The 112,890-nt window shown below is 71.0% G+C and carries 108 protein-coding genes (2 of these 108 only partly in view); 64 read left to right on the forward strand and 44 right to left on the reverse strand.

The window, feature by feature from the left end; all coding sequences use genetic code 11:
• The 7 genes from ASG91_RS08205 to ASG91_RS20150 all read left to right on the forward strand — a co-directional run.
• Window positions 1-575, forward strand: the 3' portion of a protein-coding gene (locus ASG91_RS08205; RefSeq protein WP_082594009.1) for an alpha/beta hydrolase. It extends 403 nt beyond the left edge of the window; 575 of the gene's 978 nt are visible here — the last part of the coding sequence; the start codon falls outside the window, past its left edge; the stop codon is at window positions 573-575.
• 54 nt (window positions 576-629) lie between these two features.
• Window positions 630-1,613, forward strand: coding sequence for a sugar ABC transporter substrate-binding protein (locus ASG91_RS08210; protein ID WP_056922136.1), 984 nt, complete (start codon window positions 630-632; stop codon window positions 1,611-1,613).
• Window positions 1,613-2,374 (forward strand): ATP-binding cassette domain-containing protein, encoded by a 762-nt coding sequence (locus ASG91_RS08215; protein ID WP_200961262.1) that lies wholly within the window; start codon window positions 1,613-1,615, stop codon window positions 2,372-2,374. Before ASG91_RS08210 ends, ASG91_RS08215 begins: the two co-directional genes overlap by 1 nt.
• Before the next feature lie 62 nt (window positions 2,375-2,436).
• Window positions 2,437-3,402 carry an ABC transporter permease gene (locus ASG91_RS08220; protein WP_056922138.1) on the forward strand — a complete coding sequence of 322 codons (966 nt, stop codon included), beginning with the start codon at window positions 2,437-2,439 and terminating at the stop codon, window positions 3,400-3,402.
• A 251-nt stretch (window positions 3,403-3,653) separates the two neighbouring features.
• Entirely contained in the window at window positions 3,654-4,565 is a 912-nt protein-coding gene (locus tag ASG91_RS08225) for a nucleoside hydrolase (protein WP_056922139.1), read from the forward strand.
• A complete protein-coding gene (locus ASG91_RS08230) occupies window positions 4,562-6,016 on the forward strand; it encodes a mannitol dehydrogenase family protein (protein ID WP_056922140.1) in 1,455 nt (484 codons plus the stop codon). The genes ASG91_RS08225 and ASG91_RS08230 overlap by 4 nt, the downstream gene beginning before the upstream one ends.
• Before the next feature lie 448 nt (window positions 6,017-6,464).
• Window positions 6,465-6,695, forward strand: coding sequence for a LacI family DNA-binding transcriptional regulator (locus ASG91_RS20150; RefSeq protein ID WP_082594011.1), 231 nt, complete (start codon window positions 6,465-6,467; stop codon window positions 6,693-6,695).
• A 636-nt stretch (window positions 6,696-7,331) separates the two neighbouring features.
• Here ASG91_RS20150 and ASG91_RS08235 read toward each other — a convergent pair.
• Complete coding sequence (locus ASG91_RS08235) at window positions 7,332-7,769, reverse strand: SRPBCC family protein (protein ID WP_056922141.1); 438 nt, start codon at window positions 7,767-7,769, stop codon at window positions 7,332-7,334.
• A 132-nt stretch (window positions 7,770-7,901) separates the two neighbouring features.
• Window positions 7,902-8,177, reverse strand: coding sequence for a hypothetical protein (locus tag ASG91_RS20590; protein ID WP_200961263.1), 276 nt, complete (start codon window positions 8,175-8,177; stop codon window positions 7,902-7,904).
• A gap of 120 nt (window positions 8,178-8,297) precedes the next feature.
• Between ASG91_RS20590 and ASG91_RS08245 the strand changes: the two genes are divergently transcribed.
• The 5 genes from ASG91_RS08245 to ASG91_RS08265 all read left to right on the forward strand — a co-directional run bounded on the left by ASG91_RS08245 (window position 8,298) and on the right by ASG91_RS08265 (window position 12,682).
• Complete coding sequence (locus tag ASG91_RS08245) at window positions 8,298-8,720, forward strand: hypothetical protein (RefSeq protein ID WP_056922143.1); 423 nt, start codon at window positions 8,298-8,300, stop codon at window positions 8,718-8,720.
• Window positions 8,721-8,801: 81 nt separating this feature from the next.
• Window positions 8,802-9,476, forward strand: a complete 675-nt coding sequence (locus tag ASG91_RS08250) for a DUF6766 family protein (RefSeq protein WP_056922144.1) — start codon at window positions 8,802-8,804, stop codon at window positions 9,474-9,476.
• A 46-nt stretch (window positions 9,477-9,522) separates the two neighbouring features.
• Window positions 9,523-10,638, forward strand: a complete 1,116-nt coding sequence (locus tag ASG91_RS08255) for an acyl-CoA dehydrogenase family protein (RefSeq protein ID WP_056922145.1) — start codon at window positions 9,523-9,525, stop codon at window positions 10,636-10,638.
• Window positions 10,635-11,969 carry a bifunctional PIG-L family deacetylase/class I SAM-dependent methyltransferase gene (locus ASG91_RS08260; protein ID WP_056922146.1) on the forward strand — a complete coding sequence of 445 codons (1,335 nt, stop codon included), beginning with the start codon at window positions 10,635-10,637 and terminating at the stop codon, window positions 11,967-11,969. Before ASG91_RS08255 ends, ASG91_RS08260 begins: the two co-directional genes overlap by 4 nt.
• On the forward strand, window positions 11,966-12,682 hold the full coding sequence (locus tag ASG91_RS08265; protein WP_235545478.1) for a glycosyltransferase family 2 protein: 717 nt from the start codon (window positions 11,966-11,968) through the stop codon (window positions 12,680-12,682). Before ASG91_RS08260 ends, ASG91_RS08265 begins: the two co-directional genes overlap by 4 nt.
• 12 nt (window positions 12,683-12,694) lie before the next feature.
• Here ASG91_RS08265 and ASG91_RS08270 read toward each other — a convergent pair whose 3' ends face one another.
• Both ASG91_RS08270 and ASG91_RS08275 read right to left on the reverse strand, forming a co-directional pair.
• Window positions 12,695-13,435: a GAF and ANTAR domain-containing protein gene (locus tag ASG91_RS08270; RefSeq protein ID WP_056922148.1), complete on the reverse strand. Its 741-nt coding sequence runs from the start codon at window positions 13,433-13,435 to the stop codon at window positions 12,695-12,697.
• Window positions 13,436-13,483: 48 nt separating this feature from the next.
• The gene (locus ASG91_RS08275; protein ID WP_056922149.1) at window positions 13,484-14,215 is read right to left on the reverse strand and encodes a GAF and ANTAR domain-containing protein; all 732 of its coding nucleotides are present in this window, start codon (window positions 14,213-14,215) and stop codon (window positions 13,484-13,486) included.
• Between the two features lie 163 nt (window positions 14,216-14,378).
• On the opposite strand from ASG91_RS08275, the gene ASG91_RS20880 reads away from it, so the two are divergent.
• Complete coding sequence (locus tag ASG91_RS20880) at window positions 14,379-14,759, forward strand: STAS domain-containing protein (RefSeq protein WP_162257521.1); 381 nt, start codon at window positions 14,379-14,381, stop codon at window positions 14,757-14,759.
• Window positions 14,760-15,015: 256 nt separating this feature from the next.
• Here the strand turns inward: ASG91_RS20880 and ASG91_RS08285 are convergent, their stop codons facing one another.
• Window positions 15,016-15,204, reverse strand: coding sequence for a hypothetical protein (locus ASG91_RS08285; RefSeq protein ID WP_056922151.1), 189 nt, complete (start codon window positions 15,202-15,204; stop codon window positions 15,016-15,018).
• A gap of 178 nt (window positions 15,205-15,382) precedes the next feature.
• Here ASG91_RS08285 and ASG91_RS08290 point away from each other — a divergent pair, with 178 nt between their 5' ends.
• Together ASG91_RS08290 and ASG91_RS08295 are read left to right on the forward strand one after the other, a co-directional pair.
• Window positions 15,383-17,479, forward strand: a complete 2,097-nt coding sequence (locus tag ASG91_RS08290; protein WP_056922152.1) for a catalase — start codon at window positions 15,383-15,385, stop codon at window positions 17,477-17,479.
• Between the two features lie 50 nt (window positions 17,480-17,529).
• On the forward strand, window positions 17,530-18,399 hold the full coding sequence (locus tag ASG91_RS08295) for an alpha/beta fold hydrolase (protein ID WP_056922153.1): 870 nt from the start codon (window positions 17,530-17,532) through the stop codon (window positions 18,397-18,399).
• 24 nt (window positions 18,400-18,423) lie between these two features.
• Here the strand turns inward: ASG91_RS08295 and ASG91_RS08300 are convergent, their stop codons facing one another.
• A complete protein-coding gene (locus tag ASG91_RS08300; protein ID WP_056922329.1) occupies window positions 18,424-19,368 on the reverse strand; it encodes a glycosyltransferase in 945 nt (314 codons plus the stop codon).
• 167 nt (window positions 19,369-19,535) lie between these two features.
• Here ASG91_RS08300 and ASG91_RS08305 point away from each other — a divergent pair, with 167 nt between their 5' ends.
• The 7 genes from ASG91_RS08305 to ASG91_RS08335 all read left to right on the forward strand — a co-directional run bounded on the left by ASG91_RS08305 (window position 19,536) and on the right by ASG91_RS08335 (window position 27,473).
• Window positions 19,536-20,438: a glycosyltransferase gene (locus tag ASG91_RS08305; RefSeq protein WP_157581704.1), complete on the forward strand. Its 903-nt coding sequence runs from the start codon at window positions 19,536-19,538 to the stop codon at window positions 20,436-20,438.
• Window positions 20,435-21,628 (forward strand): UDP-galactopyranose mutase, encoded by a 1,194-nt coding sequence (gene glf / locus ASG91_RS08310; protein WP_056922154.1) that lies wholly within the window; start codon window positions 20,435-20,437, stop codon window positions 21,626-21,628. Before ASG91_RS08305 ends, glf begins: the two co-directional genes overlap by 4 nt.
• Window positions 21,625-23,607, forward strand: coding sequence for a glycosyltransferase (locus ASG91_RS08315; RefSeq protein ID WP_200961264.1), 1,983 nt, complete (start codon window positions 21,625-21,627; stop codon window positions 23,605-23,607). The genes glf and ASG91_RS08315 overlap by 4 nt, the downstream gene beginning before the upstream one ends.
• The gene (locus ASG91_RS20595; protein ID WP_056922155.1) at window positions 23,604-24,473 is read left to right on the forward strand and encodes an ABC transporter permease; all 870 of its coding nucleotides are present in this window, start codon (window positions 23,604-23,606) and stop codon (window positions 24,471-24,473) included. The genes ASG91_RS08315 and ASG91_RS20595 overlap by 4 nt, the downstream gene beginning before the upstream one ends.
• Window positions 24,474-24,475: 2 nt before the next feature.
• Window positions 24,476-25,204 (forward strand): ABC transporter ATP-binding protein, encoded by a 729-nt coding sequence (locus tag ASG91_RS20600; protein ID WP_056922156.1) that lies wholly within the window; start codon window positions 24,476-24,478, stop codon window positions 25,202-25,204.
• Entirely contained in the window at window positions 25,201-27,144 is a 1,944-nt protein-coding gene (locus tag ASG91_RS08330; RefSeq protein ID WP_056922157.1) for a DUF6541 family protein, read from the forward strand. Before ASG91_RS20600 ends, ASG91_RS08330 begins: the two co-directional genes overlap by 4 nt.
• Window positions 27,145-27,284: 140 nt before the next feature.
• The gene (locus ASG91_RS08335) at window positions 27,285-27,473 is read left to right on the forward strand and encodes a hypothetical protein (protein ID WP_056922158.1); all 189 of its coding nucleotides are present in this window, start codon (window positions 27,285-27,287) and stop codon (window positions 27,471-27,473) included.
• A 52-nt stretch (window positions 27,474-27,525) separates the two neighbouring features.
• Here ASG91_RS08335 and ASG91_RS08340 read toward each other — a convergent pair whose 3' ends face one another.
• Window positions 27,526-28,026 (reverse strand): DUF6328 family protein, encoded by a 501-nt coding sequence (locus ASG91_RS08340; RefSeq protein WP_056922159.1) that lies wholly within the window; start codon window positions 28,024-28,026, stop codon window positions 27,526-27,528.
• Between the two features lie 165 nt (window positions 28,027-28,191).
• On the opposite strand from ASG91_RS08340, the gene ASG91_RS08345 reads away from it, so the two are divergent.
• Window positions 28,192-29,022, forward strand: a complete 831-nt coding sequence (locus ASG91_RS08345) for a sigma-70 family RNA polymerase sigma factor (RefSeq protein ID WP_056922160.1) — start codon at window positions 28,192-28,194, stop codon at window positions 29,020-29,022.
• Window positions 29,019-29,972: a TIGR03557 family F420-dependent LLM class oxidoreductase gene (locus ASG91_RS08350; protein ID WP_056922161.1), complete on the forward strand. Its 954-nt coding sequence runs from the start codon at window positions 29,019-29,021 to the stop codon at window positions 29,970-29,972. The genes ASG91_RS08345 and ASG91_RS08350 overlap by 4 nt, the downstream gene beginning before the upstream one ends.
• 23 nt (window positions 29,973-29,995) lie before the next feature.
• Here the strand turns inward: ASG91_RS08350 and ASG91_RS08355 are convergent, their stop codons facing one another.
• A complete protein-coding gene (locus ASG91_RS08355; protein ID WP_162257522.1) occupies window positions 29,996-30,697 on the reverse strand; it encodes an HAD family hydrolase in 702 nt (233 codons plus the stop codon).
• Between the two features lie 186 nt (window positions 30,698-30,883).
• Here ASG91_RS08355 and ASG91_RS08360 point away from each other — a divergent pair, with 186 nt between their 5' ends.
• The gene (locus ASG91_RS08360) at window positions 30,884-31,153 is read left to right on the forward strand and encodes a hypothetical protein (RefSeq protein WP_056922163.1); all 270 of its coding nucleotides are present in this window, start codon (window positions 30,884-30,886) and stop codon (window positions 31,151-31,153) included.
• A 4-nt stretch (window positions 31,154-31,157) separates the two neighbouring features.
• Window positions 31,158-31,322 (forward strand): hypothetical protein, encoded by a 165-nt coding sequence (locus ASG91_RS21005; protein ID WP_200961265.1) that lies wholly within the window; start codon window positions 31,158-31,160, stop codon window positions 31,320-31,322.
• Window positions 31,323-31,335: 13 nt separating this feature from the next.
• Here ASG91_RS21005 and ASG91_RS08365 read toward each other — a convergent pair whose 3' ends face one another.
• Window positions 31,336-31,944, reverse strand: a complete 609-nt coding sequence (locus ASG91_RS08365) for a PAS and ANTAR domain-containing protein (protein WP_056922164.1) — start codon at window positions 31,942-31,944, stop codon at window positions 31,336-31,338.
• A gap of 267 nt (window positions 31,945-32,211) precedes the next feature.
• On the opposite strand from ASG91_RS08365, the gene ASG91_RS08370 reads away from it, so the two are divergent.
• The 5 genes from ASG91_RS08370 (at window position 32,212) to ASG91_RS08390 (ending at window position 35,624) form a co-directional block, all read left to right on the forward strand.
• The gene (locus ASG91_RS08370; RefSeq protein ID WP_157581706.1) at window positions 32,212-32,679 is read left to right on the forward strand and encodes a hypothetical protein; all 468 of its coding nucleotides are present in this window, start codon (window positions 32,212-32,214) and stop codon (window positions 32,677-32,679) included.
• Window positions 32,676-33,905, forward strand: coding sequence for an NRAMP family divalent metal transporter (locus ASG91_RS08375; protein ID WP_056922166.1), 1,230 nt, complete (start codon window positions 32,676-32,678; stop codon window positions 33,903-33,905). The genes ASG91_RS08370 and ASG91_RS08375 overlap by 4 nt, the downstream gene beginning before the upstream one ends.
• Window positions 33,906-33,923: 18 nt before the next feature.
• The gene (locus ASG91_RS08380) at window positions 33,924-34,757 is read left to right on the forward strand and encodes a hypothetical protein (RefSeq protein WP_056922167.1); all 834 of its coding nucleotides are present in this window, start codon (window positions 33,924-33,926) and stop codon (window positions 34,755-34,757) included.
• 108 nt (window positions 34,758-34,865) lie between these two features.
• A complete protein-coding gene (locus ASG91_RS08385; RefSeq protein ID WP_056922168.1) occupies window positions 34,866-35,096 on the forward strand; it encodes a hypothetical protein in 231 nt (76 codons plus the stop codon).
• Window positions 35,097-35,201: 105 nt separating this feature from the next.
• Complete coding sequence (locus ASG91_RS08390) at window positions 35,202-35,624, forward strand: glyoxalase superfamily protein (RefSeq protein ID WP_056922169.1); 423 nt, start codon at window positions 35,202-35,204, stop codon at window positions 35,622-35,624.
• A 5-nt stretch (window positions 35,625-35,629) separates the two neighbouring features.
• Here ASG91_RS08390 and ASG91_RS08395 read toward each other — a convergent pair whose 3' ends face one another.
• From ASG91_RS08395 to ligD, 6 genes are all read right to left on the reverse strand, one after another.
• Window positions 35,630-36,232 carry a hypothetical protein gene (locus ASG91_RS08395; RefSeq protein ID WP_056922170.1) on the reverse strand — a complete coding sequence of 201 codons (603 nt, stop codon included), beginning with the start codon at window positions 36,230-36,232 and terminating at the stop codon, window positions 35,630-35,632.
• A gap of 27 nt (window positions 36,233-36,259) precedes the next feature.
• A complete protein-coding gene (locus ASG91_RS08400; RefSeq protein WP_056922171.1) occupies window positions 36,260-37,312 on the reverse strand; it encodes a sulfate/molybdate ABC transporter ATP-binding protein in 1,053 nt (350 codons plus the stop codon).
• Window positions 37,313-37,325: 13 nt separating this feature from the next.
• Window positions 37,326-38,135 carry an ABC transporter permease gene (locus ASG91_RS08405; protein ID WP_056922331.1) on the reverse strand — a complete coding sequence of 270 codons (810 nt, stop codon included), beginning with the start codon at window positions 38,133-38,135 and terminating at the stop codon, window positions 37,326-37,328.
• 10 nt (window positions 38,136-38,145) lie between these two features.
• On the reverse strand, window positions 38,146-38,967 hold the full coding sequence (modA, locus tag ASG91_RS08410; protein ID WP_056922172.1) for a molybdate ABC transporter substrate-binding protein: 822 nt from the start codon (window positions 38,965-38,967) through the stop codon (window positions 38,146-38,148).
• Window positions 38,964-39,368 (reverse strand): molybdopterin-binding protein, encoded by a 405-nt coding sequence (locus ASG91_RS08415; protein WP_056922173.1) that lies wholly within the window; start codon window positions 39,366-39,368, stop codon window positions 38,964-38,966. Before ASG91_RS08415 ends, modA begins: the two co-directional genes overlap by 4 nt.
• A 72-nt stretch (window positions 39,369-39,440) precedes the next feature.
• Window positions 39,441-40,412 carry a non-homologous end-joining DNA ligase gene (ligD, locus tag ASG91_RS08420; protein ID WP_056922174.1) on the reverse strand — a complete coding sequence of 324 codons (972 nt, stop codon included), beginning with the start codon at window positions 40,410-40,412 and terminating at the stop codon, window positions 39,441-39,443.
• A 168-nt stretch (window positions 40,413-40,580) separates the two neighbouring features.
• Here ligD and gabT point away from each other — a divergent pair, with 168 nt between their 5' ends.
• Window positions 40,581-41,912 (forward strand): 4-aminobutyrate--2-oxoglutarate transaminase, encoded by a 1,332-nt coding sequence (gene gabT, locus ASG91_RS08425; RefSeq protein WP_056922175.1) that lies wholly within the window; start codon window positions 40,581-40,583, stop codon window positions 41,910-41,912.
• Between the two features lie 285 nt (window positions 41,913-42,197).
• Here the strand turns inward: gabT and ASG91_RS08430 are convergent, their stop codons facing one another.
• The 4 genes from ASG91_RS08430 to ASG91_RS08445 form a co-directional block, all read right to left on the reverse strand.
• Window positions 42,198-42,587 (reverse strand): YciI family protein, encoded by a 390-nt coding sequence (locus tag ASG91_RS08430; RefSeq protein WP_056922176.1) that lies wholly within the window; start codon window positions 42,585-42,587, stop codon window positions 42,198-42,200.
• A 122-nt stretch (window positions 42,588-42,709) separates the two neighbouring features.
• A complete protein-coding gene (locus ASG91_RS08435) occupies window positions 42,710-44,020 on the reverse strand; it encodes a vanadium-dependent haloperoxidase (RefSeq protein WP_162257523.1) in 1,311 nt (436 codons plus the stop codon).
• Between the two features lie 310 nt (window positions 44,021-44,330).
• Window positions 44,331-46,484 carry an alpha/beta hydrolase gene (locus tag ASG91_RS08440; RefSeq protein WP_056922178.1) on the reverse strand — a complete coding sequence of 718 codons (2,154 nt, stop codon included), beginning with the start codon at window positions 46,482-46,484 and terminating at the stop codon, window positions 44,331-44,333.
• A 27-nt stretch (window positions 46,485-46,511) separates the two neighbouring features.
• Window positions 46,512-47,591 carry a class I SAM-dependent methyltransferase gene (locus ASG91_RS08445; protein WP_056922179.1) on the reverse strand — a complete coding sequence of 360 codons (1,080 nt, stop codon included), beginning with the start codon at window positions 47,589-47,591 and terminating at the stop codon, window positions 46,512-46,514.
• 151 nt (window positions 47,592-47,742) lie between these two features.
• Between ASG91_RS08445 and ASG91_RS08450 the strand changes: the two genes are divergently transcribed.
• Window positions 47,743-50,469 (forward strand): LuxR family transcriptional regulator, encoded by a 2,727-nt coding sequence (locus ASG91_RS08450; protein ID WP_056922180.1) that lies wholly within the window; start codon window positions 47,743-47,745, stop codon window positions 50,467-50,469.
• Here the strand turns inward: ASG91_RS08450 and ASG91_RS08455 are convergent.
• Genes ASG91_RS08455 through ASG91_RS08475 form a run of 5 tightly spaced genes read right to left on the reverse strand, consistent with a single transcriptional unit; the run spans window position 50,466 to window position 54,394 of the window.
• Entirely contained in the window at window positions 50,466-51,230 is a 765-nt protein-coding gene (locus ASG91_RS08455) for a 3-hydroxyacyl-CoA dehydrogenase (protein WP_056922181.1), read from the reverse strand. The genes ASG91_RS08450 and ASG91_RS08455 overlap by 4 nt on opposite strands.
• A gap of 6 nt (window positions 51,231-51,236) precedes the next feature.
• Window positions 51,237-52,430, reverse strand: coding sequence for an acyl-CoA dehydrogenase family protein (locus ASG91_RS08460; RefSeq protein ID WP_056922182.1), 1,194 nt, complete (start codon window positions 52,428-52,430; stop codon window positions 51,237-51,239).
• Window positions 52,431-52,476: 46 nt separating this feature from the next.
• Complete coding sequence (locus ASG91_RS08465) at window positions 52,477-53,325, reverse strand: SGNH/GDSL hydrolase family protein (protein ID WP_371262037.1); 849 nt, start codon at window positions 53,323-53,325, stop codon at window positions 52,477-52,479.
• Window positions 53,322-53,999 carry a uracil-DNA glycosylase gene (locus tag ASG91_RS08470; RefSeq protein ID WP_056922183.1) on the reverse strand — a complete coding sequence of 226 codons (678 nt, stop codon included), beginning with the start codon at window positions 53,997-53,999 and terminating at the stop codon, window positions 53,322-53,324. Before ASG91_RS08470 ends, ASG91_RS08465 begins: the two co-directional genes overlap by 4 nt.
• A 44-nt stretch (window positions 54,000-54,043) precedes the next feature.
• Entirely contained in the window at window positions 54,044-54,394 is a 351-nt protein-coding gene (locus ASG91_RS08475) for an ArsR/SmtB family transcription factor (RefSeq protein ID WP_371262042.1), read from the reverse strand.
• Between the two features lie 175 nt (window positions 54,395-54,569).
• Between ASG91_RS08475 and ASG91_RS08480 the strand changes: the two genes are divergently transcribed.
• The 9 genes from ASG91_RS08480 to ASG91_RS08520 all read left to right on the forward strand — a co-directional run bounded on the left by ASG91_RS08480 (window position 54,570) and on the right by ASG91_RS08520 (window position 60,877).
• Window positions 54,570-55,259, forward strand: a complete 690-nt coding sequence (locus ASG91_RS08480) for an aquaporin (RefSeq protein WP_371262038.1) — start codon at window positions 54,570-54,572, stop codon at window positions 55,257-55,259.
• Window positions 55,256-55,678: an arsenate reductase ArsC gene (locus ASG91_RS08485; protein WP_056922185.1), complete on the forward strand. Its 423-nt coding sequence runs from the start codon at window positions 55,256-55,258 to the stop codon at window positions 55,676-55,678. The genes ASG91_RS08480 and ASG91_RS08485 overlap by 4 nt, the downstream gene beginning before the upstream one ends.
• A 103-nt stretch (window positions 55,679-55,781) precedes the next feature.
• On the forward strand, window positions 55,782-56,435 hold the full coding sequence (locus tag ASG91_RS08490) for an HAD family hydrolase (RefSeq protein ID WP_056922186.1): 654 nt from the start codon (window positions 55,782-55,784) through the stop codon (window positions 56,433-56,435).
• Between the two features lie 44 nt (window positions 56,436-56,479).
• A complete protein-coding gene (locus ASG91_RS08495) occupies window positions 56,480-57,850 on the forward strand; it encodes an aminotransferase class V-fold PLP-dependent enzyme (RefSeq protein WP_056922187.1) in 1,371 nt (456 codons plus the stop codon).
• A gap of 245 nt (window positions 57,851-58,095) precedes the next feature.
• Window positions 58,096-58,386 carry a DUF3263 domain-containing protein gene (locus ASG91_RS08500; RefSeq protein WP_056922188.1) on the forward strand — a complete coding sequence of 97 codons (291 nt, stop codon included), beginning with the start codon at window positions 58,096-58,098 and terminating at the stop codon, window positions 58,384-58,386.
• A gap of 139 nt (window positions 58,387-58,525) precedes the next feature.
• Window positions 58,526-58,981, forward strand: a complete 456-nt coding sequence (locus ASG91_RS08505; RefSeq protein ID WP_162257524.1) for a GNAT family N-acetyltransferase — start codon at window positions 58,526-58,528, stop codon at window positions 58,979-58,981.
• Window positions 58,981-59,391 carry a VOC family protein gene (locus ASG91_RS08510; protein ID WP_056922190.1) on the forward strand — a complete coding sequence of 137 codons (411 nt, stop codon included), beginning with the start codon at window positions 58,981-58,983 and terminating at the stop codon, window positions 59,389-59,391. The genes ASG91_RS08505 and ASG91_RS08510 overlap by 1 nt, the downstream gene beginning before the upstream one ends.
• Window positions 59,391-60,437 (forward strand): P1 family peptidase, encoded by a 1,047-nt coding sequence (locus tag ASG91_RS08515; protein ID WP_056922191.1) that lies wholly within the window; start codon window positions 59,391-59,393, stop codon window positions 60,435-60,437. Before ASG91_RS08510 ends, ASG91_RS08515 begins: the two co-directional genes overlap by 1 nt.
• Window positions 60,437-60,877, forward strand: a complete 441-nt coding sequence (locus ASG91_RS08520) for a hypothetical protein (RefSeq protein ID WP_157606226.1) — start codon at window positions 60,437-60,439, stop codon at window positions 60,875-60,877. Before ASG91_RS08515 ends, ASG91_RS08520 begins: the two co-directional genes overlap by 1 nt.
• Before the next feature lie 111 nt (window positions 60,878-60,988).
• On the opposite strand, the gene ASG91_RS08525 is transcribed toward ASG91_RS08520, so the two are convergent.
• Entirely contained in the window at window positions 60,989-61,426 is a 438-nt protein-coding gene (locus tag ASG91_RS08525) for a phage tail protein (protein WP_056922192.1), read from the reverse strand.
• 245 nt (window positions 61,427-61,671) lie between these two features.
• Here ASG91_RS08525 and groL point away from each other — a divergent pair, with 245 nt between their 5' ends.
• The 4 genes from groL (at window position 61,672) to ASG91_RS08545 (ending at window position 68,636) form a co-directional block, all read left to right on the forward strand.
• Window positions 61,672-63,297 carry a chaperonin GroEL gene (groL, locus tag ASG91_RS08530; RefSeq protein WP_056922193.1) on the forward strand — a complete coding sequence of 542 codons (1,626 nt, stop codon included), beginning with the start codon at window positions 61,672-61,674 and terminating at the stop codon, window positions 63,295-63,297.
• Between the two features lie 138 nt (window positions 63,298-63,435).
• Window positions 63,436-65,133, forward strand: coding sequence for an alkaline phosphatase D family protein (locus ASG91_RS08535; RefSeq protein WP_235545481.1), 1,698 nt, complete (start codon window positions 63,436-63,438; stop codon window positions 65,131-65,133).
• A 159-nt stretch (window positions 65,134-65,292) separates the two neighbouring features.
• Window positions 65,293-66,093, forward strand: coding sequence for an ABC transporter ATP-binding protein (locus tag ASG91_RS08540; protein ID WP_056922195.1), 801 nt, complete (start codon window positions 65,293-65,295; stop codon window positions 66,091-66,093).
• Window positions 66,094-66,095: 2 nt separating this feature from the next.
• The gene (locus tag ASG91_RS08545; protein ID WP_056922196.1) at window positions 66,096-68,636 is read left to right on the forward strand and encodes an ABC transporter permease; all 2,541 of its coding nucleotides are present in this window, start codon (window positions 66,096-66,098) and stop codon (window positions 68,634-68,636) included.
• Window positions 68,637-68,744: 108 nt separating this feature from the next.
• On the opposite strand, the gene ASG91_RS08550 is transcribed toward ASG91_RS08545, so the two are convergent.
• Entirely contained in the window at window positions 68,745-69,035 is a 291-nt protein-coding gene (locus ASG91_RS08550) for a WXG100 family type VII secretion target (RefSeq protein WP_056922197.1), read from the reverse strand.
• A gap of 122 nt (window positions 69,036-69,157) precedes the next feature.
• On the opposite strand from ASG91_RS08550, the gene ASG91_RS20610 reads away from it, so the two are divergent.
• Window positions 69,158-69,898, forward strand: coding sequence for a DUF4031 domain-containing protein (locus ASG91_RS20610; RefSeq protein WP_157606228.1), 741 nt, complete (start codon window positions 69,158-69,160; stop codon window positions 69,896-69,898).
• The gene (locus ASG91_RS08560; protein WP_056922198.1) at window positions 69,895-70,410 is read left to right on the forward strand and encodes an NUDIX hydrolase; all 516 of its coding nucleotides are present in this window, start codon (window positions 69,895-69,897) and stop codon (window positions 70,408-70,410) included. Before ASG91_RS20610 ends, ASG91_RS08560 begins: the two co-directional genes overlap by 4 nt.
• Before the next feature lie 4 nt (window positions 70,411-70,414).
• Here the strand turns inward: ASG91_RS08560 and ASG91_RS08565 are convergent, their stop codons facing one another.
• Window positions 70,415-71,065 (reverse strand): hypothetical protein, encoded by a 651-nt coding sequence (locus tag ASG91_RS08565; RefSeq protein WP_056922199.1) that lies wholly within the window; start codon window positions 71,063-71,065, stop codon window positions 70,415-70,417.
• Between the two features lie 29 nt (window positions 71,066-71,094).
• Window positions 71,095-73,116 carry an AAA family ATPase gene (locus ASG91_RS08570; protein WP_056922200.1) on the reverse strand — a complete coding sequence of 674 codons (2,022 nt, stop codon included), beginning with the start codon at window positions 73,114-73,116 and terminating at the stop codon, window positions 71,095-71,097.
• 246 nt (window positions 73,117-73,362) lie between these two features.
• On the opposite strand from ASG91_RS08570, the gene ASG91_RS08575 reads away from it, so the two are divergent.
• The 3 genes from ASG91_RS08575 to ASG91_RS08585 all read left to right on the forward strand — a co-directional run bounded on the left by ASG91_RS08575 (window position 73,363) and on the right by ASG91_RS08585 (window position 81,302).
• Window positions 73,363-80,325, forward strand: coding sequence for a DNRLRE domain-containing protein (locus tag ASG91_RS08575; RefSeq protein WP_162257525.1), 6,963 nt, complete (start codon window positions 73,363-73,365; stop codon window positions 80,323-80,325).
• A complete protein-coding gene (locus ASG91_RS08580) occupies window positions 80,322-80,726 on the forward strand; it encodes a hypothetical protein (RefSeq protein ID WP_056922202.1) in 405 nt (134 codons plus the stop codon). Before ASG91_RS08575 ends, ASG91_RS08580 begins: the two co-directional genes overlap by 4 nt.
• A gap of 117 nt (window positions 80,727-80,843) precedes the next feature.
• Window positions 80,844-81,302, forward strand: a complete 459-nt coding sequence (locus ASG91_RS08585; protein ID WP_157606232.1) for a hypothetical protein — start codon at window positions 80,844-80,846, stop codon at window positions 81,300-81,302.
• 203 nt (window positions 81,303-81,505) lie between these two features.
• Here ASG91_RS08585 and ASG91_RS08590 read toward each other — a convergent pair whose 3' ends face one another.
• Genes ASG91_RS08590 through ASG91_RS08610 form a run of 5 tightly spaced genes read right to left on the reverse strand, consistent with a single transcriptional unit; the run spans window position 81,506 to window position 87,772 of the window.
• A complete protein-coding gene (locus ASG91_RS08590) occupies window positions 81,506-82,987 on the reverse strand; it encodes a S1C family serine protease (RefSeq protein ID WP_082594017.1) in 1,482 nt (493 codons plus the stop codon).
• Between the two features lie 51 nt (window positions 82,988-83,038).
• Window positions 83,039-84,574: a cell wall metabolism sensor histidine kinase WalK gene (locus ASG91_RS08595; RefSeq protein ID WP_082594018.1), complete on the reverse strand. Its 1,536-nt coding sequence runs from the start codon at window positions 84,572-84,574 to the stop codon at window positions 83,039-83,041.
• Window positions 84,575-85,282: a response regulator transcription factor gene (locus ASG91_RS08600; RefSeq protein WP_056922204.1), complete on the reverse strand. Its 708-nt coding sequence runs from the start codon at window positions 85,280-85,282 to the stop codon at window positions 84,575-84,577.
• Window positions 85,283-85,336: 54 nt separating this feature from the next.
• Window positions 85,337-86,983, reverse strand: a complete 1,647-nt coding sequence (locus ASG91_RS08605; protein WP_056922205.1) for a DNA repair helicase XPB — start codon at window positions 86,981-86,983, stop codon at window positions 85,337-85,339.
• 3 nt (window positions 86,984-86,986) lie between these two features.
• Window positions 86,987-87,772 (reverse strand): hypothetical protein, encoded by a 786-nt coding sequence (locus ASG91_RS08610; protein ID WP_056922206.1) that lies wholly within the window; start codon window positions 87,770-87,772, stop codon window positions 86,987-86,989.
• 100 nt (window positions 87,773-87,872) lie between these two features.
• Between ASG91_RS08610 and ASG91_RS08615 the strand changes: the two genes are divergently transcribed.
• Window positions 87,873-88,805, forward strand: a complete 933-nt coding sequence (locus tag ASG91_RS08615; RefSeq protein WP_157606250.1) for a hydroxymethylglutaryl-CoA lyase — start codon at window positions 87,873-87,875, stop codon at window positions 88,803-88,805.
• Between the two features lie 36 nt (window positions 88,806-88,841).
• On the opposite strand, the gene ASG91_RS08620 is transcribed toward ASG91_RS08615, so the two are convergent.
• Window positions 88,842-91,178: a helicase-associated domain-containing protein gene (locus ASG91_RS08620; RefSeq protein ID WP_235545482.1), complete on the reverse strand. Its 2,337-nt coding sequence runs from the start codon at window positions 91,176-91,178 to the stop codon at window positions 88,842-88,844.
• 102 nt (window positions 91,179-91,280) lie between these two features.
• Here ASG91_RS08620 and ASG91_RS08625 point away from each other — a divergent pair, with 102 nt between their 5' ends.
• Both ASG91_RS08625 and ASG91_RS08630 read left to right on the forward strand, forming a co-directional pair.
• Entirely contained in the window at window positions 91,281-92,192 is a 912-nt protein-coding gene (locus ASG91_RS08625) for a hypothetical protein (RefSeq protein WP_056922208.1), read from the forward strand.
• A 92-nt stretch (window positions 92,193-92,284) separates the two neighbouring features.
• Window positions 92,285-93,214, forward strand: a complete 930-nt coding sequence (locus ASG91_RS08630) for an aldose 1-epimerase family protein (protein WP_235545483.1) — start codon at window positions 92,285-92,287, stop codon at window positions 93,212-93,214.
• Here ASG91_RS08630 and ASG91_RS08635 read toward each other — a convergent pair.
• Window positions 93,207-94,553 (reverse strand): MFS transporter, encoded by a 1,347-nt coding sequence (locus ASG91_RS08635; RefSeq protein WP_235545484.1) that lies wholly within the window; start codon window positions 94,551-94,553, stop codon window positions 93,207-93,209. The two genes, ASG91_RS08630 and ASG91_RS08635, sit on opposite strands and share 8 nt — an antisense overlap.
• A 114-nt stretch (window positions 94,554-94,667) precedes the next feature.
• Here ASG91_RS08635 and ASG91_RS21395 point away from each other — a divergent pair, with 114 nt between their 5' ends.
• From ASG91_RS21395 to ASG91_RS08650, 3 genes are read left to right on the forward strand one after another with little or no spacing between them, the layout of a single operon-like run.
• On the forward strand, window positions 94,668-95,063 hold the full coding sequence (locus ASG91_RS21395; RefSeq protein ID WP_056922210.1) for a cold-shock protein: 396 nt from the start codon (window positions 94,668-94,670) through the stop codon (window positions 95,061-95,063).
• The gene (locus ASG91_RS08645; RefSeq protein WP_056922211.1) at window positions 95,063-95,800 is read left to right on the forward strand and encodes a DUF3027 domain-containing protein; all 738 of its coding nucleotides are present in this window, start codon (window positions 95,063-95,065) and stop codon (window positions 95,798-95,800) included. Before ASG91_RS21395 ends, ASG91_RS08645 begins: the two co-directional genes overlap by 1 nt.
• A gap of 18 nt (window positions 95,801-95,818) precedes the next feature.
• A complete protein-coding gene (locus ASG91_RS08650; protein ID WP_200961266.1) occupies window positions 95,819-96,724 on the forward strand; it encodes a helix-turn-helix domain-containing protein in 906 nt (301 codons plus the stop codon).
• A gap of 322 nt (window positions 96,725-97,046) precedes the next feature.
• Here the strand turns inward: ASG91_RS08650 and ASG91_RS08655 are convergent, their stop codons facing one another.
• Entirely contained in the window at window positions 97,047-97,313 is a 267-nt protein-coding gene (locus tag ASG91_RS08655; protein WP_056922213.1) for a DUF2530 domain-containing protein, read from the reverse strand.
• A 54-nt stretch (window positions 97,314-97,367) separates the two neighbouring features.
• Between ASG91_RS08655 and ASG91_RS08660 the strand changes: the two genes are divergently transcribed.
• From ASG91_RS08660 to ASG91_RS08670, 3 genes are all read left to right on the forward strand, one after another.
• Window positions 97,368-98,879 carry an NCS2 family permease gene (locus ASG91_RS08660; RefSeq protein ID WP_056922214.1) on the forward strand — a complete coding sequence of 504 codons (1,512 nt, stop codon included), beginning with the start codon at window positions 97,368-97,370 and terminating at the stop codon, window positions 98,877-98,879.
• Between the two features lie 145 nt (window positions 98,880-99,024).
• Complete coding sequence (locus ASG91_RS08665) at window positions 99,025-99,492, forward strand: MarR family winged helix-turn-helix transcriptional regulator (RefSeq protein WP_056922215.1); 468 nt, start codon at window positions 99,025-99,027, stop codon at window positions 99,490-99,492.
• Window positions 99,489-100,787 (forward strand): MFS transporter, encoded by a 1,299-nt coding sequence (locus ASG91_RS08670; protein WP_056922216.1) that lies wholly within the window; start codon window positions 99,489-99,491, stop codon window positions 100,785-100,787. Before ASG91_RS08665 ends, ASG91_RS08670 begins: the two co-directional genes overlap by 4 nt.
• Before the next feature lie 254 nt (window positions 100,788-101,041).
• Here the strand turns inward: ASG91_RS08670 and ASG91_RS21400 are convergent, their stop codons facing one another.
• The 3 genes from ASG91_RS21400 to ASG91_RS08685 all read right to left on the reverse strand — a co-directional run bounded on the left by ASG91_RS21400 (window position 101,042) and on the right by ASG91_RS08685 (window position 104,951).
• Window positions 101,042-102,295 carry a lytic murein transglycosylase gene (locus ASG91_RS21400; RefSeq protein WP_056922217.1) on the reverse strand — a complete coding sequence of 418 codons (1,254 nt, stop codon included), beginning with the start codon at window positions 102,293-102,295 and terminating at the stop codon, window positions 101,042-101,044.
• A gap of 244 nt (window positions 102,296-102,539) precedes the next feature.
• Window positions 102,540-103,661 (reverse strand): phosphoserine transaminase, encoded by a 1,122-nt coding sequence (gene serC / locus ASG91_RS08680; protein WP_056922218.1) that lies wholly within the window; start codon window positions 103,659-103,661, stop codon window positions 102,540-102,542.
• A 192-nt stretch (window positions 103,662-103,853) separates the two neighbouring features.
• On the reverse strand, window positions 103,854-104,951 hold the full coding sequence (locus tag ASG91_RS08685) for a citrate synthase 2 (protein ID WP_056922219.1): 1,098 nt from the start codon (window positions 104,949-104,951) through the stop codon (window positions 103,854-103,856).
• 91 nt (window positions 104,952-105,042) lie between these two features.
• Between ASG91_RS08685 and ASG91_RS08690 the strand changes: the two genes are divergently transcribed.
• The gene (locus tag ASG91_RS08690; protein ID WP_056922220.1) at window positions 105,043-105,642 is read left to right on the forward strand and encodes a pentapeptide repeat-containing protein; all 600 of its coding nucleotides are present in this window, start codon (window positions 105,043-105,045) and stop codon (window positions 105,640-105,642) included.
• Between the two features lie 33 nt (window positions 105,643-105,675).
• Here ASG91_RS08690 and ASG91_RS08695 read toward each other — a convergent pair whose 3' ends face one another.
• A complete protein-coding gene (locus ASG91_RS08695; protein WP_056922221.1) occupies window positions 105,676-106,551 on the reverse strand; it encodes an NYN domain-containing protein in 876 nt (291 codons plus the stop codon).
• Window positions 106,552-106,610: 59 nt separating this feature from the next.
• On the opposite strand from ASG91_RS08695, the gene ASG91_RS08700 reads away from it, so the two are divergent.
• Window positions 106,611-107,885 (forward strand): MFS transporter, encoded by a 1,275-nt coding sequence (locus ASG91_RS08700; RefSeq protein WP_056922222.1) that lies wholly within the window; start codon window positions 106,611-106,613, stop codon window positions 107,883-107,885.
• 104 nt (window positions 107,886-107,989) lie between these two features.
• Here the strand turns inward: ASG91_RS08700 and ASG91_RS08705 are convergent, their stop codons facing one another.
• Both ASG91_RS08705 and ASG91_RS08710 read right to left on the reverse strand, forming a co-directional pair.
• Complete coding sequence (locus ASG91_RS08705; RefSeq protein WP_082594052.1) at window positions 107,990-108,655, reverse strand: response regulator transcription factor; 666 nt, start codon at window positions 108,653-108,655, stop codon at window positions 107,990-107,992.
• A complete protein-coding gene (locus ASG91_RS08710) occupies window positions 108,652-109,833 on the reverse strand; it encodes a sensor histidine kinase (RefSeq protein WP_056922223.1) in 1,182 nt (393 codons plus the stop codon). Before ASG91_RS08710 ends, ASG91_RS08705 begins: the two co-directional genes overlap by 4 nt.
• A 196-nt stretch (window positions 109,834-110,029) precedes the next feature.
• On the opposite strand from ASG91_RS08710, the gene ASG91_RS08715 reads away from it, so the two are divergent.
• On the forward strand, window positions 110,030-110,731 hold the full coding sequence (locus ASG91_RS08715) for a hypothetical protein (RefSeq protein WP_056922224.1): 702 nt from the start codon (window positions 110,030-110,032) through the stop codon (window positions 110,729-110,731).
• A 143-nt stretch (window positions 110,732-110,874) separates the two neighbouring features.
• Here the strand turns inward: ASG91_RS08715 and ASG91_RS08720 are convergent, their stop codons facing one another.
• Both ASG91_RS08720 and ASG91_RS08725 read right to left on the reverse strand, forming a co-directional pair.
• Window positions 110,875-111,789 (reverse strand): oxygenase MpaB family protein, encoded by a 915-nt coding sequence (locus ASG91_RS08720; RefSeq protein WP_056922225.1) that lies wholly within the window; start codon window positions 111,787-111,789, stop codon window positions 110,875-110,877.
• Complete coding sequence (locus ASG91_RS08725; protein ID WP_056922226.1) at window positions 111,786-112,187, reverse strand: hypothetical protein; 402 nt, start codon at window positions 112,185-112,187, stop codon at window positions 111,786-111,788. The genes ASG91_RS08720 and ASG91_RS08725 overlap by 4 nt, the downstream gene beginning before the upstream one ends.
• 57 nt (window positions 112,188-112,244) lie before the next feature.
• Here ASG91_RS08725 and pdxH point away from each other — a divergent pair, with 57 nt between their 5' ends.
• Window positions 112,245-112,890, forward strand: the 5' portion of a protein-coding gene (gene pdxH / locus ASG91_RS08730; RefSeq protein ID WP_056922227.1) for a pyridoxamine 5'-phosphate oxidase. Its footprint extends 35 nt past the window's final position; 646 of the gene's 681 nt are visible here — the first part of the coding sequence; it begins with the start codon at window positions 112,245-112,247; the stop codon falls past the right edge of the window.

Genomic DNA, 112,890 nt, shown 5'->3' on the forward strand with positions numbered 1-112,890 from the left:
ACCCGGCAGCCGTCGAAGACGGGCTGGCCGTGCTGCGCTGGCTGGTCGTGGAGGCCGAAGACCTGGGGCTCGACGTCAAGCGGATCGTCCTCGCCGGACTGAGCGCTGGCGGGTGCCTCGCAGCGGTGCTCGCCATCGCTGCGCGCGACCAGGGCCTCTGTCGGCCACGGCTCCAGATGCTCATCAACCCCGTCACCGACTCGTCGCTGAGCAGCCCGTCCATGGCCGAGTTCACAAGCACGCCGATGCTCACCACCACCCACTCACACGACATGTGGGAGCTCTACCGCGGGGCGGCGACGCCCGCCGACGCCGACGGGATGCTCGCTCCAGCCCACGCCGCCACACACTCCGACCTCGCCCCGGCATTCATCAGCGTCGCAGAGCTCGACCCCCTGCGCGACGAGGGAATCACCTATGCAATGAGCCTGCTGAGGGCAGGCGTCGGAGTCGATCTCCACTGCTACATGGGCACTTACCACGCGTTCGACAGCTTCCAAAAATCTCGCGTCGCCCGGCGCAGCCGCACCGACCAGATCAACGCGCTGCAGCGCGCCTTCGCCCGCTCCTCCTAAGCCAACTCCGGCCCCAACCCGCCACCCGGCAACTCAACGAAGAGGAAGAACCCAATGGCAATTCACCCCGCCCGCCTGACGGCCGCAGCAGCGCTCGTCGGCCTCGCACTCGCTGCCTGCTCCACGGAGAACGTGGGTCAACCCGCAGGTGCGACGGCCGGCGCAGGAAAGACCACCGAGGTCAAGACCCTCCAGTTCGTCAACCCCCTTCCGAGCGAGCCGGTGTGGAAGCAGATCAACGACTGCATGAAGGAGGAGGCCGAGAGCAAGGGCATCGCGTTCACCGCGAGCGGCCCGCCCGCCTCCAAGCCCGGCGATCCCGCCGTGATGATCCAGCAGGTCCAGGACGCCACGGCGGCGGGAAAGGACGCCATCGTCACCTTCCCTGCCTCGGGAGCCTTCGGTCCGGTCCTTCAGCAGGCCCAAAAGAAGGGTGTCATCACGGCCACGCTCTACGGCGACGGCACCCCCGAGAGCGGAGCTACCGTCAACGCCGGTGTCGATTGGACGGAGATCGGAAAGCAGTACGTTGACGCCATCGCAAAGCTCCCGGGTGACCACAAGGTCGGCCTCGTGGCCGAAGGCCCGACCGGCATCGGCAAGTCGTGGACGGACGGGGTCGAAGCCGCGGCCAAGGGGACCAACAACGTCCAGATCGTGGCCAAGGTGTTCATCGGCGCCGACGCGTCGAAGGCGTTGCCGCAGGTCACGAACCTGTTGACCGCTCACCCCGACGTCGACATTGTGGCCTCAAACACCGGCTTGATGACCCAAGGTGCCGTGGCGGCGCTGAAGTCGAAGGGACTGGACGGCAAGGTCAAGCTGCTCGTCATCAACAACGCCAACGGTGGGCCCGAGGCCGTACGCAACGGCGCCGCGATCGGCGTCTACCTTCAAGACCTCTGCGACCTCGCCAAGCGCACCGTCCAAGGCGTGATCGAAGCGTCGTCGGGTCAGAAGGTCCCACTCGTCACCGTAAAGGCGGTCATCGCGACCAAGGACGACCTGCAGGAGTACCTCGACAAGGGATGGCAGTGATGTCGAGCGAGCCAGTGCTCAGCCTGCGCGACGTCCGCAAGAGCTTCGGATCAGTGTCGGCCCTCGCGAGCGTGTCGATCGACGCGTTCCCGGGCGAGGTCCACGCGGTGGTCGGGGACAATGGAGCTGGGAAGTCAACGACCGTCAAGATCATCACTGGCCTGCACGCTCCCGATGGCGGGTCGATAGAGCTCCTCGGGGAGCCGCTGTCCCATCGGCGCTCTACCGCGGGACTGCACGAGCACGGAATCTCCGTGGTGTACCAGGACCTCGCCCTCGTCGAGTGCCTCGACATTGCCACGAACCTGACGGTCGGGCGCCTGCCGCGCCGGTTTGGGTTCCTCTTGGACCGCAAAGCGATGCGACGCGACGCGCAGGCCGTCCTGGACGACCTGAACGTCAGGGTCAAAGACGTGTCGACACCGGTAGGTCTCCTCTCCGGCGGCCAGCGGCAGATCATCGCCATCGCCCGCGCGGTGCGGCTCGACCAACCGCTCCTTCTCCTCGACGAACCGACGGCTGCCCTTGGCGTTCAGGAGACGGCGCATGTCGGCGAGATCATCGATCGGCTCAAGGAGCAGGGCAAGACGATCGTTTGCATCAGCCACGACCTCGACTTCGTCTTCCGCCACGCGGACCGCGTCACCGTACTGCGCCTCGGTCGCAGTGTTGGGACCCGCCTAACCAGGGAAACGACCCGTGCCGAGGTCGTCGGCCTCATCACGGGCGCCCTCTCGCGTGATCTGGATGGTGCCGCATGAGCATGGTTTCCTCGACTAAGACCCCTTCGTCGTTGCCGACGGCCCCCCGACAGGAAGCCCCTGTGGAGAAACGCAGTCTTGTGCAGATCCTGATCTCGCGTCAGGAGCTCTCGCTCGTGTTGGTCGTCATCGCGATCACGGCGGCGGCATCGGTCAAAGCGCCGGCCTTCATGACCCAGTCGAATCTTTTGCAGATCCTTGAGGGCAGCGTCTTCTACTTCGTGATCGCCTGTGGCAGTGCCCTCCTCGTGGTCGGAGGAGGCCTCGACTTCTCGGTCGGGGCGACCTTCACTCTGGGTGGCCTGTTGAGCAGCCAGTTGATGAGCGAAGGGCTCGCATGGCCGGTGGCGTGTCTTCTGGGTTTGCTGGCCAGCATCGTGGTCGGTGTCGTCAACCACAGTGTGATCACGTACTGGCACGTGCCACCGATCATCGCGACTCTCGGTGTCTTCTACGTCCTCCTGGGGGTCACCACGCTCATCACGGGTGGTCTCGACGTCGTGCCTCTCCCCGACGAGTTCCAGGCCCTGGCACAAGGGCGCATCCTTGGGATACCGAACACAATCCTCATCGCGGGGCTAGTGGGAGTCGTGACGTGGTTCGTCCTCGAGCAAACACCATTCGGTGTCAACATCAGGGCTCTCGGGGGCAACCGGCAGGCGGCGCTCGCCAACGGGCTCCCCACGAAACGGCTCGACCTGACCCTCTATGCAGCTGCGGCCGCGACCGCGGGCGCCGCGGGCATCCTCTATGCGTCTCGCGTCGGATCTGGCCAGGTCAACGCGGGAGGCTCGTCAATGACCCTCTCCGTCATCACCGCCGTGCTAATCGGCGGGGTGAGCCTCCTGGGCGGGCTCGGCACGATCCAAGGGGTCGTGGTGGGCAGCATCCTGCTCTCGCTCATTGACAACGCCCTAGTCCTCACCGAGGTCCCACCCACCCTGAACACCATCATCGTGGGCTCGATCCTGGTAGGTGCAGTCGCCCTCGACCACCTACGCCGCGACCACCTGTATCGCAAGCGCTGAGCCCGGACGCCGATGGGTGGGCTTTCACCCTCCTTCTCTTCAAGTGGGCGGCTACTTGTGGCGGCCGCTGTAGATAGCGACGCAGCGGTGACGCGGTCTTCGTCGCTCGGAGCACGCTAGCGACTTCGGGAGAATCGTCACCGGCGCGGACCTGCTCTCGGCTGTCCCATTCGTACGCATCTTCCAACGGCACTTCACGGCGTCCATCGCTGCCACAGGCGGCAAGGGCTAGATCACCGAGAACGGACAACATGAGAGTCCTGATCGACACCGACATCGGCACCGACGTCGACGACGCATTGGCCCTCGGGATGATCGTTGGATCTCCTGAACTGGAGCTTGTCGGCATCACTACCGTCTACGGCGACACCCGCCTGCGCGCGCAGATCGCTCGTCGCCTCCTCCGGATCAACCACTACGACCTATCCCTCCCGATCGCCGCGGGAATGCAGCAGACCCGCAGCGGCAAGGACGTCTGCTGGAGTGGCCACGAAGGAAATCTGTTCCACAACCTCGACATTGAGACCGTCGCCGACGACGGCGTCGACCTTCTTCTTCGGATGGTCGCCGCGAATCCCGGCGAGGTGGACATCTTGGCCATTGGCCCGCTCACGAACATCGCCGCAGCACTTGACGCCGACCTTGACTTCGAGTCGAACGTGCGACGGCTGGTCGTCATGGGCGGGGACTTCCGTGCTGAAGGCCGCATTGCCGAGCACAACTTCGAGTCGGATGTCGCTGCAGCGCAACGTGTCTTCAGCTCAAGACTCGACATAGTGATTGGCAGCTTGGACCTCACCCTCAAGATCCGCCTCGAGAGCCTCGAGATCGACCAGATTGCCAAGTCCGGGCCCTTGGGAGCCGTTCTCGCCGACGAAGTTCGCGTCTGGTGGAGGTTCAACGAAGCACGCGGTGATACCCGGTTCAACTCCCCCCACGATCCGGTCCCGGCGCTCTGGATGGCCAAACCCGACCTCTTTACGGCAGCGCCAGCGCACGTCCACATCGACAACTACGGATTCAGCAGGGCGCAGATCCACCGAGACGGCCCTGTTCGGATCCTCGGCGTACGCGACCCACACCTGATCAAGACTGAGATCGTCCGGCGCATTCTGAACGCATCGGCGGGCGTGGAGACCCAGCGAAAGGCTGGCCGCCAATGAGCGCTTTCGTCAGTCCCGTCCCTTACGACCGGTCACAGGTCGGCGTCGGCATCGTCCACTTTGGTGTGGGCAACTTCCACCGCTCCCACCAGGCCATGTACCTGGACAGGCTCTTGCGCGCCTGGAACACCCAAGAGGCCGCTCGTGAGTGGGGCATCTGCGGTGTTGGCATACTTCCGTCAGATCGGCAGATGCGAGACGCCCTCCGCAGTCAGGACCTTCAGTACACCCTTGTCGAACGTCACCCCAATGGAGCGGCGCCAGCATTGCAGATTGGCTCGATGGTCGAGTACCTCTACGCTCCCGACGAGCTCGACGCAGTACTCGCACGCCTTGCCAACCCGAAGACGCGGATCGTGTCCCTGACGATCACTGAGGGTGGCTACAACATCAATGACTCCACCGGCGAATTCGACTGCGCCAACGCCGCCGTCGTCGCTGACGCCCTCCCGGCCGCGAAGCCCGCCACCGTGTTCGGGATCATCGTCGCGGGACTGCGCTTGCGCCGCGAGCGCGGCACCGACCCCTTCACCGTCATGTCCTGCGACAACATCGAAGGCAACGGGCACGTCGCCAGGTCCAGCATCAGCGCCTTCGCCCGCCTGACCGACCCAACCTTCTCCGACTGGATTCTCAGGGAAGTTCGGTTCCCGAACAGCATGGTCGACCGGATCACCCCCGCCACCTCCGACGTCGACCGGGCCTGGGTCGCAGAGAGTTACGCAACCGAGGACGCGTGGCCGGTTATCAGCGAGTCCTATTCCCAGTGGGTGCTAGAGGACAACTTCGGCCTCGGGCGCCCGACGCTCGACGAGGCCGGGGTGCAGCTGGTCGATGACGTCCGTCCGTACGAGCTGATGAAACTGCGCCTGCTCAACGCCAGCCACCAAGCGCTCGCCTACGCCGGCATCCTCTGCGGTTACGAGTACGCCCACCAAGGCGCCTCCGACTCGATCATCTCGGCGCTGCTGCGCGCGTACATGGACCGCGAAGCTACGCCGACTCTTGAACCCGTTCCCGGCACGGATCTCGACGCCTACAAGGACGCGGTCATCGCCAGGTTCGGCAACCCCTACGTCCGAGACACCCTCGCCCGCCTCGCAACAGACGCATCCGATCGCATACCGAAGTTCCTCGTTCCCGTCATACGCGCCCGCCGAGCCACCGGCGCGGCGACCCCACTCAGCGCCGCAGTTGTCGCGAGCTGGGCCTGGTACGCCGAGCGATATTTCGCTGGCGACCCACTCCCCTTCCGGGACCGACAGGAACAGGCCGTCCGGGCCGCCGTCACCCGCGCTGCGACAGATCCGGTGGGGTTCCTGCATAACCGCGACTGGTTCGGCGACCTCGCCAACGACAAGGGATTCACTGCGGACTACCTCGAGGCGCTCGACGCCTTCCGCTCCACCGACGACCCCCGCCGCGCGGTCGCGAACCTCCTGCAACTGTGACGGCACGGCGGCCAGTGAGACGCTCTTACCTTGCGGTCAAAGCGGTCCGGACGCCTACGCGACCGGGCGAGGCCCCCAGAAGCAACCTGGGCGTCTTGATCAGAACGAACAGCATGGTCGAGCGGGGCTTTGCGGACCATTTTGAACGCCGTCCTGGCGGCGGTAACCGCTCAAGTCATCGCCAATTGGCGAATCCCTCCCCACCGACCCCGGTGGCGTGGGCGTGTTCTCGCGTCCGCCCGCGCCGCCGGCCTTCGGTCGGGGAAAGCTGGTCGGACCAGTCCCCTGAGGACTTCGCCACCGCGTTGCCCTCCGCAAGGCGTTGCCTTAGGGGTCCTGCTGATGGCCCCCAGGCCGAGCGAAGCGGCGCTTCTAGTGGATCAACGGTTGCGTGTGCGCCCGTACCCGCACTCAAAGTCGCAGCGACCCGGCTTGGGACGGGGAAATTGTGAACCACACAGACCCCTCGGGAGCCTCAGCATTCCCGCTTGGCAGCCCTACTCTCAAGGACGTCGCCAGTCTCGCTGGCGTTAGTTTCAAAACCGTCTCGAGGGTGCTGAACGACGAGCCCCATGTCAGTTCAGAGACCCGCGAACGTGTCAGCCGCGCTATCGCTCTCCTCGGCTATCAACGCAATGAGGCGGCCGCTGAACTCCGCCGCAGACACTGGCGCTCGTAGTCATACCGCGAAAATTGCCCAGGCCTGACGACTGTTCCGGGCGTCCAGCGGAGGGCGTCGTGTGAGAACTTTCCTTACTGGCTTAAACGCGGCTTCGCCGCGAGCCGCGCCTGCGGCGCGGCCGTGCCGGGCATGCGGCCTGGCGGCCGTTCCGGGCGCGGCCGCGCCGAGGGCGGCACAGGAAAGCAGCGCCTTGGCCAGATTCCAGGACGCTGCTCACAACTCAGGCTCAGCTCACCGTCTACTGCGCTGATGACGGACGGAGCGGGCGGGCGCATGGGTGCCGTAAGCCCCAGCCGGCACTTTCCGGTGTACTCCGGTCTTCGGACCCGTGGAGCTGGCTTCCGTACCGGCATCGCAGCCGGTCACCTTCCAGCCCTCTTCCCGTTGGGTCAATGCGCAGACCCGCGTGGCCGGCTCCCGCGCGCGTCGGACCCACCGCTTTGCCCACCGCTTTGCCGCCGAACTGTCCGCTAGGCCAGCGAGACGACCGCTACTTGCGGCAGCCAAGTTGTGCGCGATCAAGGCGGGGATCGGCACCAACCAGAACAGTCGGAAGAATCGCGCGCAAAAACAAGGGGTTGGGGGTTCGAGTCCCCCCGTCGGCTCCCTGTGACCGGCTGATTCCGCGGGGCGTCAGCGGGTCTCGGCCCGGCGGAGCACGGTCTCGAACTGCTTGGCCAGCGTGCGCGCGCCCACGAGGGGGATCAACCCGGCGACGAGCTTGCCCTTGAAGGAGTTCGGCTTCCGGTTGAGGGTGACCCGCAGGTCGGTGCCGCCGGCCGCTGGGGTGAGCTCGTAGTGCCAGCTGCTGCCGGGGCCCCAGAGGTTCGAGTCCAGGGTTTCGATGGTGACGGTGCCGGCCGCGGCGTCCCACGAGTACCGCTCGCGCTCCCAGCCCATGCCGGTCCCCTCGGTCACCTCGGCCCAGTCGGGCCCCTGGTCGTGGACAGCGAAGTGGGCGTCGTCCACGTTCGGCCACCAGCGCGCGCGGTCGGGGCCGAAGTCCGTGATCACCGCCAGGGTCTCGCTCGGCGACAGGCTCGTGTGGACGGTGAAGTGCGTGGTCGCCATTCGGGGTCCTTCCGTGGGTGGTCGGCTCGGTCCGCCGTCGTGCCCATCATGCGCCACAGGCGAGGTATGCCGCGTGGTGACCGACCCTGGACAGTCCCATCCGAACTCAGAGGACCTGACGCCGGGCAGGCGTCACTCGTTGGTGGTGCCGATCCGCACCTTGCCGTTGCCGCTGCACTCGGGCAGGTGCGCCTCGGCGTCGCGCCGGGCCTTGCCTCGTGCTCTGCGGGCCGCACCGACCCAGTTGCAGCTCTTGCAGTAGCCGAAGGTGAAGGACCCTTCTTCGCGGACCGCGACGGAGTCCGCCTCCACCTGGGTGATGGTGGCCCGGTGCTTCTGGCCAGCCTCGTCGGTGAGCGTGAGGTTGTGACCCTTGCGCTTGAGGAACTGCAACGTCGGTCTCGCCACGGCGTCATCCTCCCCCATGAGGCAGGCCGTCGCCTCCGTGGTCTCGGAAATGCCGGTGAAGGTCAGGGGGCCGGGCGGGTCCGGGTCGAGGGGATGCCCACGGGTCTAGAGTCCCGTCTCGTGATCCCAGACCGCTTGCGCGCCCCAGTCGCCCTGCTCGCCGTGGGTTTCGTCACCACCGTGCTGCTGAGCGGGTGCTCGGGCCAGGGCAACGCGGAGGCCGGCAACGCGCAGGCTGCGGCGGTGTCGTTCAGCCGAGCCGTCGCCGGCGCGACCGATGAGGCGTGCGGACTCCTCGCGCCACAGACCCGCAAGGAGCTCGAGGACCGCGAAGGTCCTTGTGCCAGTGCGCTGCCCGCCGAGCTGCAGTCCACGCCCGGGCCGGTGAGGTCGACCGAGGTCTACGGGAAGGACGCCATCGTGCGACTCGAGTCGGACACGATCTTCCTCGCCCGCTTCCGCGACGGCTGGCAGGTGACGGCGGCCGGGTGCGCCCGCGCCCAGGTGGGTCGGCCATACGACTGCAAGGTCAAGGGAGACTGACGTGCGCCCCCTCTTCATCGGCTACCTGCTGTTCATCGGCCTCGGTCTCCTCTTCTGCTTCGCGATGGCGGTGACGCACCGGTGAAGCGCAGGCTGAAGGAGAACGGCCTGACGCTCGCCTTCTCGGCGCTGCTGCTGGCTGCGCTCGTCGGGCAGGCCCTCACGGGACGGGCGTCCTACAACGAGTCGGCGGTCGATGCCGGGCTGCCCCTGCTGAGCCTGGCCGAGTACGTCACGTCCTCGCAGTTCGCGGTGGACGTCGCGGAGAACTGGCAGTCGGAGTACCTGCAGTTCCTGCTCTACATCCTGTTCACGGTGTGGCTGCTCCAGAAGGGCTCGCCCGAGTCCAAGCCGCTCGACAAGGCCGGCCGGGAGTCGGACGAGGAGCAGAAGGTGGGCGCCCACGCCGAGGCCGGCTCGCCCGGGTGGGCGAAGGTCGGCGGCTGGCGGACAGCGCTGTACTCGCGTTCCCTCGGGCTGCTCATGGGCCTGGTCTTCCTGGGGTCGTGGAGCGCCCAGTTCGTCGCCGGGCGCAGCGCCTACAACGCCGAGCAGCTGCACGACCTGCAGGACCCGCTCGGGTGGGCGCAGTACCTCCAGGCGCCCGACTTCTGGAACCGCACGTTCCAGAACTGGCAGTCCGAGTTCCTCGCCGTGGGCAGCATGGTGGTCTTCAGCATCTACCTGCGCGAGCGGGGGTCGCCCGAGTCCAAGCCGGTCGGCAGCCCGCACACCGCCACCGGCGTCGAGGGCTAGCTCGCCCAGGGGGTTTGGTGCCCAGCCCGTCGGGTAGGGCCTGACCGTGAGCAAACCCGCCATCGCACCGCTCGTCCTCGTCGACCGGAGGGTCGAACCCGACGTGGCCAGGACGATCGCCTGCACGGGGTACGAGGCGGGCCGGGCGGCGTCCTCGCCGGACACCGTCGGCGAGGCCCTGCGGGTCGCGTCGGAGTGGGGACCGAAGCTCCCGCGTCCGGGCGGTGGGAGGACGGCAGCCCTCTGGTCGGTGCTCGCCACCGTCGGGTCGGTCGACCTCACCGTCGCGCGGGTCGTCGAGCCACACGTCGACGCCCTGGCGATCCTGGCCGAGGCTGGCCTCGACAGCGCCGTGGCGCCCGCAGGGGCCACGTGGGGTGTGTATGCCGCCGAAGGTCCGGGCCTGCGCCTGACTGCGGCCCAGATGGGGTCACGGTGGATTCTCGACGGGCCCAAGCCGTGGTGCTCGCTGGCCGACCGGGTGACCCACGCGCTCGTCACGGCGTGGGTCGACGACACGACGAGGGGCCTGTTCGCGGTCGACCTCCGCGCGAGCGGAGTGCGTCCGTCGGCGCGAGAAGGGGAGTGGGTGAGCCACGGCCTGCCGGACGTCACGAGCGGCGGGTTGGAGCTGACCCGGGTGCGTGCCGTCCCCGTGGGAGGGCCGGGCTGGTATCTCGAGCGGCCGGGTTTAGCGTGGGGCGGGGTCGGCGTGGCAGCCGTCTGGTTCGGGGCGGCAGTGGCCCTGGCCCGGAGGGTTGGTCGGCACGTGGCCGACCGCCCGGCCGACCAGGTGGCGCAGCTGCACATCGGTCAGCTGGACCTGGCCATCTCGACCGCCCGCCAGGCGGTCGCCGCGGCGGCTGCGGTCGCGGACCGGACGGCGGACCGAACCCCGGGCAGGGCGGCGGACGCAGCGCCGGGTGACGAAGCGCCCGGACTGGTGGCGGCGCGGGCCCGCAGCATCGTGGCGGAGTCCGTCGAGACCGTGCTCCGCGTGGCCGACCACGCCATGGGCCCCGGCCCCCTGGCGACGGAGGCCGAGCACGCGCAACGGGTGAGCGACCTGCGCTTGTACGTCCGGCAGCACCACGCAGAACGTGACGTGGCGAACCTCGGGCAGCAGGTCCTGGCCGCAGCAGGGTCGGGATCGCCCTGGTGAGGGCCTTCACCCATGACGACCGTGGCACCTCCCGCCGGGAGTGGGACGACCTGCTCGAGACCGCGGCCCTGCCGCTCCTCGACCTCTCGCCCTACCGACGACTGGTGGTGGTTGGCGCTCATCCGGATGACGAGAGCCTCGGGGCAGGAGGTCTGCTCGTCACGGGGGCGGCTCTCGGACTGGTGACCGCACTGGTGGTCGCGACGGACGGCGAGGGGTCCCACCCCGGCTCGCCCACCCACGACCCCGCGGCGCTGGCACGTCGTCGCCGAGCCGAGCTCGGCGACGCCCTGGCGGCGGTGGGGCAGGGCGGGGCGACGGTCATCACGCTCGGGCTCCCCGACGGTCGGGTCGGTGACCACGCGGACGAGGTCGTCGCCAGCATCGTCGACGTGGTGGGCGACGGGCGCGACTGCCTGGTCGTCGCGCCATACCGCGGGGACGGGCACCCGGACCACGAAGCCATGGGCTCCGCTGCCGCTGCCGCCGCGCACCGCACCGGCGCCACCCTCGCCGAGTACCCCATCTGGCTCTGGCACGCGGGCGGGGAGCATGACCTCCCGCTGCGTTCGACGGTGCGGTTGCCCCTGACCGCGCGCACTCGAGCAGGCAAGCAGGCAGCAATCGCCTGTCACACCAGTCAGATCCGGCCCCTGTCGGACCAGCCGGGAGACGCGGTGATGTTGCCGGAAGCGGTCCTCGAACACTTCGCGGGCACCGACGAGCTCTTCGTCCTCACGCCGGCTGAGCAGACCCGGAACGACCGCCTCGACCGTCTCCACCGCGATGACGACGACCCGTGGGGTGCCGAGTCGAGGTGGTACGAGCAGCGGAAGCGCTCGCTCCTGCTTGCTGCCCTCCCGCGCCCCCGCTTCACGCGAGCCCTCGAGGTGGGGTGCTCGACGGCGGTGTTGACCGAGGCGCTGCAGGAGAGGGCGGCGCGGGTGGTCGCGATCGACAGCTCGCTGGCTGCCCTCGACCTGGCGCGGCGTCGTCTGGGTGACCACGCAGACCTGCGCGAGGTGGACGTGCCGTGGCGGTGGCCGGAGGGCTCGTTCGACCTCGTCGTGGTCTCCGAGGTGGGCTACTTCCTCAGCCCGGTGGCCCTCGAAGGGCTGGTCGGTCGGGTGGCCGACAGCCTCACGCCGGACGGCGTCGTGGTCCTGTGCCACTGGCGGCACCCGGTGAAGGGGTGGCCGCTCGACGGGGAGGACGTCCACCGCGCCTTCGCTTCGGCGGGGATCCCCGAGCGCGCGGCGACCTACCGCGACCGGGACATCGAGATCGTGGTCCACACGGCACCCGAGCAATGGCCGGACCCGCACCGGTGAGCGGTCTGCGCGCGGTCCACGTGGTCGTCCCCGCCCGCAACGAGGAGCAGCTCATCGGTCGGTGTCTCGACGCGCTCACGGACGCCCGGACGGCGGTGCGCGCCGAGCGCCCCACCCTCGAGGTGCGCATCACCGTCGTCCTTGACGGGTGCGGTGACGGCACGGCCGCCATCGTGCGTCGAGCCGATGCCGTCGACGCCGTCCACGTCACGGAGCTCACGCCCGGCGGCGCCCGGGCGGCCGGGATGCGCCGGGTCCGCGACCTGGCCTCCGACCTGGACGGTGGGCAGGTCTGGGTGGCCTGCACCGACGCCGACAGCGTGGTGCCGGTCGGCTGGCTGGCCGACCAGGTGCAGTGCGCCGAGGAGGGTGTCGTATGCCGTGTCGGTACCGTCCACCCGGAGCTCGGGCCGGCGGAGCGTCGGCTCCACCTGGGCTGGCTGGCGCGGCACTCCCACGCCGACGGGCATGCCCACGTGCACGGCGCGAACCTCGGCTTCACCCTGGCGGCATACGAGCAGGCCGGCGGCTTCGCGCCGCTGGACTGCGGTGAGGACGTCGACCTCGTGCGACGGATCCGCGCCGCAGGACTGCCCGTCCGGTCGACCGGCCACGACCCGGTCCGGACGTCAGCGCGCCGCTCGAGCAGGGTGCGCGGTGGCTTCGCCGACTACCTCGCCACCCTCGCCGTGGACCTCGCCCGCGCTACCTGACCGGCGCGGGCCCTAGGGCTTGGGGCCAGGTTGAGGCCGGGTCAGGTCGGGGTGGCCGTCGGGGTCGGAGAGGACGGCTTGGGCGACGTCACCCAGTCGGTGGTGGTTGATGCGGGCATAGCGACGCATCAGCTCGAAGGCGAGGTTGACGTCGATGCCGTGCATCCTTGCGAGGGCGCCCTTCGCCTGCTCGATCATGATCCGGCTGTTCAGGGCGCTCTGGAGCTGCTCGGTGAGGAGCTCACCGCTGCGGATGGCGCGCTCCTGGAGGATGGCGATCGTGGCGATGTCGGCCAGGGACTGGACGATGCGGGTGTCCTGCTGCCCGAGCTCGCCGGGTTGGGTGCTGAACAGGTTCATCGCACCGATCACCTTGCGCTGGTGGCGCAGCGGGAAGGCATGGACCGACCGGTAGCCCGCCGCGACGGCCCTGGGGGCGAAGTTCGGCCAGCGGTCCTCGGCCTCGCTGAGCTCGGCGTTCACGACCGGCTCGCCGGTGTTGAAGCAGTCCAGGCAAGGACCTTCGCGGTACTGCAGCTGGAACAGCTCCAGGAGCTTGATCGACTCGGCCGACGAGGCGATGTACTGCAGCTGACCCTTCGGGTTGGCAAGCAGGAGCCCGGCGGAGGCCGCACTGCTGACCTGGGCGGTGTGGTTGGTCAGCGTCTCGAGGAACTCGATGACGTCGAAGTCGTCGACGAGCGTGTCGGCAGCCTCCACGAAGATCTCGGCCAACCGGTCAGTGGAGATCATGCCTGGCCAGTCCTTCCTGCCCGGACGTCGCCGGTCCGTCCGACCGGGTCACGGCTCGTCCTTGCTCAACCTCAGGCTACCTTCCACGATGTCGCGGGCGACATCGGTGAGGGTGCGTTCGTGGGCGTAGGTGTGCGCCCTCAGTCGGGCCATCGCCTCGTCCAGGCTCACCCCGAGGTCGACCATGACCATGCCCTGGGCCTGGTAGACCTCGAGCCGGTAGGCGAGTGCGTCGTCCAGGTCGGCGGCGCCTCCGGCCTGGGTCGCCGTCTGCGAGTCCAGCAGCAGCCGCATGGCTATGTCGGCGAAGGTCAGCGCCTGGGAGAGCGCCCCCTGGGTGAGCCCGCCCGCCTCGTGACGATAGACGTCCATCGCCCCGGCTCGAGCCGTGCCGATCTGGAGCGGGAAGGCGAACACCGCCCGGACCCCCTCGTCCTGTGCTGCGGCGGCATACCCCGGCCAGCGGGTGCTCCCGTGCCCGAGCAGGTCAGGTTCGAGGACCGGGCGACGCGACGCGTAGGCCTCGATGCAGGGACCTTCGCCCAAGGTGAACTGGAGCTCGTCCAGCCGACGGCTGACGACGTCCGAGGCGGCGATGGTGCCTCCGAGGTGGCTGTCCTCGGTCAGCACGCTGACCCCCACACCGGACGCGGGCAGGTTGCGGGACAGGGCCGAGCAGAGGCGTTCCATCCGGCCGAAGGGTGTTGGCTCGGGTGACGGCGACTGTTCCGCGTCGATGAGCCGGTTGGCCCGCGCGACCCGTGCGGCTGCGTCCGGCATCTCAGGGACTCGGACGTTCGCTGGCGGGCGACCGCCTCTGGTGTGCCACGAGCTCAGCGTAGACCCCTCAGTGGTGGTGTTGTCTCGGCGTGAGGAGGCGTACTGTGATGGGCGAGGCTACCCCGGACCCCGGTCGCGACAGTTGCTATCGGCGGAGCCCATGATGAACACCCAGCCCTTCCACGCCAGGCCGGTCCTCCACCTGGTGCCGCCCTGGTCGGTGGCGCCCGCACCGGAGTCGCCCCTGAGGGTGACCCACGACGACCAAGGGGCACTCTGGGTCCTGGCGCTGACCGGTGAAGCCGACATCAGCACCCGCGACGTCCTGGCGCGTGGCCTCGCCACGGCGCTCGCGATGAACCGGGGGGTGCTGGCCGTCGACGTCTCGGGTCTGGAGTTCTGCGACTCCTGGTGCGTCGATGCCGTGCTCGAGGCCAACAGCCAGGACTCCAGCAGCACCATGGTGCTCGTGGGCGGCCGGGGCATGGTCAGCCGCGTGTTCGACCTGCTCGACCCTGACGAGACCCTCGCCCGCCACGCCTAGGTGGTCAGCGCGGACCTGAAGTGCGGCAGACGCACGGGCCCAGGGGTAGCGCCCGCGCACAGGGAGGGCATGGACAGGAGCGCGCCCCTCGACCTTGGGGGACTGGAAGGGAGGGGCGCGCATAACCTGCCCCCGGGGCGCAGAACCTGAGATCTGGGGATACGCAAAGCCCCAGACGGTTCACCGGGTCGCGACCGTGGTCTGGGGCAGCAAAATCACCCTACGCCTGAGTGGGCCAGCTCGGAAGGGGCGCCGGTCAGCTGTCTTGCTCGGTGGGGTGGCCCTCATGGAGTCGAGCCCACTGCTCGTCGTCCGCCCACTGCGTGTCGCACACCATGCACCGGAACGCCGGGTGGGGGCGCGCGTCGTGGGACCCCTTGGCCGGCGGGAGCATCACGCTCGTGGCCTTCGGGGACCCGCAGCGTGGACACTCGTGGGTGGCCATGCCGACCTCCTCTCCACCTGGGTCGCGTGCGTCCAGTATGCGCACGGACTACCCGGTGGCGCCCCGCCCAAACGCCAGGTGGACCCGCACGGCGCCGGGGCGCCCACGGTGAGGTTTGAAGCACACCGGGCTGGGCACGGCATACCCGTCAAGGAAGGTCCGTGGACGAGAGGGTGTCATGCCGAAGAAGGCCAGCAAGCGCAAGGGTTCGTCGAAGCCTGCCGTGGACGTCCTCGGCGCAGGCGGGGAGGTCCACCAAGGCGTGGAGGGCGGCGCGGTGCTCACCACGGCCGTGGGGGCACCGCTGTCGGACGACCAGAACAGCCTGCGGGCCGGGCAGCGCGGGCCGACCCTGCTGGAGGACTTCGCCATGCGCGAGAAGATCTTCCACTTCGACCACGAGCGGATCCCGGAGCGGGTGGTGCACGCGCGCGGCTACGGCGCCCACGGCACCTTCGAGACGACCGCCGACCTGTCCGCCATCACCAAGGCCGCCATCTTCGCGAAGCCGGGCGGCAAGACCGAGGCCTTCGTGCGGTTCTCCACCGTCGCGGGCGCCAAGGGGTCCTTTGACCTCGCGCGCGACGTGCGCGGCTTCGCCGTGAAGCTGTACACGACCGAGGGCAACTGGGACATCGTCGGCAACAACATCCCAGTGTTCTTCATCCAGGACGCCATCAAGTTCCCCGACCTCGTGCACGCCGTCAAGGAGTCGCCGGACCGGGCCTTCCCCCAGGCGCAGTCGGCCCACGACAGCTTCTGGGACTTCGTCTCCTTCACCCCGGAGGCGATCCACATGACCCTGTGGCAGATGTCGGACCGCGCGATCCCACGGTCGTTCCGCTTCATGGAGGGGTTCGGCGTGCACACCTTCCGGTTCGTCAACGACGCCGGCGAGTCGCAGTTCGTGAAGTTCCACTGGAGACCGCTCCAGGGCCTGCAGTCGGTGCTGTGGAACGAAGCCGTGAAGATCAACGGCGCCGACCCAGACTTCCACCGGCGCGACCTCTGGGACGCGATCACCACCGGCGACCTCCCGCAGTGGGACCTCGCGGTGCAGGTCTTCGACGAGGCGTTCGCGGACGACTTCGACTTCGACGTGCTCGATGCCACCAAGCTCATCCCCGAGGAGCTGGTGCCGCTCCAGGTCGTCGGCCGCCTCACCCTCGACCGGGTCGTGGACAACGACTTCGCCGAGACCGAGCAGGTCGCGTTCGGCACCATGAACGTCCCCCCTGGCATCGACTTCTCCGAGGACCCGCTGCTCCAGGGCCGGAACTTCTCCTACCTCGACACCCAGCTCTCCCGGCTCGGCAGCACCAACTTCACCCAGCTGCCCGTCAACGCCCCGCGCTGTCCGGTGGCCCACTTCCAGCGTGACGGACACATGCAGACGGCCGTGCCCACCGGCCCGGTCAACTACGAGCCCAACGGTTTCCAGGGCGCTGACCGCGGACCCCGCGCCGACGTCGGCGGGGGGCTCCAGTCGTATGCCGCACCGGTGGAGGGCGCGAAGGTGCGGGTGCGCTCGGAGACGTTTGCCGACCACTACAGCCAGGCCCGCCAGTTCTTCATCAGCCAGACGCCGGTCGAGCAGGACCACATCGTGAAGGCCTACACGTTCGAGCTGAGCAAGTGCGAGACGCCGCAGGTGCGCACGCGGATGCTCGCGCACCTGCGCAACGTGCACGACGACCTCGCGGCCGGCGTCGCCGAGGGACTGGGTATGCCATTGCCCGAACCGGCGGTGCCGGCGGTGGCACCACGCACGGACCTTCCCCCGTCGGACGCGCTGAGCATCCTCAAGAACGGCCCGAAGAGCTTTGCCGGTCGCAAGCTCGGGGTGCTCGTCACCGACGGGACGGACGCTGCCGTGCTGGAGGCGGTCAGGGCCGCGGTCACCGACGCGGGTGCGGTGCTGGAGACCATCGCGCCCGTCGTGGGCGGGGTGACCCTGAGTGACGGGTCGGTGCTGGCGGCCGACCAGATGGTCGACGGTGGCCCGTCAGTGCTCTACGACGCGGTGGTCCTCCTGCCGGGGGCGAAGACGGTTGCCGCCCTTGCGGCGCGCAGCACGGCGAAGGACTTCGTGTCCGACGCCTTCGCACACCACAAGTTCATCGGCTACAACGCCGCCTCGGCCCCGCTCCTGGCGGCAGCCGGCGTGGCCGACGTCCTCGACGAGGGCTGCATCAAGGTGACCAAGTCAGCGGCCGCGAAGTTCGTCCGACAGTGCGCCGCGCTGCGCTACTGGGAACGCGACGTGCAGCCCTAGGTCGTAGGGGACGCGCGCGACGGTGCAGGACGACGGAGGAGGGCCGCACGTTGTTCGAGGGGTTCGACGAGGTGCACGTGGACGTGGCTGACGGCGTGACCCTGCGCTGTCGCCACCACCGCGGCGCGGGACCCGCGGTCCTCCTCCTGCACGGACACCCCAGGACGCACACGACGTGGTGGCAGGTCGCCCCTCGCCTGGCGGACCGGGGGATGAGCGTGGTGTGCCCGGACCTGCGGGGCTACGGCCAGTCCGTCGGGCCGCCGCCCGACGCCGACCACGAGAACTACTGCGACCGGGCCATGGCCGGCGACCTCGTGTCCCTGATGCGCACACTCGGCCATGACACCTGGGCGGTGGTCGGTCACGACCGCGGGCAAGGAGTCGCCTTCCGGATGGCGATGGACGCACCGGCCCACGTGGCACGCCTCGTGATCCTCGACGGCATACCCATCGTCGAGGCACTCGAACGCGCCGACGCACGGTTCGCAGAGCTGTGGTGGCACTGGTTCTTCTTCTCGTCACCGCACGCTGAACGCGTCATCACCGACGACCCTCTCGCGTGGTACGCGCCCGACCCCGTGGCCATGGGCCGGGAGAACCACGCCGACCTCGTGCGGGCGATCCAGGACCCCGCAACCGTCCGCGCGATGCTGGAGGACTATCGAGCAGGCCTCCACGTCGACCGTCGCCACGCCGAGGAGGACCGGGACGCGGGACGGCTGGTCGACTGCCGCACCTTGGTCGCCTGGTCGATCCACGACGACATGGAGCTGCTCTACGGCGACCCTGCCGCCATCTGGCGGGACTGGTGTCGCCTTCCGGTGGTGTCGGCCCGAATCGACTCCGGCCACCACATGGCTGAGGAGAACCCGGCCCAGCTGGCGGAGGTGCTCACATCGTTCCTCCTGGCGGACTAGCTCCCCGCGTGCCGGCTCCCGGCGTCAGGCCACCATCGCTCGCGGTCGGGGCGCACGTGCGGTCGGCGGGTCGAACTGCTCGTGCCGTCCGGCGCGGCTCGCACGACGCCAGAGCCTCCAGCCGCTCAGGTCGCGCTGGTCCACCAGGAAGTACCACCCGTAGCGCACCTCGTCGGGCCAACGACGCCAACGCAACCCGGGCTGCGAGGTGAGGTAGCCCAGGTTGCGGAAGGTGCCCACCCGCCGAGCCGGGTCGCGCGGGACCAAGACGGTCAGGCGACCGCCGAGGATGGGCTGCCAGTCCTCGTGCCCCTGCGGGTGGAGGTAGGTGGCGGGCGCGCAGGTGCCGAAGCGCAGGTCGCTGCGTCGCAGCCGCCGGTGGATCTCCACCTCGTCGCCGCGGACGAAGAGCCGTGGGTCGGGGACCCCGACCGCGTCGATCGCCTTGGCGGAGAAGAGCGCCCCGTTGAAAAGGTTCGCGACGTCGGGCACCAGCACGTCGTGGCCCAGCTCGCGGCGGTGCCGGACCCACGTGAGCCCGCGACGGAGGGGGAAGGCGAGCCGGTCGGGGTCGTCCTGGTCGACGACCAGGGGTGAGACCACGTCGAGTTCGTGGTCGGCCGCACACATCAACAGCCGGCCGAGGGTCCACTGGGACCCGGGTCGTCCGTCGTCGTCAGCCAGCCACACCCAGTCGGCACCGAGCGCGCGTGCGGTCAACACGCCGTACGCGTAGCCTCCGGCGCCGCCGAGGTTGGTCTCGGAGGTGAGCAGGGTGTGTGAGATCCCTGTAGCAGCAAGGGCGTCGGCCGCACCGGGCTCCGTGCCGTTGTCCACCACGACGAGGTGGTCCGGGCGGCGGTGCTGCGAGGCAATGGCCTCCAGGCACCGGCGAACCAGAGCCGCCCGGTCACAGGTCACGATGACGCAGACCACTCGCGGCCGGCGTGCTGTCTCCTCGGTCCTCACGCCCTGCACGCTAGGAGCCTGGGGCTCCTTGCTGGGGGCCTCCGGGTGAACGGTGGGTGCAGCGTGGGTGTCGACTCCCACTCCGGTGCGTGGCCTTGGCGCACCGTCTACCCCCAGGACGTGTCGAGTTCACCGTCCCGTTGGTCCCGCTCCCTACCGTCGTCGCTGTGAGCACCCCCTTCTCCCTGCTCCTGCCCGTCTACCGGGGCGACCGTGCCGACTACCTGGCCCGCGCGTTCCAGAGCACGGTGCAGGAACAGCTCGTCCGGCCCGCCGAGGTCGTCGTCGTCCAGGACGGCTGGATCGGTCCCGAGCTGGCCTCCGCCCTCGAGCGCGCGGAGTCGAGCAGCCCCGTGCCGGTGCGTCGCCTGCGGCTGAAGCACAACGTCGGTCTCGCCCAGGCCCTCCAGTGCGGCCTGTCAGCCTGCGCGCACGAGGTGGTGGCGCGGATGGACGCCGACGACATCAGCCTCCCGCACCGGTTCGCCGTGCAGCTGCCCCTCATCGAGGCCGGGGCGGACCTGGTCGGAGCCGGCATGCGCGAGTTCGGCGAGGCCAGCCCCACGGGCGGTGTGCTGCGCATCCCTCCGACGGACCCCGCGGTCATCGCGACGGAGGCGCGGTTGCGCAGCCCGTTCAACCACCCCACGGTCGTCTACCGACGCTCGGCCGTGCTGCAGGCCGGTGGCTACCGCGAGCTGCCGCTGCTGGAGGACTACTGGCTGTTCACCCGCATGATCGAGTCGGGCTCGGTGGTCACGAACGTCGAGGAGCCACTCGTGCTCTACCGCGTCGACGCCGGTTCGTACCACCGGCGCGGTGGCCTGCGGCTGCTGCGCTCCGAGCTCGGTCTGCAACGGCGACTGCGTCGCGAGGGCTTCACGACCACGGCACAGATGGCCCGCAACATCGCCGTGCGTGGCGGCTACCGGGTCATCCCGGTCGGGGCCCGTCGGTCGCTCTACCGCTCCCGGTTCACGACCGAGGTCAGTGCGACGCAGCAGCTGTGCGCCGAACTGGAGGCGCCGGTCCGCGCGCCCGGCCGTCGCCCGGTGGAGAACGTCGGATGAGGGCTGACCTCGTCGTCGTCGGTGCTGGCCTGTTCGGGCTGACCGTCGCCGAGCAGGCGGCCGAGCGCGGGCTCGACGTGGCAGTCATCGACCGACGCGACCACCCCGGCGGAAACGCTTGGAGCGAAACGGATCCCGACACCGGCATCGAAGTCCACAGGTACGGCGCGCACCTCTTCCACACGTCGAACGAGCGGGTCTGGGAGTACGTCAACCGGTTCACCTCCTTCACCTCCTACCAACACCGGGTCTGGACCGTGCACGGCGGTGAGGTCTTCCCGCTGCCCATCAACCTCGGCACGCTCAACCAGTTCTTCCGCGCCAACCACGGACCCGCTGCGGCCCGCGAGCTGGTCGCGCTGCAGGCGGCGGAGCTCACCCACGAGCCGCGCAACCTCGAGGAGAAGGCGGTGTCCCTCATCGGCCGCCCGCTCTACGAGGCGTTCATCCGCGACTACACGGCGAAGCAGTGGCAGACCGACGCCAAGGACCTGCCCGCCGAGGTGATCAGCCGGCTGCCCGTCCGCTACACCTACGACAACCGCTACTTCAACGACCGCTACGAGGGACTGCCCACGGACGGGTATGCCGCGTGGCTGAGCCGGATGGCCGACCACCCCCGGATCTCGGTGCACCTCGAGACCGACTTCCTCGCGGAGGGGCACGCCTTCTCGCGCAGCGTCGTGCGTGGCCAGGTGCCGGTCGTCTACACCGGGCCGGTCGACCGCTACTTCGACGACGCGCACGGGCCGCTCGGGTGGCGGACCTTGGACTTCGAGCGAGAGGTGCTGCCCGTGGGCGACTTCCAGGGCGCGCCGGTGATGAACTACGCCGACTCCGACGTCGACTTCACCCGCATCCTCGAGTTCCGGCACTTCCACCCCGAGCGCGACTACCGCACCGACCGGACCGTGATCGTGCGCGAGCGGTCGCGCACCGCCGGGCCGTCGGACGAGCCCTACTACCCGGTCAACACGGCGACCGACCGGGCCCGCCTCGTGGCCTACCGCCAGCTGGTCGAGGAGGAGCGGGACCGCTCGGTGGTCTTCGGTGGGCGGTTGGGGACCTACCAGTACCTCGACATGCACATGGCGATCGCGTCCGCGCTGCGCCTGGTCGACGACCTGGCCGATCTGGTGCACGGCCAGGGCCGTCGGGCTCGCGGCGTCGCAGCCACGGTGTCGGCGTGACGCCCGCCGTGCCGCCGGCACCGGTTGACGGGGCCGGCCGGGTCCTGGCGCGGGTCGTCTTCCCGACCGACGGTGACCTCGACGTCCTGCCGTTGTACGTGGACGGCCAGCAGGTGCCGGTCGCCGTGCAGGACGGCGAGACGATCCTGCCGGTGCCCTACGACCAGAACCCCGACCAGGTGATCGGACGGCGTTCCTACCGGCTCGAGCACGGTGAACGAGCCTCGTTCGCCACCTACTTCAACGCCTTCCCGGCGGGCTACTGGCGGCGCTGGAGCACCTTGCGGACGGTCAGCCTGCGGGTGCAGACCTCGGGTGAGGGCACGCTGATCGTCTACCGCTCGTCGGCTCGCGGCACCGTCGCACGAGTTGCCGCGAGGCCGCTGAAGGACCGGACCGACACGGTGGTCCCGTTGGGGCTGGCCGAGTTCGGCGACGGCGGCTGGTACTGGTTCGACCTCGTCGCCGGGCGCGGCGAGCTCGTCCTCGACACGGCGGAGTGGTGCGCGGGCGAGCCCGAGACGGGTGCGGTCCCAGCCCGGGAGGGCACGGTGACGATCGGCATCACGACCTTCAACCGACCGGCATACTGCGCCGCCCTCCTCCACCAGCTCGGGGTGGCCGACGAGCTGCGCGACGTCGTCGACGAGGTCGTCGTCGTCGACCAGGGCTCCGCCCGGGTCCGTGAGGACGCGGCGTTCCCTCGGGCCGCGGACTCGCTGGGCGAGCGGCTGCGAGTGCTGGTGCAGGGCAACCTCGGCGGGTCCGGCGGGTTCGCGCGCGCCATGCTCGAGACCCTTGACGTGGGTCGCAGCGACCACGTCCTGCTCCTCGACGACGACGTCGTCTGTGAGCCCGAGGGGATCGCCCGGGCGGCGACCTTCGCGGACTTCGCGCGCACGCCCACCGTCGTCGGTGGCCACATGTTCTCGATGTACCAGCGCTCGGTGCTGCACGCGTTCGCCGAGCGGGTCGCGCCCTGGCAGTTCCGGTGGACACCGTCCGCGTCGACCGAGCACGACCACGACCTGTCGCAGTCCAACCTGCGCTCGACGCCTTGGCTCCACCGGCGCGCGACCGCCGACTACAACGGCTGGTGGATGTGCCTCATCCCCACCGTCGTCCTGCGCGAGGTGGGCCTGTCACTCCCGGTCTTCATCAAGTGGGACGACGCCGAGTTCGGCCTCCGCGCGGCGGCCGCCGGCTTCCCGACGGTGTCACTGCCGGGTGCGGCGGTGTGGCACGTGCCCTGGACCGACAAGGACGACTCGGTCGACTGGCAGGCGTACTTCCACGCCCGCAACCGGTTCGTCGCCGCCCTGCTCCACTCGCCGTTCGAGCACGGCGGCCGGATGGTGCGGGAAAGCCTCGCGATCCAGCTCAAGCACCTGATGGCGATGCAGTACTCCGCGGCCCACCTGCGCGAGCAGGCCCTCGTCGACGTGCTGGCCGGCCCCGACCGCCTCCACGCAACCCTGTCGACCCAGCTCCAGGAGGTCCGTGCCGCGCGCGCGACCTTCGACGACTCCCGCGTCGCGGCCGACGTCAGTGAGTTCGCCGCGGTCCGGCCGGCGAAGCCGAGGAAGCGCGAACCGCGGACGGCCAAGCCCACGAGCCACGCGGCCGTGCTGCTCACCGCCGCAGTCGGGCTGGCCCGACAGCTCACCCCGGTGCCCGCAGGAAGCGTGGACCGCCCCGAGCGTGAGCTGCCTGCCGCCGACGCGGGGTGGTGGTCGCTGTCACGGCTCGACTCAGCGCTCGTGTCCACGACGGACGGCACCGGGGTGTCGTGGCACCGTCGGGACCGGGCCCGTGCGCTGGCCGCCGCCCGCCGCGCAGCGCAGGTGCACCAGCAGCTGCTGCGCGAGTGGCCCCGGCTGGCGGCGGAGTACCGCGCCGCCCTCCCGGACCTCGTCGGCGTCGACGCGTGGCGCAAGACCCTCGACCTCCCCTTGCCCGATGACGAGGACACCGCATGAGTGTGACCGCGGCGGAGGCGCCCCTCCTGGAGCAGGGTCGCGGTGGTGGGCTGCGCGGGGTGGCGGGCCGCCGGTTCCTGCTCGGCCTGCTGGTCCGCAAGGAGCTCCGGGTGCGCTACCGCGCCTCGGTCCTGGGGCTGGGCTGGTCGTACGTCAAGCCGGCCGTGCAGTTCGCCGTCTACTTCGTGGGCATGGGTTTGTTGTTGCGGCAGAACGTGATCGGCGACTATGCCGTCTACCTGTTCGGCGGCCTGGTCGTCATGACGGCGTTCAGCGAGGCGGTCGGCAACGCCACCAGGTCGGTCGTGGCGAACGCCGACCTGGTCCGCAAGATCTACCTGCCGCGCGAGCTCTTCCCCGTCGCCAGCCTCTGCGTTGCCGGCGTCCACCTCGGTCCGCAGCTGCTGGTGCTGGTCGTCGGAGCGGTGGCGGCCGGGTGGTCGCCCGACCTGGTCGGGGTTGTCTGCCTGGCCCTCGGTCTCGCGCTGACTGCCCTGCTCGCCCTCGGGCTGGGGCTCGTCCTCGCGTCCGTGAACGTCCTGTTCCGCGACGTCGAGAACGTCGTCGACCTGGTGCTCATGGTGCTGGTCTGGACCAGCCCGGTGCTCTACCCCTGGCAGCGGGTCGCCGAGCTCCTCGGCTCCGACTCGGTGTGGTTCCGGCTCTACCAGGCGAACCCGTTGACGGTGGCGGTCGAGCTCGTGCACCGGGGCACGTGGGCACACGCCTCGGTGGGCAACGGCTCCTCGCTGCCTCCGGGACTCGGGCCCAGGGCGGTGGCGGCCTTGCTGCTGTCGGTGGCGCTGGTCGCCCTGGGGCAGTGGGTCTTCCGGCGCCTCTCCGGCCGTTTCGCCCAGGAGCTGTGACGGTGGGCAGCACGGCCGTCGAGATCCACGGGGTCTCCAAGCACTTCCGCCTCCGCCATACCCACTCGCTCAAGGAGAGCGTGGTCTGGGCACTCCAGGGTCGGCCGCAGCGCGACGACTTCGTGGCCCTCCACCCGCTCGACCTCACGATCGCCCAGGGGGAGACGGTCGCGCTGCTCGGTCGCAACGGCTCGGGGAAGTCGACGCTCCTCAAGCTGGTGGCCGGAGTCATGACGCCCGACACCGGTCGGGTGCGGGTGCGGGGCCGGCTGGCCGGTCTCCTCGAGGTCGGAGCCGGCTTCCACCCCGACCTCACCGGCCGGGAGAACGTCTACCTCAACGCCTCGATCCTCGGTCTCGACCGAGCCCAGATCACCGCCAGGTTCGACGAGATCGTGGAGTTCGCCGACATCGGGCCGTTCCTCGACACCCAGGTGAGGTTCTACTCCTCAGGCATGTTCCTGCGGCTCGCCTTCGCGGTCGCCGTCCACACCGAACCCGATGTCTTCCTCGTCGACGAGGTCCTCGCCGTCGGCGACGAGGCCTTCCGGGCGAAGTGCATCGAACGCATCGCGCGGCTGGGCGCAGAGGGCCGCACGCTGGTGGTGGTCAGCCACGACCTGCCGCTCGTCGAGCAGCTCTGCTCGCGCGGGGTGGTGCTCGACCGCGGCCACCTCGTCGTCGACGGCGAGGTGACCGACGCGGTGATGACTTTGCGGGTCGCGGGTTGACCGCCTGGCTCCAGGCCCTCCCGGCAGTGTCCGTGGCCGCGGCCATGCTCCTCGTCCCCGGCCTGCTGGTCGCCGTCGCGGCGGGGCTGCGTGGTCTGACCGCCATCGGGCTCGCGCCGCCCCTGTCGGTGACGACGGTGGCCTGCACCGCGGTGGCTGCCGGGCTGGTGGGCGTCCCCTTCGGCGTGGCTGCCGTCGTGGTGGGGACCGTCGTCACCGCGGGGATCGCGGTCGCAGTCTCCAAGGTGCTTCCCGGCACGGCGCCGTCGCGGACCAGCTGTCCATCGGTGGTGGCTGGGCTGGCCGGCGCCGCGGCGGGCGGCATGTGCGCCGCGCTGGCCGTGGTCCATGGCATCGGACAGCCGGACGTGTTCCCCCAGACGTTCGACGCGGTCTTCCACCTGAGCGCGGTCTGGCAGGCGTTGCACACCCACGACGCGTCGTCGCTGACGATGGGAACCGTTGCCGCGCCTGGGAACTCGTCGGCCTTCTACCCAGCGGCGTGGCACGGTCTGGTGGTCCTCGTGGCCGAGGTCAGCGGCGCACCGATCGTCGTCGCGGTGTCGGCCGTGTCGGTGGTCGTCTCGGCCCTGGTTTGGCCACTGGGCTGCGTCCTGCTCGCGCGCCAGGTCGCAGGCTCGCGCCCAGGGGCGCTGTTCGCGGCAGGAGTGCTCTCCGCGGCGTTCGGGGCCTCGCCCTACCTCCTCCTGTCCTACGGCACCTTGTGGCCGAACGCCCTCGCCAACGCCCTCCTGCCCGCGACCTTGGCCTGCGCAGCCCGGCTCCTCGTCCCTCGTGACCGCGCCGGCCAGACGGACGGCTTCGACAGGTGGCGGGCCGGCGTCTTCGGTGCGGTGGCGCTGCCCGGGCTGGCCCTCGCCCACCCCAACGCCGTGCTCAGCGGGCTCATCTACGTCACCGTCATGGCCCTCGTGGCGCTCGGCCACTGGGGCCTGTCCGCGCGTGCGGGCGCGCAGCCGCGGCTCGTGGCACTCGGTGGAGCTGCCGCCCTTGTCGGGGCCGGGCTCTGGCTCGTCGCGTGGTCACCGTTGTTCGCGGCCACGCGGCACACCAGCTGGCCGGCCCGACAGAGCCTGGCCCAGGCGGTGGGGGAGTGGGTGAGCGCCGCCCCCATGCGCACGCCCGTCCCCTGGCTCGCGGCCGCCCTCGTCCTCGTCGGGTGCGTCGTGGCCTGGCGGCGACCGCAGCTGCGCTGGCTGGTGTTGGCGCACGCGGCGGCGGGCGGGGCCTTCGTCCTCGTGGCCGGCAGCGACGGCCCGGTCGCGCGAGCGCTCAGCGGCCCTTGGTACGACGACCCCTTCCGGTTCGCGGCCCTGCTCGGCGTGACCGCAGTGCCGCTTGCGGCGCTCGGCCTCGAGGCCGGCGCCATCGCCGGGGTCCGTGGCGTCAGGGCGCGCTCGCACCGCTTCCCCGCCCTCCGTCCGTTGGTCGCCACGTGCGGCCTCGCCGCCGTCGTCGCGACCCTCACCGGAGGGATGTATGCCGGTGGGAACAGTCACGTCGTCGCCACCTGGTACCACGGGCAGTCCTTGGCCGGGCCCGCGGAGCGGGCGATGCTCGAACGACTCCCGCAGCTCGTCCCCTCGGGGGAGCTCGTCGCCGGAAACCCTTGGAACGGCTCACCGTTCGCGTCCGTGCTGGGCGACCGGGCCGCCGTCTTCCCGCACGTGAGCGGGTCCTGGGACCCCGACCGGGTCTTGTTGGCCAGCAGCCTGAACCGCGCCGAGGACCTGCCGGAGGTCTGCGCGGCGGCGCGCCGCCTGGACGTCGGCTACGTCATCGACGGGTCGGTGGCCTTCTGGAAGGGCGACCACCGCCAGGCGCAGTACCGCGGCCTCGAGGTGGCCGGCCATCCCGGCTTCGAGCCCGTCGCGCACGGCGGACGGCTGACCCTCTACCGCGTCACCGCCTGCTCCTGACCGACCCCCGCGGCTCACTGGTCCTGACCTCGACCGGGGCCGGCACCCGACGGCGACGCGGCCAGGTGGGCGTTTGGCGGACGGTGTCGCGGGTAGGACCCGGACGCCACAGCCGCGCATGAACGAGGAGGAGCCACACCATGACGGAGAACGCGACACCCACAGAGGACGGGGGCTCGTCGACGCAGGACACCGGCGCCCCGGCCATCGGCCGGGACGAGGACCAGCAGGACGGCGGCCCGGGCTCGCACACCGAGGACGGGACCGGCGGCGCGGTGGACGACCCCGCGAGCGGTGGGGTCCCCGAAGGTGCCGACGAGGACGACTGACCACGACGACTGACCACGACGACTGACTCCCCGGCGGTCGCGCCCGGGTGGGTCAGCGCTTGTCGCGGCGCAGCATGCCGAGCGGGAGCACCAGCCAGTTGACCGCGAAGAGCAGCAGGGAGGCCCCGGCCGCTGCGACGGCCACCCCGGTGTCGGCCACGACGTCGAAGATGACGAACGCCACGGCCGAGACGGCGAGGGCCAGGGCGACCAGCCCGACTCGCGCGCACCGGTTGGCGAGCGCGACGAGGGCTGCCTTCTCGCCCTTGCGGAACAGCAGCCGGTGGGCGCTGACAGGAGCCACCAGGAAGGCGGTCGCGACCACAGCGAGGGCGAAGGCGACCAGGAACACCACCCGGTTGACGTCCTCGATCTGGGTGAACCGCTGCTGGAACGGCAGGGTGAGCAGGAACCCGGCGAGGATCTGGACACCCGTCTGGACCACGCGCAGCTCCTGGAGCAGCTCGTCCCAGTTGCGATCGAGGCGCTCCAGGGGGGTCTCGTCGCGGCCGTCGTGTGCGCTGGCGGTGTCGGGGGCGTGGTCGTCGTCCATGCCACACGTCTACCCCCGATTCGCTCCCCCAACCAGTTCTGCCCCGTGTTGCCGCATCCACCAGATTCAGCCTGCCCTTGCGCCCGTCTGCCTGTGGTGGTTTGGTGAATACCGACACATCGGTCCAAAAGCGGTGCCGTGTCCCATCACTTCGAAGGGATGCCCATGGCACTCGCGACACCGCTTTCGACCACCCGGTTCCCGGCCGCCCCGCCGTCTGGCCCGGCGGATCACCAGGCCGGCCCGGACTCCCCGGACCACGCCCGCGCCGAGGAGCTGCTCGCCGAGGTCGAGACCTGCCACGACCGCTGGCGCCAGTGCGAGCTGCGGCAGGAGGCGGTCGCCCTCACGCTTGACCTCGTCGACGGGGTGGCGCGGCGCTACCACGGGCGGGGCATGGAGCGCGACGACCTCGTCCAGGTGGGCCGGATGGCCCTCGTGAAGGCAGCGAACGGCTACCGCTGCGGGCTGGGGAGCAGCTTCGCGGCATACGCGGTGCCGACGATCTCGGGCGAGATCAAGCGGCACTTCCGCGACCAGGGCTGGCTCGTGCGCCCGCCGCGACGGCTCCAGGAGCTGCGCGCCGAGGTGGCGGGCGAGCAGGAGCGGCTGCGCCAGGTGCTGCTGCGCGAGCCCACCGACGTCGAGCTGGCGCAGGCCCTCGACGTGACCACCGAGCAGGTGCGTGAGGTGCACGCGTCCTCGATGGCCTACCACGCGATGCCCCTCGACCTCTGCGACGGACCCGGCCCGACCGGTGACGTTCGCTGGTTCGACGACGTCGTCGTGGCCCGTGACGCCCTGCGCAGTGCGCTGGTGGAGTTGAGTGAACGAGACCTCCTGATCGTCCGCCTGAGGTTCGTCGAGGAGCAGACCCAGTCGCAGATCGGGGAGGTGCTGGGGGTCAGCCAGATGCAGGTCTCTCGCCTGCTGGGCTCGATCCTCCAGCGGTTGCGGGCTGCGATGGCCCCGGAGGTCGGAGGCGACCGGCCATGAAGGTGGGCTACTTCCTGTCGTCCGAGGAGTACACCCCCGACGACCTCGTCGAGCAGGCGGTCCTCGCCGAGCGAGCCGGGTTCTCGGGCCTGTGGATCAGCGACCACTACCACCCGTGGAACGACGAGCAGGGCCAGAGCCCCTTCGTCTGGTCGGTGATCGGCGCGATCTCGCAGGCGTGCTCGTTGCCGGTCACCACGGCCGTCACCTGCCCGACCGTCCGGCTGCACCCGGCCGTCGTGGCGCAGGCCGCAGCCACCTCGGCGACCATGCTCGGCGGGAAGTTCATCTTGGGGGTCGGCACCGGCGAGGCCCTCAACGAGCACATCCTGGGCGGCCCGTGGCCGCACGCCGAACGCCGCCTCGAGATGTTGGCGGAGGCGGTGGAGCTCATCCGGGCTCTCTGGACCGGCGAGGTGGTCTCCCACTCCGGGGAGCACTACACGGTGGACACCGCCCGGATCTACACGTTGCCGGCCGAACCCCCGCCCGTCTACGTGTCGGCGTTCGGGCCCAAGGCGCTCGAGGTGGCAGCCCGGATCGGTGACGGCTTCATCACGACCAAGCCGGACGCCGAGTCGGTCGCGGAGTTCAGGCGGCTCAAGGGCGACGCCAAGGCTCCCACGATGGCCGGCCTCAAGGTGGCCTTCGCCGACAGTGCCGAGGAGGGGCGCGACCACGCCCACCGCCTGTGGGCGAACTCCGGCCTACCGGGGGAGCTCGCCCAGGTGCTCCCTTCGCCGCAGCACTTCGAGCAGGCCTCGACGCTGGTCACCAAGGAGGCGACCGGCGAGTCGGTCGTCTGCGGCAACGACGTCCAGGAACACGTGGAGGCGTTCCAGCCCTATGCCGAGGCGGGGTTCGACGAGGTCTTCGTCGCGAACATGGGCCCCCACTGGCGCGAGATGATCGAGTTCTACGGGGAGCAAGTCCTGCCGCGGCTGGCCTGACCGTCCCGCCCTGCCCGCCATGGTCACGGTCGGGTGCCCCACACCCCCGGCGCAGGTTCGGGCCTGGCGTCCTGGAGGGCGTCAAGGAGGGCTGCGAGGTCCTGGAAGGTGAGCTCGGCGCCCGCGCTCTCGAGCTCGGCCGCACTCGTCCCACCGGTCGCGACGCCGATCGCCACCGAGCCGATCCGGGCGGCTGCCTCCATGTCCCACACCGAGTCGCCCACGACCATCACGTCATCGGCCTCGAGCCCCGCCCGCTCGAGGACGGCGCCGAGCACGTCGGGATCGGGCTTCGTGCTGTCCACGTCGTCTCCCGTGACGATGACGTCGAAGTCGGGGTGGTCGAGGACCTCCAGCATCGCCCAGAGGTCACGCTCCCCGCCCGAGGAGGCGAGGGCCACCGTCAGCCCGGCGTCGCGGCACCAGTTCAGCAGGACCCTGGCGGCCGGCAGCGGGTGCAACCGCTCGTGCCAGGTGCCGAACAGCACGTCGTGGGCAGCCGTGATCTCGGGGTCCTGGGCCCGCTCACGGCTGTCTCCGAGCAGGTGGTGCAGGAGGTGGTCGGACCCCATTCCCACCGTGTGGTGGACTGCGGCCATCGGACGGGAGTGGCCGAACTGCTGCAGCGCCTCCCACCAGCAGAGGGTGTGCACGTAGGTCGAGTCGACCAACGTGCCGTCGAGGTCGAAGACGATCCCGCTGGCTCGCGTCAGGCTGTCGGACATGGTGCCTCCCCAGCGCCCGTGGACCACCGGGCGGTCGTACCGGCTCCCCTCCATGGTGCCCCTGAACCGGCCGGGCCAAACCTGCGGGTTTGCCACCCATCCGGCCGGGTAGGACCCGGGCGGTGACGCCCCCACTCGCTCGCGTCACCGGCATACCGCTCCCCAGCGAGTGCACAGGAGGTCACCATGCCTGCACGCAAGCCCGGCCCGTCCGTGAAGGACCCAGAGATGTACGAGGCGCTGCGCGACGACGGCGCCAGCAAGGAGAAGGCGGCCCGCATCTCCAACGCCGCCTCGAACACCTCACGAAGCGCCGTGGGCGCCAAGGGCGGTCGCAGCGGCGACTACGAGGACTGGACCAAGCAGGAACTCATGAAGCGCGCCCGCCAGATCGGGATCGAGGGTCGCTCGTCGATGTCGAAGGCGCAGCTGGTCACGGCGCTGCGGGACCACTGAGCGGATGACCATGGACACCTACGCGTCGAACCTTCTCCCCGACGGGACGACCTTCCCGCCGGTCACCCCGGAGCCGCCCTTGCCGCCCGGGTACGAGCCCCCGCCGGAGCTGGAGCCGATCCCACCCGAGCCGGAGCAGGAGCCGTCCGAGCCGGAGCCGTCCGAGTGACCTCGGAGGGTGGTCAGAGGTTCTCGACCACGTGACGGGCCACGTCCCGGAGCTTCTCGTTGCGGGTGCTGGACCAGCTCTTGAGCAGGTCGAAGGCGGCGTCGGCGTCCAGGCCGTACCGCACCATCAGTGCGCCCTTGGCGCGCTCGATCACCGCGCGCTGCTCGATCACGCGTGAGGCCTCCTGCCAGGCGTCGGTCTTCACCTGGCGTTCGAGGGCGTTCGTCACGTCCACCATGTAGCCGTGGACGGCGACGACGCGTCCACCCAACACGATCCCCTCGCCCACCGAGATGACCTGTCGCACGGTGCCGTCGGCGGTCACGACCCGGTGTGGCTGGGTGAAGGGCTGGCCGGTCTCGAGCGCCTGGTGCAACGTCGCTGCCGCCTCGGCGTGGTCGTCGGGATGCTTGAGCGAGAGGATCAGCTGGGTGGTCAGCCGGGTCTCGCTGTCGAGCAGGCCGTGGATGGCGTACATCTCGTCGGACCACCACCAGGTGTCGGTGAGGTTGTCGTAGCGGAAGCGTCCGAGCGTGGAGGATGGCGGCGGCTGCTGCACACCACCGCTGAGGTGGTCGTCCGCGTAGCCGTCGGTGGAAGGGCTCGACTCAAGGGCCGACATGGGGTCCTCCGTGACAGGTGTCCGCTCACAAAGCGGAAGTGAAACGAGAGGGCTGCTTCTTAACCCGGCGTCATCATAGGTGGACCTGAGTCGGCTGCGACAACTCCTCCCGGCACGTGTCTCACGCGGCGCGTTTGGGGCCACGTTTGCCGGCACCAGAACCGGGCATGAGGAGGTCGTGACCGAAGGACTGGCCCTGGCGGGCGGTTGGTTGATCTATGCCTGCATGCTCTCCACGCTGGCCTTCGTCCTCCTGCGGCGCCCACGATGACCACCCGTCCTCGCGGCGCGCGCCTGGTCCGGGCAGCCAGCGCCGCCCTCATGGCCTGCCTCGCGCTCGGCGGGTGCGTGGTGCCGGCCCGGGACGACGGCGCCTTCCGGGCCAACGCCGAGGCCGCCCTCGGGTCCGCCGTCAGCGAGGCGCGCACCGGCGCCCTGGTCCTGCAGGCCCGGCTCGACGGGCACGCGACGAACGCCTACGCGGACACGGTCATCACCGAGAGCGAGTCCGCCATCGGCCCCATCGAGGACAGCTTCGGCAACGTCGACCCACCGGAGCCGGGGCAGGACCAGCTGCGGACCGACGTCATGGAGCTGCTGGGTGACACCGCCGACGCCTTCGCCGCCGCCAGGCTCGCGGTGCGGCGCGACGACGAGGCGCAGATGCGCGCGACGGCAACGGAGCTCACCGAGGTGGCGGACCGCATGGACGACGCCAAGGAGGGCTTGCGGTGAAGAAGCTCTTCGCCGTCGCGCTCGGGATCCTCACCGCCATCGGTGGATTCGTGGACATCGGCGACCTCGTGACCAACGGCCACGTGGGTTCGCGGTTCGGCATGTCGCTCGGCTGGGTCGTGATCGTCGGGATCGTCGGGATCTGCGTCTTCGCGGAGATGAGCGGGCGGGTCGCGGCGGTGTCCGGCCGAGCGACCTTCGACCTCGTCCGCGAACGGCTCGGCCCGCGCGTGGGACTGGCTAACCTCGTGGCGTCGATGGCCGTCACCATGCTCACCTTCATCGCCGAGATCGGTGGCGTCGCGCTGGCGCTCCAGCTGGCGACCAGCGTCAACGATTACCTGTGGATCCCGGTGGTGGGGGCCGCCGTCTGGCTGGTCCTGTGGCGGGTGAAGTTCGCGGTGCTGGAGAACGCCTTCGGCCTTGCCGGTCTGTCCCTCATCGTCTTCGCGGTGGCGCTGTGGAAGCTGGGCCCCGACTGGGATGCCCTGTGGCTCCAGGCGTCGCAGCCGTTCGTCCCGCATGACGAGAGCCACTGGACCTACGCCTACTACGCGATCGCCCTGTTCGGCGCGGCCATGACCCCGTACGAGGTCTTCTTCTTCTCCTCCGGTGGCGTGGAGGAGCGCTGGACCGCCAAGGACCTCGGCACCATGCGCGCCAACGTCTTCATCGGTTTCCCGTTGGGCGGCCTGCTCTCCCTGGCGATCGCGGCCACGGCGACCGTGGTCTTCCAACCCGAGGCGATCCAGGTCGACACCTTGGGACAGATCGCGTTGCCGGTCACGATCGCGCTGGGCAAGGTGGGGCTGGCGCTGGTGCTGTTGGGCTTCTTCGCGGCGACCTTCGGCGCCGCCTGTGAGACCGGTCTGTCGGTCGGCTACAGCATCGCGCAGTACTTCGGCTGGCAGTGGGGCAAGTACGTCGAGCCGTTGCGGGCCGCGCGGTTCCACACGGTGCTGCTGGTCTCGGCGATCGCGGCCATCGGGGTGCTGCTGACGACCGTCGACCCGATCATGCTCACCGAGTACTCAGTGGTGTTCAGCGCCATCGCGCTGCCGTTGACCTACTTCCCCATCCTCGTCGTGGCCAACGACCGCACCTACATGGGCAAGCACGTCAACGGGAGGCTGGCCAACGGCCTGGGGAGCGTCTACCTCTGCATCGTGCTGGTGGCCGCTGTCGCCGCGATCCCGCTCATGATCGTCACGAAGGCCGGTCAGTGACATGAGGAGGACCGCGTCATGACGCCATCCAGCGCGAAGCGGCAGGCGCCCAGCCACAGGGTGGTGCTGCGCATCCTCGACCACCAGGTGGTGGGTCCGGACGGCGAGCTGCTCGGCAACGTCGACGACCTCGAGCTGGTCGTCTCGCACGACGGGTGGAACGTCACCGCCCTCCAGGTCGGGCCGGCTGCCCTGGGTCGACGACTGCCGGGAGCACTCGGCCGCTGGACCGTGGCGATCTGGCGGCGCCTCCAGACCAGCCCCGAGGCGCAGCCTGCCCGGGTCGGGATCGAGGACGTGCACGACATCAGTTCGGCGATCACGGTCAGCGAGTCAGCGGCGAGGGCATTGGCTGCGTCGTTCGGGCTCGAGCTGTGGTTGCGGGAGCACGTCGTGTCACGGATCCCGGGGGCCAAGGGCGGTGGTGACGAGCGCGACGACCGAGGCCCTGTCCCAGAAGGTGGGGGCAAGGCGCCCCGGAGCGCGACGAAGCCGTCGGGTCGTGCGGTGCGGACCGGTTCGGTGTCGGACGTCATCGGCGCGCGGGTCTTTGCCAACGACGGGTCCGAGCTGGGGGTCGTCCTCGAGCTGCTCTGTGCCGAGCCCCCGTCCGGGCGTCGCCGAGACCACCTGGCCGTCACCCACCTCCAGTACGGGCAGCACGCCGCCGGCTCCCAGCTCGGCTACGACGCCGAGGCCCGCCAGGGCCCGTTGGTCGTGGGCGCGGTGGTCCGGTGGTGGCAGCGCAGCCACCGGGTCGCACTAATCGAGGCGGTCGCCGACGTGGACCTCGAGGCAGGCACGCTGCGGGTCACCTCCCACACAAGCCACGTGCACCCCCACGAGCTCTGAGGTCGCCCCGTCCGGTGTCGCACACCGTTGACAGAACGCGACATTTCGGATCATGATCACAGGGCTTCAAGCAGCCGGGGCACCTTTCACGACGTCCGGAGGCCGCTCATGACCGAGTTGACGAAGCCTGCTCCCACCGATGGCGCACCGGTCGCGGCGGCCCTCGAGGCCGAGGCGCCTGCGACCGTCCGCGAGCTGCTCACCGAGCTCGCCGCGCTCGAGGACGCCACCCGGTCGCCCGGCGCAGCTCGCCACGAGTGCCAAGCGGCTCTGGCGCGCGAGCAGGAGATCATCGCCGAGCTGCACCGTCGGTGCCCCGAAGGGACCCCGACGACCTGACCGACCCGTCGAAACCCGATCGTCTTGCGGTCAGGAAGTGGCCGGAAGTCTTCCTAGGCTGGTGGTAGAACCTCCGAAGGAGAGGTTGCGACGAGAGGACCGGCCGTGGACTACAAGATCGAGCTCATCCCCATCTCCGTCACGGACATCGACCGTACGAAGGCGTTCTACGAGGACGTCGTCGGGTGGCCGGCCGACCAGGACCAGGTCGTGGAGGAGGCGGGGCTACGCTTCGTCCAGATCACGCCGCCCGGGTCGGCCTGCTCCTTCTGCTTCGTCAAGGGCATGTCGATGCTGGGCGAGGGCGTGAAGCAGTACATCCAGGTGGTGGTCGCCGATGCCGACGCCGCGCACGACGAGCTCAAGGGTCGCGGCGTCGAGGTGACCGAGGTCGAGGACCTCCCGTGGGGTCGGTTCACCCACTTCGAGGACCCGGACGGCAACCACTTCGCGCTCCAGGAGCTGCCCGACTACGCCGCCGGGCTCGCGGCACGCGAGGCCGCCGCCGCGTCCGTCTCCCAGGACTGAGCGGGTCAGCCGCCGTCGGCGCCGCGTGGCCGACGCAGGGCCAGCCCGGCCACGAGGGCGCCGAGGGTGCCGAGCGCCTCGTCGCCGAGGGTGTCCTGGTATGCCGTGTCGAGCTCGGTGCCGTGGCGGATGAAGGTGTACCACTCGCCGAGCTCCCACCCGATCGCGAGCACGGCACCGAGCCCGGTCACCAGCAGCACCCGCGCCCACCGAACCCGGATCCCTTGCAGCAGTAGGAGACCCAGACCGGCGCACAACAACACCCAGTTGACGAAGTGGTTGGCGTCGTCCCACCACCCGACCGAGTCATAGAGGTCGAGGGTGTTGCCGGTGACGTCGATGAGGAACGGCGCCATCACGAGGGCGAAGGCGCCCCACGGGACCCTGACGTCTCGGCCACGGTGCGCCAGCCACCAGGCCACCGGCACCACGAGCATCATCACGGGGTAGGCGACCAGCCGGGCCCCGAAGGCCTTGCCCTCGAACTGCTGCAGGCTGCTCGCGAAGGTGCCGACGCCGAGTTGCACGACGGTCAGCGCGAGGACGGCCGCGGGCGCCCACCAGCCCGCGCGGACCCTCGAGCCGTGCGCCCCTCCGTCGGCAGCCATGAGGAGATCATGGTGGACCCGGGCGCGCTATGCGCCGTAGACGGCCACTTCGCTGGCCTTGACCGTGAGCACGACCGCCGTGCCCGGGGCGAGGTCGAGGTCGGCCAGCGCGGCGGGCGTGATGTCCGCGGAGAGGTATGCCGTGTGCACCCGCACCTGGTGTCCGTGCGGTTCCAGCTCGGTCACCGTCGCGTGCACGACGTTGCGTGGGCTGCCCGAGGGTGCGACACGGTAGACGCCCACGGCGCTGGGGCTGAACACCGCGACCGCGGCCGATCCGTCGGCCAGGTCGTCCTCGGACAGGCCCTCGACCTGGAGCCCTTCCGGCGTGGTCACGGTGGTGCCCCGGGCCGTGCCGCGCACCAGGTTGAGGCCCGCGATGCGTGCCGCGAACCGGCTGGTCGGTCGGGTCAGCACCCGCGCCGTCGGCCCCTCCTCGACGACTCGGCCCGCCTCGAGGACGGCGACGTCGTCGGCGAGCAGCACCGCGTCGAGGATGTCGTGCGTGACGACGATGGTGGTGCGGCCCTCGAGCACCCGTCGCAGCAGCTGGCGGATCGCCGGGGCGGAGTCGACGTCGAGCGCCGACAACGGCTCGTCGAGCAGCAGCAGGTGGGGCTCGGTGGCGAGGGCACGGGCGATGGCGACCCGCTGCGCCTGGCCGCCGGAGAGGGCCGCCGGCCGCCGGTCCGCAAACTCCTCCGCGTCCACCTGCGCCAGCCACTGGTGGGCCACCTCGCGAGCCCGGCCACGCGGCATACCGGCGCTGCGTGGGCCGAAGGCCACGTTGTCGAGCACCGACAGGTGGGGGAAGAGCCGGGCCTCCTGGGCGAGAAGGGCGACTCCGCGGGCGTGAGGCGGCACCCACGACGTGTCGCCGGCGCCATTGTGCGAGAACAGGATCCGGTCGTCGAGGGTGATGCGCCCGGACGCCGGGCGCAGGAGGCCGGCAATCGACGCGAGGGCCGTGGACTTGCCGGCGCCGTTGGGGCCGAGCAGCGCGAGGGTGCGCCCGGCCTCGACCGCGATCCCGAGGTCGAGGTCACGGTCGGGGAAGCCCACGCGGGCCTCGAGCTTCACGACGCTGCCATCTTCACAGCGCGGTCCGTGAGCGTCGGGTGAGGGCGATGACGACGGTGGCCACGACGACCAGCACCAGCGACAGGGCGACTGCCGCCTGTGGGTCGGTCTCGCGCTGCAGGTAGATCTCCAGGGGCAGCGTGCGGGTGACTCCTTGGAGGCTGCCGGCGAAGGTGATGGTGGCGCCGAACTCGCCGAGGGCCCGGGCGAACGCCAGCACCGCCCCGGATGCCAGCCCCGGCAGCACCAGCGGGAGGGTGACCCGCAGGAAGACGGTGGTCGGTCGGGCGCCGAGGGTCGCGGCCACCTCCTCGAACCGCTGGCCACCGGTGCGCAGCGCACCTTCCAGGCTGACGACGAGGAACGGCAGCGCCACGAAGGTCTGGGCCATCACGACGGCGGTGGTGGAGAAGGCGATCTGCAGCCCCAACACCTCCATGGAGTGCCCGAGCAAGCCCTTGCGGCCGAAGGTGTAGAGCAGGGCGATGCCTCCGACGACCGGTGGCAGCACGAGCGGGAGCAGCACGAGCGAGCGGGCGATCGACTGGCCCCGGAACTCGGTGCGCGCGAGGACGAGGGCCATCGGCACGCCGAAGAGGATGCACAGCACGGTGCTCGCCAGGGAGGTCCGCAGGCTCAGGGCCAGGGCCGCGCGCGAGGACTCGGAGGTGATGAGCGAGCCGAAGCTGCCCCACTCGACCCGCGTGAGCATCGCCACGAGCGGGAGGACGACGAAGGTCGCCCCGACCGCAGCGGGGACGAAGACCCAGGCAGGCAGGCCCAGCCGCGGCTGGCCTCGGAGCGTTGCGGGGACCTGCGGCACGAGGTGCACGCTACGGCTTGGCGAAGCCGGCGGCCGCGAGGATCCCCTGCCCGGGCTCGCCGGTGACCGCCTCGAGGAAGGCCTGGGCCGCCACGGCGTTCTTGCTCGCCTTGAGGGTCGCGATCGGGTAGGTGTTCACGGCCGACGACGACTCGGGGAACTCCACGCCCTCGACGGCGTCGCCCGCGCCCAACACGTCGGTCACGTAGACCAGCCCGGCGTCGGCCTCCATGGACGTGACTTTGCCGAGGACGTCGGTGACCGACTGCTCCTCGCTGACCGGCTTGATGTCGACCTTGGCGGCTGCCTCGACCTTGGCGGCGGCGGAGCCACAGGGCACTTCGGGCGCGCACAGCACGACCTTGACGCCAGGCCTGGCCAGGTCGGCCAGGCTCGCGATCTTGGCCGGGTTGCCCGGAGGCACCGCGATCTCGAGCGTGTTGGAGGCGAAGTTGGCCGGGGTCGCCGCCGTCAGCGAGTCGCCGGTCGCCTTGGCCATGTTCGTGGTGTCGGCCGAGGCGAAGACGTCGGCCGGGGCGCCCTGCTGGATCTGCGCGACGAGGTCGGACGACCCGGCGAAGTTGAAGGTCACCGTCACCCCGGGGTGGGTCCTCTCGAACTCGGTGCCGATCGCGGTGAACGTCTTCTTCAGCGAGGCCGCGGCGAAGACCGTCACGGTCCCGCTGAGCTCACCTCCCGACGAGGTCGACGACGAGCTGCCCCCCTGCGGCGACTCGTCGTCCGTCGAGGATCCCGACCCGCAGGCGGCGGTCGTCAGGAGGAGGCCGGCGAGGGCCAGGGCCGGCGTGGCGCGGCGGCGGACGATGGTCATGACGCTCCTTCCGGAGTCTCGACGATGACGGTCGTGGACTTCACGACGGCGATGGCCACCGACCCGAGCTCGAGCCGCAGGTCGTCCACGGCCTCCGAACTCATCAGCGAGACGACGCGGAACGGACCGCACTGCATCTCCACCTGGGCCATCACGGTGTCGCGCTTGATGTCGGTGACGAGGCCGACGAACCGGTTGCGGGCCGAACGCCCCACGCCGCTCGGGTCCTCGACGGCGTGCGCCTGGTCGCGGGCCAGCAGCGCCACCTGGTAGCCGTCGACGACCTTGCGACCGGCGTCGTCGGCCTCGGCCTGCAGGGCGCCGCTGTCGACCCAACGACGCACCGTGTCGTCGCTGACGCCGAGGAACGACGCGGCGTCCTTGATCCTCATCAGCGGCATGAGGAGGACACTACCTCCGCATCTGCGGGCGTGGAAGCCATTTCACTCCGCAGGATGGCCCCGGCTGGTCGGTCAGTCGGTGTCGGGCTCCGGCGGCTCGGCGGCGCCCTCGCGCTCGTCGCGGTCGGCCCACTCGACCAGCTGGTCGATCTCGAACACCGCGTCGTCGATCCCCGCGTGCAGGTCGCCCAGCTCGGCGTACCGGGCCGGCATGGTCGCGATGGTGAAGTCGTCGGGCTCGACGTCGTCCACCTCGTCCCAGCGGATCGGGGCCGACACCGTGCCGATCGGGTTGCCGCGCACCGAGTAGGCCGCCGCGATGGTGTGGTCGCGCGCGTTCTGGTTGTAGTCGACGAAGAGGTCGGCGGGGTCGCGGTCCTTGCGCCACCAGGTCGTGGTGACGTCGTCGGGCATCCGCCGCTCCACCTCCCGGGCGAACGCCAACGCACCACGACGCACGTCCTTGAAGCCCCACTCCGGCTTGATCCGCACGTAGACGTGCATCCCCGAACCGCCACTCGTCTTCGGCCACCCGACGGCGCCGAGCTCGTCGAGCACCTCGTGGGCGACGTGGGCGACCCGCTGCACCCGGTCCCAGGGGCAGTCCGGCCCGGGGTCGAGGTCGATCCGCCACTCGTCGGGCTTCTCCACATCGGCCCGCCGGCTGTTCCACGGGTGGAACTCGACGGTCGACATCTGCACCGCCCAGATGACCTGCGCCAGCTCGGTGACGCACAGCTCGTCCGCCGTGCGGTTCCACCGCGGGAAGGTCACCCGCACGGTCTCCAGCCAGGGCGGGGCTCCGTGCGGCACCCGCTTCTGGTGCACCTTCTCGCCGGACACCCCCTCGGGGAACCGGTGCAGCATGCAGGGCCGCTCGCGCAACGCGTTGACGATCCCGTCGCCCACCGACAGGTAGTAGTTGACCAGGTCGAGCTTGGTCTCACCGCGGGCCGGGAAGTAGACGCGGTCGGGGTTGGAGATGCGCACGTCGCGCCCACCGACCTCGACCTCGACCGCGGGCGAGCTCGCCTTGGATGCCATGCCCCCACGCTAAGGGGAGGCATGCCGCGCTGCCACGCCCGCGGCATACCTCACCTTTATCGGGTCTAGGGACAAAGGTCGGCTTCACCCGGAAACGGTTTCGGGGTGAAGCTGACGCTTCTCCCTAGACCCGATAAAGGTGTGGCGAGGCGGTCGTATGCTCGGCGCATGCTCGAACAGAAGCGCGTCCTCGCGACCAGCATCCCCGGCCCGAAGAGCCAGGCCCTCCAGCAGCGCAAGCTCGCCGCGGTGTCCGCCGGCGTGGGTACCGGCCTCCCGGTCTACATCGAGCAGGCCGCCGGTGGCATCCTGCGCGACGTCGACGGCAACCAGCTCATCGACTTCGGCTCGGGGATCGCCGTGACGACCGTGGGCAACGGCAACCAGCGGGTCATCGACGCCGTCACCGCCCAGATCAACGACTTCACCCACACCTGCTTCATGGTCACCCCCTACGAGGAGTACCTCGAGGTGGCCGAGGTGCTGGCCGAGGTCACGCCCGGCACGCACGACAAGCGTTCTGCGCTCTTCAACTCCGGCTCCGAGGCCGTCGAGAACGCTGTCAAGGTGGCCCGCCACTTCACCGGGCGGCAGGGCGTCGTCGCGTTCGACCACGCGTACCACGGGCGCACCAACCTGACGATGGGCCTGACCGCGAAGAACATGCCCTACAAGCACCGGTTCGGCCCGTTCGCGAGCGAGATCTACCGCGTGCCGATGGCCTACCCGTACCGCTGGCCCACCGGCCCGGAGGCCTGCGCCGACGAGGCCTTCACCGAGTTCGTCGACCTCGTGCACGCGCAGGTCGGCGAGGACAACACCGCGGCCGTCATCCTCGAGCCGATCCAGGGCGAGGGCGGGTTCATCGTGCCCGCACCCGGGTTCATGAAGAAGGTCTCCGACTGGTGCACCGAGCAGGGGATCCTGTTCATCGCCGACGAGGTGCAGACCGGGTTCTGCCGCACCGGCGACTGGTTCGCCTCCGAGCACGAGGACGTCGTGCCGGACCTCATCACCACGGCCAAGGGCATCGCCGGTGGCATGCCGCTGGCGGCGCTCACGGGTCGGGCCGACGTGATGGACGCGATCCACGTGGGCGGCCTCGGCGGCACCTACGGCGGCAACCCGGTCGCCTGCGCCAGCGCGCTCGCGGCGATCGAGACGATGAAGGCCGACGACCTGGCCGGACGTGCCCGCGCGGTCGAGGCGCTGTTCCGCCCACGGCTCGAGGCCCTCGCGGACAAGTACGGCGTCATCGGCGACATCCGGGGTCGCGGCGCGATGCTGGCGGTCGAGCTGGTCAGCGACCTCGAGCGCAAGACTCCCGACGCCGACCTCACCGGGCGGATCAACAAGGCCTGCCACGCCCGCGGGCTGGTCACGCTGACCTGCGGCACCTACGGCAACGTCTTCCGGTTCCTGCCGCCGCTGTCGGCCGGCGACGACCTGCTCTCCGAGGGTCTCGACATCCTCGAGGAAGCCTTCGCCGAGTCCGTCTGAGCCTCTCCCTCGCGGTTCGGTGCGGAAACACCCGGAGATCCGGGCGTTTCCGCACCGACGCACGCGCGGTGGGTGGCGTCCTGCGGCCCGCCACTGTTTACGTGGCCGTTGCGTGTCGGTCACCGGCCGGGTCTGTTTCCCCTGTTACAAAAGGTGAGACCCGGCCAAGTATGAGTTGGCCGGGTCTCGTGTCTCCCGAGGGAGACTGGCCTCCGAAGGAGGTCCGCTGATCTTGACCCATCCCGGCCGCCTCGCGCAAGGGGTCGAGGCGGTCGTCTCTCCGGCTCAGAGATCCTCGAAGGCCACCTCGCTACCCACTGGGCCGGCATGCTCCGGGAAGGCGATCCGACCGGACGCCACTGCCCAGCGTGCGACGTCCACCCGGAACCGGCCGGCCCGCACGGCCGGGTCCTGTTCGGCCAGGCGACGCGCCTCCACGGGGTCGACCGACCAGATCGACATGCCGCGGATGGTCTCGTCGGACTTGTCGAGCAGCGGCCCGTTCGCGACGATGATCCCGCGGTTGGCCAGGTCTGCGAGGTGGGCCAGGTGGGCGTGGTGCAACGCCGTGGACTCGTCCTCCGGGAGGTCGGGCGGGTTGGTCCCACGACGGAGGTAGACGACCGTGCGGACGTCGAAGCGGGCCGGGGCCCCCGGCGGTCGATCCGTGGACATGCGCCCATCATCGCCCGGACGCCCACGGGGCGCACGGAGGTGGCAGTGACCCGCTCATGGGTATGCCGCGTGGCAGCATGGCGGGCACGCTCAGGCCCACAACCGGTCTCGTGCCGATCCGCCTAGCCGGACGCACCTCCGTGGACCGGTTCGAAGTAGTGCTTGTCCATCCACCGGGCGACCTTCGAGCCGATCTGGGAGCCCACGACGTCAGCGGTGCGGAAGTGGATGCCGCCCCAGACGCGCGCGTCGATGACCTCGTCCATCGCCGTCGACAGTCGGGTGAAGGTGCGGACGTCACCCGGGTAGCGACCGGAGGTGACGTTGATAGTCACCTTGTCGGTCCCGAAGAACGCCCGGACTGCGCCGAGCGTGGCGCCCGTGACGCAGCCGTGCCCCGAGGGGTGCTCTGGGAACGGCGGGTTCGACAGCGGGGGTGTCGTCGCCGTCGACGGGTCGAACAGCGGCAGCCAGGCAGGGTCGGCAGTGGTCGCCGGGTTGCTGTCCGTGTCGGCCTCCCGGATGGCCGCGACCGGCCGCCAGAACTGCCAGTGGTACTTGTCGTTCCAGCAGGAGATGGCGCCGTCAGCACCGGCCAGGCTCATGCTGGCCAGCAACCGGGCGGCGTCGGCGGCGCCGAGGTCGTGCCGTGTGATGAGATCGCGGGCCATGCCGTGCCAGAGCGGCGCCGGCGCCGTCTGCCAGAAGATCGCGGTCTTCGTCTGCGCCGGCGTCCGGCTGGTGCTCGTGAGCGAGCCCAGCTCCTTGACCTCGTTGAAGTCCTTCGCGTACCTGCGACTGGTCAGCGAGTTCGGGCCGGACGAAGGGAACTGGTCCTGGCTCTTCATGAGGAACGGCCGGAGGTTGCCCACCCACGGGTCGGGGTCGAGCGCGCCCGCGGGGAAGGGGCGCCAGTCGCCCGCCTCCGTCCCGAGCTCGAACGTGAACGGTGCCATGAACCCGTCGCCCTGACGGGCGTCGAGCATCGCCTTGGCTGCCGCTTCACCGGCGCGGACACCTTCGTCCTCCGCCGCGCCGTCGGGCACGGCTGCGAGGGTGGCCGCCAGGGCGTCGTCGAGGGTGGTCTGCTGGGCTGGGGCCAGGGCCACCAGCACGTGGTGGGCGGCGGTGGCGACGGCCGCGTCCGTGGAGGCGCCAGGACTGATCCCCAGGGCCTCGAGGTCGAGCAGGTAGGGCTGGTGACCGCGGTCGATGGCGTTGACCGCGTCGTAGACCGCGCCGGCCACCATGGCGATGCCCCGGGTCTGGCCGTGGGCGCTGGGCCGCAGTGAGCCTGTGATGGGCTGGGCCCTGAGGTTCCACTCGAGGAGCACTGCGGAGCTGTCCTGAGGAGTGGCCTGTCGGGCTGTCGCTGGTGTGCCTGCTGCGGCACTGAGGGCGACTCCGAGGGCTGCGGTCAGGGCGAACCCCATCCCGCGGCGCCTCGCGCGTCCTGGTGAGCTGTGCTGAGTTGCTGCGTGCTGGACCGTCCCTGCTCCGGCCCGAGAGCGTGCTCTCATGGCTGGTCCCTTCGACGGGGGCCCATGGCGGGACGAGTGGGACACCCGACGCCTCCAAGTCAGGCCCAACTCGCCATGGTGCCACGCGGCGCGCAACCGGTGAACAGTCGAACTGCGTAGTGCCGGACCGGTCTCGACGGTGACCGCTCCCAGCTCGAGCGCATGGTCGTCCTCGCGGAACAGGCGTCCTCGCTGCGGTTCGACGGGCGGTTGGCCAACGCGCTCAGAGCAGCTCAGCGATGAGCTCGCCCGCCCGGGCTGCGCCGTCGTCCTCGACCGGCCGGTAGTCGACGGCACGGCCCAGGTTCGCGACGATCGCGGCGGCCAGGCCGTCAGGGTCGGCCGCCTCTTCGTAGGGCAGCATCGCGCCGGCGCGGTAGCGCTCCAGCCGGTGCCGCACGTGGAAGTTCTGCTCGAAGTGGTGGCGCAACGGGACATAAAGGAACGGCGTGCGACTCGCTGTCAGCTCCATGCACGTGGTGAGGCCGCCCTGGACGACCGCGAGATCGGCTGCGGCGAGGTGCTTGTAGAGGTCGGGCACCATCCCGCGCACCGTGACGCCATGTCGTCGTGGCAACGCGCCACGGTCGATGCGCGGCCCCGTCACGACGAGGAACCGCAGGTCCGGTATCTCCCGTCGAGCCAGCGGCACGGCGTCCAGCACCCGCTTCAGCAGGGGCGTCCCCACCCCGGAGCCGCCCACGGTCACCACGCAGACCGGTGCGTCCGCGGGATGTGCGAGCTCGGTGCGGAGCCGGCCCCGGTCGGAGATCTCCGTCTGGTCGAAGCCGGTGACGTAGCCGGCGAAGTCGAAGTTCGCCTCGGTCCACTCGCGGATGCCCGGCAGACCGGGCCCGAAGTCATGGGGCACCACGTCGTCGGGTGACCCGACGAAGATCGAGCGGTCGCGCACCCACCGGTGCCGCGCCCGGTGCTCGAGCATCTCCGCGTTGTAGTCGGCCGTCAGGGCTGCCTCGGCCGCCCCTCCCTCCGGCATCGGCAGCCACCCGACGAAGTCGGTCATCCACGCGAACGGGAATCGCTTGAGCTCCGGGTTCTCGTGCAGGAAGTAGTCCAGGTCCCAGGCCTCGTCACCGACGACGAGGTCGTACTGCTCGTCGCGGACGACGTCGTCGAAGACCATGAAGTTCTGGACGAGGACCTCGTCCATCCGCCGGATCGCCTGGAAGGCGTGCAGGTCGTGCTCGCCGGCTTCGTGCTCGATGTGCGCGGACTCGTTGGCCAGCCACGCCGATGCGGGATGGACCAGCTCGCCGGCGCGCTCGAGCACGGTGGTCACGGGATGCTGCGCCAGCCAGGAGATCTCGAGGTCGGGATGCCGCTTGCGCAGCTCGTCGGCGATGGCGAGGTCGCGGCGGGCGTGACCCAGCCCGATGGGGGAGGAGAGGAACAGTGCCTTGCGCCGCCGGCGGTCGGCCCGCGACCAGCTCGGGCGGGCTCCGGCAGCCCCCGCGGCGGGGGTGCCGCCGCACCGCTCTGCGAAGTCGCGGATGAGGTGGTTCACGACCACCGGGTGGCGAGCGGACGGCCCGTGGCCGCAGCCCTCGAGCAGCACGACCGAACCGCCGGTCAGCTCCGCGATGCGCTGGCTGACGGCGGCCGGCGAGATCACGTCGTGGGTGCCGTGGACGAGCAGGACCGGACAGTTGACGCGGGCACAGACCTCCTCGATGGGCGTCGTCGCGATGCCGTCGAACCCGTGCATCCCTGCGGTGGCATCGGCGACCGCCTGGGGTGTGGTCTCGAGCGCCCAGCCGACCGCATCCTCGATCTGTTTGGTGGAGTGCGGCTCGCCGAACATCTGACCGAAGAAGAACGCCAGGAAGTCGCCGTAGCCGTTCTCGAGCCAGTACTGGCGGTTGTACTTGGCCCATCCCTCGGTGCTCGTCGTCGGGCCCTCCCAGTCGATGAGGTCGCGCCCGGTCCGCGGGATGTCGACGTTGCTCGACCCACCGAGGCCGAGGAGCCCCACCACCCGGTCGGGGTGCGCGGCAGCCAGGTGGAGGCCCCAGGTAAGACCCCACGAAAGGCCGACCACGACGGCCTTCGCGGTCGCGGTGGCGTCGAGCACGGCCAGGGCGTCGGCGGCATACACCTCGTCGGTGTAGGCCGCCCCGCCCACCGGCCGGTCGGACCGGCCGTTCCCCCGCCCGTCGAACGTCACGACTCGGAAATGCCTTGCCAGGTAACCGATCTGGGCCTTCCAGATGCGGGAGTGCACCACCGTCCAGGTCGGCATGAGCAGGACGGTGGTGCTTCCCCCTCCATAGACCGCATAGCCGATCACGACGCCGTCGCGGGTGACGGTGCCCGTGGTGGCCGGCTCGGTCGCCGGCGCCTGCGGTCGTGGTGCCATCGGTTCAGTCTGCTCCGTCGCGCCCGGTCAGGGCCGGACTTCGAGGACCCGGTTGAACGGCGTCTGCGCCACCGAGGCGAACCTCGAGAAGCCACTCGTCGTCACCACGTCGCGGATCCGGGCCGGTCCGGCCTGGGTGCCCAGCGCCAGCCCCACGTCCTGGGCCAGTGACGACGGCGTGCAGAGCAGGGTGGAGAAACCGTAGTAGGCGCGGCCGACCGGGTTGAGGTTGTCGCTGACGGCGTCGCCGGCCATCGGCTCGACGACCATCCAGGTGCCCTCGGGCGCGATCGCCTGGCGCACGTGCTTGGCCGCGCCCACCGGGTCGCCCATGTCGTGCAGGGCGTCGAACGTGGTCACGAGGTCGAACCCCGATCCGCTGAAGGCCGTCGCCGGGGCCACCTCGAAGGTGGCCCGGTCTGCGACGCCGGCGTCCTGCGCGCGCTGTCGGGCCGCTGCGATCGACGCCTCGTGGTAGTCGGACCCTACGAAGGTCGAGTTCGGGAAGGCCTGCGCCATGATGATCGTCGAGGCGCCGTAGCCGCAGCCGATGTCGGCCACCCTGGCGCCGCGTTCGAGCTTGTCGACCACGCCGTCGAGCGCGGGGAGCCACTCGCCGACGAGGTGTGCGTTGTACATCGTGCGGAAGAACCGCTCGCAGCCGTCGTGGACGTCGCCGTGGTGCTCGTGCCAGCCGACCCCGGCCTGGTTGCGGGCCGCCTGCAGGATGCTGTCCGTGTCGTGCGTGGTGCCCAGCGCGATCTGGAAGAACCCGGGCAGGTATGCCGGGCTGCTGGGGTCCGTGAGCGCCGTCGCCTGCTCCGGTGGCAGGGTGTAGTGACCCGTGCTCTCGTCGTACTCGACGTAGCCACCAGCGGCCTGGGCGTTCAGCCACTCCCGCGCGTAGTGCTCGTCGGTGCTGGTCTGCTGGGCCAGCCGTGAGGCAGTGGTGGGGCCGGAGTCGGCCATCGCCTGGTAGTAGCCCAGCTTGTCGCCCAACACGACGAGCGCCGTGTTGAGGGTGGCGCCGACCTCGTCGACAGCCTTGAAGACGAAAGCCATCAGCTTGTCGACGTCGATGGCGGGAGCCTCGTGCGTGGTGGTCATGGTGCTGTCCTTTGCAGTGGTCCGATTCTCCTTGGGCATGCGCCCTGCTCGCGCCGCGGAAGGTGTGGTGGAGACGCTAGGAGCGTGAGCAGGGTCCTCGAATCCGTTGACCCCCCTAGTCATCTCGCGGTGATCTGGTCAGACTGACGAAGTGCTCGTCGGGCGCGAGGTTGAGCAGCGGGTCATCGAGCAGCTGCTTGCTGGTGCCCGGGTCGGAGACAGTGGCGTGCTCGTCATCTCCGGCGATCCCGGCATCGGCAAGACCGGGCTGCTCGACCACGCCCGTGCCCTGGCCGCGGCGATGCGGGTCCTCTCCGCTCGGGGGGTGGAGGCCGAGCGGGAGGTCACGTTCGGTGGCCTGCACCAGGTCTGCGTCCCCCTGCTGCCCCTGCTGGACGAGCTTCCCGGCCCGCAGGCCGAGGCGCTGGCCGTCGCGCTCGCCGTGCGCACCGGCCCGACCCCGGCGCGGTTCGCCGTGGGTGCGGCGGTGCTGGGGCTGCTGACGCGAGCGGCCGACGAGATGCCGCTGGCGGTCGTGATCGACGACGGCCACCTCTTCGACGAGTCGTCCGCGCAGGCGCTCGCCTTCGCGGCGAGGCGGGTGGTGAGTGACCGGATCGCCATCGTCGTGGCGATGCGACCCGTCCAGGACTCGGCCTTCGCCGGGCTGCCCACCCTGCACCTGGGGCCGCTGTCGGTGGAAGGCGCCCGCACCCTGCTCGAGAGCGCCAGGTCGGAGCACTGGACGGCCGCTCGGGTGGCCCGCTTCCACGAGGCCACGGGTGGCAACCCCCTCGCCATCCTCGACCTCGCCGGTGAGGCCGAACGGCTCAGCGGCGCTCCGCCCCACACGCCGGTCGCACTCACGGGCGCCCTGCTCGCGGCATACTCCCGCAAGGCACTCGCGCTGTCGGCTGAGGCGGGCACCGCCCTGCTCCTCGCCGCCACCGACAACCACGACCTGGCCGCCCTGGGCCGAGCCTGCCGTGCGGCCGGGGTCGACCTGGCGGCTCTCGAGGAGGCCGAGAGTGCGGGTCTGGTGCGGCTGACCGACATCGCGGTCGAGTTCCACCACCCGCTCGTGCGGGCCGCCGTCTATGGAGAGGCCAGCGCGGCCTCGCGGAGGGAGGCCCACCGCCTCCTGGCCGCAGCGGTGGAGCACGGCGAGCTCGACCGTCGTGCCTGGCACCTGGCCGAAGCCGCTGTCGGACCGGACGACCCCGCGGCCGCACTGCTCGAGACCGCTGCCGAGGACGCCGGCCGGAGGGGAGCCAATGCCGTGGCCTCGGCACAGCTGGTCAGGTCAGCCGCGCACACTGCCGACGGCGGTCTGCGCGGCGAGCGGCTGCTGCGCGCGGGTGACCAGGCCTGGCTGGCGGGCGCCAGCGAGGAGGCTGCCAGGCTCCTGCGTCAGTCGCTCGCCCTGGCCCGGTCGCCGCTGGACCGGGCGCGCGTGCTGGGGCGGCTGGGATCCATCGAATCCCGCTGTGGGTCGTTGGAGCAGGCCCGGGACCTGCTCTTCGCCGCGGCGGACGACGCGACTCCGCACGATCCGGACGCGGCAGCGCTCCTGCTCGCCGACGCGGTGGAGGCATGCGTCTACTTGTGCGACTCCGCCTCCGGCCTGCGCGCGGCCGAGCAGCTGGTCGACCTGACCGGCTCGTCAGCGTCGCCGTCGGCACGCCGCATCGGGCGGATGGCGGCGGGGTTCGCCCTCGTCCTCGGTGGGCGAGCCGACCGCGGCGCCGACCTCATCAGGGCAGCGATGGCCGAACCCCCCGATGACAGCGCGGGGAGCGACCAGTGGCGGTTCCGGTGGGCGCTGCTCGGCCCGATGTTCCTTCGCGAGGCCGGGGAGGTCAGGGCGACCATGGCCGAGGCAGTGCGCACCGTGCGGACCGAGGCGGCCGTGGGCATGCTGCCGTTCCTGCTCACCCTGATCTCGCGCGACCACGCGGCCTCGGACGGCTGGGCCGACGCCGAGGCCGGCTACGTCGAGGCGATCCGACTGGCGCAGGAGACGGGGCACCACACGGACCTGGCGCTCGCCAGTGGCGGCTTCGCATGGCTGCTCGCCCGCCAGGGCCGCGCCGAGGAGTCTCGACACCACGGCGGGGAGGCCGTGCGGCTCGGCACTGTGCACTCGGCCTGGTTGGCGATGGTGTGGGCGGCCTTCGGCGCAGCCGACCTCGAGGCGGCCACCGGGCGCCCCGAGGCAGCCAAGGAGTCCTACGAGGCGCTCGCCGACATGCTGTCGGACCTGGGGGTCACCGACCCGGACCTCTCGCCGGGTCCTGAGCTGGTCGAGTGCTGCTGGCAGCTGGGCGAGCCGCTGGACGCTGTCTCGATCGCCGAGGACTACCTCGCCGCGGCACGCGCCAAGGGTCAGCCCTGGGCGCTGGCCCGAGCCCACCGGGCCCTGGGCGTGGCGCGCGGGCTGGACGAGGGGGAGGCCGAGTTCGTCGAGGCGCTGCGCCTGCACGCGCTGACTCCGGATCCGTTCGAGTCGGCGCGGACGCGGCTGGCGTACGGCTCGGTCCTGCGTCGGTCACGACGCCGCGTCCACGCCCGCCCCCCGCTGCGCGAGGCGCTGGCCACCTTCGAGCACCTGGGTGCGGTCCCCTGGGCCGACCGGGCCGCCGTCGAGCTGGAGGCGACCGGCGAGACGGCGCTGCGCCGGGGGGCCGGGGTGATCGCGGCGTTGACGCCCCAGGAGCGCCAGATCGCCACGTTGCTGGCGCAGGGTCGCACCAGCCGGGAGGCTGCCGTGGCGTTGTTCCTCAGCCCCAAGACGGTGGAGTACCACCTGCGCCACGTCTACATCAAGCTCGGGATCCACTCACGCGAAGACCTCGCCAAGGCGATGGCAGACGGTTAGCGCGGGGGCATCCGCAGGGCGCCGTCGAGCCGGATGACCTCGCCGTTGAGCATCGCGTTGTCGACGACGTGGCGCACCAGGTTGGCGTACTCGTCGGGGCTGCCGAGCCTGGACGGGTGCGGCACCTGGGCCTCGAGGACGGCCTTGACGTCGCCCGGGAGCCCGCTGAGCATCGGCGTCTCGAACGTCCCCGGAGCGATCGTCATGACGCGAATTCCCTTGTCCGCCAAGTCGCGAGCCGCGCTGAGAGTGAGGCCGACGACGCCACCCTTGCTCGCGGCATACGCGGCCTGGCCGATCTGGCCGTCGTAGGCGGCGATGGACGCGGTCATGACGACGACACCGCGGTCCCCGTCGAGGGGCTCGTTGTCGAGCATCGCGGCCGCGGCGAGCCGCAGGACGTTGAACGTGCCGATCAGGTTGATCGTGACGACGTTGGTGAAGTCCTCGAGCGGCAGGGGTCCGCGCTTGCCGACGACCCGACCGGGGGTGCCGATCCCGGCGCAGTTGACCACGATCCGCAACGTGCCGAGCTCCCTGGCGACGTCGATCGCCGCCTGCACCTGCGCCTCGTCGCGGACGTCCGTGGCCACGAACCGCGCGCGCTCGCCGAGCTCCGCGGCCAGCGCCTCGCCCGGGGAGGAGGGGAGGTCGAGGATCACGACGGCCGCACCGTCGGCGTGCAGCCGACGGACCGTGGCCCCGCCGAGGCCGCTGGCTCCGCCGGTGACGAGCGCGACGGTGGAATCGTTGATCTGCAAGGTTTCTCAGCCTCTCTTGGACAAGCTCGACGAGTTCTTCAGGAGCTGGCGGCTGATGACGAGCCGCTGGATCTGGTTCGTGCCCTCGAAGATCTGGGTGACCTTGGCCTCACGCATGTAGCGCTCGAGGGGGAAGTCCTGGGTGTAGCCGGCGCCGCCGAGCACCTGTACGGCATCGGTGGTCACGCGCATGGCATTGTCGGTGCAGACCAGCTTGGCCACGGCCGCCTCCTTGGTGAAGGGGCGCCCGGCGTCGTGCAGCCGAGCGGCGTGCAGGTAGGACGCCCGGGCGCTCGTGACGGCTGCTTCCATGTCGGCGAGGAGGAAGGCCAGCCCCTGGTTGTCGCCGATGGGGCGCCCGAACTGCTCGCGCTCCTTGGCATAGGCCACCGCACGGTCGAGGGCAGCCTGCGCCAATCCCGTTGCGGCAGCGGCGATTCCGAGGCGACCGGAGTCGAGGGCTGACAGTGCGATGGCCATGCCCTGGCCCGGCGTGCCGACCAGCCGGTCGGCCGGGACCTGGACGCCCTCGAAGTGCACCTCGCTCACGGTGTCGCAGTGCAGCCCCATCTTCTTCTCGGGGGCGCCGAATGCGAGACCCTCGGCGTCACCCGGCACGACGATGCACGACAGCCCGCGGCCGCCGTCGTCGGACGTGCGCACGAAGGCGGTGTAGAAGTCGGCGTGGCCGGCGTGGCTGATCCAGGCCTTCGTGCCCTTGAGCGTGTATGCCGTGGGGTCGGCTTCGTCGTCGGCGGTCGCCCGGGCGCTCATCGACGCGACGTCGGAGCCGGAGTTGCGCTCGGACAGGCAGTAGGCGCCGAGCTGGTCGCCGGACAGCATGGCGGGGAGCAGGGCCTCCTGCTGGGCCCGCGAGCCGAACTCGGCGACGGGGTAGCAGGTCAGGGAGTGGACCGAGACGCCGACGGCGACCGACATCCAGACCGAGGCGATCTCCTCGACGACCTGGAGGTAGACCTCGTAGGGCTGGCCGCCGCCACCGAAGTCCTCGGGGTAGGGGAGCGACAGCAGTCCGGCCCGGCCCAGCACGCGGAAGGCGTCTCGCGGGAGCTCCGGCGTGGTGGCGGCCCGGCGCTCCGCCTCGTCGACCTGCGGGAGCAGCTCCTTCTGGCAGATCTCGCGCGTGAGGTCGATGAGGTCCTGGCCCTCCTCGGTGGGCATCAGACGGGTCGCAGGCATGGCCTGATGGTAGTAGTAGGACGTCCTAGTACCTGAATCGCGCAGGTCAGGCGGGGTCGACGGGGGTGAGCTCGGGGCGCTTGGCCTGCACGGTGTCACCGGACGACTCGCCCCTGAGCCGGCGCTGCACCCAGGGGGCGAGGTGGGTCCTGGCCCACTCGGCGTTCGCGGCGGCCGACTCGCGCCGGGCCTGCGGAGGTTGTGGCGGCAGAGGCGTCGACCAGTCGGCCCGGTCGGTGTCGTGGCCGAGCGCCGAGAGCGCGTTGAGGGCGACCCGTCGGTGGCCCTCGGTCGTCATGTGGATCCGGTCGTCGGCCCACAGCCGGAAGTCCTGCAACGCCGTCATGCCCCACTGGTTGATGACGTAGGCGCCGTGCTGCTGGGCGATGCTGAAGATGTTGGCCGAGTGGATCGCGTGCCGACCCCGCAGGTGCCTGAGCAGCGGCGCCCCGACCGGGTCGGTCGGCGTCGCGAGGAGCACGTCGGCACCCGCCTCGCGCAACCGCACGACGGCTGCCTCGAGCCGGGCCGCGATGGCGTCGAGGTCGGCCTTGGGCCGCAGGATGTCGTTGCCCCCGCCGACCATCGAGACGAGGTCGGGGCCGAGCGCGATCGCCGCGTCGAGCTGCGGACCGATCACGTCGGCGAGCAGGCGGCCACGCACGGCCAGGTTGGCGTAGGCGACCTCGCCGCCCTCCCGGTGCGCGATGGCGGCGAGGTGCATGGCGAGCCGGTCGGCCCACCCGACGTAGGCGTTGTCGCGCTCCGGGTCGGCGTCGGACATGCCCTCGGTGAAGGAGTCGCCGATCGCGACGTAGCGGTGCCAGACCTTGCCGCGCTCGGGCAGGTGGGTCTGGTTGTCGTCCGTGGTCACGGGCTCGGGTGCGTCGGTCACGGCAGGCTCCAGTCGATCGGTGCGGCGCCCTGCTGGGCGAGGAGTTCGTTGGCACGGCTGAACGGCTTGCTCCCGAAGAAGCCCGAGTGCGCCGACAGGGGCGAGGGGTGGGCGCTCTCGATGGCCGGTATGCCGGGCAGGTGCGGCACGAGGTTCCTGGCGTCCCTGCCCCACAGGATCGCGACGAGTGGTCCGCCGCGTTCGACGAGGGCCGCGATCGCGGCCGCCGTCACCGACTCCCAGCCCTTGCCGCGATGGCTCGCCGGCTTGCCCGGGGCGACGGTGAGCACCCGGTTGAGCAGCAGCACCCCCTGGTCGGCCCACGGCGACAGGTCGCCGGATGCCGGCCGGGGGAGCCCGAGGTCGCTCTCCAGCTCGGTGTAGATGTTGACCAGCGAGCGGGGGACCGGCCGCACGTCGGGCGCGACGGAGAAGGACAGCCCGACCGCGTGGCCCGGCGTCGGGTAGGGGTCCTGCCCGACGATCAGCACCCGCACGTCGTCGAGGGGGCGCTCGAACGCGCGCAGCACGTGCTTGCCCGCGGGCAGGTAGCCCCGTCCGGCGGCGACCTCCGCGCGCAGGAACTCACCGAGCCCCGCGACGGTGTCGGCCACGGGTGCCAGGGCGGCCGCCCACGAGGGGTGGACGAGCTCGGTCAGGGCGGCGGGCGGCATACCCAGAAACTAGCCCGGCTCCCGCGCGCAGGCTCAGGTGGGCGTCAGCGGAAGATCGCGGCCAGGTCGTCGAGCCGCGCGGGCACCAGCTGGAACCACGCCCACGTCCCACGGCGCTCACGGGTCAGGAGGCCCGCCTCGGTCAGCACCTTGAGGTGGTGGCTCACGGTCGGTTGGCTGAGACCCACGGCGGGCGTGAGGTCGCAGACGCAGGCCTCGTGTCCCTTGGACGACCGGATCAGGGACAGCAGCTGGAGCCGCACCGGGTCAGCCACCGCCTTGAGCAGCTGGGCGGTCGCCTCGGCCTGCTCTCGACCCATCGCGTCGTCGGTCGTCAGCGTGCCACAGCAGGCGTCGCCGTCGGCCGCCGTCGTGTCGCGCAGGGTGGCGATCAGCTGGGGCACGGGTCCTCCTGGGTCGCGGTGGGCAGGCCCGCACTCGATATTGACAAACATCGATGCAGGCGTTTCACTTCCTGCATTGACCATAGTCGATGCAACCGTCGACGCACCATTCGATGGAGGAGCGAGTCATGGCTGACACCACCTGCTGCGGCGGCTGCGGCTGCGAGTGCTGACCACTCGGCTGCGGGTCAGGCTGGCGGCCGAGTCGCTCGGCGCCGCAGGCCTGCTCGCGGCTGTCGTCGGCTCCGGCGTGATGGCCCAACGGCTGACCGACGACGTCGCCCTCCAGCTCCTAGTCAACGCGGCGGCCACGGCAACCGTCCTCGGCGTGCTGGTCTCCAGCCTCGCGCCCCTCAGCGGCGCGCACCTCAACCCCGCCGCCACGCTCGCCGAGGCAGTCCGCGGCCGGCACGCCTGGCGCGAGGTCGCCCCCTACGTCGTCGCCCAGGTGGTCGGCGCCGTGGTCGGCACCGCACTGGCCAACCTCATGTTCGGGCTGCCCGCGCTGCACCTGTCCCACCACGAGCGCGCCGGCGCCGGCCTGTGGCTCGGCGAGGTCGTGGCGACGGCGGGACTCGTGCTCACCATCGGGCTCCTGCGCGACGGTGGCCGGGCCGCCCTCGTCGTCCCCGCCTGGATCTTCGGCGCCTACTTCCTGACCTCCTCGACGTCGTTCGCGAACCCCGCGGTCACCGTGGCCCGCGCCTTCTCCGACACCTTCGCGGGCATCGCCCCCGCCAGCGTCCCGGCCTTCGTCGTCGCCCAGCTGGTCGGCGCCGCCGCGGCCATCGGCCTCCTCCGTATCCTCGAGGTCCCCACTCCTGAAAGCACCGCAACCCGAGAGAGCGCCGCATGAGTGACAAGCCGTCCGTCCTGTTCGTCTGTGTCCACAACGCCGGGCGCTCGCAGATGGCCGCGGCATACCTCGCTCACCTCGGGGGTGGCGCCGTCGAGGTGCGGTCCGCCGGGAGCGAGCCGGCCGACGAGGTCAACCCCGCTGCCGTCGCCGCGATGGCCGAGGAGGGCATCGACATCGCCGCCGAGACCCCGAAGGTGCTCACCGTCGAGGCCGTGGAGGCCTCCGACGTGGTCGTCACGATGGGGTGCGGCGACACCTGCCCCTACTTCCCGGGCAAGCGCTACGAGGACTGGGTGCTCGACGACCCGGCCGGCCAAGGGGTCGAGGCGGTGCGCCCGATCCGGGACGAGATCCGCGGCCGCGTCGAGGCGCTCCTGCACGAGCTCGGCATCGAACCCGCCACCGGCGGGTCCTGAAGGCACCGGGCCAGGACGCTGTGCACTGCCCCACGGGGGTGGGGCAGTGCCTGGCCTCGCGGGCCCGTGCGGCCGACCTCGCCGAAGGCCGTAGCCTCGAGCCGTGACTCCCCGCTGGCCCGTGGTCCTGTTCGACTTCGACGGCACCCTCGCCGACACCATCCCGCTCATCGTCGCGTCGTACCACCACGCCCTCGGCGCGGTCCTCGGCCAGGCGGCCCCCGAGGACGAGGTCCGCTCGTGGATCGGACGACCGCTCCAGCCGGTGCTCGAGGAGCGCTACCCGGGGCGTGGCGCCGAGCTCACCGACGTCTACCGCACCTGGAACCTGGCCAACCACGACGAGCTCATCCGCACCGTCGAGGGAGTGCCGCAGCTGCTCGACGACCTGCACGCCGCCGGGGCCCGCACCGGCGTGGTCTCCAGCAAGAAGGGCGACACCGTGCGCCTCGGGCTACGCGCCGTCGGTCTCGAGGACCGCATCGACGTGCTGGCAGGACAGGAGGAGACCACCCTCCACAAGCCCCACCCCGCGCCCCTCCTGTATGCCGCCGCGCAGCTCGGCGCCGCACCGCACGACTGCGTCTACGTCGGTGACGCGACCGTCGACGTCGAGGCCGCCCGCGCCGCGGGGATGGGTGCGGTGGCCGTCACCTGGGGGGCCGGTCTCGAGGCGGCACTGGCTGCGACCAGCCCGGACGCCCTCGTCAGGGACGTGGCCGGGCTGCGGGCGGCGCTGTTCGACGACGGGGCCTGACTGAGCCCTGCACCCGGTGCCACGCTGCGCCCTAGACTCGCCGCGTGCACGGCTACAGCGACCAGAACCTCGAGGCCCTCGGCGACGCGATCCTCGCCTACTCCGCCGACCGCCTGAAGCTCGACCCGGTCCCACTCGACGGGCCCCAGACGCTCGCGGAGCTCGACGCCGCGGCCGGCCAGACCATCACCGTCGACGGCATTGGTGGGCTCGAGGCGCTCAAGCTCTTCGAGGAGCACCTCGCGCAGGCCTGCATCTCGACCGACCACCCGCGCTACCTGTCCTTCATCCCCTGCGCCCCGACCGAGGCCGCGGCGATGTTCGACCTCGTGGTCGGGGCGTCGTCGATCTACGGCGGCTCCTGGCTCGAGGGAGCCGGTGCGGTGTACGCCGAGAACCAGGCCCTGCGCTGGATCGCCGACCTGGTCGGCCTGCCGAAGGAGGCCGGTGGCGTCTTCGTGCCCGGCGGCACCATCGGCAACCTCTCGGCCCTCGTGGCCGCCCGCCACACCGCGCGGGTGAAGGCGGCCCACGATGCTCGCAGCGGTGCGGGCGCTCGGCTGTGGCGGGTCGCCGCGACGCACGGTGCGCACTCCTCGATCCAGTCGGCCTGCGACGTCATGGATGCCGAGCTGGTCGGCGTCGAGGTGGACGACCGCGGTCGCCTCAGCGGTGCGGCCCTGCGCGAGGTCCTGGTCGCCAACGGCCCCGAGACGTTCTTCGCGGTGGTCGCCACCAGCGGCACCACCAACTTCGGGATCGTCGACGACCTCGCCTCGGTGGCCGAGGTCTGCCGTGAGTTCGGGATCTGGTTCCACGTCGACGGTGCCTACGGCGGCGCGGGTCTGGCGGCCCCCTCGGTCCGCCATCTCTACGCCGGCATCGAGCACTGCGACTCGTTCATCGTCGACCCGCACAAGTGGCTGTTCGCGCCGTTCGACTGCTGTGCGCTGATCTACCGCGAGCCGGCCCTGGCCCGAGCCGCGCACACCCAGCACGCCTCCTACCTCGACGTCCTCACCGACAAGCCCGACTGGAACCCCACCGACTACTCCGTCGGCCTGACCCGCCGGGCGCGTGGCCTGCCGTTCTGGTTCTCCCTCGCCACCCACGGCACCGATGCCTACCGCGAGGCCGTCGAGCGGACGCTGGAGGTCACCCGGTTCGCTGCCGAGGAGATCGCCCGGCGCGACTACCTCGAGGTGGTCCGCGAGCCCGACCTCTCCGTGGTGGTCTTCCGTCGGCCCGGGTGGACGGCGGCGCAGTACCAGGAGTGGTCGGACCGGCTGCTGGCCGACCAGTTCGCCTTCGTCGTCCCCACCTCACACCTCGGCGAGACCCTGACCCGGTTCGCCATCGTCAACCCGCGCACCTCCGAGGACGACATCGTGGCCATCCTCGACACGATGGCCTGATCGTGGGAACAACCCTTCAAGTGGGCTGATGGCTGCACCTGCTGTGGGGCTTGGCGACGCTGATGTGGCGAGTGGGACGGGTGTGACCAGAGCCGTCCAGACTGCGCCGTTCGGACTAGCCGACTCGAATGACAAGCGTGTGATTCGCTCCGTATAGTTGGGCCTGCACGGACGGAACCACGTCTGCACGCCAGGTCTGCACCACATCAGGTCTGCAACACATCAGGCGAAGATTGGGTCGAGAGTTGAACGCCGCACACGAGCAGGGTCAGGTCAGCGTCACCACGGAGCTGAGCGATCGTGACCGCGAGATCATCGCCTTCGAGCGCCAGTGGTGGAAGTACGCCGGCGCCAAGGAGCAGGCGATCCGCGAGCTGTTCGACATGAGCGCCACCCGCTACTACCAGGTGCTCAACGCCCTCATCGACTCCCAGGCCGCGCTCGAGGCCGACCCGATGCTCATCAAGCGCCTGCGCCGGTTGCGCGCCTCGCGCCAGCGCGCCCGCAGCGCCCGCCGGTTGGGCATCCAGCTCTGACCGAGCCCCCTGGTTCACCAACGCCCGTGCAGAAGTGACTGTACGGGCGTTGTTGCGTCCGCACCGGTGCCCGCGGCGTCTGGTCGTGGGTGCAGGCGAACCGGTGTCCCGGTGCACTCCCGCGTGGTTGACTTCTGGCGTGGGCGAAGTGCGAACCCGGTTGGCAGGTCCCGATGACGCGCTCGTCGTGGCGGCCCTGACGCTGCAGTGCGCCCGGCACCGGGGTGGCCAGAGCGAGGTCGGCTTCCTCGACCGGTTCGCCCGCGCCTGGTCGGCCAGCCAGAAGGTCCGCCCGGTCTGGATCGCCGAGGCCGGCGACGACCACGCCGGCTACCTCCAGGGCCTGGTCGTCGAGCCGTTGCCCTGGCCCGGCCGGGTGCCCGGAGCCGGCGCGGAGCTGGTCGTCGACACGTTCTTCGTCCGCCCCGAACACCGCGGCATCGGCGCGGGGGAGATGCTGCTCAACGCCGCCGTGGGCTGGGCCCGCGACTCGGGCCTGCGCGCCGTCACGATCGCTGCGGGCGTCCACACCACCGCCATGGTCGAACGCGTGGGCTTCGTCGCCGACGCCCGCGCCTACCGGATGGAGCTGTGATGGGAGCTGAGTTCAAGATCGGGTCGATCGTCGTCAACGTCCGTGACGTCCCACGCGCGATGGCCTTCTGGGCGGCAGCCCTCGACTACGCGCCGCGCTACGAGCCCGAGCCCGACTGGGTGATCCTGAGTCCCCGCGACGGTGTCGGACCCAACCTCTCCCTCAACCTCGGCGACACCCGGCCGCTGCTGCACCCCCACATCCACCTCGACCTCTACGCCCACGACCAGGCGGCCGAGATCGAGCGGCTCGTGCAGCTGGGGGCGCACCGGGTCCAGGACTGGCAGTACCCCGAGGGAGAGCGCGACTTCGAGGTGCTGGAGGACCCCGACGGCAACCGGTTCTGCATCATCGACGCCCGGCCCGACGCGCCAGACGCGACCGACGCACCCGACGCGACCGCCGACTGATGCGCCCGGGGCCCACGAACTCGCTCACCGACGTGCCCGGACTGCGGGTCGGTCACGCCACCCGCCGCGAGGACGGCTGGCTCACCGGCTGCACCGTGGTGGTCGCTCCGGACGACGGTGCGGTGGCTGGCGTGGACGTCCGCGGCGGCGCGCCGGGCACGCGCGAGACCGACCTGCTCGACCCACGCAACCTCGTCGACCGGGTCAACGCCGTGATGCTCACCGGCGGGAGCGCGTTCGGGCTCGCGGTCGCCGACGGCGTGGTGCAGCAGCTGTATGCCGCCGGGCTGGGTTGGCCGATGGGCGAGCCCGGGCAGGTGGTCCCGATCGTGCCGGCGGCGGTGCTCTTCGACCTGGGCCGGGGCGGCGAGTTCGCGAACGCCCCGACCGCCGCCGACGGTGCCGACGCGTTCGCGGTGGCGTCCGCCGACGCGGTGCTCCAGGGGTGTGTCGGTGCCGGGACGGGAGCCCGGGCCGGTGGGCTCAAGGGCGCGATCGGCTCGGCGAGTGCGGTCCTCGACGACGGCACGACCGTCGCGGCCCTCGTCGCCCTCAACTCGTTCGGCGCGCCCCACGACGAGCGCACCGGTGAGCTGCTCGCGGCGCGCTACGGGCTCGGCGACGAGTTCGCCCACGTCGGGGTCCCGAGCGCCGACGAGCTGGCCGCCGCGCGCGCCCGGGCCGACGCGGCATACGAGGGACAGCCGGTGCGGCCGGGGATGGCGACGGTGATCGGCGTCATCGCCACGGACGCAACCCTCACCAAGGCGCAGTGCCAGAAGGTCAGCGGGCTCGGGCACGACGGGCTCGCCCGGGCGATCCACCCGGTGCACACGTTGCTCGACGGCGACACGCTGTTCACCCTGGCGACCGGAGAGCGGCCCGCCCCGGAGCTGCCGGCCCTGCACGCCCTCATGGTGGCGGCGGGCGACTGCGTGACCAGGGCGGTCGGCCACGCCACGCTGGCCGCCGAGTCGGTCGCCAACGGCACCGTCGACCTCCGGTCGTACCGCGACGCCTTCCCCTCGGCTGTCAGGATGGGCTGATGGACCCCGACTGGAGCACGCCCGAAGGACTCGCTGCGATCAAGGACGCCCTGGCCTCCACCATCGACGGCTGGGCGCCACCGGTCGCGTATGCCGTGGGCATCAGCTCGGCGTCGTCGTCGCCGGAGCTGGAGTTCCCCCACGTCAACGCCCCGGGCGGCAGGCACGCCCTCCCCGCGGTGGTCCTGGCCAAGGTGCTCGGGCACGCGAACGGGTCGCGGACCTACGACCTGTCCCGCCAGCAGCTGGAGGCCGCGGTGGAGACGTTGCGCCCTGCGGAGGCCTGCACCAGCCTCGAGCACCCCAACCTCGCGGCCTGGCGCACCGTCCTCGCCGAGCTCGACGCCAACCCGGCGCGCACGGCTTACGCCGTCTTCGTCGCCGACCTCGACGACCCGGTGGAGTCCGAGGCCGACGCCACCCTGCGCACCCTGCTCTGACCGAGCCTCAGCCGGCGTCCCACGTCGATCCGTGACGCCCGTTCCACGGATCGACGTGGCTGTGGCGTCGCCGGGTCGATCGGTGCCGCTGGCGGCAGGGATCGCCCGTAGCTAGACCTCGACGTCCATGGAGTCGAAGGCGAGCTCCACCGTCTCGACGACCAGGTCGCTGGCGGCGGCGTCGAGGGGGCTCAGCCGGTAGACCGCCGGGAAGGCGTTGCGGAACTTCCAGGTCAGGACGAGCTGGCCGGTCCCGTCCAGCAGCCTGACGACCACGTTGCGGTCGACGGTGGGATCGCCGTTGCGGGCGGCCTCCCACCAGTTCCAGAGGTCGAGGTTGGTGGTCAGCCCCCGGCTGAGGACGAGGTGGGTGTAGCTGGCGAGCCCGGGCTGCTTGCGCGGCTCGTTCGCCTTGTCGTCGCCCGAGCGGTAGGCCACCTCGTCGAGCAGGGCCACCGGGAGGTCGACGTGGGAGAACGACGCGTCGTCCGTCCCGGCGAAGTCGACGAGGAAGTTCGAGCCCTCGAGCGGGTCGGGGTGCGATGCCATGTCTCAGGGTGGCACCAGCCGGCCGCGACGGCGACCCCCACCGGCGTACGCCGGACGCGGACACGTTTGCACTCTCCCGGGGAGAGTGCCAATAATGGCGTTAGCACTCTCACCCTGAGAGTGACAATCCAGGCCAGTCCAGGTGAGGTCCGGGGAACGCGGCGACGTGAGCCGTGCGAGCCGGTCCGTCCGTCGCGGGCACCCGCTGGCCACCGCTTACGTTTCGCGTGGGAGGAACCACCCGAATGGCCAAGATCATCGCTTTCGATGAAGAGGCTCGCCGCGGTCTCGAGCGGGGAATGAACATCCTCGCCGACGCCGTGCGCGTCACCCTCGGTCCGAAGGGCCGCAACGTCGTCCTCGAGAAGAAGTGGGGAGCCCCCACGATCACCAACGATGGCGTGTCCATCGCCAAGGAGATCGAGCTCGACGACCCGTACGAGAAGATCGGCGCAGAGCTGGTCAAGGAAGTTGCCAAGAAGACGGATGACGTCGCCGGCGACGGCACGACCACTGCCACCGTCCTCGCCCAGGCCCTCGTCAAGGAGGGTCTGCGCAACGTCGCCGCAGGCGCCAACCCGATGGCCCTCAAGCGTGGCATCGAGAAGGCCGTCGAGGCCGTCTCCGCCCAGCTGCTCGAGATGGCCAAGGACGTCGAGACCAAGGAGCAGATTGCTTCGACGGCCTCGATCTCCGCTGCTGACCCCCAGATCGGCGAGATGATCGCCGAGGCCATGGACAAGGTCGGCAAGGAAGGCGTCATCACCGTCGAGGAGTCCAACACCTTCGGCCTCGAGCTCGAGCTCACCGAGGGCATGCGCTTCGACAAGGGCTACATCAGCCACTACTTCGTCACCGACACCGAGCGCATGGAAGCCGTCCTCGAGGACCCCTACGTCCTCGTGGTCAACTCCAAGATCTCCGGCATCAAGGACCTGCTGCCCCTCCTCGAGAAGGTCATGCAGTCCGGCAAGCCGCTGCTGATCATCTCGGAGGACGTGGACGGCGAGGCCCTGTCGACCCTCGTGGTCAACAAGATCCGGGGCACCTTCAAGTCGGTCGCCGTCAAGGCTCCCGGCTTCGGTGACCGTCGCAAGGCCATGCTGGCCGACATCGCCATCCTCACCGGTGGCCAGGTCATCTCCGAGGAGGTCGGCCTCAAGCTCGACACCGCGGAGCTCGACCTGCTCGGCCGCGCCCGCAAGGTCGTCGTCACCAAGGACGAGACGACCATCGTCGAGGGTGCTGGCGACGCCGACCAGATCCAGGGTCGGGTCAACCAGATCCGCGCCGAGATCGACAAGTCGGACAGCGACTACGACCGCGAGAAGCTGCAGGAGCGCCTGGCCAAGCTGGCCGGCGGTGTTGCGGTCATCAAGGCCGGTGCCGCGACCGAGGTCGAGCTCAAGGAGCGCAAGCACCGCATCGAGGACGCCGTGCGCAACGCCAAGGCTGCCGTCGAGGAGGGGATCGTCGCCGGTGGTGGCGTGGCCCTGCTCCAGGCGACCAAGGCCGCGTTCGAGAAGCTCGAGCTCGAGGGTGACGAGGCCACCGGTGCGAACATCGTTCGCGTCGCAGCCTCCGCTCCGCTCAAGCAGATCGCGATCAACGCCGGTCTCGAGGGTGGCGTCGTGACGGAGAAGGTCAGCACGCTCGCAGCAGGGTGGGGCCTCAACGCCGCCACCGGCGAGTACGTCGACCTCATCGCCGCCGGCATCATCGACCCGGCCAAGGTGACGCGTTCCGCGCTCCAGAACGCCGCGTCGATCGCCGCGCTGTTCCTCACCACCGAGGCCGTCATCGCCGACAAGCCCGAGAAGGCTGCGCCGATGGCCCCCGGTGGCGACGAGATGGGTGGCATGGGCTTCTAGTCCGAGCCAGCCACACGGCATACGCCACACCGCTGAAGGGCGGTCCACCGAGAGGTGGGCCGCCCTTTCGCACGCCCCGACGGAGCAGGACTTCCGTTACGTCGCCAAGCGAGGGGTATGCCGTGTAGAACGGTCCTCGTGTCGACTCACCCTCCCGCCGGTCCCCTCGTCCTGGGGCCGCTGCTCCGCTACATCGGCGAGAGGTCGGCGACGATCTGGGTCCAGACCCGGGACGCCGCGGTGGTGCGGGTCCGCGCGTTCGACCACGAGTGGTCCGCGCCGACCTTCGGGGCCCATGACCGGCACTACGCCCTGGTCGTGCTCGACGGCCTGGAGCCGGGTTCGGCCAGCGACTACGAGGTCGACATCGACGACGAGCGGGTCTGGCCCGAGGCCGAGCCGGAGCGCACCGACCTGCCGCCCAGCCGGATCCGGACCCTGGTGCGCAGCGAGCCCACCCGCCTCGCCTTCGGCTCCTGTCGCACCAGCGTGCCGCACGACGCCGACGGGAACGCGAGCAACGGCGTCGACGCGCTCCGCGCCTACGCCCACCACCTGAGCCGGCCCGAGCGGCAGGAGGCCGACTGGCCGCACCTGCTGTGCTTCCTCGGCGACCAGGTGTACGCCGACGAGACCAGCGAGCCGATGCGCGAGTACATCGCCTCGCGGCGGAGCCTCGACGAGCCACCGGGCGAGGAGCTCAAGGACTTCGTGGAGTACTCCCACCTCTACTGGCTGGCGTGGACCGACCCGCTCAACCGCTGGCTGCTCTCGACGTTGCCGAGCGCGATGATCTTCGACGACCACGACATCCGCGACGACTGGAACACCTCGCAGAGCTGGCACCGCGAGATGAACCAGACCTCCTGGTGGCACGAGCGGATCGTCGGCGGGCTCTCCTCCTACTGGGTGTACCAGCACGTCGGCAACCTCTCGCCGGAGGAGCTGGCCGACGACGAGGTGTGGCAGCAGATCGTGGCCCACGCGGAGTCCGGGATGAGCGACGAGCTCGACCTGACCCAGGTGCTCGACGAGCTCGCCGAGCGGGTGGACACCAAGCCGGAGACCTACCGCTGGAGCTACGCCCGCGACCTGGGGGAGTCCAAGCTCGTGGTGGTGGACTCGCGCGCGGCGCGGGTGCTGCAGCCCGAACGACGCTCGATCCTCGACGACGACGAGCTCGCCTGGCTCGACGGCCAGCTGCGGGGCGACGTGGACCACCTGTTCATCGGCACCTCCCTCCCGTTCTTCATCGCGCAGGGCATCCACGACCTCGAGGCGATCAACGAGGCGATGGCGACCGGGGCCTGGGGGCCACGGGTGGCCAAGTGGGGCGAGAAGATGCGCCGCGCCCTCGACCTCGAGCACTGGGCCGCCTTCCAGGAAGGGTTCGCCGCCGTCCTCGACATGGTGGTGCAGGTCGCCCACGGCGAGCGCGGGAAGGCGCCGGGGACGATCACCTTCCTGTCCGGCGACGTGCACAACTCGTACGTGACCGAGATCAGCCCCGACCAGCTGGGCGGCGGCAGCAGCCGGATCCTGCAGGCGGTGTGCTCACCCATCCGCAACCCCCTGCCGCGTCAGGTCCGCATCGCGCAGGCCGTCCTCGGCAAGGGTCTGGCCCGTCCGCTCCAGTTCCTCGTGGGCCGCACCGAGAAGGTGCCCAGCGCGCCATACCAGTGGTCGGTGACCCAGGGACCGTGGTTCGACAACAACCTCGCCACCCTCGAGGTGCGCGGACGCGGCCTGGTGATGCGCTGGGAGGCCGGCGAGGTCAGGGGCGACCGCTACGACGCCCCCGAGCTGCGCCAGGTGGCCCGGGTCTCGATCAGCTGAGCGCGGGCACGTTCACCGGCCGTCCACCGTTTGGTGGACAGCCGGTAGGCGGACTGGGGGTTCACTCAGGGTGGGCTCAGGGTCGAACCTGAATGCGTCGCAGTGACCGCGTCCCTACCTTTGACGAGAACGGAATCCACCATGAGCCGGGAGCCTGAGATGACTGCGACACCCCTGACCGCCGACGCCCCCGTGGCGTCCACCACGCGCGCTGCCGCCGCCCGGGTCGTGAACCTGCACAAGGTCTACGGCAAGGGGGAGGCCGAGGTCCGCGCCCTCGACGGGGTCAGCGTCGACCTGGCCCGCGGGGAGTTCACCGCGATCATGGGGCCGTCCGGGTCCGGCAAGTCGACGATGATGCACTGCGCGGCCGGCCTCGACGCCGTGACCAGCGGTGAGGTCTACATCGGCGACGTCGACATCACCCGGCTCAAGGACAAGGCCCTGACCACCCTGCGCCGCGACCGGATCGGGTTCGTCTTCCAGTCCTTCAACCTCATCCCGACCCTCAACGCGGAGGAGAACATCCTCCTGCCCCTGGCGATCGCAGGGCGCAAGGCCGACCCGGCCTGGTTCGACACCGTGATCCAGACCGTCGGGCTGCGCGACCGGCTCAGCCACCGACCGAACGAGCTCTCGGGTGGTCAGCAGCAGCGGGTCGCCTGCGCGCGTGCCCTGGTGAGCAAGCCCGAGATCGTCTTCGCCGACGAGCCCACGGGCAACCTCGACTCGACGTCCGGCGCCGAGGTGCTCGGCTTCCTGCGGCGCAGCGTCGACGAGTTCGGGCAGACCATCGTCATGGTCACCCACGACCCGGTCGCCGCCGCCCACACCGACCGGGTGGTCTTCCTCGCGGACGGCCGCGTCGTCGACGAGATGCGTGAGCCGACCGCGGACAAGATCCTCGAGCGGATGAAGCGCCTCGACGTGCGGATCCAGCCCGACCCGGCAGGCGCCTGACCATGTTGCGGGCCAGCTGGAAGAGCCTGCTCGGCCGCAAGCTGCGGCTGTTCATGAGCGCCTTCGCCATCATCCTCGGGGTCTCGTTCGTCTCGGGGTCGTTCATCTTCACCGACACCCTGAGCCGGGCCTTCGACGGCATCGTCAACACCGTGGGCGAGGTCGTCGTCCGGCCCGACACCGCGAGCAGTGACTTCGACTCCGGACCCACGTCCAAGACCGTGCCGGGCAGCCTCGTGCAGACCCTGTCGGGGCTGCCCGACGTGGCCCGCGCCGACGGCAACGTCACCGACCCCACCACGTTCGTCGTGTCCAAGAAGGGCAAGCTGATCGGCGGTGGTGGCCCACCCGGGCTCGGCCTCTCGTGGAACGACGCCCCGACCACCGGTGGTGAGCCACCGGCGACGATCGCCGAAGGGCACTGGCCGAACACGTCGGGTGAGGTGGTGCTCGACACCGGCACCGCCCGCCGGGCCGACTACGTCGTGGGCGACACCGTCACCCTGGTGACCAGCGGTGCGAAGCCGAAGGTCACCGCCACCCTCGTCGGGCTGGCCGAGTTCAAGGGCGGGACGGTCGGGGCGACGCTCGCCTTCTTCGACACCAAGACCGCCCAGGACCTCTATTACGGCGGCAAGGACGAGTTCTCGGACGTCTGGGTGACGGCCAAGGACGGCACCAGTCCTGAGGACCTCGCAGCCAGCATCCAGTCCGCACTGCCCAAGGGTTTCGAGGCCGTGACGGGCGCGTCCGTGGCCAAGGAGCAGGCGACCGGCATCAACCAGGCGCTCTCCTTCATCAACATCTTCCTGCTCGTCTTCGCCGGGATCGCCCTGTTCGTCGGGTCGTTCCTCATCATCAACACCTTCTCGATCCTCGTGGCGCAGCGCAGCCGTGAGCTCGCGATGCTGCGAGCCCTCGGCGCGGGGCGGCGACAGGTGACCGGGTCGGTGCTGTTCGAGGCCTTCGTCGTCGGGCTGGTCGGGTCGACCGTCGGCCTGGGCGCGGGGTTCCTCCTCGCGCTCGGCATCCAGGCGCTCTTCGCGCGCTTCGGCCTCGACCTCAGCGGATCGCCGCTCGTCTTCCAGCCGAGCACCGCCCTCATCGCGTATGCCGTGGGCATGGTCGTGACGATGCTGGCCGCCTACCTGCCCGCTCGCCGCGCAGGCAAGATGCCCCCGGTGGCAGCCATGCGCGACGACATCGCGCTGCCGGAGGCGACCCTGCACCGGCGCATCTGGATCGGCTCGGTGCTGTTCGTCATCGGGCTCTGGAACACCTTCCTCGGCGCCTTCACGCCGATCGACCACTCGTCCTACTGGGTGGGCTCCGGGGTGTTCGCGCTGGTGATGGCCGCGATCCTCACGAGTCCCGTCGTGGGCCGGCCGGTCATCCACCTGCTGGGCCTGGCCTACCGCCGGCTGTTCGGCGCGGTGGGGTTGATGGCTGAGCAGAACGCGACCCGCAACCCTCGTCGCACCGCGGCGACGGCGTCCGCCCTGATGATCGGGCTGACCCTCGTGGCGATGATGTCGGTCTTCGGCGCCTCCGCGAAGGCCAGCGTCGACAAGTCGATCAACGAGAACTTCGCCGCCGACTACGTGGTCTCCAACGCGATCGGCCAGCCGTTCTCGACGACGGTCACCCGTGACGTCGCCGCCGTCCCGGGCGTCGCGGTGGTCAGCCCGATGCGCTACCTCGGGGTCTCGGTCAACGGCGACAGGGGCTTCGCAGCTGCTGTGGACCCGGTCGCCCTCGGCAAAGCCGTGCCGATCGACTTCACCAGTGGCTCGCTGGCCGCGTTGAAGCCGGGCACCCTCCTGCTCTCGGACGACCGCGCCACCACGCTGGGTGTGTCGGTCGGCAGCAAGGTCGACACCGACATCTCGGGCACCAAGGGGACGGCCACGGTCGTCGGCGTCTTCAAGAGCACCGCGGCCCTGCCCAACTCGATCATCGTCACGCTGACCGACGCCGACGCTGCGGGGGTGCCCCAGCAGGACAGCGCCGCCTTCGTGGTGCGGTCCCCGGGGGCCGACCCCAAAGCGGTCGAGGCAGGCATCGAGAAGGTCATCGCAGACCTGCCGTCGGTCACGCTCAAGAACCAGGACGAGTTCGCCGCGGAGCAGCGGGCTCCGATCGACCAGCTGCTCTACATCATCTACGCGCTGCTCGGCCTGGCTGTGGTGATCGCCGTCCTCGGCATCATCAACACCCTCGCGCTGTCGGTGATCGAGCGGACCCGGGAGATCGGGCTGCTCCGGGCGGTGGGACTGAGCCGGCGACAGCTGCGGACCATGCTGCGGCTGGAGTCGGTCGCGATCGCCCTGCTCGGCGCGGTGCTCGGGGTCGCCCTCGGCCTCGCCGCCGGGTGGGCGCTGCAGCGCAGCCTCGCCGACGAAGGGATCGACGTGTTGTCGATCCCTGGCGGCCAGCTGGCGATCTTCGTGGTGCTGGCCGGGATCGTGGGTGTGCTCGCGGCCCTGTGGCCCGGGCGACGGGCCGCCCGGCTCGACGTCCTCAAGGCCATCACGACCGAGTAGCCGGCCACCCGGCATACCTCCGACGGCTCCCGACCCCGGGTCTTTGATGGGTTGACCACACCCTGGTGTGGACGATCGATCAAAGACTCCGGGATCGGGCGCGTCCGGTCAGCTGAACATGCGCAGGGTCTGGGCCTCGGTCTCGGCGTAGTGCGCGCCGGCCGCTGCCAACACCGAGCCGATCGAGTCGAGCGACGTGCGCACCTGCTTCTGGGTGCCCTGCCACTCGGAGACGAGCGACTGGAACCGCGCCGAGGCCGAGCCGGTCCAGGCTCCCTGCAGCCCGGTCAGGCGGGCCATCATCGCCGTGACCTGGCCGTCGATCTCGGTCGAGATGCGGGCGATGTCGCCCGAGGCGGCCTGGATGCGCTCGGTGTCCACCGTGAACTGTGCCGACATGGTTGTCCTCCTGACGAGTGCGGCGCCCCCGTGGCCTCCGCCTGTGGCGAGGCTAGGGGCGGCGCGCGGCCGGCCCGCCCGGTTGTCCACAGGCTCCCTCCGGGACGGGTAGCGTCAGGCGGGTGACCATCTGGATCGACCCGCCGGCGTGGCCCGCCCATGGCCGGCTGTGGTCACACCTCGTCAGTGACACGTCCTACGACGAGCTGCACGTCTTCGCTGCGGCACAAGGGATTCCGGCCCGTGGCTTCGAAGGCGACCACTACGACGTGCCCGAGGAGTGGTACGCCGCGCTGGTCGCTGCGGGCGCCACGCCGGTGGACGGCCGTGAGGTCGTGCGGATCCTCCAGCGCAGCGGCCTGCGCATCCAGAAGCGTCGGCACGAGCGGGTCGTCCGGGCTGTCCCCGACGCACCGTGGCTGCCGCCGGGTTCCCGGGCCGACGTGATCGCATCGCGCCAGGACGATGCGCCGGCCAACACGGTGGTGGTGCGCCTTGTGCTGCTGCGCGGACCCGACCTCCTCGTCGTGGAGCGCCCCGACGGTGGTGCCGACCTCCCCTCGCGACGGGTCGGTGACGGCTCCGTGCCCGAGGCCGTGGGCGAGCTGGTCCGCGAGCTGCTGGGCAGCCCGGCCGCGCTGGCGCCGCACCTGGTGGGCTACGTCCGCAACACGGTGCCGACGCCCGACGACGGCTACCCGTGGCCGACGCCGAAGGCCTGCTTCGCCGTCTTCGCGGACCGCATCCTCGAGTCCGACGACGCTTCAGTCGGCACCTGGCGCGGCTGGTCGGACGCGACCGCCGAGCTGTCGGGTCGGCACTGGTGGCCCCTCGTCGACCACCTCGACCGGGTGGCCCGGTGAGCCGCCTGGTCGCCTCCGTCCCGGGGGCGACCTTCGCCGATGGCTCCGCGGCCGACGTCGAGCTGTGGCTGTCGGACGAACCGGTCGACGAGGAGAGCGTGTTCGTGGCCACCATGGTGGTGACGGATGCGACCGGCCGGTATGCCGTGGCCTACAGCCCGCGGCGCCGCGAGTGGAGCATCCCGGGCGGCTGGCGCGAGCCCGGGGAGTCGGTGCTCGAGTGCGCCCTGCGCGAGGTCTGGGAGGAGACCGGTCTGCGGCTGGAGCCGGGTGCCGTGCGGGTGTTCGGTCACGAGGTCTACACGCCCCGGTCGCGGCACGGTCTCTGGCCCGAGGGCGGAGGGTCGATGCAGGTCTTCCGCGCCATGCTCCCGGTGGCGGGACCGGAGCTCGTGGCGTCCGAGCCCGACGCGGTCGACCCGAGGTGGGTGAGCGCCGAGGAGTTCGAGGCCCTGGCCGGCAGCCGGTTCTGGTGGCCCCTGGTCGCCGCGGCGATGGCCGAAGGGGACTGAGGGCTCAGCCGGTGAGCAGCCCGAGCTCGGCGGCAAGGTTGACGCGGGCCGCGTCCTCCCACGACTCCCGGGCGAACTCGGTGGCGTAGATCGTCTCGCGGTCGAGGAACGGACGCAGGATCGAGGCCCGCGCCGCGCGGAACACGTCGTCGGGCACGGCGGCATACTCCTCGCGCACCTGAGCGGTGTACTCGTCGTACCGCCCGGGCGGTGCGCTGAGGATCCACAGGTCGGAGTCGTGGAAGGCGCCGGCCAGGGGCGTGCCAGTGAGCTCGTGGTCGTGGGTCGACAGCACCAGGTCGCGCACCGTCTCCACGTCCTCGCCCGGGAAGCCCAGCGCCGAGAGGTCGCGCACGGCGAGGTCGGCGCTCATGATCTCGTTCTCCCCACCCGAGCTCGTGGTGTCGTAGACGGCGTCGTGGAACCACGCCGCGATGCGGGCTAGGGCGGTCTGCCGCGCGGACACCACCCCCGCTTCCTCGAGGTCTTCGAGAGCCCAGAACATCTCCACCACGTGTCGGGCCGTGTGGTAGCGGCGGTGCTCCTCGCCCAGCCGACGCAGGAGGTCCTCCCCGACGGCCCGGACGGCGTCGGAGTGCGCTCCGGGGGCGAGCTCGGCGACGTCGAGCGTCCACCACGTGATCAGTGCCGGCACGAGCGCGATTCTGGCAGAGATCGCGGCCGTCAGGCGGGACCCAGCTGGGCGGGTAGCGATTCGGCGTGCACGACGGTGAGGGCCGAGACCGCTCGCGTGAGCACGACATAGAGGCGTCGGAGGCCGGTGCGCTCGTCGGGCTCGGCCGCGGCGATGGCGGCCGGCTCGACCACGACGACCCGGTCGAACTCCAGTCCCTTGGCCACCGTCGCCGGGACCACGTCGACCTGGTGGTCGATGTCGCCGTGGTCCTGGCCGAGCACGCCGTGGTCGATCCCGTTGCGCTGCAACGAGGCTGACAGGGCCTCGACCATGGCATCGGGTGCGATGACCCCGATCGAGCCCGGCTCCGCGAGCTCCGCAGCGACTACCCGGGCGACCTGGTCGTGCAGGGTGGCGGCGTCGGTCGCCACGAGGTCGAGCCGGCCGGGGTTGTCGCGCACCGAGACCGGGGTGCCGAGCCCGGGCGCCATGTGGGGGAGCAGCTGGGCGGCGTACTCGATGACACTGGCGGGCACGCGGAAGCCCCGGTCGAGCACCTCGACGTGGCTGCCGGGCTTGCCCAGGTGGTGCAGGGACGACTCCCACGAGTCGGTCGCCCACGGCGTGGTGCCCTGGGCGATGTCGCCGAGGACTGTTGCCGCGCCGGTGGAACAGCGCCGACCCACGGCGCGCAGCTGCATGGGGGAGAGGTCCTGCGCCTCGTCGAGCACGACGTGACCGAGGGAGGGGGTGCGGGCGATGTGGTCGCCGAGCTCGTCCAGCAGCACGGTGTCGGCCCGCGACCACTTGGCGGATCCCTGGGTGCGAGGTGGGTTGTCCCACACCAGGATCCGCCGCTCGTCGTCGCTCAGCAGGTCCGACGAGTGGCGCTCCAGCTCGGCGGGGTCCGACAGGAGGGAGAAGAGCACAGCCTTGGCGTCGAGCGCCGGCCAGAGCGTGGTGACGTACTTCTTCACCACCGCGGAGCGCGCGACCTGGTCCTGCACGCGGTCGTCGGGGGAGTCGCCGGATCCCTCCATCTTCAACAGGACCGCGTGGGCGAGCCGCTGCGGGAGCATCTGCCGGGCCGCGTCGTAGCGCACGCCGCGGGACCGCAGCTCGTCGAGGATCTCGTTGACCTCGTATGCCGGCACCCGCCACTTGCGCACGCCGCGCGGCACCACGAGCGGCTCGGTCGCAGGCTGCACGGCCGACCACACGGCATACCGGAGCACCTCGGCGAGCCGTGCGTCGCCCTTGAGGACCGCGGTCTCGGTGGGGTCGGTCCCCCGGACCGGAACGGAGGCGACCAGCTCCTCGATGGTGGTGTGGCCGACGGCGACCTCGCCGAGGGCCGGCAGCACCGCGCCGATGTGCTCGAGGAAGGCGCGGTTGGGTCCGATGACGAGGACGCCGGAGCGGGCCAGCCGGTCACGGAACGCATAGAGCAGCCAGGCCGCTCGGTGCAGGCCGACGGCGGTCTTGCCCGTGCCCGGGGCGCCCTGGACGCAGATGGTCTGCTCGGCGCCGGCCCGGACGATCTCGTCCTGCTCGGGCTGGATGGTGGCCACGATGTCGCGCATCGGCCCCACGCGCGGGCGCTCGATCTCCTCGGCGAGGATCTGGCTGCGGACGTCGTGCTCGGCGCGGTCCTGGAGGTGCTCGTCCTCGTAGGCAGTGATCGCGCCACGGTCGAGCCCAAACCGTCGCCGCAGGACCACGCCCATCGGCTCGGTGCGCGAGGCCCGGTAGAAGGCGGTCGACATGCCCGCCCGCCAGTCGATGACGAGCGGGTCGCCGTCGGTGTCGGCGACGTGGCGTCGACCGATGTACCAGCGCTCGTCCGTATCGGTGTCGATCCGCCCGAAGAAGAGGGTGGTCGAGGGGTCGTCCTGGAGGGACGCGGCCCGCAGGTGGAGGGTTCGGGCCAGGTGCTCCGCCGAGATCGGGTCGTGGGCCTGGACCTTGAGCGAGAGGGTCTGCTCCCGCATCGCGGCGAGGGCCTCGCGGGCCGCCCCGAGGTAGTCCTGCTCACGCTTCAGTTCCGGAGTGGGGGCGGTAGCAGACACAAGGGTCTACCTTGCCACCGAGTCGGCACCGCGTCGAACGGTTTTGGGTCCGTTCCCGGTCGCCGGAGGCTCTTGGCGACGTCCGGTGGTGGGGCGTGGGGATGGCTCGGAAGAACTACTTTCCCTCGTTGGGTAGTAAAAAGTCGGTAAAGCCGGTGTTTGCCTCGACTTCCTTGCGCCAGAGTCATCCCCGATCGCCACCGCCTGGGGGATGGCGCCTGGGTTTTCGGGGGAAGTATGTCCGCGTTGAAGTCGTCGCGTGTGCTGTCGTCATCGTTCCGCGGAGGGCGGCTCCGCCCCAGCCTGAAGGTCGCGGCGATTGCCGTGACCTCGGCGCTGACGCTCACGATCGGGGTCGTGGAGCCGGCGGCGGCAGCGTCGACGGTGACCAAGGCGAAGGCCGAGAAGGTGACCTCCCGTCCGGATGAGGTGTCGGCGCGCGTGACTGCCCGCGCCCAGGGCACGCGGGTGGAGGTCGAGTCGCTGCGGGACGAGCGGTCCACGACGTGGGCGAACCCCAACGGGACGATGACCACCCAGGCCCACGCCGGGCAGATCCGGTTCAAGGACACGAAGGGCCAGTGGCGCGACGTCGACCTGACCCTGGAGGCGGCCGCCGACGGCACGGTGGCGCCGAAGGGGCACCCGCAGGGTCTGTCCCTCGCGGGTGCGGGCAAGGCTGCCGGTGGCGTGGCCAAGGGCGCGACGGACACCGACCTGGTGTTCGCGGAGCAGGGCAAGGGCAAGCGCAAGCAGGACCGTGACGTCACCCTCGGGTGGGGTGGCGGCAAGCTCGGCACCCCCGTGTTGTCCGGCACCACAGCGACCTACAAGGACGTCAAGCCCGGCATCGACCTGGTCGTCGACACCCGGCGGACCGGTTACGAGACCCACCTGGTGATCAAGACGGCGGCGGCGCTGGCTTCGCTGCAGGCGGCCGCCAAGAACGGCCCCGTGGCGTGGGACATCCCGGTCAAGACCAAGGGTCTGAGTGCGCGGTCGGAGAAGGACGGGTCGGTGTCGTTCGTCGACGCCGACGGCCAGGTCGCCTCGCGGGTCGCGGCCCCGATCGCGTGGGACGCGGCGGTCGACGCCAGGTCGGGCAACCGGGTGAACGAGTCACCGGTGGTGATGACCGTGACCCAGAAGGGATCCGGGAAGGCCGTCCTGACACTCACGCCCGACCAGGACTGGCTGACCAGCACCGACCGGAAGTTCCCGATCACGATCGACCCCAGCTATGCCTCGGGCACCTCGACCGCGTCGTTCGACACGTACGTCTCGTCGGCCTACCCGACCGCGACCTACTCCACGTCGACCGAGCTGCGGGTCGGCACGTATGACGGGGGAGGCGACAAGTACCGGTCGTTCCTGACCTTCCCGATCAGCGGCGCCGGCATGAACGCCAAGGACATCGTCTCGGCGTCCCTCTCCCTCTACGAGTTCCACTCGTGGTCCTGCACGGCCAAGCCGTTCTACGTCTACTCGGCTTCGGGCGGCACCTCGGCGACGAACTGGAACAACCAGCCCGCTGGCGGCACGAACTACGGGTCGCTGTCGGTCGCCAAGGGCTTCTCCTCGTCGTGTGCCGGTGGGCGGGTCAGCGTACCGATCACCTCCATGATCCAGTGGTGGACGGACAGCGGCTCGTCCGCAGGCGGCATCCGCTTGTCCGCGTCGGAGACCGACAGCTACGGCTGGAAGAAGTTCTACTCGGTCGACTCGACCCAGGACCCCTACATCACCTTCACCTACAACCGGAAGCCGAACGCGGCCACGGCCCCGACCATGGAGGCTGCCTACACGCCGTCCTACAAGGACCCGCGCGATGGCCTGACCTACCTGTTCACCTCCGACTCCACCCCGCGGTTCTACTCCAAGGCCACCGACCCCGACGGTTCCACGGTGTCGGTGACGTTCGAGGTGCACAGCTCGACGGCGGGCACTGCGGCGTCCAAGGTCTCCTCGTGCGCCACCGGCTACGGGGCGTCGGGGACGAGCGTCTACTGCTCGCCCACGACGGCATTGGCCAACAACACCTACTACTACGCCCGGGCCGCGGTGCAGGACGACCGGCACCTGTGGAACGGCACGTGGTCGGCGTGGACCAAGTTCGGCACCGCCTACAACAACCCGCCGGCCCCGACGGTGAGCTGCCCGGGGTACAGCGACGGGTCGTGGACCGACACGGCCCCCAGCGCAGATGTCACCTGCACGATCAAGGCCACGGGAATCACCAACGACTGGTCCACTCCCGGGTACCTCGACCTGACGGTCGACGGGGTGGTCAAGCCGAGGATGACGATCACGCCTACCAACGACCCCAACGTGGTTGCGACGACGGTCACGATCCCCAAGACCGCCAACGGGTCCCACATCATCATCGCCACCGCTGTGGCGCGTACGCTGAAGACCACGTCCAAGACGGTCGGCTTCGGGTGGGGTGGAGCCTCGGTCAGCGCCCCGACGGTGGGAACTGCTTCGTCGGGCAAGATCGCGATCAAGGCCGCCGGGCCGCCGCGCGCCTCGTCGGCGAGCGTGACCGGCAAGGTCCAGTGGCGGGTCGCCGGGTCAGGCAACGAGACGACCGGCTGGACCGACGGGCCGACCGTGCCGGTCACCAACGCCGCGGGCGCTGCGCCCAGCGCGAGCGATCCCGTCGTGGTGAACAGCTCGTTCACCCTCGCCTCGGCCGTTCGCGAAGCCGGTGCCTCCGCGGACCTCAACTCCCGCGTGCCGGTGCTGTTGGACGTGCAGGTCTGCTTCACGTATGCCGGTGTGTCCACTCCGCAGTGCACGTGGTCGCAGTCGCCGCGCTCGGTCACGCGGGTCCCGCACGCCTTCGGGAACGGCTACCCCACGGCTGACGCCGGACCGGGCCAGGTGGCGTTGTTCACGGGTGAGTTCAACACCTCCGCCACGGACGTGTCGGTCCCCGGCTACTCCGGTGACCTGGCCCTGTCTCGGTCGCACACCAGCTTCGACGGTGACGGGACGGTCGCCGGCTGGCCCACCGACCCGGTGACCGGAGTCTTCGGGCCCGGCTGGACCGCGTCCTTGGAGGGCCCTGACGCCGGAGCTGCCGGGTTGCAGGTGATCGACAACACCCGGTCGGACGGCACGATCGTCCTGGTCGACGAAGAGGGCGAACCGCTGGTCTTCCAGACCCCGACCAAGGACCGCGCCTACAAGGTCACCGTGACCGGGTCGGCCAAGTCGCCGTACCTGCCCGCCACGACCGACACCACCGCAGCAGCGGCGGACCTGACGGTCACCAACAGCACAGCTGCCGCGGGTGCCTCGATGCTCATGACGCTGAAGGAGGAGGACGGCACCGTCACCTCCTGGGCACCGGTGGCGTACTCGGCGACGGCCGACACCGACTGGGTGCCGGTCTCGGTGAACGAGCCGGGTCAGGTCGGGTCGACCACCTACGGCCATGACACGACCGGGCGCGTGACGCGCATCGTCGCGGCGGTGCCGCCGAACGGCGCCACCCCTCCGGCGGCCGCTGTCACCTGCCCCACGTCGGGCACGCTCGTCAAGGGCTGCCGCGGGCTCGACATCACCTACGCGACGGCCACCACGGCCACCGCCACGACCCCGGGCGACTACTCCGGCCGGGTCAAGTTCGTCACCGCGACCTTGTGGGACCCGGCCACGGCGACGATGGTCCCGACGGTCGTCGCGACGTATAAGTACGACAGCTCGGGTCGACTGGTGAACGTCACCGACCCCCGCGTCGGCCTCGGCACCGACTACACGTGGGACGGCACCTCCACCCGTCTGGCCTCGGTCAAGTCTTCTGGACTTGCCGCCTTCCGGTTGAGCTACGACTACAGCACCCCCGCGACGCCGCGGGTCGCCGCTGTCACCCGGGACAACCCGGCTGGCTCCGGGAGCGCCGTCACGCTGGCCCGCTACAACTACGCGGTCCCGCTCTCCGGGACAGGCCTGCCGGACCTGACCTCCGACTCGGCCACCGACCAGGTGCGTCTGTGGAACCAAGCGAGCAACCCGATCACCGGTTACGCCGTGTTCGGCGCCGACTACCCGAGCACCGACCCGATCTCGGGGGCTGGCGTCGACTGGTCCAAGGCTGACCTGCAGTACGCGGACGACCAGGGCTACACCGTCAACGCTGCGACGTATGGTGCCGGCGGCTGGCAGGTCACCGCGACCGACTACGACGGCAAGGGCAACACCGTCCGCGAGCTCGACGCCGGCGCGACCAAGTCAGTCCGCGACGCCGCCAGCAGCGGCACGGCCCTCGACGCAGGGCAGGTCGACGCACTGTCGGCCCAGACCGTCTACAACGCTGACATCCTCGACAGCACCGGGAAGGTCGTCACCGAAGCCGGAACGCTGGTCACCGACACCTACGGCCGTGCCCGCAACGCCTGGGTCAACGCCGACGCCAACAACAACGGCGTCGTGGGCGATCCGGGTGATGTGACCTCGGTGCGCCCCCACACCAGGACCGTCTACGACCAGGGCGCGCCGAACGTCGTCAACGGCGTCGGCACCAACCCGGCCAACGGGGAGCCCTACCGGCTGCCGACCACGGTAACGGTCGGTGCGACGACAAGCGGCGCCAGCACGGGTCAGGCCCACCTCGAGACGACGTCCACCACCGTCAACAGCTACGCCAAGCTGGTCAGCACGGACGCCACCGAAGGCGACCCGTGGGCTCTGGGGAGCCCGACCAAGGTCACCACGGCAGGCATCACGCAGACCACTCGCTACGACACCGAGGGCCGGGCCACCGAGTCCCGTCAGCCGCTCTCGAGCGGCGCCGACGCCGGGACCACCAAGACCCTCTACTACACGGCATACGCCAACGCCGCTGACGCCGCGTGCGGCAACAAGGTCGAGTGGGCTGGCCTGGCCTGCCGCACGCTGCCCGCTGCCGCCCCCTCCGCCGGAGCCGGGGGAGCGGCCACGCTGCCCGACTCCCGGACCACGGCCTACGACGCGTGGCTGCGGCCGCTCACCGTCGTCGAGACCTCGGGCGCAGTCACGCGGACCACGCAGACGCAGTACGACAGCGTGGGCCGGAGCATCAAGACCTGGACCGACGTCGCGGGGCTCACGGGCTCTACCTCACGGCCGGGGACCTTCACCCACTACATCCCCGCCGGAAGCACCGCGGCAGGCTCGGTCGACTACTCCGGCAACCTCAACGCCGGCAAGACCGACGCCGACCCGGTCGCACGGACCAGCACCACCTACGACGCGTGGGGCCGGGCGCTGACCTCGACCAACGACCTCGGCGACAGCACCACGACCACCTACGTCGCACCCGGTACCCCGGGCGCCGGCAGCGTGGCCACCGTCGCCGACGCCGAGGGCACCACGAGCTTCACCTACGACGGTACTGATGCCGTAGGCAACGCCGAGCGCCGTGGCGTGGTCACCAGCCAGACCATCACCCGCCCCGGCGTCGGAGGGGCCCTGACGTTCAAGGCCGCCTACGACGCCGACGGCAGCCTGGTCACGCAGAAGCTGCCCGGTCAGGTGACCCAGACCAGTGGCTATGACGAGGCGGGTGAACCGGAGTCCCTCACCTACTCGGGCACGGTGCAGCCGGTCAAGCAGAGCGTCGACGCCAATGGCGACCCGATCGAGGACGAGAACGGACCGGTCTACGAGACCAACGGTGCTCCGCTGGCCGACCAGCCTTGGCTGGCCTGGTCGGTCACCAACGACGCCCAGGGCCGGGTCAAGTCCGAGTTCACCGGGCCGTCGGCAGGATTCGACGGCAACCCGGGCGTCAACGACCCGCACGACATCACTGGCTTCGACGTCAGCGATGCGGCGGTCGGCTACAACCGCCTTTACACCTACGACGCCGCGGGTCGCTTGGCTACCGTGGCCGACCACACCGCGAGCGGGCACGGCGCCGACCTCGACGCCTCGCCCTGCATCGTCCGGGCCTACGCGTTCGACAACAACGGCCGACGCAAGACGCTGACGTCGACGGCTCACGCCGATGGAGACTGCGCCGGCACGACCGGGGTGACCACCACCAGTGCGTCGTTCGACAACTACGACACGGCAGACCGGCCCACCCTCGGACAGGGCGGGACGGGGCTGTACGTCTACGACGCGCTCGGCCGGCAGACCACCGTGCCTGCGGTGGACGCGCCGGACCCCACCGGTGGCAACATCACCCTCGGGTACTTCGACGACGACCTGCCGCGATCGGTCGCCCAGGGCGGCACGTCCACGGTGTTCACGCTCGACTCGGCAGGACGCCGGTCAACGGCGACCACGACCACCGGATCGACGACCTCGACCTTGGTGCGGCACTACGCCGATGGTTCGGACAACCCTGCCTGGACCGACAAGGACGGCGCGATCACGCGGTATGCCGAGTCCATCGGTGGCGACCTCGGCCTCACCCTCGCCGTGGACGGGTCCGGCGACCTGACCCTGGCGAACCTGCACGGCGACGTCGTCACCACCGTCCCGGTCGGCGCCACGGCGGCCAGCGGGGACGCGGCGCTCGGGGTCGACGGATGGTCCGACTTCACCGAGTACGGCGCGCCCCGCGCCGGGTCGACGACCGCGACCACCGGTGGCTCGGTCGGCTACGGCTGGCTCGGAGCGAAGCAGCGTTCCACGACGAGCGAGACCGCAGGCCTCACCCTGATGGGCGACCGGCTCTACAACGCGGCGACGGGTCGTTTCACCAGCCTCGACCCCGAGCCAGGCGGTAACGACACCTCCTACAGCTACCCCAACGACCCGATCAACATGTTCGACCTCGACGGCCACTGGGGGTGGCGCAAGATTGGTCGCTGGGCGATGAAGCACAAGTGGGACATCGCTCTGACTGCAACCATGTTCATACCGGGTGTTGGCGCCGCGGCGTGGGCTGTACGAGGTGGAGTATGGGCTGCGCGAGGCATTCGCGCCTACCGGGCGGCTCGGGCGGTTCAGGGGGCGGGACGGATGTCAGGCATCGCCTCTCGGACAGCGAGTTTTTTTCGGAATGGCAACAACGTCCTGAGGATGGGACGTGTCAATGGCCGGCCCTGGCGAATGTCCATTGGTCCTCAGCGAAGGCACTGGATGAAAATGGGACGGGTGCGGCGGAACGTCAGTCGACTCCACGTGCACATGGAGCGCGGAAAGGGCGGCATCGAGTGGCACACTCGGCGCATGACCCATTCCCGAAGGATGTGGGGAAATTGGCAGCCATGACGGACGACCTGATCGAATCTGCGCTCGCCCTCATGCGCGAGGCTGGCTTGGACTGCTTCGCGGACACTTCGTCGAACAGTCCTGTGATTGAGATCCGCACCGGCCAGCCCAATGTGCCGAGGCTCAGGGTGTCGGTTGGTTGGGAGGTTTCTCTCGTAACCACGCCTCGCGGCGACGAACTCCTGTTGATGTCGGACTGGCAGGACGCCATCGGGGCGGTGACCGAGATTGCCCGAGGGCTTGACGCGGGGCAATGGCTGGACCAACAGGGGTCGTCTCTGATTTGGGGTCCGTGGCACAGAGTCATCGTCCGTGGGCACGAGGCCGAGTACGGCTTCACCAAGAGGTTCGAGCGGCACCCGAACAAGCGGGGATCCAGTTACGTTGGCTCGCTCCCGTAGTTGGACGACGCTCCCGACCTCTTGCCCTGGCCTCCTCGGGATCCTTGTGTCGCGGCTCAAACCGGTGGGCCTGGTGCACCGCCCCTGAGATGCACGCGAATTTGAGATGGGGTCGGTATGTCCGGTGACGGAGGCGAGCGAAAGCGTTTGCTTTCCCTGCTCCTCGGGGCTGCCGCCGTGATGGCTCTGGCGGGTTGCAACGACCCCGTTCAGGCAGCCTTGACGGGTTCTGCGAGCGCGCCGACCGTGATCCTGAGTCCCTGTCGTGCTGATTGGCACGAGTGGGACCGTCTGGAGGTCCTCGACACGACGACAGGGGCCACCCTGTGGGCGATCAAGGCGACCGGCGCGGCCGCGGTCGACATGTCTCGCGTGACCTACGGGGAGCCGCCGTCCGGTGCAGAGGTGGTGTCTGATGCCGCCAAGATTCCGACCGCCGACACGATCCAGTGGGTCTGGACGCGGCAGGACTCTGAGCCGGTCAGGCAGAGCTTCACGGTCAAGCTGGTACGGGACTCCAAGGCCCTCGAGACGGATGACTCGTTGGTGGAGCTGGCCAAATGGGAGGACTGCTAGCCGGAACCGGCGACATGGCGGGCCGGACCACATGGCTGAGCCGGGCCCGTTCGCCTGGGTTGGTCTCGAAAGGGAGGCGAGGGGCCCGGCCCGGCATTCGGTCCGCTGTCCGCACGATCAGCGGGCCGGGTCACCGGTCGGGGCGAGGTCGGCCCGACTGGCGAATGGTGGTCGGCGCCCGGAGGCGCCGACCGGTTTGGGGGTCAGCTGGTCGCCGCGGCCTTGGCGACCAGGGTGGCGGTCAGGTCGACCTGCTTGCCGTCCCGCAGGACGCGCAGGGTGACCTTGTCGCCGACGGCACGTTCGCGGATGTTGGCCACCAGCGACAGGGCCGAGTCGACCCGCTCGCCGTCGACCGCGACCACGACGTCGCCCTTCTGCAGACCCGCGTTCGCGGCCGGGGTGTTGGCCGAGATCTGGGTGATCTCCGCGCCGGCCCGCTGGCTGGTGCCGTCGGACGCCGTGCCGTCACCGAGGCTGACCCCGAGGAAGGCGTGCTCAGCCTTGCCCGACGAGATCAGCTGCGAGGCGATGCTCTTGGCCTCGTTGGCCGGGATCGCGAACCCGATGCCGATGCTGCCGCTCTGGCCGCCGCTGGACGAGCCGAGACTCGCGATCGACGAGTTGATGCCGACCAGCTGACCGGAGGCGTTGACGAGCGCCCCACCGGAGTTGCCGGGGTTGATCGCGGCCGACGTCTGGATCGCGTTGGTCACCACGTCGTTGCCGTCGCTGCCGGTCGAGGGCTGTTGCGGCTGACCAGGGAGCCCCTGGCCGAACGGGTTCTGGTCCTGCGGCTGGCTGTCGTCCTCGGCGGCGGTGGTCACCGGGCGGTTGAGCGCGCTGACGATGCCGGTCGTGACGGTGCCGGCCAGTCCCAGGGGGTTGCCGATCGCCATCACCGGGTCGCCCACCTTGAGGTCGTCGGAGTTGCCGATCGCGATGGCCTTGAGGTCGCTCGGGGCGTTCGACAAGGTGATGACGGCGAGGTCGGTGCTCGGGTCGGTGCCGGCGACGGTGGCCTTGTAGGTGCGACCGTCGTTGAGGGTCACGGTGATCGCCGTGCCGGAGCCGACGCCGCTCACGACGTGGTTGTTGGTGAGCACGTGGCCCTTGGCATCGATGATCACGCCGGAGCCCTGCGCCTCGCTCTGGCCGGACTTCACGGTGATCGACACGACGCTGGGCGCCACTGCGGCTGCGGTGGCCGTCCAGTTCGGGTTCGTGGCGTCGGCCTGGACCACCGGTCCGGTGTCCGCGCCGCGGCCCAGGGATGACGTGCTCGCAGGGGAGGAGGCCTGCGAACTGTCATCCAGCTGGACCGCGGCGTAGGTGCCGCCGCTCGCGAGGAGGGCGGCGAGCGCCGCGACGGCGGTGAGTTCCGTCAGTCGGCGCCGTTTGCCCGGCTGGGCAGGCTCTGCCCCGTCCCGAGTGGGAAAGGAAGGGGGCGGCCCAGCCGGAGGAGTGGTGAGCGGCGGGTATGCCGTGGGGGCACCTGCCGCGGGCAGCCCGAAGGCTGCGTGGTCTCGCGTGGTCTCTTGGGTCTGGCCGAACCAGACCGGGGTCGTGGGCTCACCCTGCTGCGACCACGGGTCGGGGGCGGCAGCGGGAGGCGTCACAGGAGGCTGAGGCTGACCGCTGTCACCGGTGGCTTCCGGTCGGGTGTCCGGGTGGATCTGGGTCATGGTGGTGCGCTCCTTGGTGTGGCTTGGTGACGTCAGTCAACCGAACCAACGTCAAGGGGTGCTGGGCGCTACCTGAGAGTTGTCTGTGGGCAGCTCGACGATGAAGGTCGCGCCGCCACCGGCCGTCTGGGAGACCCCGATCCGGCCCCGGTGGGCGTTGACGACCGCCGCCGCGATGGCCAGCCCGAGCCCGTTCCCACCACCGGCTCCACGGACCCGGGACGGGTCGGCGCGGTAGAACCGCTCGAACACCTTGCGGGCCTTGTCCGGGTCCACCCCTGGGCCGTGGTCGCGCACCTCGAGCACGACGTGCTGGTCGGATTCCCTTGTGCCGACAGCGATTTCGAGAGGTGAGCCGGCAGGCGTGTGGTTGAGGGCGTTGGACAGGAGGTTGGAGAGCAGCTGTCGAAGCCTGGCGTCGTCACCGGGGGCCACGGTGGGCCCGAGCGGGCCGGTCAGGCCCGACACGGTGATCTGTCGGGTGGGGTCGATGGCGCGGGCGTCCTGCGCCGCGTCGGCGGCGAGCACGGTCAGGTCGACGGGTGCGAAGCGCATCGGCCGCTGGTCATCGAGTCGCGCCAACATGAGCAGGTCCTCGACCAGTCCCCCCATCCGGGTCGCCTCACCCTCGATCCGGGTCATCGCGCTCGCGACATCCGTCGGCTCGCGCACGGCCCCCTGGCGGTAGAGCTCGGCGTAGCCCCGGACCGCGGCCAGGGGGGTGCGCAGCTCGTGGGAGGCGTCGGCGACGAACTGGCGCATCCGCTCCTCCGAGGCCTCGCGGGCGGCGAACGACTGCTCGATCTGGGCGAGCATCACGTTGAGCGACCGCGCCAGGGAGGTGACCTCGTCCTTGGCGGTGCGGGTCGGGATGCGGCGCCCGAGGTCGCCGTCGGCGATGGCCGCGGCGGTGTCCTCGATCTCGCGCAGCGGGCGGAAGGCGCGCTGCACGGCATACCACCCGCCGATCGCGCAGGCGGCGAGGACGGCGAGGCCGATGAGCAGCTCGACGAGGACCAGGCGACGCACGGTGTGGCTGACGCTCGACAGGGGCACGGCCACGATGAACGTCGCGGAGTCGTCTCGCAACCGACCGGCCACGGCCCGCCACTGTCCTGATCCGTCCTTCGTGCCGATGGTGAAGGCCTCAGGGGAGTCGACGCGGGCGTCGGTGAGCGGCAGCTTGTCGGGGACCCCGGGGCGGGCGCTGGCGCCGGTCGGGTCGATCTCGACGGCGGGGGTGCCATCCGTGGGGTAGAAGACCACGGCGTACCCGCTCGGCAGGCGGTTGCGGGTGGGCGCGCGCAACGTGTTGAGGGCCTGCTGCGCCACCGTCGGGTAGGCGCGCTGCAGGTCGCCGTCGACGCGGCCCATCAGGTCACGGCGCATCAGCGCCGCGGTGGCCGCGGCAGTGAGGGTGAGGGCCACCAGCAGGAGGACGAGCATCACGGCGACGAGGCGGACCCGCAACGGGAGCAGCTCCAGCTGTTCCTTGGCCCGGCCCGCGGCCACCCGGGCGCGGCCACTGGGCGCCGGCGCGGGGGCGGTCGGCGTCTCCGCGGGTGCGGGGCTCGGGGGAGCCGTCATCTACGCCTCCGGTGGCTTGCGCAGCACGTAGCCGACGCCGCGCTTGGTGTGGATCAGCGGCGGCACCCCGTCGAGGTCGATCTTGCGCCGCAGGTAGGAGATGTAGGACTCGACGATGCCGCTCTCGCCGCGGAAGTCGTAGTCCCACACGTGGTCGAGGATCTGGCTCTTCGACAGCACGCGGTTGGGGTTGAGCATGAGGTAGCGCAGGAGCTTGAACTCGGTGGGGGACACGTCGATCGAGCGGCCGCCGCGGCTCACCTCGTGGGAGTCCTCGTCGAGCTCGAGGTCCTCGAACCGCAGCGAGCTGGCGTCATCGACCTCGCCCCTGGTGCGGCGCAGGACGGCGCGGATCCGTGCGACCACCTCCTCGAGGCTGAACGGCTTGGTGACGTAGTCGTCACCGCCGACCGTCAGGCCCTTGATCTTGTCGTCGACCGAGTCACGGGCGGTCACGAACACGATCGGCAGCTGGCGCCCGGTGTCGCGCAGCTTGCGGGTCACGGTGAAGCCGTCCATGTCCGGCAGCATCACGTCCAGGACGACGAGGTCCGGCTCGTGGGCGGTGGCGAGGTGGAGGGCGGTGGCGCCGTCGGCGGCGACGTGCACCTCGAATCCCGCGAACCGCAGGGAGGTGGCGAGGAGCTCACGGATGTTGGGCTCGTCCTCGACGACGAGGAGCCGGGCCTCGGGTTGGGCAGTGGTCACGGCACCCAGTCTCGGGCCTGAGTCTGGGAGTTGTCTGTATGCCGCCTGAGAGAGTCAGGCGGTGGCGTCCACGTCGTCGGCGTCGACGATGCGGTAGGCGTAGCCCTGCTCGGCCAGGAACCGCTGGCGGTGCGCGGCGAACTCGGCGTCGACGGTGTCGCGCGACACGACCGTGTAGAAGTGCGCGGTGCGACCGTCACCCTTGGGCCGCAGTACCCGGCCGAGCCGTTGCGCCTCCTCCTGTCGCGAGCCGAAGGTGCCGGACACCTGGATCGCCACACTCGCCTCCGGGAGGTCGATCGAGAAGTTGGCGACCTTCGACACGACGAGCAGGCTGATCTCGCCGACCCGGAAGGCCTGGAAGAGCTTCTGTCGCTGGGACACCGGCGTCTCGCCGGTGATGACGTCGGCGTCCAGCCGCTCCGACAGCTCGGCGAGCTGGTCGAGGTACTGGCCGATGACGAGCGTCGGCTCGCCGCGGTGCTGCGCCACGATCCGTTCGACCACGGGGATCTTGACCGGGCTGCACGAGGACAGCCGGTAGCGGTCCTCCGGCTCGGCCACGGCATACGCGAGGCGCTCGCTGTCGGGGAGCGTCACGCGCACCTCGACGCAGTCGGCCGGCGCGATGTAGCCCTGCGCCTCGATGTCCTTCCACGGGGCGTCGTAGCGCTTCGGGCCGATCAGCGAGAACACGTCGGCCTCGCGGCCGTCCTCGCGCACGAGCGTGGCGGTGAGACCGAGGCGCCGACGGGCCTGCAGGTCGGCGGTCATCCGGAAGATCGGCGCGGGGAGCAGGTGCACCTCGTCGTAGATGATCAGGCCCCAGTCGCGGGCGTCGAGCAGGTCGAGGTGGGTGTAGACGCCCTTCCGACGGGTGGTCAGCACCTGGTAGGTCGCGATCGTGACCGGCCGGATCTCCTTGCGGGCACCGGAGTACTCGCCGATCTCGTCGTCGGTGAGGCTGGTCCGCTTGAGCAGCTCGTCGCGCCACTGCCGGGCCGACACGGTGTTGGTGACGAGGATCAGCGTCGTCGCCTTGGCCACCGCCATCGCGCCCGCGCCGACCAGGGTCTTGCCGGCGCCACAGGGCAGCACGACGACCCCGGAGCCGCCGTGCCAGAAGCCGTCGACGGCCTGCTGCTGGTAGGGACGCAGCGACCAGTCGGCGTTGTCGAGCCCGATGGGGTGGGCCTCGCCGTCGACGTAGCCCGCCTCGTCCTCGGCCGGCCAGCCGACCTTCAGCAGCTCCTGCTTGAGGTGACCTCGCTCCGAGGGGTGCACCGCCACGCGGTCGTCGTCGATCCGATCACCGATGAGCGGCTTGATCTTCTTGTGCCGCAACACTTCCTCGAGCACCGGCCGATCGGTCGTGCGCAGGACCAGGCCGTGGTCGGGGTCCTTCTCGAGGGTCAGCCGACCGTAGCGATCCATCGTGTCGGCGACGTCGACGAGCAGGGCGTGCGGCACGGCATACCGGCTGTAGGTGATCAGGGCGTTGACCACCTGCTCGGCGTCGTGGCCCGCGGCCCGTGCGTTCCAGAGGCCCAGCGGCGTGACCCGGTAGGTGTGGATGTGCTCCGGCGCGCGCTCGAGCTCGGCGAACGGTGCGATCGCCCGCCGCGCCTCCTCGGCGTTCGGGTGGTCGACCTCCAGCAGCAGCGTCTTGTCGCTCTGGACGATCAGCGGGCCATCAGGCACCGGCTAGTACCCGGAGTTGAAGTTGGAGGTGGAGCTCGTCGTGGCGGCCAGGGCGATGACGGCGATGACGATCACGATGACGAGCACCAGGCCGGCCACCAGGGCGATCCAGCCCCATCGGGTGTACTTCGCCGACTCGGCGGGCTGGTCCTTCTTGGTCGCTGCCACGATCGCGAAGACCAGGGCGACGATGCCGAAACCGCAGCCGAAGGTGGTCAGGCCGGAGACGACCAGCAGCGCGATGGTGTTGCCGCTCATCGACTGGGGCGCGGCATACGTCGGCTGTCCGTAGCCGGGGGCGCCGTAGACCGGGCCGCCGTAGCCGGGCCCGGTGCCGTAGCCCTGCGCACCCTGACCCGCAGCGCCGTAGCCCTGGGCGCCGTAACCCTGCTGGACCTGGCCCTGGGTGGGGTACTGCGGCTGCCCGTAGGGGTTCTGCGGTGCTGCGCCGGGGGCGCTCCCGTAGGGGTTCTGCGCAGGGGGAGGGGGCGGTGGCGCACCCGCGCCGGTGGACGGCGCGCCATAGGGGTTCTGCGGTGAGCTGGCCGGCGGACCGTAGGACGGCTGGCCACTGGCAGCGCCGGGGTGGGCCGAGGGCGTCGGCGGGGGGCTCGCGGGGGCGGGCGGCACCGGCGGGACGGCCTGGGTCTGGTCGGTGTCGATGGCCGCGGTCTGGTCGAAGGAGTCGCCGGAGTCCGAGCTGCCCTCGTCGCTGGGCGCCGTGGGGTCGCTGGGCGCCGTGGGGTCGCGGTACTCCGGGGTCTCGTCGCTGCGAGGTGTGTCGCTCATCGTGCGTCCCTTCGGCGTCGTGCGGTTCGGGTGCAAATCTAACCCCCCGCAGCACGGGTGAAGACCGGGAGCCCGGGAATGGCAGGATCAGGGGGTGAGCATCGGACTTCCCCAGCGCGAGCCGAACCCGGAGCTGCCGGACCGGGTGACCATCTACGAGGTCGGTCCGCGCGACGGCCTCCAGAACGAGAAGTCCGTCGTGCCGGCCGCGGTGAAGGCAGAGTTCATCCGTCGCCTGGCCGCCGCGGGCCTCGAGACGATCGAGACCACCTCCTTCGTCCCGCCGACCTGGGTGCCGCAGCTCGCCGACGCCCGTGAGGTGCTCGAAGAGCTCGGTGAGCTCGGCCGGGGACCCCGCCGTCCGGTGCTGGTGCCCAACGAGCGCGGCCTCGACGACGCGCTCGCGGCCGGTGTGGGGGCGGTCGCCATCTTCGGCAGCGCGACCGAGACCTTCGCCCGCAAGAACCTCAACCGCACCGTGGACGAGTCGGTCGAGATGTTCGCCCCGGTCGTGGCGCGCGCCAAGGACGCCGGACTGTGGGTGCGGGCCTATGTCTCCATGTGCTTCGGCGACCCGTGGGAGGGGCCGGTGCCGGTCGACCAGGTCGTCTCGGTCTCGCAGCGGCTGATGGACCTCGGCGCCGACCAGCTCTCGCTCGGCGACACCATCGGCACCGGCACCACCGGGCACGTGAGCCGGCTGCTCGACGCCCTCGACGCGCGGGGGATCGGCGCCGACCGCATCGGCGTGCACTTCCACGACACCTACGGCCAGGCGCTCGCGAACACCATGACCGCGCTGCGCCACGGCGTCACCGTCGTCGATGCCTCCACCGGGGGCCTCGGCGGCTGCCCGTACGCCAAGAGCGCCACCGGCAACCTCGCCACCGAGGACCTCGTCTGGGCACTCGACGGCGCCGGCGTGGAGACCGGTGTCGACCTGGCCCAGCTGGTGGAGACGAGCGTGTGGATGGCCGGCCACCTGGGCCGCCCATCGCCCTCTGGGGTCGTCCGGGCCCTCGCCGGCGGCTGACCCGTCGTGCCACCGGGCGCTTGACCCGGCGGTGGGTCAGCCCTGGACTGCGCCGGTGACGCGGTGGATCGAGAGCGTGCGGGTGGCCCCGTCGGCTGTGCCGTGCACCCGGCCGCCCTCCACCCGGTCGGGGTAGAAGAGGATCCGCTGGGTGCGGCCGTCCGCGTCGGAGTAGCCGATCCAGACCGCCTGGCGGTCCGCAGCCGCGTCACGCAGCACGGCGAGGGTCGTGGTCGGGTCGGTGCTCGGGAGGCTGGGTCCGGGTCGGCTCGCGACCTGCTCGCGCTGGTATGCCGCGGCCTCCTCGCCCGCGCGCAGCGCACCGACCATCGTCGTGACCAGCTCGTCGTCGACCTTCTGGGCCGTCACGGGGGTGGGGCGTCGCTGCAGCGGCGTGCGGTGGGCCCCGGTCGTGGGCACGATGATCCCGCCGTCGGGCGTCTCCGCGGCGGGCGCGAAACCGTTCTCCCGCAAGAACTCCAGCACCGTCTCGGCCGCGACGGGTGAGACCAGGATCGTCGGCGCGATGCTGCGCAGCTGGAGGGGCGACAGCTCGCGGTCGGCGACCATCGCGCCGAGGGTGGCCTCGTCGTCACACCGGATGTAGGCCCGCATGGCCCCGACACGGGCCTGCCCGTGGCGGCGCGCGACGTCGCGGATGAGGTAGTCGAGCGGCTGGGGAATCGGGGTGTGGCTGGCGTCGCCGAGCGCGCCCAGGACCTGGTCGACCGACCACCCGGCGTCGAGACCCCGGCGCACGGAGTCCTGGCTGAACCGGTAGACGGTGGCCCCGCCGCGCGACTCCACGTCGGCGACCAGCCGCATGAAGGTGGCGAGCCCGCCGGCCAGGGGACCGGGCGCGATGGCGGTCAGGTCGGCCTGGAGCAGCACGTGCTCGACGGGTTCGGGGAGGTGGGGCTGCATGGCCGCGGCGAGGTCGGCGTCGGACCGGCCGTCGAGCAGGGCCCGGCCGGCGCTCGAGATCGCGCCGCGACCGGTCACCCCCAACCACTCCGCCTCGCCCAGGACGGCGGCGACGACGACGTCGAGGCTCGAGGGCACCCGGCGCGGCCGGTGCCAGCCGAGCGCGGTCGCGACGCTCGCGCGGTCGGGGGACAGGCCCGGCGCGGCCGCGGCCAGCTGGTCGATGACGTCCTTGCGCAGGCCACGGGCGGGCGGCCAGTGCGCGTCGGGGCCGAGGGCGTTGACCGTGCCCGAGGCGCCTGCGGGAGTCGTGCCGACGAGGTGGGGGGCGCGGGTGGTGAGCAGCCAGGCCTGCGCGAGCACCGCCCACCGCTGGTGGCCCGGGTGTTGCTGCCACTCGTCGTAGGCGGGCGTCGGCGCCCACGACGGGTCGAGCGAGCCGTCGTCGGCAAGGAGGCCCGCGGCATACGTGAGCTCGGCGACGAACGCGGCGCGCGCCTCGTCGACGTCGAGCACCGAGGCCAGCCGCTTGAGGTCGCGGACGGCGAGCCCCCCGGACCGCAGGACGCGCGGTGGCCGCAGACCCCACTCGGCGGCCAGCTCGTCGACCAGCGCGAGGAGGTCGGTGACCTGCTGTCCGGCCGCCGCGTCGACCTCGGACTCCTCGCGCAGGGCTCCCTCGAGGAGGGGCGGGTGCAGGGCCGGCGCGGCGTGGCTGTGCCCCTGTCGCAGGGCGAGCGCGACCTCGCGCGGCAGCACGAGCTGGTCGGCGCCGGGCGCGAAGACGAGGTGCTGCTCGAGCAGCCAGCGGGCCCCGGTGGCCACGCGGTCCGGGGTCCCCGGAGGCAGCACGGCGAGCGGGGGTCCCCAGGTCAGGCGGTCGAGGATGGCGCGGGCGGCCGGCGGCGCCTCCTCGAGCAGGGCGGCCACGGACTCCGGGGCCGGCACCTCGACGAAGCTGTCGGCGGCGCGGGGACCGAGTCCGGCGGGGTGGGGCAGGACCTCGGAGACGGTGCGGGCGACGCGCAGGCCCTCGGGGCTGCGCCACAGCAGGGCGAGGGTCCACAGGTCGTCGAGCACCGGCTCGACCTCGGCGGCCTCGACCGCGAGCAGCACACCGACCGCCGCGGGGTCGACCGGTGAGGAGGTGGCCAGGGCCGCCTCGAGGACCTGCAGGTGGGCCAGGTCGAGCGAGTCGACCGCCCGCTGGACGCTGGCCCGGGTGCTGGCCCTGGCCGCCAGGGACGACAGGTCGGCCGGCGCGGGTCGGGCCAGGTCCTGGCGCCGGCGCAGCAGCTCGGCGAGCTGGTCGTCGGTCCGCTCGCGCACGTCGTCGGCCATCGACCGGGCCGTCGAGGTCGTCGCGACCGACCGGGCGGACCGCGCGGCGGAGGACCCCGAGCCCGTCGCGGAACCGGTCGTTCGACGGGGGGAGGAGATGGCGGCCACCGCACCACGGTAGTCGCCTCGGCCGGGCGGTCAGACTCTCAGCCATTTCCCATGCCACGCACAGGCTCGTCACCCACACTGGGGTGAACGAGAGGAGGCGCCATGTCGGAGCCCACCGGACCCGCCAGGCCCCGCAGCACCAAGGGGTCGGCGAAGACGAGCCAGGACCCGTCGGCCGGGGAGCCCCAGGCCGACGCCCCACAGGCAGCCGACCCGCAGGCCACCGCACCGCAACCCGCGACACCGGCTCCCACCCAGCCACTGCCCGCAGCGGCCGCCTCCGGGCCAGCCGTGTCCGAGGCCGCCCCGGCCGGGCCTTCGCCCGCCGGTCCGCCGAGCGGCCCGCCGAGTGGCCTGCCGCCGGCCGGACCTCCCGGAGGCCCGTTCGGACCCGCCACCGGTGGCCCAGGGGGGCCGCCGCCGAAGGGCCCCGGGCTCTGGCGCCAGGCGACCTCGACGACTGGCGGCCTGATCGCCGTGGTGGTCGCCGCCGCGCTCGCCACCTTGCTGGTGCTGGGCACTGTCGCGACCGTCGGTTTCGTCGCGGTGCGGGCCGCACACCACGACGGCAGCGACCGGGTCGAGCGCATCCGGGAGGACGGCCGACAGGGCCTTCCGCCCGGCCAGCAGCGCAAGCTCGACCGCATGCCGCAAGGGCCCGAGATGCCACGTCGCCAGGGCGGCGGGCTCGGCGACGGACTCGATGAGGACCAGGGCGACGGCATGGGCGGGCTGATGCGCGGGGCGATGGGGCTCGGCAACGTCCAGCACGGCGAGTTCACCGTGCAGCAGGACGGCAAGGCTGTCGTCATGACGGTCCAGCGCGGCACGGTCACGAAGTCCAGCGCCACCTCCGTCACGGTCAAGAGCGACGACGCGTTCACCGCGACCTACGTCATCGGCGACGACACCCGCACCAGGAAGGGTGCCCCGGCCGTCGGTGACTCCGTGCTCGTCGTCGCCGAGAAGACCGGCGCCAAGGCGGTCCTCATCGCGACGACCCGCAAGGGCTGACGACCTCCGCGCTGTTCGCCGACGACTGACCGGTGCCTCCCGGCGAGCCGTCGGCAGGCCGGGGGGAGTCTCGTGGCACTAGCGTGAGCGGCGTGACGACCTCTCCCAGCGGCGAGCAGTGGACCCTTCGGGACGGACGCCAGGAGGCCACCGTCGTCGAGGTCGGCGGCGGCCTGCGCACCTATCGCGTCGACGGCACCGACGTCGTGGCCGGCTACGCCGACGACGAGGTGTGCCGCGCTGGTCGCGGCCAGGTGCTGATGCCCTGGCCCAACCGGATCCGCGACGGGAAGTACACCTTCGACGGGTCGGACCTCCAGCTCGGCCTCAGCGAGCCCCTGCTGCACAACGCCAGCCACGGCCTGGTGCGCTGGGCCACCTGGCAGCTGCACTGGCACGCCGACGACTGGTCGGCGCTCACCGTCCGCACCCGGCTGCACCCGCAGCCGGGCTGGGACGCGACCCTCGACCTCAGCGTCAACTACGTGCTCGAGCCACAGGGGCTGGTCGTCAGCGTGCACGCGTCGAACGTCGGCGCCAGGTCGGCGCCCTTCGGCTTCGGGGCGCACCCCTACATCGCCCTCGGCGACACCCCGCTGGCCGACGTCGAGCTCACCATCCCGGCGGCCGTCGAGGTGCTGGTCGACGAGCAGCTGGTGCCGACCGGGACCGCCGCCGTGCGACCCGAGGTCGACTTCCGCACGCGTCGGCCGCTCGGCGCCACCGCCCTCGACACGGCCTTCACCGAGCTGACCCGCACCCGGGCCGACGGAGGGTGGGAGGTGGTCGTCGGAGGTCTCGAGACCGGCGACGTCGGCGTCTGGGGCAACGAGGCGCTCGACTGGGCGCAGGTCTTCACTGCGAAGGGCAAGGACACCGGGGTCGACGGCGTGCGCGGCATCGCGGTCGAGCCGATGTCGTGCCCCGCCAACGCCTTCAACACCGGCGACGGCCTGGTCGTGCTGGCCCCCGGCGACTCGTGGTCGGCCCGGTGGGGGATCGAGCCCGCAGCGCTCAGCTGACCGCCGGGCGCGGGTCGGCCGAGGGCATCTCCGACGTCGGCGCCTCCGTCGGCAGCGTCGGCGGGGCAGAGTCGCCCTGGAGACCGTTGACGAACGGGGTGATCCGGCGCTCGAGGGTCAGGGACAGCACCACCATCACCGCGCAGCCGACCACGATCATCGCCACGAAGCCGGTCGACCACTCGTGGTTGAGCATGAACCCGGCCACCACCGGGCCGAGGATCGTGCCGGCCTGGAAGGCTCCGGCGTTGACCGCGTTGTAGCGGCCCCGCAGGTGGTCAGGGGCCATGTCGTTGGTGATCGCCGGGATGGTCGGCTGGAGCAACGTCTCGCCGAGGGCGAACAAGGCGTGGAAGAGCAGCACACCGGCGGAGGCCGCCACTGTGCCGCTCACGAGCCCGGTGAGGCCCAGGACGACCCAGGCCACCGCCCAGAGGGCGACCATCACGATCAGCACGCGGGTGCGTCGCTTGCCGCTGATCCAGCGCAGCACGAAGAACTGCAGGCCGACGATCACGGCGGTGTTGATCGCGAACGCGAACCCGATGACCCCCGTCGAGACGCCGCTGACCTGGCGGGCGAACGCAGGAAAGCCCGCCTCCATCTGGCCGTAGCCGATGAACACGCCGAGGAAGGTCATCAGGGTCAGCCACAGCACGGCCGGCTTGCGCAGGATGGTGAGGTAGGACCCCGCGCCCACCTCCTCGCCCTCCGGCTTCTCGGCCCGACCGTGCACGTGCCGCAGCGGCCCCAGCAGGAGCCCGATCGGCACCAGCATGCTGGCGGCGTCGGCCAGGAAGATCACGGTGAACGAGGTCGGGTTGTCGACGTCGGCATAGAGCCCACCGATCACTCCGCCCAGCCCGATGCCGAGGTTGACCAGGGCGAAGTTGATGCCGAAGTACTGCTGCCGCGCCTGCCCCGTGACCACGGCCGCGACCAGGGCGTTGAAGGCCGGCCACGAGACCCCGAAGTTGAACCCGAGGAACAGGAACCCGACCGCGACGACCAACGGTGTGGTCGCGAACGCCAGCACCACGCAGCCGACCAGCTGTGCGGACGTCCCCCACAGCAGCACGGTGCGGGCACCCAGCCGGTCGGTCAGGGCGCCCGCCGGGCCGGTGACCGCGAGCGCGACGACCGCGATGAAGGCCATCAGCAGCCCAGCGAGGTCGAGCGAGATCCCGCGCACCTCGTGCAGGTAGATCACCGTGAACGGCAGCGTCAGGCCCCGGCCCAGGGTCTGCACGGCAACCGTCGACAGCAGCCAGCGCCCCGCGGGTGGGAGCTCTCCCCAGAACTCACGGATGCTGTGCCCCGATGTCGACTGCTCGCTCACCGGTGAATCCTCCCCCACGCCACCGACAGGACTCAAAAGGATTTGGACGCACCCGATAACCTTGCGAGTGCGCATTGGCGCACACACACTTTTTTCGAGGCAAGAGGAAGTCAAGTGCCTACTGGCAAGGTCAAGTGGTACGACGCGGAGAAGGGCTTCGGCTTCATCTCCGACGACGACGGGAGCGACGTGTTCCTGCACGCGAACGCCCTTCCCGAGGGCGTCGCGACGCTCAAGGGCGGCACCCGCGTGGAGTTCAGCGTGGCCGAGGGCCGTCGCGGCACGCAGGCGCTGCAGGTGACCCTGCTCGAGGCCGCCCCCACCGTCACCGCCGGCAAGCGCGAGGCGTCGCGCAAGTCCCCCGAGGACCTCGCGCCGCTCGTCGAGGACGCCATCAAGCTGCTCGACAACGCATCCAACTCGCTGCGGCGCGGCCGGCGTCCCGAAAAGGACCACGCCACCAAGCTGGCCGCCGTCCTGCGGTTCCTCGCCGACCAGATCGACCCGTGATGGCGACCCACAAGGAGGACGCCGTCCTGGCAGCAGCCGTCGACCTCGCTCGCGAGGCCGCCGAGTCGATCGCCGAGCGCGGCACCGTCGGCGACCACCTCGGCATGGAGATGGACGACGAGCGGCTCGCCACGCACTACTTCGCCTGCACCGCGAGCTCCTACCCGGGCTGGCGCTGGGCGATCACCATCGCCCGCGTGCCGCGGGGCAAGACCGCGACGGTGTGCGAGACCAACCTCGTCCCCGGTGACGGAGCGTTGCTCTCGCCCGAGTGGCTCCCGTATGCCGATCGGCTGGCTCCCGGCGACCTCGGCGCGGGCGACGTGCTCCCCTACAAGGAGGACGACCCGCTGCTCGAGGCCGGGTTCGAGGCGACCGGCGACGAGGAGGTCGACGAGCTGGCCGCCTACGAGCTGGGCCTGGGCCGCAAGCGCGTCCTGTCGGCCGAGGGTCGCGAGGCAGCGGCACAGCGGTGGTACGAGGGCGAGAGCGGCCCGCACGCCGATGTCGCAGAGAAGGCTCCGGCCCCGTGTTCGTCCTGCGGGTACTTCCTCCCGATGGCGGGTGCACTTCGCTCTTTTTTCGGCGTGTGCGCCAACGCCTGGTCACCTTCCGACGGTCGCGTCGTAAGTCTTGACCACGGCTGCGGCGCCCACTCCGAGGTCGATGCCGAGCCCGCCGAGCCGATGCCGGTCGGGCAGCCCATCGTCGACGAGATCGCCTACGACCTCGTCTGACCTGCCGAGCTGAGCCAGGTGCCTTCACCCAGGGGAGAGCGCGAGCGCGGAGTTTCGCTGCCGCGCGACTGGAGCTCGATCCGTGAGCTGCGACAAGCCAGGGGCCTGTCGCAGTCGCGGCTCGCCGAGCTGTCCGGGGTCAGTGAGCGGACCGTCCGCGCCATCGAGGGCGGCGCTGTGGGTCGCCCCCAGCACGAGTCGCTGCGCCGCCTCGCCACCGTGCTTGCCTACGGCGACACCCACCGGGCGCGCCTGGTGGAGCGGTGGACCGGGGGGACCGCCCACCTCACCCCCGACGGACTGGGCATCCCCGACTGGGAGGTGCTCTACCGCCGCATGGGCACCCGCACGCCGGCCGACGGCGGCCAGATGTCGACGGTGATCTGCGAGCTCACCGTCGGGTCGGATCGCCTCCCTCGGCTCCTGCGCTACACGCACGGCCACGAGCAGATGAGTGCCTCGGGCTCCCCGGTGGTCTGGAAGCTCACGAGCGGGCTGCCGTTCGACCTCTCCGCCGTCCGGTTCGAGGTGCTGACCGGCGGGGTCCTCGACGACTTCTTCGTCCACGGTGACATGGCCGCGCTGGCGATCCGACCCGATCCGCTCCAGGCCCGGAACGGGCCGTTCCTGGTCGAGTACTCGGTGGACTTCAGTGGGGTCGAGCCACTGGCCGACACCGTGGAGCGCGAGTGGATGTACGCCTCGACGTCGCCCCTGCAGCTGGGGGCCATGGTCGTGCGGTTCACGGGGGATGTCCCGGAGCGGCTCTGGTCGGTGCGGGGAGCCTCGGCCACCACGGCCGAACGGCAGGGGCGCATCCAGGTCGCACCCAACGGCAGCGCCCAGGTCTGCTTCCAGGACCTCGTGGGGGTCTTCGGCATCCAGTGGGAGTGGGGCGACGAGACCCCGGCAGAGCGGCAGTAATCCCGGCAGAAACCGGCCACGCCGTTCCACGCAGGGTTCTGCCGGTGCACGCTGTTCCCGGCCTGCTCCTCAGGGGTGGTCCTGCCGGTGACCATGTGTCCGCCGGGTCGGGACCGCGCCGGAAGAACGGCTGCAGGGGGGAATGTAGGAGGGGCTGGTTGGCACGGTGACCACGCAGCCGGTGGCCGTGCCAACCAGCGCTGCTCCTCGGACCGGGGCGCCCGGCATACCTCGTGCGCTTTTCCGGCCAATTGGCCGACTTTCTCGGGGCTGGGACGTCTTGGCGCGCGGACTCCCGGCCAATTGGCCGACTTTCTCGGGGCTACTGGGCGCCGGCGGCGTTGCCGCGACCGCGGCGCACGTACGAGAAACCGATGAGGCCCAACGCGATCCCGGCCACCGGGACCCAGGGCCACCAGTCGCGCTCGCCCTCGTGCAGTGCCGGGACGGCGAGGATCACAACCAGCGCCACGAGCCAGGCGAGCTCGCCCCAGAGCACGACGCGGGCGGTGCTGACGGCGAGTGGCTTCAGCTCGTCCACCGGCTCCCCGTCCGTGCCCGGTCGGGGCCGACCCTGCGACTCGCTCATGCGGGCAGCGTAGCCTTCACGATTCGGAAACACGCAGGCCCTACCCTGCTGCCCATGGCCAAGCCCTCATCCTCGCCCAAGGCGGCGCAACGTCCCTCCCCGGCCCGGTCCGGTGGACTCGACGGCTTCTTCCGGATCACCGAGCGTGGCTCGACCCTCAGCCGCGAGGTCCGCGGTGGGTTGGTCACCTTCTTCACGATGGCCTACATCGTGGTCCTCAACCCGCTGATCATCGGCACCCAGCAGGACGGCGTCGGCCAGTTCCTGGGTGGTGGCGACATCGTCAAGGCACAAACCCTCGTCGCTGCGGGCACAGCGCTCGTCGCCGGGGTGATGACCTTGCTGATGGGCGTCGTCGCGAACTACCCACTCGCGCTCGCCACCGGTCTCGGCCTCAACGCCTTCGTCACCTTCGGCATCGCCAAGCTGCCCGAGATGACGTGGGCCGACGCCATGGGCCTGATCGTCATCGAGGGCGTGATCATCCTCGTGCTCGTGCTGACCGGTTTCCGGCAGGCGGTGTTCAAGGCGATCCCCGGCCAGCTCAAGACCGCCATCTCGGTGGGCATCGGCCTGTTCATCACGATGATCGGCCTGGTCGACGCCGGCTTCGTGCGTCGCACCGGCACCGGTCCGGTCCCCGTCGAGCTCGGCATCGCCGGCACCCTCAACGGCTGGCCGCTGCTCGTCTTCGTCCTCGGGTTCGTGGCGATCGTCATCATGATGGTCCGCAAGGTGAAGGCCGCCATCCTCTACGGCATTCTGGGCGGCACCGTCCTGGCGATCATCGTCGAGGCGATCGGCAACATCGGCGGCCAGTTCGACGCCACGGGCAAGTTCGTCAACCCGGCCGGCTGGGGACTCAACGTCCCCGCGCTCCCCGACCAGGTCCTCGATGTCCCCGACTTCTCCCTGATCGGCAACTTCAACCTGCTGGGCTCGTTCGACAAGCTCGGCTTCGTCGCGGCGCTGCTGCTGGTCTTCACGCTCCTGCTCGCCGACTTCTTCGACACGATGGGCACGATGGTCGCAGTCGGCGCCGAGGGCAACCTGCTCGACGAGCACGGCAACCCCCCGAACTCCGACAAGATCCTGCTCGTCGACTCGGTCGCCGCCATCGCCGGTGGTGCCGGCTCCGTCTCGTCGAACACGTCCTACATCGAGTCCGCGGCAGGTGTCGGCGAGGGCGCCCGCACCGGTCTGGCCTCGGTCGTGACCGGCGTGATGTTCCTGCTCGCGACGTTCCTCGCCCCGCTGGTCAAGGTCGTCCCCTACGAGGCAGCCACCCCGGCGCTCGTGGTCGTCGGCTTCCTGATGATGCAGCAGGTCAAGGGCATCGACTGGGACGACCTCGACATCGCGGTGCCGGCGTTCCTGACGATCGTCCTCATGCCGTTCACCTACTCCATCACGGTCGGCATCGGCGCCGGTTTCGTCATGTACACCCTGATCAAGGTGGTGCGGGGCAAGGCCTCGGTCATCCACCCGCTGCTGTGGACGGTCTCGGCGCTGTTCGTCCTCTACTTCGCGATCACCCCGATCAAGGAGGTCCTCGGCGTCGGCTGATGCCAGCCGGGCCAGGACCCCACCACGCAGGTATGCCGCGTGGCCCCGTGAGCGGGCCGCGCGGCATACCTGCGTCTGGGGTCGGCGCGCAGAAATACTTAGCACAGGTAATGAGTTATGCTAAGTATCGACAAGGAGAGAAACCATGACACCACCCCCCGCACGCGCGCGTCGCGCTGCTGACGCTGGTCTCTCGCCCTCCGCCGTCTCCGCCCTCGCCGGTGAGCTCCGTCTCGCCTGCATGCGCATCAGCCGCCGAGTGCGGTTCGAGAGCACGCATGTTGTTGCGCCGCACCAGTTCTCGGTGCTCTGCCGCCTCGAGGAGGCGCCGCGCACCCCGAGCGAGCTCGCGGAGATCGAGAAGGTGAGCGCACCCAGCATGACCCGCACCGTCGCCGCACTGGTCGAGCGCGGACTCGTCGAGCGCACCGCCGACCCGGCTGACGGCCGCCAGGTGATCCTGTCGCTCACCCGCGACGCGACCACCCTGCTCAAGGACATCCGCCGCAAGCGCGACGCCTGGATGTCCGTCCGCGTCGGCCACCTGACCGCCGAGGAGCAGGACGTCCTGCGCCAGGCCTCGGCCATCCTCACGCGGGTGGCCAACGAGTGAGCCCGACCTTCTCCTCGCTCGACGTCCGCAACTACCGCATCTATGCCGCCGGTGCCTTCATCTCCAACATCGGCACCTGGATGGGCCGGGTCGCCCAGGACTGGCTGGTGCTCACCGAGCTGACCAACCACTCGTCCTCGGCGCTCGGCATCGTCACCGGGCTGCAGTTCCTGCCGTTCCTGCTGCTCGCCCCGTGGGCCGGCATGATCGCCGACCGCTACCCCAAGCGGCGGATCCTGGCCATCACCCAGACCTCGCTCGCCCTGTCGTCGCTCGCCCTCGGCCTCCTGGTCATCAGCGGCGCCGCGGAGCTCTGGATGGTCTACGGCATCGCGCTGTTCACCGGGGTCGCCACCGCGGTCGACAACCCGGCCCGCCAGACCTTCGTCTCCGAGATGGTGCCCCGCGACCGGCTGGCCAACGCCGTCTCGCTCAACAGCGCGTCGTTCAACGCCGGCCGCCTCGTCGGACCCGGCGTCGCTGGACTGACCATCGCGGCGTTCAGCACCGGCTGGACCCTGATGCTCAACACGCTGACCTTCGTGGCCGTGCTGCTCGCGCTCGCGTCGATGCGAAGCAGCGAGCTGCGACCGGCGCCGGCGCTGGCCCGCGGCAAGGGTGCGATCCGCGACGGTGTCGCCTACGTCCGCAGCCGGCCCGACATCCAGCTGGTCATGGTGCTGGTCTTCGTGCTCGGCACGTTCGGCATGAACTTCCAGATCACCACCGCGCTGATGGCCACCAAGGAGTTCGGCAAGGGCCCCGAGGAGTACGGGCTGCTCGGCTCGATCATGGCGATCGGGTCGCTCACCGCCGCGCTGCTCTCGGCCCGTCGGGCCAGGCCACGGCTGCGGATCCTGCTGGTCGCCCTGGTCGGGTTCACCATCTCGAGCGGGCTGGCCGCGTTGGCGCCGAGCTATCCGCTCTTCGCGCTGGCGCTGGTGCCGGTGGGCCTGTCCGCGCTCACCGCGCTGACCACCGCGAACGCCATGGTCCAGCTCACCGTCGACCCAGCGATGCGTGGCCGGGTGATGGCCCTCTACATGGCGATCTTCATGGGTGGCACCCCGCTCGGCGCGCCCGTGATCGGCTGGATCGGTGACGTCTGGGGTCCGCGCTGGACGATCGGCATCGGGACCATCGCGATCGGCATCACCCTCGTGGTGGTGTCGGTCTGGATGGCCAGGCACGAGAATGTCCAGGTGACCTACGAGTCCCAGCGTCGCCCACGCATCCGGATCCGCACCCTCCCGCAGCCCGAGGTCTCGGAGCCGGTGCACGAGGCGGTTCGGTGACGCCGGTCTTCCGGCGCCGCGTGACGATCGCCGTGCTCGTCATCGTCGTGGCCGCGGCCGTCGTCGCCAGCTTCCTGCGCTGACCTTCCCCGACTTCTGGCCAGCCAGATCGCACCGGGGCGCTGAAACCCGGCGCGCACCCGGCACCCGTGGCCAGAAGTGCGGGTGGGTCCCGACTTCTGGCCAGCCAGATCGCACCGGACAGCTGGAACCCGGCGCGCACCCGGCACCCGTGGCCAGAAGTGCCGGTGAGGTCAGTGGTGCAGGTTGCAGATGATGACGATGCCCAGGGCGTTGAGACCGGGGTCGTAGCCGGCGGGGCACTTCCCACCGACCGGCAGCACCGTCAACGGCAGCGGTGACGTGGTCGGGCTGGGCGTCGGGCTGCTCGGCGTGGGGGTCGGGGTCGGCGTGGGGGTGCTCCCGGTGCCGCCGCCGACCACACCACCGACGATGCCGCTGACCACGTCGGTCACGCTGCCGCCGCTGGTCGCCGAGGGCGAGGGCGTCGGGCTGGTCGAACCGCCCGTGCCGCCACTGGTCCCGCCGGTGCCGGGCTTCGTGGCCGAGCCACCCTTGCCGGGCTTCGAGGACGACCCCGCAGCGGGCTGGGAGGCCTTCACCGGGTCGTAGCTCGCCATCGGCCGGGGCTCGCCCGACGGGAGGTAGGGGGAGCCGTTGCGCTGCGACTCGCTGAGGTCCGAGCCGGGCACGACGGTGTAGCCACCGCGGTAGCCGGCCGCGATCGCCAGCACCTGGTCGGCGTAGGCGTCACTGTGGTTGTAGCGCAGCACGGCCGAGCGGGCGCCGGAGTCGGTGCTGAGGTCGCCGGGGCCGGAGCACAGGTAGACGGCGGTGGCCGTCGCGGCGTCGGCGATGTTCTGGGGGTCCTTGCGACCGTCACCGTTCGCGTCCACGCCGACCACGCGCCAGGTGCCGGGGATGAACTGCATCGGCCCGACGGCGCGGTCCCACGAGACGTCGCGGTCGTACGCGCCACCGTCGGTGTCGCGGATGGTCGCGGTGTTGTTGCTGCCGTTGAGCGGTATGCCGTAGATGCCGGGACGGACCGTGCCGTCCCGGTCGATGCCGTTCCCGCCGTAGCGCCCGTGGTTGGACTCGACCTTGCCGATGGCGGCGATCAGCGCCCAGTCGATGCGGCACTCCGCGTCAGCGGCATCCACGATCGTGGCTGCCCGGCGGTAGGCGTCGAGCGCAGCGGCAGGAATGCCGTTGGCGCTCATCGAGGAGGGCAGCCCGGCCGGCTGGTAGAGCGGTGTGGGGTCGGCCTCGTCCGGAGCCGGGAGCTCGGGCAGCGACGGCAGCACGGGCGCGTCGAGCCGGTTGAGCGCGGTGTCGGGCACGGTCACCAGGGGTGTCGAGTCGGCGACGATGTCGGTCGCCGGGTGACCACCGGTCGCGGCGAGGGCGATCCCGCTCGCGACGAGCACGATCGCGGGCACGGCTCCGGCAGCGGTCCGCCACGGCAGTCGCATCGTGCGTGTCATCGTCCGGCTCCTCGACGTCGCTGTCAGTCCCAGGGTTGTACGTGGGTCAACGACTCGCTCGGCCCGAGGTTACGCGCGGTCACTGGCCTGCTGGGCTGGAATCGGCTCACAAAACGGGAGTTGCATGGCAAACCGGGCATCTGCAGGTGGGCGCGTGCGGCAGCAACTGCCGTTGTGCAGTGCGGGGTGCAGTGCGGGGTGCGGGGCGGGGTGCGGGGCGCGGGGTGCGGGGTGCGGTGGAGGGTCAGCCCACCACGTGCTCGATGCAGGCAATCAGGGCCGACACGTCCTCGGGATCCACGGCGGGGAAGGTCGCCACCCGGAGCTGGTTGCGCCCCAGCTTGCGGTAGGGCTCGACGTCCACCACGCCGTGCGCCCGCAGCGTCTTCGCGATGGCGCTCGCGTCGACGTCGTCGGCGAAGTCGATCGTGGCCACCACCTGCGAGCGCGCGGCCGGGTTCGCGACGTACGGCGTCGTGTATGCCGTGCGCTCGGCCCAGTCGTAGAGGCGTCCGCTGGAGTCGGCGGTGCGCTTGACGGCCCAGTCGAGCCCGCCCTGCTCGTTGATCCAGTCCACCTGGCTGCGCAGCAGCGCGAGGGTGCCGAGGGCCGGCGTGTTGTAGGTCTGGTTGAGGCGGCTGTTGGTCACGGCCGTCGGCAGGCTGAAGAAGTCGGGCACCCAGCGACCCGACGCGGCGATCTCGTCCACCCGGGCCAGCGCGGCGGGGGAGAAGGCCGCGAGCCACAGGCCACCGTCGGCGGCGAAGCACTTCTGCGGGCCGAAGTAGTAGACGTCGGACTCGGCGACGTCGACCGGCAGCCCACCGGCGCCGGAGGTGGCGTCGACGAGCACGAGCGCTCCGTCGTCGGCCCCGTCGACCCGCTTGACCGGCGCCATCACGCCGGTCGAGGTCTCGTTGTGCGGCCACGCGTAGACGTCGACCCCGGCCTCGGCCCGCGGCGCGGCCAGCGTGCCCGGGTCGGCCTTGATGACGGTCGAGTCGCCGAGGAAGGGCGCGTTCTGCGTCACCGAGGCGAACTTCGAGGAGAACTCGCCGAAGGCCAGGTGCTGGGCGCGCTCGCGCACCAGCCCGAAGGCGGCGATGTCCCAGAAGGCCGTCGAGCCGCCGTTGCCGAGGATGATCTCGTATCCCTCAGGCAGGCTGAACAGGTCGGACAGGCCCTCCCGGACCGCGCCGACGAGGTTCTTCACCGGTGCCTGGCGGTGCGAGGTGCCGAGGAGCGTGGTCCCCAGGCTGGCGAGGTAGTCGACCTGCTCGGGTCGTACCTTGGACGGCCCGGAGCCGAACCGGCCGTCCTTGGGCAGCAGGTCGGCGGGGATCGTGGGCGTCGCAGTCTCGGTCACGCGGTCAGTCTCTCACCCCGTCCCGAGGCGTGGGACGTGAGGTCCACCACCCGGAACGGCTGCGGGGTGGGCGCCCTCGGTTCGAGGTATTCGCCGACCAGATCCCGGTAGCGAAATACCTCGAACCGGGCTGGGGGCGGGAGGTATGCCGCGTCGCTGAGCCAGCCACGCGGCATACCGCTTGCTTGGGGCTCAGCCCTGGTAGCCCTTGACGGCGTCGAGCCCGCGCGGGCCCTCGCCGATGTAGCGCGCGGAGGGGCGGATCAGGCGGCCGGTCTTCTTCTGCTCGAGGATGTGCGCGGACCAGCCGGCGGTGCGCGCCGACACGAACAGCGGCGTCATCATGTCGCCGGGGACGTCGGCGAAGTCGAGCAGCACGGCCGCCCAGTAGTCGACGTTGGTCTCCAGCACGCGGTCGGGCTGGCGCTCGCGCAGCTCGGTGAGCGCAGCCTGCTCGAGCTCGAGGGCCACGTCGTAGCGCGGGGCGCCGAGCCGCTTGCAGGTGTCGCGCAGGACGGCGGCGCGCGGGTCGTAGGCGCGGTAGACGCGGTGGCCGAAGCCCATCAGGCGCTCGCCGCGGTCGAGGACGTCCTTGACGTAGGCCCGGGCGTCGCCGCTGCGCTCGACACCCTCGATCATGTGCTGCGCGCGGGAGGGGGCACCGCCGTGGAGCGGGCCGGACAGCGCGCCGATCGCGCCAGAGAGGCAGGCAGCCACGTCGGCGCCGGTCGAGGCGATCACCCTGGCGGTGAAGGTCGACGCGTTCATGCCGTGCTCGGCCGCGGAGGTGAAGTAGGAGTCGATCGCCTCGACGTGCTTGGGGTCGGGCTCGCCGCGCCAGCGGATCATGAAGCGCTCGACGATCGTGCGGCCCTCGTCGACGCGGGCCTGCGGCACCATCGGGCTGTGCTGGCCGTGCGCGGACTGCGCGATGAACGACAGGATCATCACCGACGCGCGAGCCAGGTCGTCCCGGGCCTGTTCGGGGGAGATGTCGAGCAGCGGCTTGAACCCCCACAGCGGCGCGAGCTGGGCGATCGCCGACTGGGCGTCGACCCGGATGTCGCCGGTGTGCACGGGCAGCGGGAACGGCTCGGCCGGCGGGAGGCCGGGGTCGAACTCGTTGTCGACCAACAGCCCCCAGACCTGCCCGAAGCTGACCTTGCCGACGAGGTCCTTGAGGTCCACGCCGCGGTAGCGCAGTGAACCGCCTTCCTTGTCGGGTTCGGCGATCTCTGACTCGAAGGCGATGACGCCCTCGAGGCCCGGCTTGAAGTCGCTGTCGGACATCGGTGTCCTCTCGGCATTCTGGTGTCGGTGGGGGCAACCCGGTGGGGCGCCCGCATTCCTACTGGCGGGTTCATTCTGCACTGTCTGCCCGATGAGCCACTATGGGCCGATGCTCAAGGCCGAGACGGACTACGACGGAGAGGTCTTCACCGACGACCTCAGCGGCGCCTCGGCGGGCGGTGCGCGGTTCCTCGAGTGCACCTTCCAGCGGTGTGACCTGAGCGAGCTGCGCGCCCCACGGGCGCGGTTCTCCGAGACCAGCCTGTATGCCGTGCACGGAGCGGGCCTCGACCTCGCCGAGTCGACGTGGGCCGACTGCCTCGTGCAGGGGGCTCGGCTGGGCGCGGTGGCGCTCTACGGGTCGGAGCTGGCGCGGGTGCGGTTCGAGGGGTGCAAGGTGGAGTTCCTCAACCTGCGGGGTGCGACGCTCCTCGACGTCGAGTTCGTCGACTGCCAGCTGGTGGAGGCCGACTTCGGCGAGGCGAAGCTGACGCGGGTGTCGTTCGAGGGGTGCCGGCTGGTGTCGCCCGACTTCACCAAGGGCACCTTCAAGGACGTCGACCTGACCGGCGCAGACCTCGCCGGTCCGCGTGGGGTGGCCGGCCTGCGCGGTGCCACGGTGTCGGCGCTCCAGCTGATCGACCTCGGCCCTGCCCTGGCTGACGAGCTCGGCCTGAAGGTCGCCGACTGAGCTCCCGGGTCGCGCCTGGCTCCCGGGTCGCGCCTAGGCCTTGCGGGCCTGGCGCTTGTCGCGGACCGACATGGTGTTGCCCTCGGTGCGGACCTCGAAGAGCTCGGTCGCCTTGAGCAGCTTGCTCAACGAGGCGTAGCCGTGGTTGCGGGAGTCGAAGGACGACTGGTTCGAGATGCTGTTGCCGACCGCGCCGACGCTGGCCCAGCCGTCGTCGTCGGCGGCCCGGGACACGGCGTTGCGCAGCAGCCGCACCAGGCCACCGTCCTGGCGGAGATCGGCCGTGGTCCGGCGGGCCGGGGTGGCCTCCACCTTGGGGGCGGCTTTCGCAGCAGCCTTGGTCGCGCTCTTCTTGGTGGCCTTCGTGGCCCTGCCCTGCGCGCCGGAGGAACCGGACGCGGCAGCCGGCGCCTCGGCTGCCGGGGCGGTGGCCTCGACCTGCGGGGGCGCCTCGTCCAGCCGCGCCTCGTCCGGGTCGGCCAGCTGGTCGAGGAAGAGGAACTTGGTGCAGGCCGACCGGAACGGCTCGGGCGTCTTGCGCTCGCCGAACCCGTAGACGGCAGCACCCTTCTCGCGCAGGTGCATCACCAGCGGCGTGAAGTCGGCGTCGGACGAGACGATCCCGAAGGCGTCGGGGTGGTCGTTGTAGAGCAACGCCATCGCGTCGACGACCATCGCCATGTCGCTGGCGTTCTTGCCGCGGCTGTAGTCGTACTGCTGCACGGGCCGGATCGCCCGCGAGTGCAGCACCTCCGCCCACGGCCGCAACCCAGCCTTGGTCCAGTTGCCGTAGGCGCGACGGATGCTGGTCTCGCCGTAGGCGCTGAGCTCGTTGAGGATCAGGTCGAGCTTCGCGGCCGAGGAGTTGTCGGCGTCGATGAGCAGGGCGATCCGGGCGCGGGGGTCCATGGCCCCGACGCTACGGCACCCGGCGTCGCGGCCGTGGCCACGCGGCATACAGTCGCTTCGTGCCGTTGCTCCTCGACCTGACTCCCTTGCGGGACAACGCGCCGTACCGGCGGCTGTATGCCGGGTTCACCCTCTCGAACGTCGGCTCGCAGATGGCCGTGGTCGCGATCGGGTTGCAGGTCTACGCGATCACCCGCTCCACGGCGGCCGTCGGGCTCGTCGGGCTGTGCGCCCTCGTGCCGCTGGTGTTCATGGGTCTCTACGGCGGCACGCTGGTCGACCACTTCGACCGGCGCAAGGTCGGGCTCATCGGGCAGGCCGTCGGCTTCGGGTCCAGCCTCCTGTGCGCCCTGCAGGCCTGGCTCGGCAACACCCATGTCTGGGTGCTCTACGCGTTGGTGGGGTTGTGGAACGGCGCCTTCGCGGTCTCGTCGGCGGCCCGGTCGTCGATCTACCCGCGCATCCTCGAGCGCGACCTGCTGCCCGCGGCGAACGCGCTGTCGGTGTTCGCGATGAGCGCGTCGATGACCGTCGGGCCGCTGCTTGCCGGCGTGCTGGTCGACTGGGGTGGCTTCAAGGCGGCCTACACCGCCGACGCGCTGATCACGACCGCCGCACTCTGGGGCCTGGCCAGGCTGCCGTCCCTCCCGCCAGAACCCGAGGAGGGCGCCGCCCCGACCCGGCCGGGGCTGCGGTCGGTGCTCGACGGGTTCGCCTTCCTGACGACCCGACCCAACGTGCGGATGACCTTCGTCGCCGACATCTGCGCCATGCTGCTGGCCCAGCCGCGAGTGCTCTTCCCTGCGGCGGGTGCTTTGATCTTCGGTGGTGGCGCCAAGACGGTCGGCGCGCTCTCGGCCGCCGCGGCGGTCGGCGGGATCGTCGCGATGTTCTTCTCCGGCCAGCTCGGTCACGTGCGGCGGCAGGGCCTGGCGATCCTGGTGTCGATCGTGGGCTGGGGGTTCGCGATCGCGGGGTTCGGGGGAGCGATGCTGGCCGCGGGTGGCGTGCTGTCGCGGGGCGCGGCCCTGTGGCTGGGGCTCGTGGCGATGGCCGTCGCGGGCGCGTCCGACTCGGTCAGTGCGGTCTTCCGCACGACGATCCTGCAGGCGGCCACCCCCGACCACCTGCGCGGGCGGCTGCAGGGGGTGTTCATCGTGGTCGTGGCGGGTGGGCCGAGGCTCGGCGAGATGGCCGGTGGCTTCCTCGCCAACGGCATCGGGGAGGCACGCACCGCCGTGGTCGGTGGCTTCGCCTGCGTCCTCGCGATCGTCGTCCTGGCCCGGCTCCAACCGGGCTTCGTGCGCTACGACTCCCGCCACCCCACGCCCTAGCCGGCGTCACTCCCGCGCTGCTGCCCGAAGATTTCGGCCAATTGCCCGGGATTCCAGGCCCGGGACGCTCGTCGGCACCAGACTTCCGGGCAATTGGCCGGTTTCTAGCTGGGGCTCCCCGGCGCGACCAGCCCGAGCTCGTAGGCCGCCACGACCGCCTGCACCCGGTCGCGCAGCCCGAGCTTCATCAGGACGTTCGAGACGTGCGTCTTGATCGTGGCCTCGCCGAGGTAGAGGTCGGCGGCGATCTCGGCGTTGGACAGCCCGCGGGCGATGAGCGTCAGGACGTCACGCTCGCGTTCGGTGAGGGCATCCAGCGCCGAGGACCGGACCGTCCGCGGGGTCGGCGCGCCGGCGAACCGCTCGATCACCCGGAGCGTCACCGACGGGTCGAGCAGCCCACCGCCCGAGGCGACCGTCCGCACGGCTGCCACCAGCTGCTCGGGCGGCGACACCTTGAGTAGGAAACCGCTGACGCCCGAACGCAACGCCCCCTCGACATACTCGTCCTCCCCGAACGTCGTCAGGATGACGACCCGCGTCAGCGGCCTGGCGGCCATGACCCGTCGCGCCGCCTCGATCCCGTCGACCCTCGGCATGCGCACGTCCATCAGCACGACGTCAGGGGTGAGCTCGAGCGTGGCGGCCTCCGCGTCCTCGCCGTCGCCGACCTCGCCGACGACCTCGATGTCGGGCTCGGCGCTCAGGACCATGCGCAGCCCGACACGCACCATGGCCTCGTCGTCCACCAGGAGCACCCGGATGCTCACGCCCACTCCCTCCGGATCGGCAGCCGCACGTCGACCTCGAAACCGCCGCCCACGACCGGCCCGACCGTCAGGCTTCCCCCGAGCATGTCGACCCGTTCCCGCATGCCGACGAGGCCGTGGCCCCCCAGGGTGGCTGGGTCGGTGTCCGGGTCGTCAGGATGCCCGGAGCCGGGTCCGTCGTCGGTGACCGTGAGGCGAACCACGTTGTCCTCGTTGACGACTCGCACGAACACCTGGGCTCCGGGGGCGTGTCGGAGCACGTTGCTCATCGCCTCCTGCACGATCCGGTATGCCGCGGTGTCCAGTGCCTTGGGCAAACCCGCCAGCGTTCCACGCACCTCGAGCGACACGGGCAGCCCGGTGGCCCGCACGTCCGCCACGAGGTCCTCGAGCCGGGCCAGCGACGGGGGAGGCGCGCCGTCGACGGCGTCGCCGCGCTCGCGCAGGAGTCCCACCGTGGCCCGGAGCTCCTCGACCGACTGACGACCCAGGCGTTCGAGCCCCAGCATCACGTCGCGCTCGGCTGGGTGGTCGACCAGCACGGCGTCGAGCTGCCGACGCAGCCCGCCGAGCTGCAACGTCATGACGCTGACCGAGTGCGCCACCGAGTCGTGCACCTCCCGCGCGATGCGGGCCCGCTCCTCGACCACCGCCGCACGGGCGCTGGCCTCGCGGCGAGCGTCGAGCTCGGTGGCGAGCGCGATGACCTGGCGGCTGCGCTCGCGCTCCCGCCGGACCAGCGTGCCGACCCACCAGGCCGGCACGAACACCGCCGGGAAGAAGACGGTGTCCCAGCTGAGCCCGCTGTAGAGGCCCGCGGTGACGATGAAGACGCCCACCGAGGCGACCACCGCGAGGCGCGACGTCCGCCGGGACGCCGCGAACCCGGCATACGCCGTCGCCACGAGAGCGGCGATCAGGCCGGCGCCGCCCGGTCCGGGTGCACCCAGCAAGGCGGAGACCGGGTAGAAGCAGGCGACCACGGCGGCACCGGCGACCGGCCACCGCACGGCCACCGCGAAGCCGGCGGCGATCACCGCGGACGCGACGGCGAGGACCCCGAAGTGCGGTCGGAACTCGGGGTCGGACCACGCCTCCACCAGACCGAGCAGGCCGAGCGCCACGGCCGCGACGGCTGGCACCACACGGTGGTCGCGCAGGGCGATGGCTCGAGACATGGCGAAAACATTAGGGCGCTTGCCGAGCACGCGTATCCCACTTGAGGAGGAGCGGCGGCCCGGCCGACTCCGCCTCGCGGGGGAGGAGAGGTCGGTGTCCCTCGACGGATCTGCGGTGAGGTGCCGGGCCGGGACTGTTGGGGCAACGCCGAGAGACGGCGACGGCCGACCGGCCACCTCACGAAAGGACCCGACCGTGACCAGCACGACGACACGGACCACGCCCACCACCAACCAGACCGAGGTCGCCTCGCCGCGCCGGGTGCCCAGCCGGGCCATGGCCTTCGCCGGCGGGATCGCCCTCGTCGCCGGACCCCTGCTCTGGGCCGGCGGCATGGTCACCTCTCCCGAGCAGGCGAGCATGGCCGACGCCGACTACATCGCCTCACTCACCCGCGACACGACGATGACGCAGATCTCGGCGCTGTTCCTGCACTACGGCAACCTCGTCATCGCGCTCGGCATCCTCGCCGGCCCGAGCCTGGTGCGCGGAGCCCGAGGGCTGCGACTGGCCGTCGCGGGGGCGCTCGCCACGGCGATCGGCTTCGCGAACGTCTCCGGGATGGTGCTCAGCGACTGGTGGAACGCCTCCGCCGGCACCCACCTCAGCTCCGACCAGGCGGTCGAGGTGTTCCGCGGCTTCAAGACCGGGTCGCTGCTGCCCTTCTGGGACGGCACGGAGCCGCTCAGCCTGCTCGGCCCGTTGCTGCTGCTGGCCGGCCTCGCCCGTGCCGGCGTCCTCGGCTGGTGGACCATGGCGCTCATCGTCGGCGGGGTCGCCGGCCTGATGGTCTTCGGGGCGACCAGCCCCCTGGTGGCTGCGGCCTGCGTGCTCGTCGGGTTCTCGCCCTTCGCGCTCGTGGGGCTGCGCCTCCTGCAGCGGAGCCGGCTCGCCTGAGCCAACCCACCCCAGAGGTATGCCGCGCGGCTGGCTCAGCCGCGCGGCATACCGCGTGGTGGTGGCCAGCTTTCGGCCAATGGCCCGACTTCCCCGGGCTGGTGCGCCCTGCGGCAACGGAATGTCGGGCAAATGGCCGGTTCCTAGACCGAGGTGCCGCGGCGCTCGGCGGCCCGGCGCCGCTCGTCCGTCGCGTCCGCCATGGCCCACCGCACGGTCGAGGTGGCCACCCCGCCCAGCGGCCGGCCGACCAGCCGCTCGGTCACGGGGAGCCACGGCAGCCGCAGCGGCTGACGCGCCCACCGCGGGAGCATCGCCACGGCGCCCGCGGCCAGCGCGGCATACCCGGGCCTGGCAGCCAGCGGCAGCGGCGGGTGGACGAGCAGGAAGCGCGCTGCCTCGCGCGCCGCGGCGGTCGACGCCAGCTCGGGCCGGTAGCCCTCGATGGTCGCGCGCAGCGCGGCGACGGTGGTGGGTGGGTCGACCACCCCCAGGGCCTTCGCGACGATGCCACCCTGCTCGACGTAGCGGTCGGCCTCGGCCGCACTCAGCGGCGTGACCGCGTAGCGCTGGTAGGCGGTGAGGAAGCTGTCGGCCTCGGTCGCGTGCACCCAGGCCAGCAGGTGCGGGTCGCTGGCCGAGTAGGGCCGGCCGTCGGCCGCCTTGCCGCGCACCCGGTCGTGGATCGAGCGGACCTTCGCGATCTGCTCCTGCGCGTGCTCGATGGTGCCGAACGTCGTGGTGGCCAGGAACTCGCTGGTGCGCTGGAGCCGCCCCCACGGGTCACCCTTGTAGCCCGAGTGGCCGGCGACCCCGGCCATCGCCAGCGGGTGCAGTGACTGGAGCAGGAGCGCCCGGATGCCGCCGGGGAACATCGCCGCGTCGGCGTGCACGCGCCAGATCGGGTCGTCCGGCGTGAACCAGCGCGGTCCCTCAGCGCCCCAGATCCGCTCCGCCTTGACCTGCGCGTCGGTGCCGGCGACCCGCGACCGGAGCGCCGACGCGAGCTGGCGGCGGGCGCCGTCGGCCACCGGTGCGAGGGGCGCCAGCAGGGTCATTGCGTGCGCCGAAGCCTGCGTCGTGGGAGCTCCTTCAGGCGCGCGGCGGGGGTGGGGAGGTCGGCGGGGCGCACCCGGGTGGACAGGTCGCTGTTCGCGATCAGCTCGGCGATCGGCGTCGTGGACGTCGGGTGCGCGGCGATCGGGTCGTCGCCGGCGAAGACCACCCACACGGGTTCGCTGTGGTCGGCGCGCGGGTCGAAGGTCTTGAGCACCGTCCCCTCGCGCACCGTCGCTGCGTGCTCGATCGCGCGCCGCCGGGCCTTCTGCCGGTCGAGCGCGGTCTGGGCGGCCTTCATCGCTGGTTCCTTGGCCTGCTGCGCCAGCACCACGACGTGGGGGCCGTACTTGACGCCCCACTTCACGAGGTTGCCGACTGCCTTGCCTTTGCTGGGCATGCTGCCTCCCTGACTGGTCCGACCTTCACCCTAATCTCGGACGCCTAGTCTTCGACCATGAGCGACGTCCTGCGCACCGACTACAGCGGCGAAGGCATCTCCGAGGCCGAGGTCGCGCCCACCCCGTGGCAGCAGGCCCGGCTCTGGGTCGACGACGCGGTGGCCCGCTCGCAGGTGCACGACGACGTGCCCGAGCCCTACGCCCTCTCCGTCGCGACCGTCGATGCTGCCGGCAGACCCAACGTGCGCACCGTGCTGATGCGCTTCTTCGACGAGCGCGGCCCGGGTTTCGTCACCGGCACCGAGTCGACCAAGGGCCTCGAGATCGCCGCGACCGGGGGCCTCGCGGCGGCACTGACCTGGCCGGCGATGTACCGGGCGATCCGCTTCCGGGGCGTCGCGGAGCTGCTGTCGCGCGACGAGGTCACCGGCTACTTCGGCTCGCGCCCTTGGGCCTCACGCATCTCGGCATGGGCTTCGCGCCAGTCCCAGCCCATCGAGGGGCGCCAGGGCCTCGAGGACGCCTACGCGAGGTATGCCGCGCAGTTCCCCGACCACGGCGACCCCACCGACGTGCCCGTCCCCGACTTCTGGGGCGGGTACCGGGTGGTCTGCGACGAGGTCGAGTTCTGGGGCGGCCGCCGCAACCGGCTGCACGACCGGCTCGTCTTCAGCCGGGTCGCGCCCGGCTCGCTCGACGACG

The sequence above is a fragment of the Phycicoccus sp. Soil802 genome, from assembly GCF_001429605.1.
Classification (GTDB): domain Bacteria; phylum Actinomycetota; class Actinomycetes; order Actinomycetales; family Dermatophilaceae; genus Pedococcus.

Excerpts from the sequence above, each read along its gene's own strand:
- ASG91_RS08210 (WP_056922136.1), top strand. The coding sequence starts at position 630 with ATGGCAATTCACCCCGCCCGCCTGACGGCCGCAGCAGCGCTCGTCGGC.
- ASG91_RS08215 (WP_200961262.1), top strand. The coding sequence starts at position 1,613 with ATGTCGAGCGAGCCAGTGCTCAGCCTGCGCGACGTCCGCAAGAGCTTC.
- ASG91_RS08225 (WP_056922139.1), top strand. The coding sequence starts at position 3,654 with ATGAGAGTCCTGATCGACACCGACATCGGCACCGACGTCGACGACGCA.
- ASG91_RS08230 (WP_056922140.1), top strand. The coding sequence starts at position 4,562 with ATGAGCGCTTTCGTCAGTCCCGTCCCTTACGACCGGTCACAGGTCGGC.
- ASG91_RS08235 (WP_056922141.1), bottom strand. The coding sequence starts at position 7,769 with ATGGCGACCACGCACTTCACCGTCCACACGAGCCTGTCGCCGAGCGAG.
- ASG91_RS08270 (WP_056922148.1), bottom strand. The coding sequence starts at position 13,435 with ATGATCTCCACTGACCGGTTGGCCGAGATCTTCGTGGAGGCTGCCGAC.
- ASG91_RS08275 (WP_056922149.1), bottom strand. The coding sequence starts at position 14,215 with ATGCCGGACGCAGCCGCACGGGTCGCGCGGGCCAACCGGCTCATCGAC.
- ASG91_RS20880 (WP_162257521.1), top strand. The coding sequence starts at position 14,379 with ATGAACACCCAGCCCTTCCACGCCAGGCCGGTCCTCCACCTGGTGCCG.
- ASG91_RS08285 (WP_056922151.1), bottom strand. The coding sequence starts at position 15,204 with ATGGCCACCCACGAGTGTCCACGCTGCGGGTCCCCGAAGGCCACGAGC.
- ASG91_RS08290 (WP_056922152.1), top strand. The coding sequence starts at position 15,383 with ATGCCGAAGAAGGCCAGCAAGCGCAAGGGTTCGTCGAAGCCTGCCGTG.
- glf (WP_056922154.1), top strand. The coding sequence starts at position 20,435 with ATGAGGGCTGACCTCGTCGTCGTCGGTGCTGGCCTGTTCGGGCTGACC.
- ASG91_RS20595 (WP_056922155.1), top strand. The coding sequence starts at position 23,604 with ATGAGTGTGACCGCGGCGGAGGCGCCCCTCCTGGAGCAGGGTCGCGGT.
- ASG91_RS08335 (WP_056922158.1), top strand. The coding sequence starts at position 27,285 with ATGACGGAGAACGCGACACCCACAGAGGACGGGGGCTCGTCGACGCAG.
- ASG91_RS08340 (WP_056922159.1), bottom strand. The coding sequence starts at position 28,026 with ATGGACGACGACCACGCCCCCGACACCGCCAGCGCACACGACGGCCGC.
- ASG91_RS08345 (WP_056922160.1), top strand. The coding sequence starts at position 28,192 with ATGGCACTCGCGACACCGCTTTCGACCACCCGGTTCCCGGCCGCCCCG.
- ASG91_RS08350 (WP_056922161.1), top strand. The coding sequence starts at position 29,019 with ATGAAGGTGGGCTACTTCCTGTCGTCCGAGGAGTACACCCCCGACGAC.
- ASG91_RS08355 (WP_162257522.1), bottom strand. The coding sequence starts at position 30,697 with ATGTCCGACAGCCTGACGCGAGCCAGCGGGATCGTCTTCGACCTCGAC.
- ASG91_RS08360 (WP_056922163.1), top strand. The coding sequence starts at position 30,884 with ATGCCTGCACGCAAGCCCGGCCCGTCCGTGAAGGACCCAGAGATGTAC.
- ASG91_RS21005 (WP_200961265.1), top strand. The coding sequence starts at position 31,158 with ATGACCATGGACACCTACGCGTCGAACCTTCTCCCCGACGGGACGACC.
- ASG91_RS08365 (WP_056922164.1), bottom strand. The coding sequence starts at position 31,944 with ATGTCGGCCCTTGAGTCGAGCCCTTCCACCGACGGCTACGCGGACGAC.
- ASG91_RS08370 (WP_157581706.1), top strand. The coding sequence starts at position 32,212 with ATGACCACCCGTCCTCGCGGCGCGCGCCTGGTCCGGGCAGCCAGCGCC.
- ASG91_RS08380 (WP_056922167.1), top strand. The coding sequence starts at position 33,924 with ATGACGCCATCCAGCGCGAAGCGGCAGGCGCCCAGCCACAGGGTGGTG.
- ASG91_RS08385 (WP_056922168.1), top strand. The coding sequence starts at position 34,866 with ATGACCGAGTTGACGAAGCCTGCTCCCACCGATGGCGCACCGGTCGCG.
- ASG91_RS08395 (WP_056922170.1), bottom strand. The coding sequence starts at position 36,232 with ATGGCTGCCGACGGAGGGGCGCACGGCTCGAGGGTCCGCGCGGGCTGG.
- modA (WP_056922172.1), bottom strand. The coding sequence starts at position 38,967 with ATGACCATCGTCCGCCGCCGCGCCACGCCGGCCCTGGCCCTCGCCGGC.
- ASG91_RS08415 (WP_056922173.1), bottom strand. The coding sequence starts at position 39,368 with ATGCCGCTGATGAGGATCAAGGACGCCGCGTCGTTCCTCGGCGTCAGC.
- ligD (WP_056922174.1), bottom strand. The coding sequence starts at position 40,412 with ATGGCATCCAAGGCGAGCTCGCCCGCGGTCGAGGTCGAGGTCGGTGGG.
- gabT (WP_056922175.1), top strand. The coding sequence starts at position 40,581 with ATGCTCGAACAGAAGCGCGTCCTCGCGACCAGCATCCCCGGCCCGAAG.
- ASG91_RS08430 (WP_056922176.1), bottom strand. The coding sequence starts at position 42,587 with ATGTCCACGGATCGACCGCCGGGGGCCCCGGCCCGCTTCGACGTCCGC.
- ASG91_RS08435 (WP_162257523.1), bottom strand. The coding sequence starts at position 44,020 with ATGGGGTTCGCCCTGACCGCAGCCCTCGGAGTCGCCCTCAGTGCCGCA.
- ASG91_RS08440 (WP_056922178.1), bottom strand. The coding sequence starts at position 46,484 with ATGGCACCACGACCGCAGGCGCCGGCGACCGAGCCGGCCACCACGGGC.
- ASG91_RS08445 (WP_056922179.1), bottom strand. The coding sequence starts at position 47,591 with ATGACCACCACGCACGAGGCTCCCGCCATCGACGTCGACAAGCTGATG.
- ASG91_RS08460 (WP_056922182.1), bottom strand. The coding sequence starts at position 52,430 with ATGCCTGCGACCCGTCTGATGCCCACCGAGGAGGGCCAGGACCTCATC.
- ASG91_RS08470 (WP_056922183.1), bottom strand. The coding sequence starts at position 53,999 with ATGCCGCCCGCCGCCCTGACCGAGCTCGTCCACCCCTCGTGGGCGGCC.
- ASG91_RS08485 (WP_056922185.1), top strand. The coding sequence starts at position 55,256 with ATGAGTGACAAGCCGTCCGTCCTGTTCGTCTGTGTCCACAACGCCGGG.
- ASG91_RS08510 (WP_056922190.1), top strand. The coding sequence starts at position 58,981 with ATGGGAGCTGAGTTCAAGATCGGGTCGATCGTCGTCAACGTCCGTGAC.
- ASG91_RS08515 (WP_056922191.1), top strand. The coding sequence starts at position 59,391 with ATGCGCCCGGGGCCCACGAACTCGCTCACCGACGTGCCCGGACTGCGG.
- ASG91_RS08520 (WP_157606226.1), top strand. The coding sequence starts at position 60,437 with ATGGACCCCGACTGGAGCACGCCCGAAGGACTCGCTGCGATCAAGGAC.
- ASG91_RS08525 (WP_056922192.1), bottom strand. The coding sequence starts at position 61,426 with ATGGCATCGCACCCCGACCCGCTCGAGGGCTCGAACTTCCTCGTCGAC.
- groL (WP_056922193.1), top strand. The coding sequence starts at position 61,672 with ATGGCCAAGATCATCGCTTTCGATGAAGAGGCTCGCCGCGGTCTCGAG.
- ASG91_RS08540 (WP_056922195.1), top strand. The coding sequence starts at position 65,293 with ATGACTGCGACACCCCTGACCGCCGACGCCCCCGTGGCGTCCACCACG.
- ASG91_RS08545 (WP_056922196.1), top strand. The coding sequence starts at position 66,096 with ATGTTGCGGGCCAGCTGGAAGAGCCTGCTCGGCCGCAAGCTGCGGCTG.
- ASG91_RS08550 (WP_056922197.1), bottom strand. The coding sequence starts at position 69,035 with ATGTCGGCACAGTTCACGGTGGACACCGAGCGCATCCAGGCCGCCTCG.
- ASG91_RS08580 (WP_056922202.1), top strand. The coding sequence starts at position 80,322 with ATGACGGACGACCTGATCGAATCTGCGCTCGCCCTCATGCGCGAGGCT.
- ASG91_RS08585 (WP_157606232.1), top strand. The coding sequence starts at position 80,844 with ATGTCCGGTGACGGAGGCGAGCGAAAGCGTTTGCTTTCCCTGCTCCTC.
- ASG91_RS08590 (WP_082594017.1), bottom strand. The coding sequence starts at position 82,987 with ATGACCCAGATCCACCCGGACACCCGACCGGAAGCCACCGGTGACAGC.
- ASG91_RS08595 (WP_082594018.1), bottom strand. The coding sequence starts at position 84,574 with ATGACGGCTCCCCCGAGCCCCGCACCCGCGGAGACGCCGACCGCCCCC.
- ASG91_RS08610 (WP_056922206.1), bottom strand. The coding sequence starts at position 87,772 with ATGAGCGACACACCTCGCAGCGACGAGACCCCGGAGTACCGCGACCCC.
- ASG91_RS08625 (WP_056922208.1), top strand. The coding sequence starts at position 91,281 with ATGTCGGAGCCCACCGGACCCGCCAGGCCCCGCAGCACCAAGGGGTCG.
- ASG91_RS08645 (WP_056922211.1), top strand. The coding sequence starts at position 95,063 with ATGGCGACCCACAAGGAGGACGCCGTCCTGGCAGCAGCCGTCGACCTC.
- ASG91_RS08655 (WP_056922213.1), bottom strand. The coding sequence starts at position 97,313 with ATGAGCGAGTCGCAGGGTCGGCCCCGACCGGGCACGGACGGGGAGCCG.
- ASG91_RS08660 (WP_056922214.1), top strand. The coding sequence starts at position 97,368 with ATGGCCAAGCCCTCATCCTCGCCCAAGGCGGCGCAACGTCCCTCCCCG.
- ASG91_RS08665 (WP_056922215.1), top strand. The coding sequence starts at position 99,025 with ATGACACCACCCCCCGCACGCGCGCGTCGCGCTGCTGACGCTGGTCTC.
- ASG91_RS21400 (WP_056922217.1), bottom strand. The coding sequence starts at position 102,295 with ATGACACGCACGATGCGACTGCCGTGGCGGACCGCTGCCGGAGCCGTG.
- ASG91_RS08685 (WP_056922219.1), bottom strand. The coding sequence starts at position 104,951 with ATGTCCGACAGCGACTTCAAGCCGGGCCTCGAGGGCGTCATCGCCTTC.
- ASG91_RS08690 (WP_056922220.1), top strand. The coding sequence starts at position 105,043 with ATGAGCCACTATGGGCCGATGCTCAAGGCCGAGACGGACTACGACGGA.
- ASG91_RS08695 (WP_056922221.1), bottom strand. The coding sequence starts at position 106,551 with ATGGACCCCCGCGCCCGGATCGCCCTGCTCATCGACGCCGACAACTCC.
- ASG91_RS08710 (WP_056922223.1), bottom strand. The coding sequence starts at position 109,833 with ATGTCTCGAGCCATCGCCCTGCGCGACCACCGTGTGGTGCCAGCCGTC.
- ASG91_RS08720 (WP_056922225.1), bottom strand. The coding sequence starts at position 111,789 with ATGACCCTGCTGGCGCCCCTCGCACCGGTGGCCGACGGCGCCCGCCGC.
- ASG91_RS08725 (WP_056922226.1), bottom strand. The coding sequence starts at position 112,187 with ATGCCCAGCAAAGGCAAGGCAGTCGGCAACCTCGTGAAGTGGGGCGTC.